The 115,343-nt window shown below is 54.9% G+C and carries 107 protein-coding genes, 1 tRNA gene, 3 rRNA genes and 1 other annotated feature (2 of these 112 running past the window's edge); of the genes, 41 read left to right on the top strand and 70 right to left on the bottom strand.

Annotation, left to right across the window (positions count from 1 at the left end; genetic code table 11):
* Together BH712_RS14280 and BH712_RS14285 are read left to right on the top strand one after the other, a co-directional pair.
* A protein-coding gene (locus BH712_RS14280; RefSeq protein ID WP_006812494.1) for a carbohydrate porin crosses the window boundary here: on the top strand, nt 1–1,037 show its 3' portion. It extends 343 nt beyond the left edge of the window; only the last 1,037 of its 1,380 coding nucleotides appear in the window; the start codon falls outside the window, past its left edge; it ends in the stop codon at nt 1,035–1,037.
* Between the two features lie 134 nt (nt 1,038–1,171).
* On the top strand, nt 1,172–2,077 hold the full coding sequence (locus tag BH712_RS14285) for an EamA family transporter (RefSeq protein ID WP_032674178.1): 906 nt from the start codon (nt 1,172–1,174) through the stop codon (nt 2,075–2,077).
* Between the two features lie 116 nt (nt 2,078–2,193).
* On the opposite strand, the gene nepI is transcribed toward BH712_RS14285, so the two are convergent.
* Nucleotides 2,194–3,384 (bottom strand): purine ribonucleoside efflux pump NepI, encoded by a 1,191-nt coding sequence (nepI, locus tag BH712_RS14290; RefSeq protein ID WP_006808816.1) that lies wholly within the window; start codon nt 3,382–3,384, stop codon nt 2,194–2,196.
* Between the two features lie 207 nt (nt 3,385–3,591).
* On the opposite strand from nepI, the gene BH712_RS14295 reads away from it, so the two are divergent.
* On the top strand, nt 3,592–4,590 hold the full coding sequence (locus BH712_RS14295) for an aldo/keto reductase (protein ID WP_006808814.1): 999 nt from the start codon (nt 3,592–3,594) through the stop codon (nt 4,588–4,590).
* A 76-nt stretch (nt 4,591–4,666) separates the two neighbouring features.
* Here BH712_RS14295 and BH712_RS14300 read toward each other — a convergent pair whose 3' ends face one another.
* The 5 genes from BH712_RS14300 to BH712_RS25155 are packed head-to-tail and all read right to left on the bottom strand — an operon-like array spanning nt 4,667 to nt 7,169.
* Nucleotides 4,667–4,975 (bottom strand): thiolase family protein, encoded by a 309-nt coding sequence (locus tag BH712_RS14300; protein ID WP_006808813.1) that lies wholly within the window; start codon nt 4,973–4,975, stop codon nt 4,667–4,669.
* Nucleotides 4,976–5,020: 45 nt separating this feature from the next.
* Entirely contained in the window at nt 5,021–6,241 is a 1,221-nt protein-coding gene (locus BH712_RS14305; RefSeq protein WP_006808812.1) for an MFS transporter, read from the bottom strand.
* Between the two features lie 5 nt (nt 6,242–6,246).
* The gene (locus tag BH712_RS24330) at nt 6,247–6,507 is read right to left on the bottom strand and encodes an HAD family hydrolase (protein WP_006808811.1); all 261 of its coding nucleotides are present in this window, start codon (nt 6,505–6,507) and stop codon (nt 6,247–6,249) included.
* 3 nt (nt 6,508–6,510) lie between these two features.
* A complete protein-coding gene (locus BH712_RS14315) occupies nt 6,511–6,735 on the bottom strand; it encodes a 2-hydroxymuconate tautomerase (RefSeq protein WP_032673481.1) in 225 nt (74 codons plus the stop codon).
* Nucleotides 6,736–6,788: 53 nt separating this feature from the next.
* Entirely contained in the window at nt 6,789–7,169 is a 381-nt protein-coding gene (locus BH712_RS25155) for a hypothetical protein (protein ID WP_006808809.1), read from the bottom strand.
* 187 nt (nt 7,170–7,356) lie between these two features.
* On the opposite strand from BH712_RS25155, the gene BH712_RS14325 reads away from it, so the two are divergent.
* Nucleotides 7,357–8,277, top strand: coding sequence for a LysR family transcriptional regulator (locus BH712_RS14325; RefSeq protein ID WP_006808808.1), 921 nt, complete (start codon nt 7,357–7,359; stop codon nt 8,275–8,277).
* Here BH712_RS14325 and BH712_RS14330 read toward each other — a convergent pair.
* From BH712_RS14330 to BH712_RS14375, 10 genes are all read right to left on the bottom strand, one after another.
* Nucleotides 8,274–8,726 (bottom strand): DUF1198 domain-containing protein, encoded by a 453-nt coding sequence (locus tag BH712_RS14330; protein ID WP_006808807.1) that lies wholly within the window; start codon nt 8,724–8,726, stop codon nt 8,274–8,276. The genes BH712_RS14325 and BH712_RS14330 overlap by 4 nt on opposite strands.
* Before the next feature lie 151 nt (nt 8,727–8,877).
* A complete protein-coding gene (locus BH712_RS14335) occupies nt 8,878–9,882 on the bottom strand; it encodes an alpha/beta fold hydrolase (protein ID WP_006808806.1) in 1,005 nt (334 codons plus the stop codon).
* Between the two features lie 161 nt (nt 9,883–10,043).
* Nucleotides 10,044–11,435 carry a hexose-6-phosphate:phosphate antiporter gene (gene uhpT, locus BH712_RS14340; protein ID WP_006808805.1) on the bottom strand — a complete coding sequence of 464 codons (1,392 nt, stop codon included), beginning with the start codon at nt 11,433–11,435 and terminating at the stop codon, nt 10,044–10,046.
* Between the two features lie 132 nt (nt 11,436–11,567).
* Nucleotides 11,568–12,878: an MFS transporter gene (gene uhpC / locus BH712_RS14345; protein ID WP_006808804.1), complete on the bottom strand. Its 1,311-nt coding sequence runs from the start codon at nt 12,876–12,878 to the stop codon at nt 11,568–11,570.
* On the bottom strand, nt 12,871–14,376 hold the full coding sequence (gene uhpB / locus BH712_RS14350; protein ID WP_006808803.1) for a signal transduction histidine-protein kinase/phosphatase UhpB: 1,506 nt from the start codon (nt 14,374–14,376) through the stop codon (nt 12,871–12,873). The genes uhpC and uhpB overlap by 8 nt, the downstream gene beginning before the upstream one ends.
* Entirely contained in the window at nt 14,373–14,966 is a 594-nt protein-coding gene (gene uhpA, locus BH712_RS14355) for a response regulator transcription factor UhpA (protein ID WP_003861054.1), read from the bottom strand. Before uhpA ends, uhpB begins: the two co-directional genes overlap by 4 nt.
* 82 nt (nt 14,967–15,048) lie before the next feature.
* The gene (gene ilvN / locus BH712_RS14360) at nt 15,049–15,336 is read right to left on the bottom strand and encodes an acetolactate synthase small subunit (RefSeq protein ID WP_006808802.1); all 288 of its coding nucleotides are present in this window, start codon (nt 15,334–15,336) and stop codon (nt 15,049–15,051) included.
* Between the two features lie 3 nt (nt 15,337–15,339).
* A complete protein-coding gene (gene ilvB / locus BH712_RS14365; RefSeq protein ID WP_006808801.1) occupies nt 15,340–17,028 on the bottom strand; it encodes an acetolactate synthase large subunit in 1,689 nt (562 codons plus the stop codon).
* A gap of 106 nt (nt 17,029–17,134) precedes the next feature.
* Complete coding sequence (gene ivbL / locus BH712_RS24650) at nt 17,135–17,233, bottom strand: ilvB operon leader peptide IvbL (RefSeq protein WP_057979964.1); 99 nt, start codon at nt 17,231–17,233, stop codon at nt 17,135–17,137.
* 147 nt (nt 17,234–17,380) lie between these two features.
* Entirely contained in the window at nt 17,381–17,800 is a 420-nt protein-coding gene (locus BH712_RS14375; protein ID WP_006808800.1) for a helix-turn-helix domain-containing protein, read from the bottom strand.
* Between the two features lie 448 nt (nt 17,801–18,248).
* Between BH712_RS14375 and tisB the strand changes: the two genes are divergently transcribed.
* The 4 genes from tisB (at nt 18,249) to emrD (ending at nt 21,105) form a co-directional block, all read left to right on the top strand.
* Nucleotides 18,249–18,338 carry a type I toxin-antitoxin system toxin TisB gene (gene tisB / locus BH712_RS14380; RefSeq protein WP_045284243.1) on the top strand — a complete coding sequence of 30 codons (90 nt, stop codon included), beginning with the start codon at nt 18,249–18,251 and terminating at the stop codon, nt 18,336–18,338.
* 64 nt (nt 18,339–18,402) lie between these two features.
* Nucleotides 18,403–18,849 carry a GNAT family N-acetyltransferase gene (locus BH712_RS14385; RefSeq protein ID WP_006808797.1) on the top strand — a complete coding sequence of 149 codons (447 nt, stop codon included), beginning with the start codon at nt 18,403–18,405 and terminating at the stop codon, nt 18,847–18,849.
* Nucleotides 18,850–18,911: 62 nt separating this feature from the next.
* Entirely contained in the window at nt 18,912–19,745 is an 834-nt protein-coding gene (locus BH712_RS14390) for an EamA family transporter (protein ID WP_006808796.1), read from the top strand.
* A 175-nt stretch (nt 19,746–19,920) separates the two neighbouring features.
* A complete protein-coding gene (emrD, locus tag BH712_RS14395) occupies nt 19,921–21,105 on the top strand; it encodes a multidrug efflux MFS transporter EmrD (RefSeq protein WP_032673715.1) in 1,185 nt (394 codons plus the stop codon).
* Here emrD and BH712_RS14400 read toward each other — a convergent pair.
* Nucleotides 21,023–22,096 (bottom strand): cellulase family glycosylhydrolase, encoded by a 1,074-nt coding sequence (locus BH712_RS14400; RefSeq protein ID WP_045288432.1) that lies wholly within the window; start codon nt 22,094–22,096, stop codon nt 21,023–21,025. The two genes, emrD and BH712_RS14400, sit on opposite strands and share 83 nt — an antisense overlap.
* Before the next feature lie 97 nt (nt 22,097–22,193).
* Here BH712_RS14400 and dsdA point away from each other — a divergent pair, with 97 nt between their 5' ends.
* Nucleotides 22,194–23,483: a D-serine ammonia-lyase gene (dsdA, locus tag BH712_RS14405; RefSeq protein WP_006808793.1), complete on the top strand. Its 1,290-nt coding sequence runs from the start codon at nt 22,194–22,196 to the stop codon at nt 23,481–23,483.
* A 3-nt stretch (nt 23,484–23,486) separates the two neighbouring features.
* Here the strand turns inward: dsdA and BH712_RS14410 are convergent, their stop codons facing one another.
* From BH712_RS14410 to BH712_RS14430, 5 genes are all read right to left on the bottom strand, one after another.
* Nucleotides 23,487–24,590: an anaerobic sulfatase maturase gene (locus BH712_RS14410; protein ID WP_157843634.1), complete on the bottom strand. Its 1,104-nt coding sequence runs from the start codon at nt 24,588–24,590 to the stop codon at nt 23,487–23,489.
* The gene (locus BH712_RS14415) at nt 24,587–24,949 is read right to left on the bottom strand and encodes a DUF202 domain-containing protein (protein WP_006808791.1); all 363 of its coding nucleotides are present in this window, start codon (nt 24,947–24,949) and stop codon (nt 24,587–24,589) included. Before BH712_RS14415 ends, BH712_RS14410 begins: the two co-directional genes overlap by 4 nt.
* Nucleotides 24,939–25,286 carry a YidH family protein gene (locus tag BH712_RS14420; protein WP_001027451.1) on the bottom strand — a complete coding sequence of 116 codons (348 nt, stop codon included), beginning with the start codon at nt 25,284–25,286 and terminating at the stop codon, nt 24,939–24,941. The genes BH712_RS14415 and BH712_RS14420 overlap by 11 nt, the downstream gene beginning before the upstream one ends.
* Before the next feature lie 92 nt (nt 25,287–25,378).
* A complete protein-coding gene (locus BH712_RS14425; protein WP_006808790.1) occupies nt 25,379–26,701 on the bottom strand; it encodes a 6-phospho-alpha-glucosidase in 1,323 nt (440 codons plus the stop codon).
* On the bottom strand, nt 26,698–28,320 hold the full coding sequence (locus BH712_RS14430; RefSeq protein ID WP_006808789.1) for an alpha-glucoside-specific PTS transporter subunit IIBC: 1,623 nt from the start codon (nt 28,318–28,320) through the stop codon (nt 26,698–26,700). Before BH712_RS14430 ends, BH712_RS14425 begins: the two co-directional genes overlap by 4 nt.
* Before the next feature lie 222 nt (nt 28,321–28,542).
* On the opposite strand from BH712_RS14430, the gene BH712_RS14435 reads away from it, so the two are divergent.
* Nucleotides 28,543–29,286, top strand: coding sequence for a GntR family transcriptional regulator (locus BH712_RS14435; protein WP_006808788.1), 744 nt, complete (start codon nt 28,543–28,545; stop codon nt 29,284–29,286).
* A 15-nt stretch (nt 29,287–29,301) separates the two neighbouring features.
* Here the strand turns inward: BH712_RS14435 and BH712_RS14440 are convergent, their stop codons facing one another.
* A complete protein-coding gene (locus BH712_RS14440) occupies nt 29,302–30,717 on the bottom strand; it encodes an aryl-sulfate sulfotransferase (protein ID WP_006808787.1) in 1,416 nt (471 codons plus the stop codon).
* A 433-nt stretch (nt 30,718–31,150) separates the two neighbouring features.
* Here BH712_RS14440 and BH712_RS14445 point away from each other — a divergent pair, with 433 nt between their 5' ends.
* From BH712_RS14445 to BH712_RS14455, 3 genes are read left to right on the top strand one after another with little or no spacing between them, the layout of a single operon-like run.
* Nucleotides 31,151–32,476 carry a PTS sugar transporter subunit IIC gene (locus BH712_RS14445; protein ID WP_006808786.1) on the top strand — a complete coding sequence of 442 codons (1,326 nt, stop codon included), beginning with the start codon at nt 31,151–31,153 and terminating at the stop codon, nt 32,474–32,476.
* Nucleotides 32,477–32,504: 28 nt separating this feature from the next.
* Nucleotides 32,505–32,828, top strand: coding sequence for a PTS sugar transporter subunit IIB (locus BH712_RS14450; RefSeq protein WP_006808785.1), 324 nt, complete (start codon nt 32,505–32,507; stop codon nt 32,826–32,828).
* Nucleotides 32,829–32,837: 9 nt separating this feature from the next.
* Entirely contained in the window at nt 32,838–34,322 is a 1,485-nt protein-coding gene (locus BH712_RS14455) for a sulfatase (RefSeq protein ID WP_006808784.1), read from the top strand.
* Here BH712_RS14455 and BH712_RS14460 read toward each other — a convergent pair.
* The 3 genes from BH712_RS14460 to ibpA all read right to left on the bottom strand — a co-directional run bounded on the left by BH712_RS14460 (nt 34,319) and on the right by ibpA (nt 37,156).
* A complete protein-coding gene (locus BH712_RS14460) occupies nt 34,319–35,980 on the bottom strand; it encodes a putative transporter (protein ID WP_032673479.1) in 1,662 nt (553 codons plus the stop codon). The genes BH712_RS14455 and BH712_RS14460 overlap by 4 nt on opposite strands.
* Nucleotides 35,981–36,180: 200 nt before the next feature.
* Nucleotides 36,181–36,609, bottom strand: a complete 429-nt coding sequence (gene ibpB, locus BH712_RS14465) for a small heat shock chaperone IbpB (RefSeq protein ID WP_006808781.1) — start codon at nt 36,607–36,609, stop codon at nt 36,181–36,183.
* Nucleotides 36,610–36,745: 136 nt separating this feature from the next.
* Nucleotides 36,746–37,156 (bottom strand): small heat shock chaperone IbpA, encoded by a 411-nt coding sequence (gene ibpA, locus BH712_RS14470; protein WP_006177605.1) that lies wholly within the window; start codon nt 37,154–37,156, stop codon nt 36,746–36,748.
* Nucleotides 37,150–37,223 (bottom strand) — a sequence feature (ROSE (Repression Of Heat Shock gene Expression) occurs in the 5'-region of heat shock genes and acts as an RNA thermometer to modulate expression.). (Overlaps the previous gene by 7 nt.)
* A 247-nt stretch (nt 37,224–37,470) precedes the next feature.
* Here ibpA and BH712_RS14475 point away from each other — a divergent pair.
* Nucleotides 37,471–37,803 carry a YceK/YidQ family lipoprotein gene (locus tag BH712_RS14475; RefSeq protein ID WP_006808780.1) on the top strand — a complete coding sequence of 111 codons (333 nt, stop codon included), beginning with the start codon at nt 37,471–37,473 and terminating at the stop codon, nt 37,801–37,803.
* Here the strand turns inward: BH712_RS14475 and BH712_RS14480 are convergent.
* The 11 genes from BH712_RS14480 to BH712_RS14530 all read right to left on the bottom strand — a co-directional run bounded on the left by BH712_RS14480 (nt 37,800) and on the right by BH712_RS14530 (nt 49,903).
* The gene (locus BH712_RS14480; protein ID WP_197347201.1) at nt 37,800–39,029 is read right to left on the bottom strand and encodes a YidR family protein; all 1,230 of its coding nucleotides are present in this window, start codon (nt 39,027–39,029) and stop codon (nt 37,800–37,802) included. The genes BH712_RS14475 and BH712_RS14480 overlap by 4 nt on opposite strands.
* Nucleotides 39,030–39,080: 51 nt before the next feature.
* Nucleotides 39,081–40,418 (bottom strand): MFS transporter, encoded by a 1,338-nt coding sequence (locus BH712_RS14485; protein WP_006808778.1) that lies wholly within the window; start codon nt 40,416–40,418, stop codon nt 39,081–39,083.
* A 180-nt stretch (nt 40,419–40,598) separates the two neighbouring features.
* The gene (gene dgoD, locus BH712_RS14490) at nt 40,599–41,747 is read right to left on the bottom strand and encodes a galactonate dehydratase (protein WP_006808777.1); all 1,149 of its coding nucleotides are present in this window, start codon (nt 41,745–41,747) and stop codon (nt 40,599–40,601) included.
* A complete protein-coding gene (locus BH712_RS14495; RefSeq protein WP_006808776.1) occupies nt 41,744–42,361 on the bottom strand; it encodes a 2-dehydro-3-deoxy-6-phosphogalactonate aldolase in 618 nt (205 codons plus the stop codon). The genes dgoD and BH712_RS14495 overlap by 4 nt, the downstream gene beginning before the upstream one ends.
* Entirely contained in the window at nt 42,345–43,223 is an 879-nt protein-coding gene (locus BH712_RS14500) for a 2-dehydro-3-deoxygalactonokinase (RefSeq protein WP_006808775.1), read from the bottom strand. The genes BH712_RS14495 and BH712_RS14500 overlap by 17 nt, the downstream gene beginning before the upstream one ends.
* Entirely contained in the window at nt 43,220–43,909 is a 690-nt protein-coding gene (dgoR, locus tag BH712_RS14505; protein ID WP_003861109.1) for a D-galactonate utilization transcriptional regulator DgoR, read from the bottom strand. The genes BH712_RS14500 and dgoR overlap by 4 nt, the downstream gene beginning before the upstream one ends.
* Before the next feature lie 226 nt (nt 43,910–44,135).
* The gene (yidA, locus tag BH712_RS14510; protein WP_006808774.1) at nt 44,136–44,948 is read right to left on the bottom strand and encodes a sugar-phosphatase; all 813 of its coding nucleotides are present in this window, start codon (nt 44,946–44,948) and stop codon (nt 44,136–44,138) included.
* Nucleotides 44,949–45,105: 157 nt separating this feature from the next.
* A complete protein-coding gene (locus BH712_RS14515; protein ID WP_006808773.1) occupies nt 45,106–46,338 on the bottom strand; it encodes an MFS transporter in 1,233 nt (410 codons plus the stop codon).
* A gap of 95 nt (nt 46,339–46,433) precedes the next feature.
* Nucleotides 46,434–47,441, bottom strand: a complete 1,008-nt coding sequence (locus tag BH712_RS14520) for an Ldh family oxidoreductase (RefSeq protein ID WP_006808772.1) — start codon at nt 47,439–47,441, stop codon at nt 46,434–46,436.
* 9 nt (nt 47,442–47,450) lie between these two features.
* Nucleotides 47,451–48,467 carry a zinc-binding alcohol dehydrogenase family protein gene (locus BH712_RS14525; RefSeq protein ID WP_006808771.1) on the bottom strand — a complete coding sequence of 339 codons (1,017 nt, stop codon included), beginning with the start codon at nt 48,465–48,467 and terminating at the stop codon, nt 47,451–47,453.
* Nucleotides 48,464–49,903, bottom strand: a complete 1,440-nt coding sequence (locus BH712_RS14530; protein WP_006808770.1) for a mannitol dehydrogenase family protein — start codon at nt 49,901–49,903, stop codon at nt 48,464–48,466. Before BH712_RS14530 ends, BH712_RS14525 begins: the two co-directional genes overlap by 4 nt.
* 405 nt (nt 49,904–50,308) lie before the next feature.
* Here BH712_RS14530 and BH712_RS14535 point away from each other — a divergent pair, with 405 nt between their 5' ends.
* Nucleotides 50,309–51,397, top strand: a complete 1,089-nt coding sequence (locus tag BH712_RS14535) for a mandelate racemase/muconate lactonizing enzyme family protein (RefSeq protein ID WP_032673712.1) — start codon at nt 50,309–50,311, stop codon at nt 51,395–51,397.
* Nucleotides 51,398–51,438: 41 nt separating this feature from the next.
* Here BH712_RS14535 and BH712_RS14540 read toward each other — a convergent pair whose 3' ends face one another.
* The 5 genes from BH712_RS14540 to dnaA all read right to left on the bottom strand — a co-directional run bounded on the left by BH712_RS14540 (nt 51,439) and on the right by dnaA (nt 58,289).
* Nucleotides 51,439–52,188, bottom strand: a complete 750-nt coding sequence (locus BH712_RS14540) for a FadR/GntR family transcriptional regulator (RefSeq protein ID WP_006808767.1) — start codon at nt 52,186–52,188, stop codon at nt 51,439–51,441.
* A gap of 88 nt (nt 52,189–52,276) precedes the next feature.
* Entirely contained in the window at nt 52,277–54,688 is a 2,412-nt protein-coding gene (gene gyrB, locus BH712_RS14545; RefSeq protein ID WP_006808766.1) for a DNA topoisomerase (ATP-hydrolyzing) subunit B, read from the bottom strand.
* A gap of 28 nt (nt 54,689–54,716) precedes the next feature.
* A complete protein-coding gene (recF, locus tag BH712_RS14550; protein ID WP_000060091.1) occupies nt 54,717–55,790 on the bottom strand; it encodes a DNA replication/repair protein RecF in 1,074 nt (357 codons plus the stop codon).
* Nucleotides 55,790–56,890, bottom strand: coding sequence for a DNA polymerase III subunit beta (gene dnaN, locus BH712_RS14555; RefSeq protein ID WP_003861122.1), 1,101 nt, complete (start codon nt 56,888–56,890; stop codon nt 55,790–55,792). The genes recF and dnaN overlap by 1 nt, the downstream gene beginning before the upstream one ends.
* Before the next feature lie 4 nt (nt 56,891–56,894).
* A complete protein-coding gene (dnaA, locus tag BH712_RS14560; protein ID WP_003861124.1) occupies nt 56,895–58,289 on the bottom strand; it encodes a chromosomal replication initiator protein DnaA in 1,395 nt (464 codons plus the stop codon).
* 637 nt (nt 58,290–58,926) lie between these two features.
* Between dnaA and rpmH the strand changes: the two genes are divergently transcribed.
* From rpmH to BH712_RS14610, 9 genes are all read left to right on the top strand, one after another.
* The gene (gene rpmH / locus BH712_RS14570; protein ID WP_000831330.1) at nt 58,927–59,067 is read left to right on the top strand and encodes a 50S ribosomal protein L34; all 141 of its coding nucleotides are present in this window, start codon (nt 58,927–58,929) and stop codon (nt 59,065–59,067) included.
* 16 nt (nt 59,068–59,083) lie between these two features.
* Nucleotides 59,084–59,443 (top strand): ribonuclease P protein component, encoded by a 360-nt coding sequence (gene rnpA, locus BH712_RS14575; protein ID WP_006808764.1) that lies wholly within the window; start codon nt 59,084–59,086, stop codon nt 59,441–59,443.
* Nucleotides 59,407–59,664 carry a membrane protein insertion efficiency factor YidD gene (gene yidD, locus BH712_RS14580; RefSeq protein ID WP_001307474.1) on the top strand — a complete coding sequence of 86 codons (258 nt, stop codon included), beginning with the start codon at nt 59,407–59,409 and terminating at the stop codon, nt 59,662–59,664. Before rnpA ends, yidD begins: the two co-directional genes overlap by 37 nt.
* A gap of 2 nt (nt 59,665–59,666) precedes the next feature.
* A complete protein-coding gene (yidC, locus tag BH712_RS14585) occupies nt 59,667–61,310 on the top strand; it encodes a membrane protein insertase YidC (RefSeq protein WP_006808763.1) in 1,644 nt (547 codons plus the stop codon).
* A gap of 72 nt (nt 61,311–61,382) precedes the next feature.
* Nucleotides 61,383–62,747, top strand: a complete 1,365-nt coding sequence (mnmE, locus tag BH712_RS14590; RefSeq protein WP_006808762.1) for a tRNA uridine-5-carboxymethylaminomethyl(34) synthesis GTPase MnmE — start codon at nt 61,383–61,385, stop codon at nt 62,745–62,747.
* Nucleotides 62,748–62,858: 111 nt separating this feature from the next.
* A complete protein-coding gene (locus BH712_RS14595) occupies nt 62,859–64,034 on the top strand; it encodes an MFS transporter (RefSeq protein ID WP_032673477.1) in 1,176 nt (391 codons plus the stop codon).
* Nucleotides 64,003–64,974: an HTH-type transcriptional regulator YidZ gene (yidZ, locus tag BH712_RS14600; RefSeq protein ID WP_006808760.1), complete on the top strand. Its 972-nt coding sequence runs from the start codon at nt 64,003–64,005 to the stop codon at nt 64,972–64,974. The genes BH712_RS14595 and yidZ overlap by 32 nt, the downstream gene beginning before the upstream one ends.
* A gap of 122 nt (nt 64,975–65,096) precedes the next feature.
* The gene (locus tag BH712_RS14605; RefSeq protein WP_006808759.1) at nt 65,097–65,843 is read left to right on the top strand and encodes a 4'-phosphopantetheinyl transferase family protein; all 747 of its coding nucleotides are present in this window, start codon (nt 65,097–65,099) and stop codon (nt 65,841–65,843) included.
* 36 nt (nt 65,844–65,879) lie between these two features.
* Nucleotides 65,880–66,446, top strand: coding sequence for an NADPH-dependent FMN reductase (locus BH712_RS14610; protein ID WP_003861147.1), 567 nt, complete (start codon nt 65,880–65,882; stop codon nt 66,444–66,446).
* A gap of 91 nt (nt 66,447–66,537) precedes the next feature.
* Here BH712_RS14610 and adeP read toward each other — a convergent pair whose 3' ends face one another.
* On the bottom strand, nt 66,538–67,875 hold the full coding sequence (gene adeP / locus BH712_RS14615; RefSeq protein ID WP_139237276.1) for an adenine permease AdeP: 1,338 nt from the start codon (nt 67,873–67,875) through the stop codon (nt 66,538–66,540).
* Nucleotides 67,876–68,040: 165 nt separating this feature from the next.
* On the opposite strand from adeP, the gene yieH reads away from it, so the two are divergent.
* Nucleotides 68,041–68,706 (top strand): 6-phosphogluconate phosphatase, encoded by a 666-nt coding sequence (yieH, locus tag BH712_RS14620; protein ID WP_006808757.1) that lies wholly within the window; start codon nt 68,041–68,043, stop codon nt 68,704–68,706.
* 44 nt (nt 68,707–68,750) lie between these two features.
* On the opposite strand, the gene phoU is transcribed toward yieH, so the two are convergent.
* The 20 genes from phoU to asnC all read right to left on the bottom strand — a co-directional run bounded on the left by phoU (nt 68,751) and on the right by asnC (nt 88,689).
* Complete coding sequence (gene phoU / locus BH712_RS14625; protein ID WP_003861153.1) at nt 68,751–69,476, bottom strand: phosphate signaling complex protein PhoU; 726 nt, start codon at nt 69,474–69,476, stop codon at nt 68,751–68,753.
* A gap of 26 nt (nt 69,477–69,502) precedes the next feature.
* The gene (pstB, locus tag BH712_RS14630; protein ID WP_003861154.1) at nt 69,503–70,276 is read right to left on the bottom strand and encodes a phosphate ABC transporter ATP-binding protein PstB; all 774 of its coding nucleotides are present in this window, start codon (nt 70,274–70,276) and stop codon (nt 69,503–69,505) included.
* A 47-nt stretch (nt 70,277–70,323) separates the two neighbouring features.
* Nucleotides 70,324–71,214, bottom strand: a complete 891-nt coding sequence (pstA, locus tag BH712_RS14635) for a phosphate ABC transporter permease PstA (RefSeq protein WP_003861156.1) — start codon at nt 71,212–71,214, stop codon at nt 70,324–70,326.
* Nucleotides 71,214–72,173 (bottom strand): phosphate ABC transporter permease PstC, encoded by a 960-nt coding sequence (gene pstC, locus BH712_RS14640; RefSeq protein ID WP_006808756.1) that lies wholly within the window; start codon nt 72,171–72,173, stop codon nt 71,214–71,216. The genes pstA and pstC overlap by 1 nt, the downstream gene beginning before the upstream one ends.
* Nucleotides 72,174–72,301: 128 nt before the next feature.
* Nucleotides 72,302–73,342, bottom strand: coding sequence for a phosphate ABC transporter substrate-binding protein PstS (pstS, locus tag BH712_RS14645; protein ID WP_022649876.1), 1,041 nt, complete (start codon nt 73,340–73,342; stop codon nt 72,302–72,304).
* A 276-nt stretch (nt 73,343–73,618) separates the two neighbouring features.
* The gene (gene glmS, locus BH712_RS14650) at nt 73,619–75,448 is read right to left on the bottom strand and encodes a glutamine--fructose-6-phosphate transaminase (isomerizing) (RefSeq protein WP_006808754.1); all 1,830 of its coding nucleotides are present in this window, start codon (nt 75,446–75,448) and stop codon (nt 73,619–73,621) included.
* Nucleotides 75,449–75,686: 238 nt separating this feature from the next.
* Nucleotides 75,687–77,057, bottom strand: a complete 1,371-nt coding sequence (gene glmU / locus BH712_RS14655) for a bifunctional UDP-N-acetylglucosamine diphosphorylase/glucosamine-1-phosphate N-acetyltransferase GlmU (protein WP_006808753.1) — start codon at nt 77,055–77,057, stop codon at nt 75,687–75,689.
* A 138-nt stretch (nt 77,058–77,195) separates the two neighbouring features.
* A complete protein-coding gene (locus tag BH712_RS14660; protein WP_006177560.1) occupies nt 77,196–77,615 on the bottom strand; it encodes a F0F1 ATP synthase subunit epsilon in 420 nt (139 codons plus the stop codon).
* Nucleotides 77,616–77,635: 20 nt separating this feature from the next.
* The gene (atpD, locus tag BH712_RS14665) at nt 77,636–79,018 is read right to left on the bottom strand and encodes a F0F1 ATP synthase subunit beta (protein WP_003862362.1); all 1,383 of its coding nucleotides are present in this window, start codon (nt 79,016–79,018) and stop codon (nt 77,636–77,638) included.
* A gap of 31 nt (nt 79,019–79,049) precedes the next feature.
* Nucleotides 79,050–79,913, bottom strand: a complete 864-nt coding sequence (atpG, locus tag BH712_RS14670; RefSeq protein ID WP_032673476.1) for a F0F1 ATP synthase subunit gamma — start codon at nt 79,911–79,913, stop codon at nt 79,050–79,052.
* Nucleotides 79,914–79,964: 51 nt separating this feature from the next.
* Entirely contained in the window at nt 79,965–81,506 is a 1,542-nt protein-coding gene (gene atpA / locus BH712_RS14675; RefSeq protein ID WP_006808751.1) for a F0F1 ATP synthase subunit alpha, read from the bottom strand.
* Nucleotides 81,507–81,518: 12 nt separating this feature from the next.
* Nucleotides 81,519–82,052: a F0F1 ATP synthase subunit delta gene (gene atpH, locus BH712_RS14680; RefSeq protein ID WP_003862369.1), complete on the bottom strand. Its 534-nt coding sequence runs from the start codon at nt 82,050–82,052 to the stop codon at nt 81,519–81,521.
* A gap of 14 nt (nt 82,053–82,066) precedes the next feature.
* Entirely contained in the window at nt 82,067–82,537 is a 471-nt protein-coding gene (gene atpF, locus BH712_RS14685; RefSeq protein ID WP_003862370.1) for a F0F1 ATP synthase subunit B, read from the bottom strand.
* Nucleotides 82,538–82,585: 48 nt separating this feature from the next.
* Nucleotides 82,586–82,825: a F0F1 ATP synthase subunit C gene (gene atpE, locus BH712_RS14690; protein ID WP_000429386.1), complete on the bottom strand. Its 240-nt coding sequence runs from the start codon at nt 82,823–82,825 to the stop codon at nt 82,586–82,588.
* 49 nt (nt 82,826–82,874) lie between these two features.
* Nucleotides 82,875–83,690, bottom strand: coding sequence for a F0F1 ATP synthase subunit A (atpB, locus tag BH712_RS14695; protein WP_003862373.1), 816 nt, complete (start codon nt 83,688–83,690; stop codon nt 82,875–82,877).
* Nucleotides 83,691–83,698: 8 nt separating this feature from the next.
* Nucleotides 83,699–84,079 (bottom strand): F0F1 ATP synthase subunit I, encoded by a 381-nt coding sequence (gene atpI, locus BH712_RS14700; RefSeq protein WP_003862375.1) that lies wholly within the window; start codon nt 84,077–84,079, stop codon nt 83,699–83,701.
* Between the two features lie 616 nt (nt 84,080–84,695).
* The gene (rsmG, locus tag BH712_RS14705; RefSeq protein WP_006808749.1) at nt 84,696–85,319 is read right to left on the bottom strand and encodes a 16S rRNA (guanine(527)-N(7))-methyltransferase RsmG; all 624 of its coding nucleotides are present in this window, start codon (nt 85,317–85,319) and stop codon (nt 84,696–84,698) included.
* A gap of 107 nt (nt 85,320–85,426) precedes the next feature.
* Complete coding sequence (gene mnmG / locus BH712_RS14710) at nt 85,427–87,316, bottom strand: tRNA uridine-5-carboxymethylaminomethyl(34) synthesis enzyme MnmG (protein WP_006808748.1); 1,890 nt, start codon at nt 87,314–87,316, stop codon at nt 85,427–85,429.
* Between the two features lie 374 nt (nt 87,317–87,690).
* Nucleotides 87,691–88,140, bottom strand: a complete 450-nt coding sequence (mioC, locus tag BH712_RS14715; protein WP_006808747.1) for an FMN-binding protein MioC — start codon at nt 88,138–88,140, stop codon at nt 87,691–87,693.
* Nucleotides 88,141–88,230: 90 nt separating this feature from the next.
* Nucleotides 88,231–88,689: a transcriptional regulator AsnC gene (gene asnC / locus BH712_RS14720; protein WP_003862383.1), complete on the bottom strand. Its 459-nt coding sequence runs from the start codon at nt 88,687–88,689 to the stop codon at nt 88,231–88,233.
* A 151-nt stretch (nt 88,690–88,840) separates the two neighbouring features.
* Between asnC and asnA the strand changes: the two genes are divergently transcribed.
* Nucleotides 88,841–89,833 (top strand): aspartate--ammonia ligase, encoded by a 993-nt coding sequence (gene asnA / locus BH712_RS14725; RefSeq protein ID WP_003862385.1) that lies wholly within the window; start codon nt 88,841–88,843, stop codon nt 89,831–89,833.
* On the opposite strand, the gene viaA is transcribed toward asnA, so the two are convergent.
* Nucleotides 89,834–91,285, bottom strand: a complete 1,452-nt coding sequence (viaA, locus tag BH712_RS14730) for an ATPase RavA stimulator ViaA (protein ID WP_006808746.1) — start codon at nt 91,283–91,285, stop codon at nt 89,834–89,836.
* Nucleotides 91,279–92,775 (bottom strand): ATPase RavA, encoded by a 1,497-nt coding sequence (gene ravA / locus BH712_RS14735; RefSeq protein WP_006808745.1) that lies wholly within the window; start codon nt 92,773–92,775, stop codon nt 91,279–91,281. Before ravA ends, viaA begins: the two co-directional genes overlap by 7 nt.
* Before the next feature lie 222 nt (nt 92,776–92,997).
* Between ravA and kup the strand changes: the two genes are divergently transcribed.
* From kup to rbsR, 7 genes are all read left to right on the top strand, one after another.
* Complete coding sequence (kup, locus tag BH712_RS14740; RefSeq protein WP_006808744.1) at nt 92,998–94,866, top strand: low affinity potassium transporter Kup; 1,869 nt, start codon at nt 92,998–93,000, stop codon at nt 94,864–94,866.
* A gap of 196 nt (nt 94,867–95,062) precedes the next feature.
* Nucleotides 95,063–95,482, top strand: a complete 420-nt coding sequence (gene rbsD, locus BH712_RS14745) for a D-ribose pyranase (protein ID WP_003862392.1) — start codon at nt 95,063–95,065, stop codon at nt 95,480–95,482.
* A gap of 7 nt (nt 95,483–95,489) precedes the next feature.
* Nucleotides 95,490–96,995, top strand: a complete 1,506-nt coding sequence (gene rbsA / locus BH712_RS14750; RefSeq protein ID WP_006808743.1) for a ribose ABC transporter ATP-binding protein RbsA — start codon at nt 95,490–95,492, stop codon at nt 96,993–96,995.
* Between the two features lie 4 nt (nt 96,996–96,999).
* Complete coding sequence (gene rbsC / locus BH712_RS14755) at nt 97,000–97,965, top strand: ribose ABC transporter permease (RefSeq protein WP_006808742.1); 966 nt, start codon at nt 97,000–97,002, stop codon at nt 97,963–97,965.
* Between the two features lie 27 nt (nt 97,966–97,992).
* A complete protein-coding gene (gene rbsB / locus BH712_RS14760) occupies nt 97,993–98,883 on the top strand; it encodes a ribose ABC transporter substrate-binding protein RbsB (RefSeq protein ID WP_006808741.1) in 891 nt (296 codons plus the stop codon).
* A 108-nt stretch (nt 98,884–98,991) separates the two neighbouring features.
* Nucleotides 98,992–99,921, top strand: coding sequence for a ribokinase (rbsK, locus tag BH712_RS14765; protein WP_006808740.1), 930 nt, complete (start codon nt 98,992–98,994; stop codon nt 99,919–99,921).
* A 3-nt stretch (nt 99,922–99,924) separates the two neighbouring features.
* Nucleotides 99,925–100,917 carry a ribose operon transcriptional repressor RbsR gene (gene rbsR, locus BH712_RS14770; protein WP_003862402.1) on the top strand — a complete coding sequence of 331 codons (993 nt, stop codon included), beginning with the start codon at nt 99,925–99,927 and terminating at the stop codon, nt 100,915–100,917.
* On the opposite strand, the gene mdtD is transcribed toward rbsR, so the two are convergent.
* The gene (mdtD, locus tag BH712_RS14775; RefSeq protein WP_006808738.1) at nt 100,883–102,316 is read right to left on the bottom strand and encodes a multidrug transporter subunit MdtD; all 1,434 of its coding nucleotides are present in this window, start codon (nt 102,314–102,316) and stop codon (nt 100,883–100,885) included. The two genes, rbsR and mdtD, sit on opposite strands and share 35 nt — an antisense overlap.
* Nucleotides 102,313–103,020, bottom strand: coding sequence for a FadR/GntR family transcriptional regulator (locus BH712_RS14780; protein WP_006808737.1), 708 nt, complete (start codon nt 103,018–103,020; stop codon nt 102,313–102,315). The genes mdtD and BH712_RS14780 overlap by 4 nt, the downstream gene beginning before the upstream one ends.
* Nucleotides 103,021–103,475: 455 nt before the next feature.
* On the opposite strand from BH712_RS14780, the gene BH712_RS14790 reads away from it, so the two are divergent.
* From BH712_RS14790 to rrf, 4 genes are all read left to right on the top strand, one after another.
* A 16S ribosomal RNA gene (locus BH712_RS14790) occupies nt 103,476–105,017 on the top strand.
* Nucleotides 105,018–105,102: 85 nt separating this feature from the next.
* Nucleotides 105,103–105,178, top strand: a tRNA-Glu gene (locus tag BH712_RS14795).
* 183 nt (nt 105,179–105,361) lie between these two features.
* Nucleotides 105,362–108,266 (top strand): 23S ribosomal RNA (locus BH712_RS14800).
* Nucleotides 108,267–108,337: 71 nt separating this feature from the next.
* A 5S ribosomal RNA gene (gene rrf / locus BH712_RS14805) occupies nt 108,338–108,453 on the top strand.
* Together the 16S, 23S and 5S rRNA genes with 1 tRNA gene alongside form the textbook arrangement of a ribosomal RNA operon.
* 99 nt (nt 108,454–108,552) lie before the next feature.
* On the opposite strand, the gene mobB is transcribed toward rrf, so the two are convergent.
* Both mobB and mobA read right to left on the bottom strand, forming a co-directional pair.
* Nucleotides 108,553–109,056: a molybdopterin-guanine dinucleotide biosynthesis protein MobB gene (gene mobB, locus BH712_RS14810; protein ID WP_006808736.1), complete on the bottom strand. Its 504-nt coding sequence runs from the start codon at nt 109,054–109,056 to the stop codon at nt 108,553–108,555.
* Nucleotides 109,053–109,637, bottom strand: coding sequence for a molybdenum cofactor guanylyltransferase MobA (gene mobA / locus BH712_RS14815; protein ID WP_006808735.1), 585 nt, complete (start codon nt 109,635–109,637; stop codon nt 109,053–109,055). Before mobA ends, mobB begins: the two co-directional genes overlap by 4 nt.
* Before the next feature lie 68 nt (nt 109,638–109,705).
* Between mobA and BH712_RS14820 the strand changes: the two genes are divergently transcribed.
* The 3 genes from BH712_RS14820 (at nt 109,706) to dsbA (ending at nt 111,688) form a co-directional block, all read left to right on the top strand.
* A complete protein-coding gene (locus tag BH712_RS14820) occupies nt 109,706–109,975 on the top strand; it encodes a YihD family protein (protein ID WP_003861904.1) in 270 nt (89 codons plus the stop codon).
* Between the two features lie 75 nt (nt 109,976–110,050).
* The gene (locus BH712_RS14825; protein ID WP_006808734.1) at nt 110,051–111,037 is read left to right on the top strand and encodes a serine/threonine protein kinase; all 987 of its coding nucleotides are present in this window, start codon (nt 110,051–110,053) and stop codon (nt 111,035–111,037) included.
* Nucleotides 111,038–111,064: 27 nt separating this feature from the next.
* On the top strand, nt 111,065–111,688 hold the full coding sequence (gene dsbA, locus BH712_RS14830) for a thiol:disulfide interchange protein DsbA (RefSeq protein ID WP_006808733.1): 624 nt from the start codon (nt 111,065–111,067) through the stop codon (nt 111,686–111,688).
* Nucleotides 111,689–111,710: 22 nt separating this feature from the next.
* Here dsbA and BH712_RS14835 read toward each other — a convergent pair whose 3' ends face one another.
* Nucleotides 111,711–112,619 carry an acyltransferase gene (locus tag BH712_RS14835; RefSeq protein ID WP_032673711.1) on the bottom strand — a complete coding sequence of 303 codons (909 nt, stop codon included), beginning with the start codon at nt 112,617–112,619 and terminating at the stop codon, nt 111,711–111,713.
* 440 nt (nt 112,620–113,059) lie between these two features.
* On the opposite strand from BH712_RS14835, the gene polA reads away from it, so the two are divergent.
* Nucleotides 113,060–115,343: the 5' portion of a DNA polymerase I gene (polA, locus tag BH712_RS14840; RefSeq protein WP_032673474.1), read on the top strand. It continues 509 nt past the right edge of the window; only the first 2,284 of its 2,793 coding nucleotides appear in the window; its start codon is at nt 113,060–113,062; its stop codon lies off the right edge, out of view.

Consider the following 115,343-nt stretch of genomic DNA (forward strand, 5'->3'; position numbering starts at 1 on the left):
TGGGTAACGAAGGCAACGGCGGGGAATTCCAGCTCTCCAAGGCCTTCAGGGGTGACAACGGCGCCATCTGGGACATCAACGTCATGATCGACCACTGGGGCGACGAAGTTAACCTGAAAAAAGCCTACGCGGGGGTGACCAACATTATGGCCTCCAACCCGAACGCTTACTTCTGGGCCGGTCGTGACTTCCACCAGCGTCCGCAGCAGGGCATCAACGATTACTTCTGGATGAACCACGACGGCCAGGGCGCCGGGGTGAAGAACTTCGACATCGGCGGCGTGCAGTTTGACGTGGCCGCCGTGGCGGCGGTGGAATCCTGTAGCCCGGAAGTGATGGAAGACGAAGCCAACCCGTCGCGCATCACCTGTACCGGCGGTTCCGGCACGGGCGATAAAGGCAACTACGCTGCCACCTCAAAAATCCACGGCATGAAGCTCGGCCCGATCGACATGGAGTTGTATGCCAACTACGGCTTTGATTCCAAAGCGGTGGAGAGCGACGAGCGTCTGAACGCGTGGCAGGGCGGCGTGGTGCTGAGCCACACCAACGACAGCGGCGTGAACAAGGTAATTGCTCGCTACTCCGATAACGCGGACAACAGCGTGTTCAACAAAACCGAGGATCTGACCACGGTCTACGCCAGCTTTGAAGGGCTGTATAAATTCACCCAGGCGACGCAGGTGGAGTACATTCTCGCCTTCCATGACTACGACAACAGCCGCGATAAGACCGACAACCGCAAGAACTACAACGCCATCGTGCGTCCGATGCACTGGTGGAATGACGTTCACTCCACCTGGCTGGAAGCGGGCTGGCAGCACGTGGATTACGACAACGGCGGCGACAACAAGGGCTGGAAGCTGACCCTGTCGCAGAACATGTCCATCGCCATGGGACCGGAGTTCCGTCCGATGCTGCGCTTCTACGTGACCGGCGGCAAGGTGGATAACGAACGCACCGCGCGCGTGAACAACACCAAAGACGAAACGCTTGACGACTTCAATGTCGGCGCGATGTGGGAGGCATGGTTCTAGTACGACGCCGTTTGTTTCGCCCGGCGGCGCTGCGCTTGCACGGGCCTACAAAAGCTTGTAGGCCGGGTAAGCGCAGCGCCACCCGGCAAGATCCCATGTTATGCTACAAAAAAACCAACATAGCAGGGGAGAACATGGGTTCCACACGCAAAGGGATGCTCAACGTCCTGATCGCCGCCGTTTTATGGGGCAGTTCCGGGGTTTGCGCGCAGTACATCATGGAGAAAAGCCACATTTCTTCGCCTTACCTGACCATGGTTCGTCTGCTGTTTACCGGCGTGATCCTGCTGACGCTCTCCTTTGTTCACGGCGACAAGATTTTCTCGGTCATCAAAAACCGCAAAGACGCCATCAGCCTGCTGTTTTTCTCACTGGCTGGCGCGCTCACCGTGCAGCTCACCTTCCTGCTGACGATTGAAAAATCCAACGCCGCTACGGCTACCGTGCTCCAGTTTCTGTCGCCGACCATCATCGTGGCGTGGTTCGCCCTGGCGCGGAAAACGCGTCCCGGCATATTTGTCTTATCCGCGATTTTCACGTCGTTGATCGGTACCTTCCTGCTGGTTACTCACGGCGACCCGACGTCGCTCTCCATCTCGCCTGCCGCGCTGTTCTTCGGTATCGCCTCGGCGTTTGCCGCCGCGTTTTACACCACCTATCCGTCGACGCTGATCGCCCGCTACGGCACGCTGCCCATTGTCGGCTGGAGTATGTTGATTGCGGGATTAATGCTGACGCCGTTCTACGCCGGACGCGGCACCACCTTCGTGATCGACGGCGGCCTGCTGCTGGCGTTTTTCTACCTGGTGGTGATTGGCACCGCGCTGACGTTCAGCCTGTATCTGAAAGGCGCACAGATGATCGGCGGGCCGAAGGCGAGCATTCTGAGCTGCGCCGAGCCGCTGAGCAGCGCGCTGCTGTCGGTGGTGTTACTTGGGGTGGCATTCACCCTGCCGGACTGGCTGGGGACGCTGCTGATTGTGTCGTCGGTGGTGCTGATTTCGATGGATTCACGCAGAAGGGTTAAGGCATCGGCGTAGCGAATGTCTCCCCTCACCCTAACCCTCTCCCCACAGGGGAGAGGGGACTGCTCGGTGCGGTCTTTTCACCCTCGCCCCTTTGGGGAGAGGGCCGGGGTGAGGGGTGAGAAAATTTACTACTTCGCCTTCACCTTCCCCGCCACCAGCAGCGCGGTGAGTAGCATCAGCGTACCGGAAATCACCAGCGGTGACGTCAGCCCCAGGTGGTCGAGCGCCACGCCGCCCACCGCCGCGCCGCAGGTGTTCGCCAGCTGGATCACCGCCACCTGAATCGACCCGGCTTTTTCCGCCTGATCAGCAAGCGAGCGGGTGATCCACGTCGACCAGCCCACCGGCACCAGCGCAAAGGCAAAGCCCCAGATAATCGCGATGGCAGACGCGACCCACTTATCGCTGCCCCACAGCACCAGCACCGCGGCGCTCAACGCCAGCACCAGCGGCGCACCCGCCAGCGCGACCTTCAGGGAGCGTTTCAGGAACTGGGACGACAGCGAGGTGCCGACAAAACTGGCAATACCGAAGCTCAGCAGCACCAGCGTCAGGCCATCCACGTCAAAGCCCGCCATGGTCATGTACACCGGGCGGATATAGGTGAAGAAGGCAAACTGTCCAGCGAAGGACATGAAGATCGCGGTCATTCCCGCCAGCACGCCCGGGCGCTTCAGCAGCGCGAACATGTTCTGTTTGTGGTGCGCCGCTTCCCCCGGCAGGGACGGCAGCGCCTTCCACACCCAGATAATGCACAGCACGCCCATCACCGCCGCCGCGTTAAAGACGTTGCGCCAGCCGATAATCCCGCCGAGGAAGCTGCCGAGCGGCGCGGCGATCACCAGCGCGATGGAGACCGCGCCGAAGATAACGGACAGCGCTTTTGGCACCGTGCGCGCGGGCACCAGGCGCATGGTCAGCGAGGCGGACATCGCCCAGAAGCCGCCTAAGCCCAGCCCCAGACAGGCACGGCCGAGCAGCAGCAGGGTGAAGCTTTCCGCGAAAGAGACCAGCAGGCAGGAGAGCGTCAGCAGCACGCTGAACAGGATAACCACTTTGCGGCGGTCGATGGTGCCGATCGCCTGAGTGATAAACAGGCTGGCGAACATCGCCACGAAGGCGGTGACGGTAACGGACTGCCCCGCCACGCCTTCGGAAATGCCCAGATCCTGCGCCATCGGCGTCAGGAGGCTCACCGGCAGAAACTCAACGGTAATCAGGCAGGCGACGCAGAACGCCACGGCGAAAACCGCCGACCAGTTGGGGCGAGAAACCTCGTTGGTCTGCGGTCTGGTCGTGGGCTGGATATGTTCTGTCATGGCGTCACCTGAAGATAAAAACGTGCGGAAAAGTCGCGCAGTTTATCATCAAAAGTGTGACGGATTTAACGATTTGACAACTTTTGTCGTTTTTAATGATTCGGAAGGCAGATCGGCGGTGACTGATACCTTTTCAGCATAACGAAAATGAAAATTCAGTATCCACAATTGAGGTGAAACAATCATAGCGTCTGAAAAGGAGAAACTATGAAAACACGTACTTTATCTCAAAATCTTACCGTCAGTACCGTCGGCTACGGTGCCATGGGTCTGAGTGAATTTTATGGCCAGACTGATGACAAAGACTCACTACAGGTATTGCATAGCCTCATCGATCTGAACGTGACGTTTATTGATACCGCGAATTTATATGGCCGTGGCCATAATGAAAGGCTAATCGGTCACTTTCTTGCCGGGCTGGATAAAAACACTCGCGACCAGTTCAAAATCGCCACGAAGTGCGGCATCGATCGCTCTCCTGACGATTCCTACGCCCGCACCATCAACAATACGCCGGACTATATCATCCGCTGCTGTAACGAATCCCTTAAGCGGCTTGGCGTGGAGCGAATCGACCTCTTTTATCTTCACAGAGTGAGTAACGCAACCCCGATCGAAGAGAGTATGGATTGTCTGCGCACCCTTGTTAAAGAGGGCAAGATCAACCACATCGGCCTTTGCGAAGTGTCGGCTTCCACGCTGCAACGGGCTCATGCCGTGCATCCGGTCACCGCGTTGCAAACAGAATATTCTCTGTGGACACGCGACATCGAGGAAAGCATTTTGCCGGTCGTGAAAGCGCTAGGTATTGGTCTGGTGCCCTACTCACCTCTTGGCAGAGGCTTCCTGACGGGAAAATACCTGAACAACAACGATTTTGCAGAAGGTGATTTCCGCAAGAATAACGAACGATTTGTTCAGTCCAGCCTCGATCACAATCGCCAGTTGCTCGATATCATCACCCCGCTGGCGACAAAATACGGCTGTACCGCAGGTCAGATTGCGCTTGCCTGGCTGTTAGCACAATACGATCGGCTGGTTCCCATTCCGGGTACTAAGCACGTCAGCTATCTGGCCGAGAACGCGCGCGCTGCCGATATTGTGCTTGAGAAGAGCGATATCGAATCGTTGAACAACCTTCATCGCCGGGTAGCGATCAAAGGCGAGCGTTATTCTGCCGAAGGTATGAAGGGCGTGAATGCCTGATACAGCATCCTGAAAATAAAAAACCGGGTTTCCCCGGTTTTTTTATATCCACAGATACGCCGTTAGCGATAAACGCTCAACGCGACGCCTTCCCCGCCGTCACCGTACCCTCTTTTCGGAAGACTGGCTTCAGTTTCGTCAGACATTGCGTATCTACGGGCAATCCCGCATTCAATGCCGACTGTCGGGCCGGGTTCTGGCCGCACCCCGCAGTAAGAACCTGTCCCATAATGATCTGGGAGATATCACTGGCTTCTACGTCAGATTCTTTCAGGAGCGCCTGAAAGACGCGGCTTCCCAGGTCAGAGGCTGAATGCTCCGCAAGTGCGCCCTGAAATGCGCCCGTCGCCGTGCGGCGGGCTGCAATAATAACAATCTCGCTCATGCGCACTTCCCTTTAGTCCTGGCAAAGTATGGCCCGTCGCGGCCATTAATTTGACTCATAAGATTTCTCCATACGGGATTGTTTTGCGGTCAACGTTGATGGAATAACCGCGACAAGCAGAACGGACAGACCGATGGCCGAACCGGCAACGATATACAGGAGCGGCATTGAAAATGCTGAAACCATCCAGGCACCGACTGACGCACCGATACCAATGGCAGTATTGAAGAATGAAACGTAGATTGCGGAGGCCGGGAAAGCTTTATCCTCTGCCATACGTAAAACCCACGTCTGGAAGCCGACAAATATTCCTGATACGGCGACACCCCAGACAACCATACTGGTGAATATCAACGCAGCAGAGAGCGAAGAACCAGACAGGCCCAGGAACAGCAGCACCGCACAGATCAGCAGTACAGACAAAGAGACCGTCAGCTTGAGATACTTATCAATCAACACGCCGGTCAGGAAATTACCTGCCAGACCCGCGATGCCGTAAACAAAAAGCACAGCAGGAATAATGGCGGTGGACAGTAAACTCTGCGTGTGTAGCCAGGGTTCAATGTACGTAAAGGCGGCAAAGTGCGCCGTCACAGCCAGCAAGGTTGCTGAATAAATTTTCCATAATGTTGACGATTTCAGCACGCCTTTAAGCGCATCCAGCCCGAGCGCGCTTCTGCTGGTAATTCTGGGAACCAGAACGCTAATACCCACAAAGGCAATTACGCTCAGCGCGGCCATCAGCCAAAATGCCTGCCGCCAGCCGAAGTGGATACCAATATAGTTGGATACCGGTACGCCAAAAACGCTTGCTGCGGAAACACCACCAAATACGATTGACGTCGCCGCCCCTATATATCTGGCAGGGACCATAGCCACCGCCGTTGCGCCGATCATCGCCCAGAATGCGCCGTGAGCGAGCGCACCCAGTACGCGGGCGCTAAGCAGCATGCTGTACGTGTGTACCGTCGCAGCCATAACGTTAGAGACCAGAAGCACCACGGTGAGCACAAGTAAAAGCCGCTTCTTGGCTACATTCCCCAAAAAGACGGAGGCAAACAGCGCACTTAACGCCCCCACCCAGGCATAAAGCGACACGGTCATGCCCACCGCAGATTCCGAAGACTGTAGCCCCTCTGCGATTGGCGTTAATAACCCGACTGGCGCCAGTTCGGTGGTGACAATAGTAAAGGTTGAAATAGCCAGAATGAATAAAGCAAGCCATGACCTTAACGTCATATTTTGCAAAGAGAGTTCTGAAGTCATACTACTTACCTCAATAAGGATTTAAATAATGTGCCAGTTTTTTTCAGTTGCATATCTGGTAAGCGCGGAATGCTCTCCCACACATAATCTCTGTTCAGGGTTTCCCTTGGCACACCGTCTTTCACGTCGGTGCGAAAACGAGACATATAGCGTTGAAGACGATCGTTTTGATTATTTTCCCTGCACCAGAAATCATAGAAATCAAACATGCTTTTAATATTTATAAGCGTTTCATCAACATCAAAAAAAGCGGCATGTTTACGCAAACTTTATTCCTCGTAGTTTTTTCTTCGACTCTTAACTGGAAAATCTTTATCCGTACCAGACACGCCTGCATCCGCCCAGCGGGAAGGCGCAATTTCAGAAACCACCACGGAAATTTTATCCAGCGGCGCACCCGTGTTTTTGTGAACGGCAAATGTAATATCTTCCTGGAGTCTGATGATTTGATTTTCATCTTTCGCAGGCCAGGTCATAACATGAACAAATGGCATACTTTTCTCACTCTATAGTTGTAAATTCATCGAACGTGAGCCGGGCTCGTTTCTTATGTAATGGTTTCATCGCGCCACTGACGGTACTGCTGATAGTTATGCGCAGGCACTTCGACGTGTCGGAGTTGGATATAATTTGATTGTGGCAAGCTATTTTTATTATCAATTGGGGATTCAACAAACTTAAGCAGTTCGCGACGTATATCGGCAGAAAGAACTTCAGAGAAACGATGGAACATGGATTCCATTTCACTTTCAACCCATGCGATTTCTTTAATATCGTTGAATGCGCGTAATTCCAGCAATTCATTTACGCCGTTTTCTTCACAGGTATAGTAGCGAACGTTTTCATCGCTTTTTAAGGAAGTAAATTCTTTTTCAGAAAAAGTGTTTTTTAATGGGAAGCGTGATACCAGTACATATTTAGACGACATAATTACTCCGAATATTGATTAAGTGAGGATTCGGATAGAAATTTATCAATACAGGAAACTATTGGAATTGTTAAATTTGTAATATATTTTTTGTATTACTGTTAAAACGGGTTTTGCTGTCAGCATTTAGCGTGTAATATCGAAATGGAAAAAAGACGAAATACCTTTTCGCATTTAGGACCCACGTATGGCCTCAGCAGAACATTTAATCAGCAATAACCTGCCCAGTATCAAACAATTACAATGCTTTCTTGCTGTTGCACATGAACTGAACTTTCGTAAGGCTGCCGAACGTCTGCGCATGACTCAACCGCCTCTGACGCGTCAGATAAAATGCCTTGAAGCGGTGTTGAAACGTCAGTTGTTCAGTCGCAGCACGCATGACGTTAGCCTCACTGAAGCAGGTCGAGCGCTGGTCGTTCAGGCTGAAAAAATACTCAAAGACATCAGCAGCTTAAAAGAAGATCCTCACTCTTCAGAAACGAGTCTGCGCATCGGTCTCACGCGCACGCTTAATTTTGAATATATTGAACCTGTAAATACCCAGCTTCAAAAAATGAACGCGGGAGATGACGTTGAAACGCCCGACCTGACGTCAGCACAGCTGCTGCAAAGCTTGTCTAAAAATATGCTGGATCTGGTGCTGACCGGGGAAAAAGGAACGGGTCATGAAGACATTGTTCAATACCGCTGGGTCTGCCAGGAACCGTTGCTCATCGCAATGCCTTCTTTACATCCTGCCAGTCTGAAAGAGAAAGTCTCGCTGGAAGACATTAGCGATCTTCCACTTTTTTGGTTTTCGAGAAGCGCCAATCCGTCATTCTATGACAAATGCGAAAGTTACTTTGACACACTGAAAACGCCGCTGAAGCGTATTAAAGAGCCGGATGATTCCCTCGTGATGCTAAGCCGTATCGCAAGAGGGAAAGGGTTTGCGCTACTGCCTCAGTCAAAATGCACCTTCAATCAGGAGGGGCTATGCTACCGCGAGCTAACGGACGATGAGGCAAAGAGATTAAATATTGATATCTATGCCGCAACTCGCCTCAATGAAAACAGAGAGGAGATCCTGAACGCTCAGAATTTCTTGTGCGGCAAAAAGGCTTAATGCAGATAAAACACACCTTCTTCCGGCAGGAAGAGCTGGTTATAGCGTAACTGGAAGGCGTTAAGCTCCTGCGGATCGGGCTCCATTTCGCGCATAAAGCCAAGTGCCAGACGAATTTGCGCATCGGTAATGGGTGCGGCAAGGCGAGCTTTACGCAGCATACGGTACCAGGTATGCAGATTCTCTTCGCTACCATCAACAATACAGACCTGCCAGATAAGCAGCACCTGCGCGGCGTTTTGCAGATGCGCCTCGTCAGGTCGCTCAAGGTAGCGGATAAACTCATTGCCCGGCGTTTTACCGAACTGGTCGATCATTGATTCTACCGGCATCGGGGTGATCCCCAGCCGCTCGCTTAAACGTTTGATGGCGCGGCGGGAATCTGAAGTCAGGACGCGAAATCCCACCACAAACACCACGGCAAGCGTTGCCAGCATTATCCAGACCATGCGTTCTCCTTAGACTAGCCGCTCATCATAGCGGGAAACGCACCGTGTCGACAGCGGGTACGGCCAGAATAGTGAACCGAAAAAAGCTGGATAAATGCGATGAAAGCAATCCCGCGCAGGCGTGGCTGCGCGGGCTGTTGCTGGAGACCAGTCAGCGCGCCTGAAGCCCTTTCAGCAGCGCCTCGTGGAAGCGGGCAGGATCCTGCATCTGCGGCGCGTGGCCCATGTCGTTAAATTCAACCAGCGTCGCGTGCGGGATACGCTTCGCCGTCTCTTTGCCCAGCATGGCGTAGTTACCGAGCGTCTTGCGGATCTCCGGTGGGGCGAGATCTTTCCCGATGGCGGTGTTGTCCTTCGTGCCGATCATCAATAATACCGGCATCTTCAGCTCGCTAAATTCATAGACAACCGGCTGGGTATAAATCATGTCGTAGAGCAGCGCCGAGTTCCACGCCACGCGCGCTTTGCCCGGCCCGTTGTTCAGCCCGGCAAGCATGGTGACCCAGCGCTCGTATTCCGGCTTCCACTCCCCGGCGTAGTAGGTGTTTTTCTCGTACTGACGAATGCCGTCGGCGCTGACCTTCAGTTCGCGCTGGTACCACTGGTCGACCGTAATGTGCGGCACGCCGCGGGCTTTCCAGTCTTCCAGGCCAATCGGGTTCACCATCACCAGCTGCTCTACCTGCTGCGGCCACATTAGCGCGTAGCGGGTCGCCAGCATGCCGCCGGTCGAATGGCCAATAACCGTGACGCGATCGACGCCCAGCGTTTTCAGCAGCGCGTGGGTGTTATCCGCCAACTGCTGGAAGGTGTACTGATAATGCTCCGGCTTGGTGGATTTGCAGAAGCCGATCTGGTCGGGTGCGATCACGCGATACCCGCTGGCTGAAAGCGCGCGGATCGTGCCGTCCCAGGTACCGGCGCAGAAGTTTTTGCCGTGCATCAGCACCACGGTGCGGCCGTTGGGTTTTTCCGGCTTCACGTCCAGGTAAGCCATATCCAGAGGCTGGTTCTGCGAGGTAAAGGTAAAATGTTTTACCGGCCAGCCGTAGTCAAAACCTTCCAGCTTCTCGCCGTAGGTGGGGGCATCCGCAGCCATTGCGGGGGACGCCAGCGCCATCAACAGCGCCAGGCAGGACAATCGTCGGGTCAACATGCAAGCTCTCCGTTAGCAAAGGGGCTAAGGCTGCACGAAAGGCGGCAGCAAAAAACACTGTAGAGCATGGAGAGGAGTGGGTGTGTAAAGCGGGGTAAAGGTAGGACGTGCATATAAAAAAGCCCGGCATCACACACCGGGCAAAGAAGTCACCTGCACACTCAGGCTACTTTTAATTTCTGCGCACGATTCTCACGGCGAATCTTACGTTCTTCCAGCACCGCGACCATCGCCATCAGGACGATACAGCCAATCGCTGCTGCATCCAGCGCGGCGAAGGTGCCCGCCCAGCCGGTGAGGCCGAAAATCGGCGTGCCGTCGGCGATCATCCCCAGACCCAGCTTGGCGAAGCTGTCGCCGATCAGGTAGGCGAAGGTGCCCTTAATCCCGTCGGCGGCGCCGATCGCTTTTTTCGGGACGAAGCCCACTGCCGCCACGCCGATCAACAGCTGCGGACCGAACACCAGGAAGCCGAGCGCGAACAGGGAGGCCAGGTAAACGTACTGGTTGCTGGCGTGCTGGTAGACGCCGAGGGTGGCGATAATCAGCGCCAGCGCGACGCAGGCCACCAGCGCGCGACGGCCATTGGCGAGGTCAGAGAGCCAGCCCCACAGCAGCGTGCCGACCAGCGCCCCCACTTCGAACAGGGTGAAGCCCTGAATCGCCACTTCTTTAGAAAGCTTCAGCTCCTGGAAGGCATACACGGTTGACCACTGGTCGATACCGATGCGTACCACGTAGAGGAAGATGTTCGAGAAACATAACAGCCAGATCACTTTGTTTTTCAGTACGTATTCAACAAAGATCTGCCATTTGGACATTTCGTTTTCTTCGGTCTCTTTGTCCTCTTCGCTGATCTCCTCCCCGAACAGCTCTTCGGCTTTGCCGAGGCCGTAGGATTCCGGGGAATCGCTGCCGTAGCGCAGGCCGATAAAGCCGACAATCAGGGCAATAATCGACGGGAAGATAAACATGCCGATCACGTGGCCGTCGAACAGATAGTTGGCACCGAACAGCGCCACGCCTGCCGCACCCGCCCCGCCGAGGTTGTGGGAGATGTTCCACATGCCGAGGTATGAACCCCGCTTGCGGCGCGGCGTCCATTTGGTGATGGTGGAGTAGCTGCACGACCCGCCGGTACTCTGGAAGAAACCGCTCAGGGCGTAGAAGGCGATCATCAGGAACAGGCTGACGGAGCCTGCGCCCATGCTGGCGCTGAAGCCGAGCATGCAGATGGCGGAGAGGATCAGCATAAACGGCAGGAACTGCTTGGTGTTTTTGCCGTCCGCGTAGTAGGACACGACGGTTTTCCCCACGCCGTAGGTGATGGAGAAGCCCAGGCCGATCATCCCCAGTTGCGTCATGCTCAGCCCGTAGGTCGAGATCATGTCGTTCTGCGCGATGTTAAAGTTTTTGCGGATCAGGTACATGGTCAGGTAGCCAATAAAGACCACCAGATAGGACTGCATGAACGGTTTGAACCACATCTTACGCCGCACGTCGAGCGGCAGATCCAGGGTCGGCTTGCGCACCTGATTGAGGAAGGCCAGCATGGTTGGTTTACTCCTGAGCTGATTTTTGCAGCATTGTAAAAATCAGCCGGGAGAGATGCCTGAGACAGCTTCCAGGTGAAACCGGGAAAATGTCTTAGTTTTTCACCCTTCGGCAGCAAAAGGTGAAGCGCGTCACGCTTCGCGCGGTGCCTGGGCGTGCAAAAACGGCAGCAGCAGCAGGGCGGAGATCCCCGCCGCGATGGCGATCACCGCGAAGAAACCGCTCCAGTGCCAGACGTCGATCACCCGCGCCAGCGGCCAGCCGGAGAGCGATGCGCCAAGGTAGGCAAACAGCCCGACAAAGCCCGTCGCCGCGCCTGCCGCCTCCTTGTGCGAGCACTCCGCCGCCGCCATGCCGATCAGCATCTGCGGGCCAAAAACGAAGAAGCCGATGGTGAAGAAGCACGCCGCCTGCATCACGTAGCTGGCGAACGGCATCAGCCACAGCGAGCCGACGGAGAGCAAAATCCCGGCGGCGAAAATGAGGTTCATCGGACCACGGTTGCCGTTGAACAGCTTATCCGAGCCCCAGCCCGCCACCAGCGCGCCGATAAACCCGCCCAGCTCGAACATCGTCACCGCCGAGTTAGCGGTCACCAGATCCACGCCCAGCGTCTCGGACATGTACAGGTTGCCCCAGTCGTTGATGGCCGCCCGCACCACGTAGACCAGCACGTAGCAGAGCGACAGCAGCCAGATGTAGGGGTTTTTCAGCACGTATCGGGTGAGGATCTCCTGGCGGGTCAGCCCCGCGCCCTCCTGCTGCTGGGCGATCTCCATCTCGTCGTGCCGCCAGTCGCCCACCGGCGGAAGGCCGACGGTTTGCGGCCTGTCGCGCAGGCGCCAGCAGAGGAACAGCCCGGCGACAATCGCGAGGCCACCGGCAATCATCATCCCGGCCCGCCAGCCGTAGTGCAGCGCCGCCGCGCCTACCACCATCGGGATCAGCGCCCCGCCGACGTTATGCGCGGTGTTCCAGATTGCCCACCAGCCGCCGCGCTCGTTACGTGAGTACCAGGCGGTGAGCAGACGAGCGCAGACCGGCGCGCCCCAGCCCTGGAAAAAGGCGTTCAGCGCCCACAGCAGGGCGAAGGCCCACAGCGAGGTGGAGAAGCCAAACAGGATGTTCACCACGCCGGTGGCGATCAGCCCTACGCCCATAAAATAGCGCGCATTGGAGCGGTCGCTGACGATGCCGGAGAAGAACTTCGACAGGCCGTAGGTGATGTAAAACAGCGTCGCCAGCAGGCCGATGTCGGTGCGCGCCATCACGCCGCTGGCGAGGATTTCCGGCGCGGCGGCGTTGAAGCTTTTGCGGGTGAAGTAGAACAGCGCGTAGCCGAGCCAGATGGTTATCAGGATATGGCGACGCCAGTAGCGGTAGCGGGCGTCGATTTCCGCTTTGTTGCTTAGCGGGGCGGCGCTGGCGGGGGTTTTAAACATGCATCGTCCTTAACGGCAAACTGACGCTGACGCGCGTCCCGTTGGTGCAGGAGAGGGTCAGCGTGCCGCCCAGCGCCTTTACGCGCTCGCGCATGCCCGCCAGACCAAACCCCTGCTGGCCGGAGCCAGGCGGCAGGCCGCAGCCGTCGTCTTCAATCACCAGCATCAGGCGCTCGTCCTGCTGCCAGCCCTGGATCGTCACCGCGCTGGCGCTGGCGTGTTTGACGATGTTGTTTAGCCCTTCCTGACAGACGCGGAACAGCGTCACGCGCTGGCCTTCGCTCAGCGCAGGTTCGTTAATGCGCCAGTCGAGATGGCTGACAATCCCGCGGCTCTCCAGCTCCATCTCGCGCATCAGGGAACGCACCGCCTGCTCAAGCGACAGGTCGTCAAGCTGGCGCGGGCGCAGCCGTCCTAACAGGCGACGAACGGAATCATAGACACCCAGCGAAAGCTGTTCGATATGCGCCCCGCCCTGCTTCACGCCTGCGTTTTCTGCTGCCAGACGCTGAACAATGCCCGCCTGGGTGCGAATGGCGGTGATGGTCTGGCCGATATCATCGTGCAGCTCGCGGGCGACCTCCTGCCGCACGCTCTCTTCGGTTTCCAGCAGACGCTCCGCCAGGCGGCGGTTGCGCGCCAGCTCGGCTTGCAGGGACTGGTTCAGCTCGCGCAGGCGCTGAATGCCCGCCCCGAGCAGCAGCCCGGTCAGGCTCTGGGCCAGCAGGGACAGCAGTAAATCAACAGGATGATCGTGCCAGGTCTGGCTGGCGATCAGCGCGATGGCGTTCATCAGCGTGGCAATCAGCGCCCCCTGCCAGCCGTAGTGCCAGGCCAGGGCGATAATCGGCAGCGCCAGACAAAACGGCGTGAAGCGTGAAAGCTCGGCGGGCAGACCAAGCTGCAACCACAGGCTCACCACAAACAGCAGCAGATACCAGATGAGGTGCCGGGCGCGCCAGTTCACCGGTTGCGATACCAGCGCCGGGCCGAGCGGCTGCCAGACGGTGCTGGTGAGATAGTGCCAGAAAACCAGGCAGGTCGGCGCCAGCGTCAGGCCGCCGGTAAGGGTCAGCAGCAGGGCGTTAAGCACCTCCTTTTCGCCCACCCACGGCAGGGACTGCAACAGCGCGGCGGCAATCAGCGCCGCCCCCTGACGCAGCAGCGTGCGCCAGTCGCGCTGGTGACGGTAGCGGGAAATCAGCGCAACGGGGAGAAGCGTGAGCAGGCTTCCGGTCATCAATAAGGGCAGATTCGCCAGAGCGACTTCCTGCGCCAGCCAGATCAGCATCAGCCACTCTGCGCCGAATAAAACGGGCCAGTAGCCGCGCGGGCATTGCAGCATCAGCCCCAGACGCAGGCCGAAGGGAAACAGCAGCACCGCCAGTTCGGGGCGCTCGACAAGATGCAGGCTGATACTCCACAGGCAGAACCAGGCGGCGGAGAAGATGAAAAAGCTGGCAACGACGGCGATCAGCCGTGAAAACAGGGAATTCATTGCCAGCTGTCAAACATACGGCGCGCCAGCTCGACATCGTTACTGACGTTGAGTTTTTCCATCAGGTTGGCGCGGTGAACGTGCACGGTTTTTGGCGACAGCCCCAGCTCTACGGCGATCTCTTTCACCGACATGCCCTGGGCAAGTTTCTCTGCCACCTGACGCTCGCGCCTGGTGAGCGGATCCTGCCGTCCCGCCGCCAGCTTGATGGCGATATCCGGCGTCAGGTAGCAGCCGCCGGTGGAGACGGTGCGCACGGCGGCAATCAGCTCGTCGGGGCTACAGCGTTTAGAGAGAAAGCCGCGCGCGCCCGCGTTGAGCGCCTGCTCGACCAGCGCCGGGCTGTCGTGGACCGAGAGCATGATCGTCGCCATCCCTTTCGGCAGCTGGCTCAACAGCTCCAGCCCGGAGAGGTCGGGCATGGAGATATCGCAGATACAGACCTGCACCCCGCGCCCCGGCAGGCCCGCCAGCGCCTCGCGACCGGAGCCAAACTCGGCCACGACCTGAAAATCCGGTTCGAGGTTCAAAAGCTGGGCAAATCCGGAGCGAACGATAAGGTGGTCGTCGATAAGGGCGATGGTGGTCATGGGTGTTCCTGCGGTCTGAAAACGCCGGATGGCGCTGCGCTTATCCGGCCTACAAGAGCGAAAGACGCTTACCTTAAGCGATCTATTCGAAAAACACCGCAATTTTGTTAAACATGGTGGGATCCGACTGGTTGCGCGCCACTTTGGTGACGTCCTCCAGCTTGTCGATCTGCGCCATCATCTGTTCCAGACGCTGGTCATCGTTCACCAGTAGCCAGATGCGGCTGTGCTCGCTGCCCTGAATCGGCAGGCACAGAATGCCTTCCACGTTAAACGCCCGGCGGGCAAACAGCCCGCAGACGTGGGTCATAACGCCAGGATGGTTGCGGACGGTGAGTTCCAGAATGACGTTTTCATGTTGTTTCTGCATGGCTTATTCCCCCACCATCTCTGTATTGGCCGCACCCGGCGGCACCATCGGATACACTTTTTGTTCAGGGTCGATACGCACGTGGATCAGCGCCGGACCCGGACGAGAAATTGCTTCCTGCAACGCCGCATGGGCGTCTTCTTCGGCGTTCAGATCGCAGGTGTGCAGGCCAAAACCGGCGGCAATCTGCATAAAGTTAATCATCCCCGGATAGGTCGCGGCAAATACCCCCTGCTTGTAGAACAGGCTCTGCTGCTGATGGACCAGGCCCAGCGCCTCGTTGTTCATCAGAATGATTTTGACGTCTAACTGGTTTTCGGCCGCCGTCGCCATTTCCTGAATGTTCATCATCAGGCTGCCGTCACCGGAGAAGCAGATCACCTTGCGGTCCGGGTTGGCGAGCGCCGCACCAACCGCTGCGGGCAGGCCGAAGCCCATGGTGCCAAGGCCGCCGGAGGTCAGCCACTGGCGCGGACGGTTCAGCGGATACGCCTGGGCGGTCCACATCTGATGCTGACCCACGTCAGTAGTGATAATCGCGCTGTCGTCCACACAGGCGGCAACGGCGTTGATAAGTCCATAGTGGCTCAGCGGGTCGCCTTCGGTTGGGATAGCGCCCGGGAACTCGCGTTGCAGATCGGCCACCAGCTGACGCCAGTCGGCGCGCTCGGTTGCCTCCGTCTGCGGGATCAGCTGCGCCAGCACCTCGGCCACGTCGCCCTGGATCGCCACGTGCGGCTGCTTGATTTTACCCAGCTCGGCGCGGTCGATATCCACATGAATGATTTTGGCGTTCGGGCAGAACTGCTCGGTTTTGCCAATCGCCCGGTCATCAAAACGCGCGCCCATAACAATCAGCAAATCTGCCTCTTGCAGGATGTAGTTGGTGCTGCGCGCACCGTGCATGCCCAGCATGCCCAATGACAGCGGGTGCGCTTTGGGCAGCATGCCCAGCGCCATCAGAGTCATGGTGGTCGGCAGGTTGGCTTTTTCCGCAAACTGGCGGATTTCATCCGCGGCGTTGATCGCCCCGCCGCCCAGATAGAGCACCGGGCGTCTGGCGGCGTTAATCATGGCGGCGGCGTCGCGCACGCTTTCAGCGCTGAATTCCGGTGCGGGGGCACGCTCGCCCGGCTCCGGCAGGACGTCGATCTCGATCTCTGCTGTCTGAACATCCTTAGGAATGTCTATCCACACCGGACCCGGGCGGCCAGACTGGGCAATGCGAAACGCATCGCTGATCACCTGAGGAAGCTCGCTGATATCGCGAACTAAATAGTTATGTTTGGTGATGGGGATAGAGATACCGTAGGTGTCGACTTCCTGAAACGCATCGGTGCCGATCATTGAGGACGGTACCTGGCCGGTAATGCAGATCAGTGGAATAGAGTCGAGGCGCGCGTCGGCGATGGCGGTCACCAGGTTAGTCGCGCCCGGCCCGCTACAGGCCATACAGACCGCCGGTTTGCCCTGGGTACGCGCCATGCCCTGAGCGATAAAGCCTGCCCCCTGCTCGTGGCGCGCCAGCACGTGGCGGATCTGGGTGCTTTGGCTTAACGCATCGTACAGCGGCAGCACCGTGCCACCCGGGATGCCCGCAACGGTGGTGATGCCCTGTCGTTCCAGTAAATGAACGATCAGCTGCGCGCCGGTAAAACGCGTCTTTGTGGATGTTGTGCCCGAACTTGCCATGCTCCAGTCCTTTTCTTCTGAGCCAGCCTTCCGGGGAGGGTCCTAAACGAAAAACCCCGCCCGGTTTGCGCCGGCGGGGTTTTGGATTCGTGTGTTGATCCAGTCCCTACGGCGCATTGCCGACGACCACCACCACACGCACGACGACCACTGCGGCTGGTTGCGCAGTTTTTAGTAGGGTCGAAGTGAAGATGGATGAAGTCATTGGGGACCTGTGTTTGGAATCATTGATTGAATTTATACAAACACAGGTTTTCGGATGTGACAATGGAAATATTTTCATCTGCGCAAAAATGCGTCAGGGATCACGTTTCGTTGGTTGGGGGATGACACTCAAAAAAGGGGTTTTTACTCACTCTATAAACAGCGCAGGCGATACCCCAAATCTGGCCGCCAGCTTTTTAATATGGTTCAGAGTAAGCTGTCTCTGACCATTCAGAACCCGTGAAACCATCGATTTACTACCAATTTCATCCTGAAAATCCGAGATTGTCAGTTTGTACTGATCCATCAAGGTTCTTAAAACTGCAATTCCGACGGGAACGGACTCCATCTCCTTGCGTAATGCGACTATCTCTGGCCGATTAGCTTCATAACGGCTAATTCTGGCGCACACAATATCCAGCAAGGGGCTATTGGGCTCGTTCATAAGGAGATACTCAACCAGCTCAAGCGCATCCTTATAATCTTTCTCGCTCGGCTGTTCACCCAGTAAAGGAACGGCCGCAACAAGGGCGTGCGTAGCTTTCATTGCATCAGCGACGATCATCATTTCTTCCCCTTAGTGCGATGTTTCTCCGAAGATACTATTTTCACTTCGTCAGAAAACAAAAAACCTCGCCTAAGCGAGGTTTTTATCAGGGTTTTGCGGTTGGTCGCCGCAGAACACACTGTGTTACGTCAACGCGAAAAGTATACGCGATCGAAGACGAACGCGCAATTCCGGCACGGATTTTGACGTTTTTGAGTATGGATCGCCTTCCAAATTTTGTCCATAAAATACTGTTCATGCATACAGTATTTATCTATACTGAGGGTGTTCGCAGTGAGCGAGGGGGCCGCAGTTTACCGGCGCAACGAAGTCCTGGCTGAAACGGGTGGTGCCGTCAGTGCCTTAACCCCTGAAGTGAGCACACTGTGTTACGTCAATCCAGGTGCTGGTCACAGGCGGCGGAAAGGTACGCCAGCATCGTGCTCCTTTTAACCAAAAGGAGACGCGTATGAGCGTCGTGGATATGGTCATACTTATCCTCAAACTCATTGTTGCTGTATTGCAACTGCTTGATGCTGTCCTGAAATACGTTAAGTGATTCAGGTTCAAGTCGCACCTGAGAGGGGCGGGCAACCGCCCCTCTTTAATAACGAGGGAATGCTATGTCGCGTCTGTTAATTGAGCCTGTCACGCCTGATGAACCAGGGTATATCGCCCTGAAGGCGGAAAGTATCGCGTTGAATTTCAATATGCTGCACAGGCTGGAAGAGAACTGGCAGCGGGGTGAAAACCGCTTTAACGCGCCGGGTGAAAAACTGCTGGGGGCGTTTCTTAACGGCAGACTGGTGGGCGTGTGCGGCCTCAACCGCGATCCGTTTAGCCAGCAGCCGCGCGCCGGACGTATTCGTCATCTTTACGTCAGCGAGAAGTGCCGTGGGCAGGGCATTGGCAAACAGCTTTTGACCGTGGTGATGGCGGATGCCAGCATCTGGTTTGATTTTCTTAATACCTATGCGCCGGAAACCGCGTACGGATTTTATCATCAGGCGGGCTTCCGGCTGGTATCAGACGAACCCCGGGTGACGCACCGCCTTTTTTGTGCGGTGTAAGCGGCTGGCAGCCTCGCCGGGTGAATGTTACAGTTGTATGACATTTCACCAACCGATACGCCATGACCATCACCGTTTTCTGCATTTTACTGTTCGCCGCACTGCTGCATGCCAGCTGGAACGCCATCGTTAAAGCCGGAACGGATAAACTCTACTCTGCGATCGGCGTTAGTGGTTCAGCCGCGGTGATCGCCCTGATTTTACTGCCCTTCTCTCCACAGCCCTCTGCCGCAAGCTGGCCGTTTTTGTTTGTCTCCTGCGCCTTACAGGTGGTGTACACCGTGCTGGTAGCGAAGACCTATCAGGTCTCCGACATGAGCCAGACCTATCCGCTGATGCGCGGCACCGCCCCGCTGCTGGTGGCGCTGATCAGCGTAATGGCGCTCGGCGACCATCTCTCCTGGCTTGCCTGGTCCGGCATTGGGGTCATTTGTCTGTCGATTCTGGCGATGGCGATGAACGGCCGCATGCAGTCACGCAAGGGGGTCTGGCTGGCGCTGCTGAACGCCTGTTTTATCGCCGGATATACGCTGGTGGACGGCACCGGCGTGCGACTCTCGGACACCGCGCTGGGCTACACGCTCTGGACCTTCTTTATGAACGGCTTCTGCCTGCTGAGCTGGGCAATGGTAGCGCGGCGTCGTGAAGCGTCCAGCTACCTGCGCCTGCACTGGAAAAAAGGACTGCTCGGCGGCGTCGGGACGATGGGATCTTACGGTCTGGCGCTCTGGGCAATGACGCAGGCACCGCTGGCTGTGGTCGCGGCACTGCGTGAAACCTCAATTCTCTTTGGCGCATTAATCGCATTTGTGCTTTTAAAAGAGAAGGTTGTGGGCCTGCGCATCGCGGCAGCGCTGGGCATTGCCGCCGGTGCGATCCTGCTGCGTCTGGCGTAAATCACTGGCAACATTAGTTGCCGATCTTGTTTACAAATCCTGCCTTATCCGCTTTTTTCATTCACCGCGACAATGCTTAAATTGTCATCTCTCTGTGGTAGATTCCTCGCGCATTTATGGGAATGCGTAGTCACTTATTCTTTATTTATCTCTTTTGGCAAAAGTATTCAGCGACATGAAAAAACAACGGAACGTGAACTTATTGTTGATGCTGGTGTTACTGGTGGCCGTCGGGCAGATGGCGCAAACCATCTACATACCGGCGATTGCCGATATGGCAAAAGATCTGAGCGTCCGCGAAGGTGCGGTACAGAGCGTGATGGCAGCCTACCTGCTGACCTATGGTGTTTCGCAGCTGGTTTATGGTCCCCTGTCCGATCGCGTCGGGCGTCGTCCGGTCATTCTGGTGGGCATGAGTATTTTCATGGTGGCGACGGTGATTGCCATTACCACGCACAGCCTGACCGTCCTGATTGCCGCCAGCGCCCTTCAGGGCGTGGGCACCGGCGTTGGCGGGGTGATGGCGCGTACCCTGCCGCGTGATATGTATCAGGGCACCCAGCTTCGTCACGCCAACAGTCTGTTAAATATGGGCATTCTGGTCAGCCCGCTGCTGGCGCCGCTGATTGGAGGTTTGCTGGATACCGTCTGGTCCTGGCGCGCCTGTTACGCCTTCCTGCTGGTGCTGTGCATCATTGTCACCTTCAGCATGGCGCGCTGGATGCCTGAAACCCGTCCACAGGACGCGCCGCGCACGAAGCTTATCGCCAGCTATAAAACGCTGTTCGGTAATGGGGCATTTACCTGTTATCTGTTGATGCTGATCGGCGGTCTGGCGGGCATTGCCGTGTTTGAAGCCTGTTCCGGCGTGCTGCTGGGCGCGGGTCTGGGCCTGAGCAGTATGGTGGTGAGCATTCTGTTTATTCTGCCGATCCCGGCGGCGTTCTTCGGCGCGTGGTTTGCCGGACGTCCGAACAAACGTTTCTCTACCCTGATGTGGCAGTCGGTGATCAGCTGCCTGCTGGCGGGTCTGATGATGTGGATCCCGGGGCTGTTTGACGTGATGTCGGTCTGGACGCTGCTCATCCCGGCGGCGCTATTCTTCTTCGGCGCGGGAATGCTGTTCCCGCTCGCCACCAGCGGCGCGATGGAGCCGTTCCCGTTCCTCGCAGGCACGGCGGGCGCGCTGGTGGGCGGTTTGCAGAATATCGGTTCCGGCGCGCTGGCCTGGCTTTCGGCTATGATGCCGCAGACCGGGCAGGCGAGTTTGGGTTTACTTATGACGCTGATGGGGTTGCTGATTTTGCTGTGCTGGCTGCCGCTGGCGTCGCGCGTCCCGCATCACGAACAGCCGGTTTAACCGCATGATGGCCCGGCTTTTCGCCGGGCTTTTCACAGACGGGCGCAATCATCGCCTGCAATAACGGCTCCGGTGCAGGCCGCCACGCCCCCTCTTCCCCGTCGTAAAACTGAAAATCCGCGTTCAGCGCGTACGGGATTTTCGCGTGTTGCAGCTCGCAGGCCATAAACGTGGCAAACGCCATCTGCGAGGCGGTTGGCGTCAGACTTTTCGATTCCCCCACGCCCCAGCCGCCAACCCAGCTCACGTGCCCGGTTTTTTGTTGCCAGTGCAGCGCGGCGTTGATGCGGTTACGGATAGCCGCTTTCTCCGCCACGGTTCCGGACGTCCACGGGTACTTGCCGTTCGTTTTCAGCGGACCCCAGGGAAAAATATGCCACTCCGCCAGCAGGTAATTCTGGCTGTGCGCGGGCAGCTTCAGGCTGGATAAATCCTCCGGCGCGGCGCGCAGACGAGGGGCGATAAAAATCATGCGGCTGGCATCAATGGCGTGAATGTCTTTGATCGCTTTCTCATACACCCGGTTGAGCGAAGCAATATTGTGGTTGAGCTTGTCCGCCGGTTCGTAGATCAGGTCAAACCCCAGCAACGGCGAACGCTGACCAAAATAGTGCGCCACGGCTATCCACCAGTTGATCACCGCGTCTTCGGTATCCGCTTTCGGGTCGTTTTTATATTCATCAGCCTGATAAGCGATGATGGGGATGACGCCGTATTGCTCGCAGGCCTCCACCAGCTTGCGCAGGTGAATCAGCCGCGCTTCCGTGGGTTCGCCCGCCACCCGAATACGGACATGGTGTATGCCTTTCGCCTGGAAATCACGGACCACCAGCGGATCGAATTCGCGGATACCGCGCTCCGTGCGCGCCCAGTCGACATCCATCCCGACCCCCAGCATCTGCGCGTAACGGGCAGCCGTCAGGGGCGGCTCAGCAGCACAGGCCCAGCCGGAAGCGATCGCTAACATGGTGACAATCAACGGCTTTAACACGACGCCCCTTGCAAATCATCAAATGCTTTACTCTGTATTTAGCATGCTTTTTCACAATTGGTGTAGAGTCAGAACGAACTAAATTCTGAGACAGATTATGAAAACGACTGACCTTACCAGCCTCATCGACCGGTTTCCGCTGCTGGCGGATTTGATCGCCCTGAAAGAGACCACCTGGCGTAACCCACGTACCACCACGCTTGCCGAAGGATTGCCGTACGTTGGATTGACCCGCGCCGACGTGGACGACGCCCACGCGCGTCTGCAACGTTTTGCACCTTACCTGGCGAAAGCGTTTCCGGAAACGGCGGCCAGCAACGGGCTTATCGAATCTGAGCTGGTCGCGATCCCGGCGATGAAAACGCGTCTGGAGCAGGAGTCTGGCGCGACGATCCACGGCACGCTGCTGCTGAAAAAAGACAGCCATCTGCCGATTTCCGGCTCCATTAAAGCGCGCGGCGGTATTTATGAGGTGCTGGCCCATGCGGAAAAACTGGCGCTGGAAGCCGGGTTGCTGCGCCTCGAAGACGATTACAGCATTCTGCTGGAGCCACGCTTTAAAACCTTCTTCAGCCAGTACAGCATTGCCGTTGGCTCAACCGGCAATCTGGGGTTGTCCATCGGCATCATGAGCGCGCGCATCGGCTTTAAGGTCACGGTGCATATGTCTGCCGACGCCCGCGAATGGAAAAAAGCCAAACTGCGCAGCCACGGCGTGATCGTGGTGGAATATGAGCAGGATTACGGCGTGGCGGTGGAGCAAGGGCGCAAAGCGGCGGAAAGCGATCCGAACTGCTTTTTTATTGATGATGAGAACTCACGCACGCTGTTCCTGGGCTATGCGGTGGCAGGTGAACGCCTGAAAGCGCAGTTTGCCGAACAGGGCCGCGTGGTGGATGCCGATCATCCGCTGCATGTCTATCTGCCATGCGGCGTCGGCGGTGGCCCCGGCGGCGTGGCGTTTGGCCTGAAGCTGGCCTTTGGCGATAACGTCCACTGCTTCTTCGCGGAGCCAACGCACTCGCCGTGCATGCTGCTGGGCGTTTACACCGGGCTGCACGATGAAATTGCCGTGCAGGATCTGGGCATTGATAACGTGACGGCGGCAGACGGGCTGGCGGTAGGCCGCGCGTCCGGCTTCGTGGGCCGCGCGATGGAGCGTCTGCTTGACGGGTTCTATACCCTCTCGGATCAGAGCATGTACGACCTGCTCGGCTGGCTGGCGCAGGAGGAGGGGATTCGCCTGGAGCCGTCGGCGCTGGCGGGGATGGCCGGGCCGCTGCGCGTGCAGGCGGATGCCAACACCACGCACCTGGTCTGGGCGACCGGCGGCGGCATGGTGCCGGAAGACGAGATGGCGAAGTACCTGGCGAAGGGAAACGCCTGATCGTCAGCCGCTCTGTCGCAGCTGTTTCATCAGTTCAGCAGGCGAACGTTGATGCCTGATGAGGTCGCGCATGGCCCGCATGTACGGCGCGCTGTGAAAAAAGAAATCACGGTAGCCCGCGCACAGCACGCTTTTACCGTTCAGGCGATGGCGGGGGCAGTCGCCATTGCACAGGCCGATAACCTGACAGCGCTGGCACTCCGCTGCCAGCGTACGCTGTTTATCTTCGCCAAACGCGCGCGCCGCATCGCTGTCGTTGAGCGTCGCCAGGGGCGTCTGGTGAATATTTCCCAGCCGGTACTGCGGAAAGACGTAATGATCGCACTGGTACAGATCGCCGTTCGCCTCCAGCGCAAAAGCATGTCCGCAACGCCCGGCCAGCGCGCACATTTGCGATGGATAGCCGCGCCAGACGCCGAGCGTGGAGTCAAACAGCTGCACAAACACGCGGCCAATATCTTCTCGCACCCAGATATCGAAAACGGTCTTCAGAAAGTGGCTCCACTGCACGTCGCTGACTGACTCAGGATTACCGTGCTCCACCAGCGGGATAAACTGCACATAGGGGGTGCCGAGGTCGCGAAGATAGCGGTAAAGCCGCTCCGGCTGGCCACTGTTCTGTCGGTTAATGACCGTCAGCAGGTTAAACGACACCTGATGCGCGCGAAGTTTGTCTATCGCCGCGATGACTTTATGGTGAGTAGGGCCGCCGCTGCGGCTCACACGGTAAGCGTCATGCAACTCCGCAGGGCCATCCAGCGAAATACCGACCAGCCAGTCGTGCTCGCTCAGGAACGTACACCAGGCGTCGTTAAGCACGATCCCGTTGGTCTGAAAAGCATTAACGATCCGTTTTCCGCGAGCGTGCCGTGTCTGCAACGCCACCACGCGACGAAAAAAATCCAGCCCACAGAGCGTGGGTTCTCCGCCCTGCCAGGCAAACTGCACCTCCGGCCCCGGCTGCGCATCAATGTGCTGCTGAATAAATGCGTCCAGCGTGACGTCATCCATCATCGGCTGCTGAGGTTTAGCGATATAAAAACAGTAACGACAATCCAGATTGCAGCGTGAACCCGCTGGTTTGGCCATGACCTGACATCCTGTCATGCAATATCCCTTATTAAGCTAATGAGGTGATGAACATGACCAGCAGCAAACAGTAAAGCCAGAGAAAACACTGCGAGGGAGATCAAAAATTTAGATCTCAACGTGCGGGAGGCAGAAAAATCATAGTGCGAGACGTCCATCCGCGTACGGCTGCGGGTGTAATACCACAGGAGCAGCGCCACTGCCGCGAGAATGCCGAGTGCGGCCCAAAACAGCGGGCCTGCCTGCTGCCAGTTATGCCTGACTGCCAGCACCATCAGCGCACCATAACCCAGCAGCGTGCGCAGCCAGGCCAGCGAGGTTCGCTCCGGCTGAAGGCCGGGGTCCGCTTCCCGCCGCGCTTTGCGGCTATCCGGCATACAACACCAGTAACATCACTACGCCCGCAACCATCAGCAAAATGGTACTGATAATGAGCAAGCCGCGCGTGTAGGGGAGATCCTGCTTCAGACGCATCGCCTTTTCATTTTTCAGCCAGCGCAGATAGCCGTAGATCGCCAGCACGCCAGCAATCAGGCACAGCAGCAGGGCCAGCACTTCGCGAATCAACGGGGTGGCAAAATCGGGGGCGAGCTGATCAAGGCCGACGCCTGCGGCCAGAAAGCCCAGGGCGGTGCGGATCCACGCCAAGAACGTGCGTTCGTTAGCCAGTGAGAAGCGGTAGTCCGGCGCTTCACCGAGACGGGAAATGTTCATCAAGGTTCCTTGTCGTGCTGCATGCAGGCTTCAGCATAGCGTAATTCAGCCAGGACAAGGAGACCGGCATCAGGCGATGCCGGTCAGAAAGATTAGTGCAGCTCTGGCCAGTAATCCTTATTAGCTTCAATCAGATCGTCCAGAATCGCCTTCGCCACCGATGCGCTCGGTACGGTTTTCGACAGGGTAATCGCCTGCCAGAGTTTCTGATACGAGCGCTGCTCCCAGGCGTCCACCACCAGTTTTTCCACCGCCACCTGCTGGCTCATCAGCCCTTTCTGGAAGTGCGGAATATCACCCACGGTCAGCGGCTCCGGTCCGTTGTGGCCGACCAGACACGGAATTTCTACCATCGCGTCGGCGTCAAAGTTATGGATAGCCCCATTGTTAGGCACAATCAGCAGCATGCGTTCCTGGGTGTTAAAGGCAATCGCGGTCGCCAGATCGACGATGTACGACGCATGTTCGTCGATTTCCAGTTCACCGGCAGAAGAGTGACCGGCTTCGATAATCGCCCGGCATGAACTGAATACATGCTTCTCACGGTGATCCATCACCTCATTGGCGCGGGTCCGTTCCGGATTAGAATGCGCGACCACATAGTCCGGGAACAGGTAATACTTCAGGTAGGTGTTCGGCATGGTGTCCGGATCCAGCGCCTGTACGTCTTTGGCCTTGGCGAAGGTATCGTTCCAGCTAGCTTCAGTATGCGCATCTTCCGAAGGCGGAACATAGCCGTTTTTCGCCACGTATTCGCGCAGTTTCGGCATCAGATCGTTGCCGTTCAGATCTTCAATCGACGTCCACCAGCCGAAGTGGTTCAGACCGTAGTAGCGCACGCGCATCTCTTTACGGTCTTTCAGGCCGACGATTTGCGCCATACGCCCTTCAATGCCGATCGGCATGTCGCAGATGTTGAGAATTTTCGCGTTCGGACGCAGGCGGCGCGTGGCTTCCGCGACAATCGCCGCCGGGTTGGAGTAGTTCAGCATCCACGCGTTCGGGGAGTACTGCTCCATGTAATCCACCAACTCCAGCACGCCGCCGATGGAGCGCATGCCGTAGGAGATGCCGCCCGGCCCGCACGTTTCCTGGCCCAGCACGCCGTGGCGCAGCGGGATTTTTTCATCTTTTTCACGCATGGGGTATTTGCCAACGCGAATATGCGCCATCACGAAATCCACATCGGTAAAGGCCGCTTTCGGATCGGTGGTGTAACTAAATTCAATCTCCGGCGCCTGCTCCTTAAGGATGATTTTGCACGCCTCGGCGATGATCTCCTGACGTGCTCCGTCATTGTCATAGAACTTCAGCGCACGCAGCGGGAAACGGTCACGGTTGGCTAACAGCATCAGGACGATACCAGGCGTGAATGTACTGCCGCCGCCTGCAATAACAACTGAGAATTTTTTCATGATATAGCCTCTGTCAGAGTGGTTTGTTCGTTTGTTAAAGGGGTTTTCATCAGCGATTCCAGCTGGTCGCGCACCTGAGGAACGTGCAGACCGACAATCACCTGAATGCCGTTGCCGCGCCGCACCACACCGTGTGCGCCCAGGGCTTTGAAGACGTCGTCACTTTGGGTTTTCGTCATATCCACCAGGGCGATACGCAAGCGGGTGGCGCAGTTATTGATACTTTCGATGTTTGCTGCGCCGCCGAGCGCCTGTAAGAACCCAGCGGCCTGCCCGACCTGTTGGCTGCCTGCCGCCGGGGCGGTGGTTTGCCCGCGCGCGGCCTTATAGTCGGCTTTGTTGTAGAGTTTGATTTCGCTCTCTTCCCGGCCCGGCGTTTTGAGACTCAGACGTTCGATAAGCGTCCTGAAGACCACGAAATAGAGAGCGGTGAAGCAGAGGCCGATGCCAATCTGGGTGAATACCGTCGAGGCGTGGTTATGGAACATCGGGATCCAGTTTTGCGGCAGGAACTGGTCCAGCAAACCGCCCCCCATGTTCCCCACCACCCCGAAGGTATACATCACCGTCGCCATCGTTGCGGCCAGCACGGCGTGGATGGCAAACAGCAACGGCGAGATAAACAGGAAGGTGAACTCCAGCGGTTCGGTAATGCCCACCAGCACGGCGGTAAGCGTGGCCGGGACCAGCAGGCCCGCCACCTTAACGCGGTTCTCCGGCGACGCGGTATACCAGATAGCGAAGGCAATCCCGATCGAGCCAAACACTTTTGAATTGCCGTGTAGCGCGAATCCGCCCTCCGGGAACAGCGTTTTCAGCGGCACAGTGCTCTGGCTGAATTCCTGAAGGTGCTGTGCCCAGTAGACCTGAATGCCGCCTTCTACCGCAGCCGGGCCGAAGATAAACGGACCGTAGACAAAGTGGTGTAATCCGGTTGGGATCAGAATGCGTTCCAGGAAGGTATAAACCCATACGCCCAGCGCGCCAGCGGTACGGAGAAAGGCCTGCAACGACTCAATGCCCATCTGCACTTTCGGCCACCCCAGCAGCGTCAGCCAGGCGCAGGGGATCATGACGAAGAACGCGAGGATAACGACAAACGAAGTGCCCTGGAAAATCCCCAGAAAGACCGGCAATGGCTTGTCGAAAAATCGGTTGTGGAGGGCGGTGACGAGCCCGGAAATGATAATCGCCCCGATGATGCTGGTATCAAGCGTTTTGATTCCGGCAATCATCGCCAGCCCGCTCCCGGCAGTGGGTTCAGCAGAGAAGTCGACGCCAAAGAAGTGGCCCCAGGTCATCCCCATCGCATTGATAAAATAGTTCCAGGTCAGGAAGCTAATCAGCACCGCCAGACAGGCGCGGCCCTGCGCCTGCTTTGCCAGGCCAATCGGTAAGCCGACGGCAAAAATCAGCGGCATATTACGGAACACCGCCCAGCCGCCCTCTTCGATGATGTGAACAATTTGCGCAAACAGATTATCAGGCGCGGTTAAGGCCTCGCCGACAAACAGCGGGTTGCGAAGCATGATGGCGATCCCAACCACGATCCCGGCAAAGGGAAACAGCAAAACCGGGGTGAACATGGCGCCGCCAAAGCGTTGTATTTGACTGAGCATTTTTAAATCCTCATGAAACAACCTGTAGGGGATAGAGGCCTTTATGGTTTTTTACTGGCCTGAGGTGAGCATAAGAACTTACTGATACGGCAACATGGTATGCCGCTGCGATTCGTGATCGCATTCATGGTTTTATTTTGACCAATCAGGTCTACTTTTTGCTGTAAATATGGACATGTCAGGACACAATCCACGCCCTGATAAGGGCAGAGAGGTCTACTGGTGATCTACAAATCAATTGCCGACAGATTGCGGCTGCGGCTGAACTCGTCGGACTACAACATCGGCAGCCCGCTGCCCGGCGAAAAAGCGCTGGCGCAGGAGTTCGGCGTGGCGCGAATGACCATTCGAAAAGCGTTAGACCTGCTTGTGAGTTGGGGGCTGGTTGAGCGGCGGCACGGCAGCGGGACGTTTGTCTCGCGCAAAGACGTTCATCATGAAACGACTAACCTGACCGGGCTGGTGGAGGTGCTGCGTCAGCAGGGAAAAGAGGTGCAGAGCAAGGTGTTGCAGTTTGAAGTGATGCCCGCGCCGCCCGCCATCGCCAGCCAGCTGCGGATTCAGGTTGATGAGCGGATCTATTTTTCAAGGCGGGTGCGTTACGTGGACGGCAAACCGCTGATGCTAGAGGACAGCTTTATGCCGGTGAAGCTGTTTCGCAATCTTTCCCTGGCGCATCTCGAAGGGTCTAAGTTTGATTACATCGAGAAGGAGTGTGGGATCACTATCAGCGGCAATTACGAGAGTCTGACGCCGGTGCTGGCAGATAAACAGCTGGCCGGTTATATGAATGTGCCGGAACAGACGCCGCTGCTGCGCATCACCTCCCTTTCCTACAGCGACAGCGGCGAGTTCCTCAATTATTCCGTGATGTTCCGGAACACCAGCGATTACCAGGTGGACTACCATCTGCGGCGCATCCACCCGGAAGACTTATTAACCCATCCCCCGGAACAGCAACGGTAACGCACCAGAGCAGATTTATATCAGCGTGCGCAATTCATCGAAGGAAAGAATACGGCCACGATAGCCCAACCCGGAATCAATATTGTATATCGACACCCCAATATTATTGTCGGTATCGAAGACGAAGAAGGACTGCTCGGCGCCAAAATAGACGTTGAAATTATCATCTCCCACGTCAAATACCGATGAAGTAAGCTCGCTTCGCTGACCAGTAATGTGGAACTGATCCAGCCGCTGAACCGTCCTGGCAGATAAATCAACGGCCAGCACGGTGGGTAAAGAATCCAGTGCCGCCGCAGTATAAGCGACTGGCGGCGATTCAATAATACGCACCAGTTCATTCCCCTTTTCATCGGCACAGGAGTTATTGTTAAACAGAGAAATGACGATTTTATTATCACCTCGCCAGGCATCATATTGACGATTTTTGGTAATAAACACGGCGTGCTCACCGTCAGGATAGGTGAAATTATCGGCATCGACCACGCTCAGATTGAGCGCGCTATTGAGGGTGGGGAAAGCGGGATTATCAATAATCCACTCTGGATCGCCCGAGTCAATATTAAGGCCAATAATGGTACAGCTTGAGCGGGAATTGATCATGAGCTGATTGGTTTGCGCGATATACTCCAGGCTGTTGAAATGTACGTCATTGGTATCGGTATTATCCAGCACCGTGGCCCCCATAAACTCGGCGGTGTAGTCACGCTGCCAGAGCAGCGTTCCGCTGGCGAGATCGTACCGGTAGAGCATGCACTCCAGCTTTTGCTGGTCGCTCCAGCCGTCCAGCAGCGAGCCTAACATCCACAAGTTGCCCTTGCCGTCGGTTGTCAGGTCGTGGTGAAAGCCATAGCCCGCCGGTGCGGCAAGGGTTTGTGTTACCTTTCCGGCAAGGTTAAAGCGGTAGAGCGTGGGGGCAAAGGCATGTTTATCGGGATCGTAGGTTTCACTGGCCAGCGCTGACCACAGCGAATTGTCGATAATTTTTAAATTACCGTACATCCACGGGAACAGACCCGTAATGCGTAAATCGCCGTTAATATCGTAGCCATTCCACTCGCTGGTCACAAACCAGCCCTGACCCAGCGTATTATCCGCCATGTCCCGATCGTCAATATTGATGGCTAACGTTAAGGCCACATCGCCATAATCCTGGCCCTCAGTGGAGATCGTGAAAACAGAAGTTTGTGTCTCTCCTTGTTCCGTGTAAAGCGTCAGCGTCACGGTATTGGCATAATTCGCATAGAGGCCGACAACGGTGACTTCGGGATTAACAGCGTAACGATCGCTGGCATAATAAAAATCCACATTACTGGACTTACCATGAACGGTATAATTAAATTTTACCGGCTGATAATAATCTATTTTAATAAGCGCACTGAGCTTATTCTTATCATAAGGGTTAACAATTACTGTAGAGGTTGCTTTCATTACAGAGTCCTTAGTTTGTGCTTAACATCGCTGGTGTATTGACGTCTTCACCCACAAACCTATACCTCGTTTTAATTGTATTTTGTGGAATAGCACACAAATAGATCGTTTTTTGCAAATTCATACTAATTAATCAGCAATAAAAACACTAAAATAAATCATTACACATAAATATATTCATCGATGAAATATAATCCCGATGAATACACGTTACGCCTGTTATTCACATTCATAGATTATATATAAATAATTAATTAAAAAATTCCAATAAATCACTGGGGTTTATAGCTTGCTATTTTTGCAAAGACACTCACAAAAAATCATATTTAATCTTCTAATGACTAATTTTGATTACTAGTATTCATCCCGTCATCAACAGCAGTGAACGGGATGTAATTATCTGGATAAAAATATCACGGAGGTTAAGTCGAACATGTTTTCTGAATTTATTGCCATAATACAATCTTTTTTGACCGAGCCTGCAATCTTAATAGGCTTGCTGGTCGGTCTGGGGTACGCACTCGATAAAAAATCACCGATAAAAATTATTACCGGCATGGTAAGCGCCATGGTGGGATTAATGATGGTGTTATTCGGTGGTTTTCAATTCTCGGCAACGTTTAAACCTGTGGCTGATGCTGTCAGCCAGTCTTATGGTATTCATGGCTACCTGATGGATTCCTACGCCATGAAAGCGGCGACCCAAATTGCGCTTGGCGATAATTTCGGTTTTGTCGGCTATGTGTTTGTGCTGGCCTTTTTTACCAACCTGCTGCTGGTGCTGCTGGGCCGTTATACGCGGGTCAAAGGCATCTTCCTGACCGGTAATACCGGCGTATCCCACTCTCAGGCTGTGCTGTGGCTCATCGTCTTCTGGCTGGGCTTAGGCTGGGTCCCCTCAATTATTATCGCCGGGATATTAACCGGGTTGTTCTGGGCTTTCGCCACGACGCTGATCGCGAAACCCATCGCCAAAATTACCAATAATGCGGGCTTTACCATCGCCCATAATCAGATGCTGGGGATCTGGTTTTTTTCTAAATTCGCCCATTTGTTCGGCGATGCGGAAAAACAGGATGCCGAGAATATGAAACTGCCCGGATGGCTGGCGATTTTTAACCATAACGTCACCTCTATCGCAATCGTCATGACGCTGTTTGTCGGCGGTTTTTTACTGACAACCGGGATTGATAACGTCCAGGCGATGGCGAAAGGCAAGCCCTGGTATATCTATATTATTAACCTCGGGCTGCAATTCTCCATGTATATGGTGATTTTGCTTCAGGGCGTGCGCATGATGGTCGGCGAAATTAATGCCTCTTTTAAAGGCTGGCAAGACCGTCTTATTCCTGACGCCATTCCGGCTGTCGACGTCGCGGCGCTGCTCCCCTTCTCACCGAATGCCGCGACGCTGGGATTTATCTTCTGTACCTTCGGCACCATATTTTCGATGGGTATTCTGCTTATCACCAAAAGTCCCATTATGGTGTTGCCGGGTTTTGTGCCGCTCTTTTTCTCCGGCGGTCCTATTGGCGTATTAGCCAACCGATTAGGTGGTTACCGCTCCGTTATTATTTGCACCTTTCTGCTGGGAATGATTCAAACCTTTGGCACGATCTGGGCCATTCCGCTTACCGGCCTTGCTGCCGAGGGAGTGGGCTGGACCGGTATTTTTGACTGGGCGACATTATGGCCCGCCATTTGTGAAATCCTTAAGTTTATTGCAGCCACATTCCACCTTGGGCCTTACGCGGGCTAAATCCCTTCACCTTTAAAAGGAACGTGTGATGAAAGAAAGAATTAATATTCTGTTTGTTTGCGGCTATGGCGTTGGTAGTAGCGTAATGTTACAGACGGTCGTGAAAAAAGCGTTAGCAAAATACAATATTGCTTTTGAGATGGAGCATACCGCCGCGGGCGAGGTGGGCGGGTTTACCGACTGGGCCGATATCTATGCAATATCGAAAAAACTCATTGATGTGGTCAGTCTCGATCCGCGTCACGGGCAATATCTCATCCCGATCGAAAATATTATGGACGGCGAAACGATCGGCAAACAGATCTACGCGGTTGTAGAAGAACATTTTCCGCATCTGATCCCGTCTCGCTAAGGAGCGCAGATGAAAGCCATTATTCTGCTCTTTGATAGTCTGAATAAACATTATCTGCCGCCCTACGGAGACGTTATTACCCAGGCGCCAAATTTCCAGCGTCTGGCGGCGCACGCGGTAACGTTTAATAACAGCTATGTCGGCAGTATGCCGTGTATGCCCGCCCGCCGTGAATTACACACCGGGCGGTACAACTTCCTCCATCGCGAATGGGGGCCGCTGGAACCGTTTGACGACTCCATGCCGGAGTTGCTGAAAAAAGCGGGCGTGTATACGCACCTTATCAGCGATCATCTGCATTACTGGGAGGATGGCGGAGGTAATTACCATAATCGCTACAACTCCTGGGAGATCGTGCGCGGTCAGGAGGGCGATAGCTGGAAAGGAAGCGTTGCCGATCCGGTTATCCCGGAGGTGCTGCGCGTACCGCAGAAACAGACCGGCGGCGGCGTGTCCGGGCTGTGGCGCCAGGACTGGGTAAATCGCGATTATATCCGCGAGGAGGCCGATTTCCCGCAAACTCGCGTCTTTGCTGCTGGCTGCGAGTTTATCGAAAAAAACCATTCGCAAGATAACTGGCTGTTGCAGGTCGAAACCTTCGATCCGCACGAACCGTTTTACACCACCGAAGAATACCTCTCGCTGTATGAAGATCCGTGGGACGGGCCTCACTACGACTGGCCGCGCGGCAAGGTGGAGGAGAGCGCGGAGGCGGTAGAACATATTCGCTGCCGCTATCGTGCCCTGGTGTCCATGTGCGATCGCAATCTGGGCCGCATCCTTGACCTGATGGACAGTCACGATCTCTGGCGCGATACGATGCTGATCGTCGGTACCGACCATGGTTTTCTGCTGGGAGAACATGGCTGGTGGGCGAAAAATCAAATGCCGTACTACAACGAAGTGGCGAATAACCCGTTATTTATCTGGGATCCGCGCCACGCCAGGCGCGCAGAGCAGCGTGATTCGCTGGTGCAGATGATTGACTGGGCGCCGACTCTGCTGGAGTTCTTCAGGCAGCCCATTCCCGCAGACGTACAAGGGCAACCGCTAACGCCGGTTCTGCAAGATGACACGCCGGTGCGTGACGCCGCGCTGTTCGGCGTTTTCAGCGGCCACGTCAACGTCACGGACGGTCGCTACGTCTATATGCGCGCCGCGCTTCCCGGGCGTGAAAATGACATCGCGAATTACACTCTGATGCCGATTAAGATGAACACCCGCTTTGATGTGGCCGAACTGCACGCCTTAACGCTGGCGCCTCCCTTCCGTTTTACCAAGGGCGTCAGTACATTGCGCATTCCGGCCAAAGAGAAATATAAGGGGATTAATCGCACTGGCCATCTGCTGTTTGATTTATACACCGATCCGCAGCAGTTGAACCCGATAAAGGATGACGCGATCGAAGCGCGTATGATTGCCCTGCTGGTGCGCCTGTTGCACGAGAGTGACGCGCCGGCAGAGCAGTTTGTCAGGCTGGGCTTATCCGGCTAGCCCATCCCCCAGAACAGCACCGCCAGTAACTGCGGTGTGATGATGCGCAGAAACATCACCAGCGGATAAACCGTGGCGTAGGACAACGCCGCCGCGCCGCTGGTGGTGTGCAGGTTATTGGCGAACGCCAGCGCGGGCGGGTCGGTCATAGAACCGGCCAGCATGCCGCACAGCGTGAGATAGTTCATTTTAGCGAACATACGCGCCAGTATCCCGACCGTTATCAGCGGAATGGCGGTAATAAATATGCCGTATCCTATCCAGCTCATCCCTTCGCCGTTGACCAGGGTATCGACAAAATCGCCGCCGGATTTCAGCCCCACCACCGCCAGAAACAGCACGATGCCTAACTCCCGCAGCGCCAGGTTAGCGCTCGGGGGCATAAACCAGTAGAGCTTGCCAATAGAGCCGATACGCCCGAGGATCAGCGCCATAATGAGCGGCCCGCCTGCCAGTCCCAGCTTCAGCGCTACCGGGAAGCCGGGCACGTACAGGGGGATGGAGCCAAGCATGACGCCAAGCCCGACGCCGATAAAGACCGGCAGCATCTGCACCTGCTGGAGTTTTTGCTGTGCGTTACCCACCATGTTGGCTACGGCATCAATGGATGACGGACGCCCAACGAGGTTGAGAATATCACCAAATTGCAGGCTGGCATCCTGGCTGGCTACCAGCTCGACGCCAGCGCGGTTAAGCCGCGAGATCACCACGTCGTAACGCTCTTTCACCTGCAAATCGCGTATTTTCTTGCCCAGGACCTTCTCATTGGTCACCACCACCCGCTCCACGCGCATGTCTGTTCCACGGGTTGAGAGCGAGGTATCCACCTCCTGACCAATCACCAGCCGGGCATTGTTTAAATCCGCCGGTTGCCCAACCAGATGCAGGAGATCGCCGTGCTGAATAAGGGTGTCAGGTGAAGGCACCATCAGCGTGTCATCACGTTTCAGACGGGAACAGATGATGGTCGCGCTGTTCAGAATGGGAACATCCTGGATCGCCATATTGTTCAGGTTGGGGTTTTCAACACGAATGTTGATGGTTTTAATGAGTGCATGGCCGTTGGTCAGCGTGCTTTCATGCTCCTTCGCCTCGCGTTCGACGTTAATGCGGAACAGCACGCGCACCAGCCACATTGAGAGCAAAATACCGCAAATGCCAAACGGATAGGCCATGGCGTAGCTCATCCCCATCTGATCGACGACATCAGCAGGGATACCCAAATCGCGCAGAATTTGCTGGCCCGCCCCAAGCGCGGGCGTATTAGTAACAGCGCCGGAGAAGATGCCCAGCACGACGGGCAGCGGAATCGCGAAGAGTTTATGCAGAATGGCGGTCACCAGCCCCCCCATCACGACGATGCCGAAGGCAAAGAGATTAAGGCGTAAACCGGAGACGCGCAGGGAAGCGAAGAAGCCCGGTCCTACCTGAATACCGATGGTATACACAAAGAGGATCAGGCCGAACTCCTGGATGAAATGCAGCATATCGGCGCTGAGCACCCATCCAAGCTGGTCGGCAAAATGGCCGACAAAAATCCCGCCGAACAGCACCCCGCCGATGCCAAATCCGACGCCGCGGATTTTGATATTCCCCAGCCATAGCCCCACTACCGCAACAAGGGCCAACACGCTAACGGTTAACGCGATATCACTCATGATCCACATCCTGTGTATAACCATAGTTATCCTAAGGATTCTCTCAGAGCTGACGGCGGTTGTATGGGCGATGGCGCACAAAAAAGCCCTGCCGGGGCAGGGCTTCGTGCAGTCTGTGGGTATTGTCGGGTGGCGGCTACGCCTTACCCGACCTACAGGTTCGGCAGTTTTTGTGTAGCCTCTACCCGGCAAAAAATGTATTAGCTATTCAACGCCGGACGTTCGCTAATGGCGATGCGCTGCGGTGCAATGGCTTCCGGCACGTTACGGGTGAGGTCAATGTTCAGCAGCCCGTTAGTGAACGTCGCGCCAGACACTTCCATATGGTCTGCCAGGGTAAAGCTCAGGCTAAACGGCTGAGTGACAAGCCCCTGATGCAGCCATTTGGTCTCGGTATCTGGTTTTTCCGGCGACCCTTTCACGGTCAGGCGCGTCCCCTCAAGCTGGATGTCGAGGTCTTCCTGACGGAACCCGGCCAGCGCAAGCGTGATGCGGTAGTGGTTATCATCGCTTTTTTCGATGTTGTACGGCGGAAACGTCTGCTGTTCGGTTGCGCTTTGCAGCGCGTTAGCCAGTTTGTCAAAACCGATCCACTGACGCAGCAGGGGGGAAAAGTCATAGTTACGCATACTAAATCTCCTTCTGAGAAGCGAGTTCGGCACAGTTTAATTTTGTGCACAGTTGTTCCTGCAAACCCTTGCGGATTCGCATATGCTCCCTTTACGGCAAGCAAATTCAGGTGGGCCGCTTCCGCGACCCGCATAATTAGTTGATTTCGATACGGCGCGGTTTTTTCTCTTCCGGAATCACACGTTCCAGTTCGATAAACAGCAGGCCGTTCACCAGGTTCGCGCCCTTGACGTGGATGTTCTCAGCCAGCTGGAACTTGCGTTCAAAGTTGCGCTCGGCGATGCCCTGGTAGAGGTAGGTTCGTTCTTTCTGCTCCGCCGTATGGGAGCCTTTCACCACCAGCAGATTGTCCTGCGCGGTGATCTCCAGTTCGCTCTCTGCGAAACCTGCAACAGCAATCGCAATGCGATAGTGGTTTTCATCAACCAGTTCAACGTTGTAAGGAGGATAGCCGTTGCTCTGGCTCTGGTTGTTTTCTAAGTGGTTGAACAGACGGTCAAAACCAATGGCAGAACGGTATAGCGGAGAGAGATCGAAATTACGCATAGATAAAAGCTCCTGAAATCAGCGAGAAAATGTAGCCTTCCACCATGGACAGGCTTCTGTTTCCCCGAACACCCATCAGGCGTGTTCGTTATCGGGTTACATTCTTAAAATGGGTCTGGATACGGCCTTTTCAAGCCTGTTGATGAGAGATTTTTTTGCACTTTGCTGGTTGTCGCATAGACTCAGGGCACAGCACAAAGGGTTAAATTGCGATGGCGTCCACAGTGCGGAAGTTTTGGGCTGTCCATTTTAGACGCGCCTCGCTATAACCCTGAGTTGCAGGTCTATGCCGTGCTACTAATGATGACTGAGTGATGATGAGAAATGTTCTGATTAAGCTGGCGACGTTCAGCGGGGTTGTTTTACTTTGCGGGTGTTCGAGCGTGATGTCGCACACCGGCGGTAAAGAAGGAACATATCCGGGGACGCGCGCCAGTGCCGCAATGATCTCTGATGATGAGACAAACTGGGGTACCAAATCTCTGGCGATTCTTGATATGCCGTTTACGGCGGTTGCCGATACGCTTCTGCTGCCGTGGGATATGTTCCGCACCGACAGCTCAGTGCGCTCGCGGGTTGAGAAAAGCGAGCAGGACAATCTGGCGACCAATTCTGTCATCCCGCCCGCAGCGATGCCCCCACGCTAATTCTGTGCGGTTTCCGTTAGCCACAGCTGGCGGAAACCGTCCTTCTCTTCCATCCACGCAATAAAACGACCGTCCGGGGAAAATACCACAGCGTCAGCAGACGGCGGATTGCCGTGATCGGACGTCAAAAACGTTACGTCTCCGGTCTGCGCATCGCAGCTGGCAATGCGGCCTGCAAGCACAAACCCCAGGCTGTTGCCGGAAGGATGCCAGTTAAAGGCCGACTGAATACCACGCTCGGTGTGGGTCAACTGACGCGGTTCGCCGCCTTCAGGGGAGATAAGCCACAGCTGCACAACGCCGTTATCGTCCCGCATTAAAAACGCAATCTGCGTCCCCTGTGGATTACTGCGCACCCAGTGGCGCGGTACGTTCACCAGCCCCGGATACGCCTTCTGATGGGTGAAGGTTAGACGGCGTTGCATGACGCCCGCAGGCGGCGCGGGCATGGTATCAGGCGTTCCCTGCAATGGCGCGTCCCCAGCCCGTTTCCAGCCCTGCTCGTCTTTGGGGAGATCGACAATAAACAGCTCGGGCACTTTCTCGCCTTTCGCAGACAGGGTATCGCCGATAAACGCCAGCTTGTTGTTGCCCACCCAGCCCTCTTCATAAGCGCGGTTGATCTCATCGCTGCCCGGCTTCGGGTTCGGCGTAGTACGGCTTACCAGCACGCTCCAGAAGGTGCCAGCATATTCCCGTGGATGTTTCCCCTGTGGGTTCACCGGACCAAAAGGCGTCGCCACTCCGACGTTACGCAAATCCAGCTTCGGATCGCGCTCGTGCAACACATGGTCGTTATAAGTAAAGCTGACCCACTGCCCGTTCGGACTAAAAACGTGGACGTGACTGCCGCCACGCAGCGCGCCTGCCGTGTAAGGTGCGGTGATATCCATCGCGTCCAGATTGCGCACCTGGCCGTTTTGCGCGATCACCCCCTGACGATGGTGAAAATCATACTGCCAGTCTGCATCCGGGTGTGCCGGGCCGTGGATAAAAACATATTTTTCCTGCGCCGGATGCACGGTCACCACGCCGACATGCGCGCCATCAGTGGCACGGTAGATCACTTCCACCTCGCCAGTGCTGACGTTCACCCGCTCGATGGTGTCACCGGTAAATGACGCCCCGGACGGGCGCACATCATAGACGAGCCACTGGCTGTCCGGCGTCCAGGTGTTGATGTTGGTGAGCTGGTGGTTGCGGGAAGCGAAGGTGATTTGTTTCATGAAAATACCCTGATGCGCGGTTATCGCATCAGGGTAAAACATCCGAAGAGATTAGCCTACTCGTTTCACATCCCCCACCAGCAGGATGTAGGAGAGTGCCCCGATCAGCGCCACGGCAGAGATATACACCAGCGCCGGACCAAAGCCGTAGTCCTGTGCCAGGTAGCCGATGACCAGCGGCACGGTGATCCCGCCCAGCCCGCCAACGAAGTTAAACACGCCACCGGTGAGACCGATCAGATGCATCGGCGCCAGGGACGACACCAGCGACCAGGTGATGGAGGCAAAACCATTTCCGAAGAACGCCACCGCCATCAGGGTCATGATCCACACCGGATCGTTGGTGTAGTTCGCCCCCATGATACAGGTAGAGATCAGCAGCCCGCAGATAATCGGCGTTTTACGCGCAACGCCCAGTGAGAAGCCTTTTTTCACCAGTTTGTCCGCCAGCCAGCCCGAGAGCAGCACGCCGAAAAACGCCGCAAGGAACGGTACGGTGGTCATAAAGCCTGCTTTCAGTGCGGTAATTCCCTTCTCCTGGGTCAGATAATTCGGGAACCAGGTGAGGAAGAACCACAGCGTGGAAGTCACCGCGAACTGGCCCAGATAGACGCCCACCAGCTTACGGTGGAAGACCAGCTTCCAGTCCGCTCTGGTCAACGGCTGGCGCGCCTCTTTTTTCACCGGCGCATCGCCGTCCACCAGGCCACCGCCGTCGCGAATGTAGTCCAGTTCGGCTTTGGTGATGCTTTTGGTCAGGCGCGGCGGCTGATAAACCTTAAACCAGATCAGCGACCAGATAATGCCGATCCCGCCGGTGACGATGAACACCCAGTGCCAGCTCAGCAGCTCCTGGATCCAGATTAACAGCGGCGTCAGAAACGCCAGGCCCACAAACTGCCCGGAGGTATAGAAGCCGACGGCAGAGGCACGCTCATGTTCCGGGAACCAGCTGGTCACCATGCGGTTGTTGGTCGGGAACGCGGGCGCTTCAAACACCCCGGTGATGGCGCGCAGACCAATCAGCGACATCAGCCCGGTGGCGAACCCCTGGAACAGCGTCGCCACGGACCAGCCCAAAATGGCGATAAAGTAGGTCAGACGAGACCCCACGCGGTCAAGGAACCAGCCGCCGGGGATCTGGCAGAGCGTATAAAGCCAGGCAAATGCCGAGAAGACGTAGCCCATTTCCGCTTTGGTGATGCCAAACTCTTCCTGAATATGGGCCGATGCCACGGCAAGGTTGGCGCGGTCGACATAACAGATGACCACGGTAATAAAGATCATGATCAGCGTCAGGTAACGACGACGCCCGGTTTTTGCAGCAGTAACTGGAATATCCATCGCAATCTGTCTCCAGATTTTGGGCATAGCGAAGCCGCTCACCATGCCCTGTAATTTACAGAGGGTGTATTTGGTTTTTTTAATTAAAAACGTAAACGGAATGCGCTAAATAATTCGTGCTGGGGGAAGGCGGCAAGTTTTCGCATCCCCGGGAGCATACAAAAGTATGTGACCGGGGTAAGAAAACGCAGCCAACGCATCACCAGCGCGAAGTATGACGCGCATTTACCACTCGGCTACGGAACCGTCCTCATGACGCCACAGTGGGTTACGCCAGTCCGGCGCATTTTTACTCAGCTCAATGACTTTGGCTTCGTCGATCTCCACGCCAAGGCCCGGCTTCATTAACGGTTTAAAGAAACCGCCTTCCATGCAGAAGTCTTCTTTGTTTTTCACAAAGTCGAGCAGCTCCGCGCCCTTGTTATAGTGAATGCCCATGCTTTGTTCCTGGAACACCGCATTGCGGGAGACAAAGTCGACGTGCAGGCAGGCCGCCAGCGCAATCGGCCCAAGCGGACAGTGCGGCGCCAGCGCCACATCGTAAGCTTCTGCCATTCCGGCAATTTTGTAGCATTCGGTGATGCCACCCGCGTGGGAGAGGTCCGGTTGCAGGATCGCAATGCCGCCCGCTTCCAGCACGCGTTTAAACTCGAAGCGCGAGAACATACGTTCCCCCGCTGCGATGGGAATGTGCGTCTGTTCAGCCAGTTTCGGATAGTATTCCGCCTGCTCGGCCAGCACCGGCTCTTCGATAAACAGCGGGCGATACGGCTCCAGCTCTTTGATCAGCACTTTGGCCATCGGCGCGCTGACGCGGCCATGGAAATCCAGACCAAACTCGATCTCGTTGCCGAAAGCCTCGCGGATTTGCGCCACGGTATTCACCGCGCGGTCTACCGCACGTGAATTGTCGATAACGCCCATCTCTTCGCAGCCGTTGAGCTTGAAGGTGTCAAAGCCGATGTTGCGCAGTTGCCGGATACCGTCGATCACTTCCGCAGGACGGTCGCCACCGACCCAGCTGTAGGCTTTGATTTTGTCACGCACCAGGCCGCCCATTAGCTGCCAGACCGGGGCATTCAGCACTTTGCCTTTGATATCCCACAGCGCCTGGTCGATGCCAGCGATGGCGCTCATCAGGATCGGGCCGCCGCGGTAAAATCCCGCCCGGTACATCACCTGCCACAGGTCGTTAATGCGCGCCGGATCCTGACCAATCAGGTACTCGCCCAGCTCGTGCACCGCGGCTTCAACGGTGCGCGCACGTCCTTCAATCACCGGCTCGCCCCAGCCAACCACGCCTTCGTCGGTTTCGATTTTCAGGAACATCCAACGCGGGGGTAAACGGTACGTGGTGAGTTTGGTTATTTTCATTGCACTGCCTCTCGATACGCTTTCACAAATGCTGCCGCCTGCCGTGCGGTACGCTCTACGGGCTGCCCGGCACGATAGAGATCGCTGCCCAGCCCCGCGCCCACACAACCCGCGTTCATCCACTGCACCAGGTTTTCCGGCGTGACGCCGCCCACGGCAAAGACCGGCACGCTGGCGGGCAAGACCGCTTTCAGCGCTTTGATGTAATCCGGACCAAAGGCCGAGGACGGGAAAATTTTGAGCGACTGTGCGCCCGCATCGAGGGCAGTAAAGGCTTCTGTGGCCGTGGCGCACCCCGGACAGACGGTCATGCCGTACTCCACCGCCCGGCGGATCACCTCGGGGTTGATATTCGGTGTGACGATAAGCTTGCAGCCCATCTTCGCCAGTTCATCCACCTGCTCCGGCTGTAATACGGTGCCAGCGCCAATCAGCGCCTTATCACCGAACGCCTTCACAACTGCCGGAATGCTTTTTTCCCAGTCGGGCGAGTTGAGCGGGATTTCCACCGCGTCGAACCCGGCGTCGATCACCGCGCCAACGTGCGCTAAGGCCTCACCGGGCGTGATACCGCGCAAAATCGCGATCAGGGAAAGTTCAGTTTGCCACTGCATGAGCGATGCTCCTTATGCCTGCCTGAAATGCCGTGTCGCCTTCCACCGCAGCAACATCCCGTCCGATAGCGTGGAACGCCTGGCGGTAACGAGACGTCAGCGATGAACCCGCGACGAGCGTGATGGTCTGCTGCCCGGCGAACGTGTCGCTCAGGGTGGCGACTTCTGCGCCAATCAGCAGGCCGGACAGAAATTCGCTGACCTGTTCGCGCGGAAGGTTTCCCAGCACGTGCGAGGCGCGAACCTCAAAAAGTTGCGGCAAAATGGCAGGGGAGGCGATCCCGCGCTCAAGCCCGGCGGCAAACGCCTCCGGCGAAGGGGTCTGCTCCGGCAAACCGGCCCCCACCAGCGAATGCTTAAGCAGCAAATGGTGCAGTTCACCGGTCATCACGGTGCGAAAATCATGAATTTGCTCCGCATCCGCCTGGACCCATTTACAGTGCGTCCCGGGCATGACGTAGACAGCAGAAGGAGAAAGGGTGCGCGCCCCGAGCAGCTGCGTCTCTTCGCCGCGCATCACGTTATGGTTATCGTCGCGAGAGACGCATAAACCGGGAATAATCCAGACATTGTCGCCAACGGACGTTAACTGCTCGCCAATGGCAGTGAAATGTACCGGAACCGACAGATAAGGCGCGACCTTCCAGCCCACATTACTGCCAACCATTCCGGCCATGACCACCGGCGTGGTACCGTCGCGCCAGTTTTGTGTCACCTCTGCTAACACCGCTGCGGGGGATTTACCGTTCAGGCGCGTCACGCCTGCTTCTGATTGCCTGCTTTCCAGGCACTGCTCACCCTGGTAGAGCCAGGCGCGCAGATTGGTCGATCCCCAGTCAATTGCGATGTAGCGTGATGTCATGTGATTTCCTTCAACCTTCGTGTCGAGCTGGCGATCATGGTTAGCGCCGCCTGCTCTGCCGCATCGCCGTCCTGATGCCGTATCGCATCGAACAGCGCTTTATGTTCCTGAAGCGTTTTCGGCATGTTGGCCTCATCGCCCATCCAGGTACGTTCAAATACCGCTCGCTGTAGCGAGCTGATCGCTACGCTAAGCTGCTGTAACACCGGGTTATGCACCGACTGCAATACCGCCTCGTGGTAGCGAATGTCCGCTTCGTTGAACGCCTCCCGGTTCTGGTTATTGGCGATCATGTCGTTTAAAGCCGACTCAATCTGTGCCAGGTCACCTGACGTTGCGCGCTCTGCCGCCCAGCGGGCGATGGCCGGTTCCACCAGATTTCGCACCTCGCTCATCGCGCCGATAAGCCGTGGGTCGTAGTCGTTTTCCAGTACCCATTGCAGAACATCGGTATCGAGGTAGTTCCACTGGTTACGCGGGGCAACAAACGCGCCGCGATAGCGCTTCATTTCAATCAGCCGCTTCGCCATCAGCGAGCGGAACACTTCCCGGATGATGTTGCGCGAGGTTTCAAACTCTTCGCACAGTTCCGCCTCTGCGGGCAGCGGCGACCCGGGAACGTATTTGCCACCCACAATCTGAGTGCCCAGCGTGATGACAATGCGATCGGTTTTATTGAGTGTCATGGAGAGTCCTTGTGCTCTGTAAGTCCATCACTACTTTACCGCGACCGCTGAATTTCGCCTCACTTTTGCAGTACAAACGTGAGGCCTTTCGTCTTTGCCGTGGTGACAATGTAGTACAATCGTTTAATGTTGTACTACAATCCAGATCACAAAAAGAACAATTCGATAAATTCAGGGCCAAAAAAAGCCCCGGTGGATAACCGAGGCTGATGTTTTAAAGCACTTGTTACGACAGAACGAATTTCTCGATCGCCCAGGCAACACCGTCTTCCAGGTTGGATTTGGTCACGAAGTTCGCCACTTCTTTCACAGAGGGTATGGCGTTATCCATCGCCACGCCCATGCCTGCATACTCGATCATCGCGATATCATTTTCCTGGTCACCCAGCGCCATAATCTCTTCAGGCTTGATACCCAGCGCATCGGCAAGCGATTTCACGCCCGTCCCTTTATTGACGCGTTTATCGAGGATTTCGAGGAAGTACGGCGCACTTTTCAGCACGGTGTATTTCTCTTTTACCTCAGCCGGAATGCGTGAGATGGCTTTGTCGAGGATCGCGGGTTCGTCAATCATCATTACTTTCAGGAATTGCGTCGCCGGGTCCATTTTCTCCGCTTCGCAGAACACCAGTGGAATGGTCGCAACGTAGGACTCATGCACCGTGTAGTAGCTGATATCGCGGTTGGCGGTGTAAAGCGTATTACGATCGAGCGCGTGGAAGTGGGAACCCACCTCGCGGGAGAGTTTTTCCAGGAAACGGTAGTCATCATAGCTCAGTGCAGTTTGCGCCACCGTACTGCCATCCGCTGCCTTTTGCACCAGCGCGCCGTTATAGGTGATGCAGTAATCGCCAGGCTGGTTCATGTGCAGCTCTTTGAGGTAACTGTGCACCCCGGCATACGGGCGTCCAGTGGTGAGCACCACGTTCACACCTTTTTCGCGTGCGGCGGCGATCGCATTTTTAACGGCAGGAGAGATAGTGTGGTCTGGCAGCAGCAGCGTGCCGTCCATATCGATTGCAATGAGTTTGATGGCCATGAGGTCCCCGGGATAAATGAGTGCTACCTCATGCTAACGCGATTCGGCTCAAAAAACAGTAAAAGTGTCAGCGAGAAAGGGGGATGGGAAAAGGGGACTTCACTCCCCTATTAACCCCGGCGGTTCAGGCCCGCCGGGATCACGCCAGAAAAAATACTCAGGCAATCGTCTGTTTTTTACCTCCCAGCATCAACAGCACAGCGGAGCCGATGGCCAACGCGCCAACCAGGTAGAACGCGGAATAATATTGCCCGGTTCCTTGCACAATAAACCCGGTTAACATCGGCGCGAATACCCCTGCGAGATTAGCAAGGAAGTGGATAAAGCCGCTGACGGCGCCCACGTTATTGCCCTTCACCGTATCCTGAACGATAGCCCAGTAACATGATGTCGTAACATACATGGCGAACATCCCGACGGACATCAGTGCAATCGCCCCGTAGAGGTTAAGCACCAGCGCGGAGGCGGTGATGCATATCGCGGCGATGATCAGGCCAACAACGATAATTACCTTACGAGAAAACAGCAGGTTATTGGTCAGCTTGTAGATATAGTCAGAGATAAAGCCACCGGAGATCAGGCCGACAAAGCCCAGCAGCCAGGGCAGCACGTTGGCGATACTCATGTCGCGCATATTCAGGCCGCGCGCGTCCAGCAGATAGCTTGGGAACCAGGTCATAAAGAAGAACAGAATGTAGCTGTAGGCGAAAAAGGCCAGCGCGGTAAACAGGATGATCGGCTGCTTCAGGTAATACGAGAGCTTTTCATCCGGCTGGTCGTTCCCGGCTGTATCAGCCACGGTCCGGGCATCCGCCTCCTCTTTTGGCGCTTCGCTCCCCTTCGTGGCGATGAGCCAGACAACCACCCACACGAAACCGATAAGCATCATTCCAACGAACGTCATACGCCAGCCAAACGCCAGCGCAGAGGCGGCGACGATGGGCGCCGATACCGCGCCGCCCATCGGGTTACCTGAAAAAGAGACGCCGACAGCCCTGGCGCGCTCCCTGGCAGGAAACCACTTCACAATGGTTTTATTGGTTACTGACCCCATTGGGCCTTCCGCCGCCCCAAAAATAACGCGAATAATAAACAGGGAGGTAAAATTAAACGCGGCGCAGGTCAAACCGGCAAACAGCGACCATAACCCCATCGCGCCAGCAAATATGCGTCGTGGTCCATATTTATCAGCCAGCCAGCCGCCAACAAAACAGAACACCGCATAACCGATCGCGAAGCTACTAAAAATAAGACCCAGCTCAGCTTTATTGACATTCAAATCCGTCGTGATATAGGGGGCGAGAATAGATAATGCTGCCCGATCTATATAATTTATCATTGATGCAATAAAAAGGAGCACAAGGATAAAATATCGTCTTCCAGTATACATTTAATTCTCCAGGGTAAAGAGGTTTTACAGATGTATTTAGCTGTTATTGATATTCAAATGCACGATGTTGTTAATGTAAAACCCATATCATCCATTCACAACGCAGATAAATATTGATAAATACTTTCAACGACTGGAATGCCTTCGCTCTGGCATTTCTCTTTATAACGTACCTGTGGATCGTTAGGCGCCAGGACCTTTTCAACGCCAGGAACGGGTTTAACCGCCCGGAGTTCATCCCGCATCATTTTTATGGTGGCGGCAAAGAGCGGATTACCCAGTTTTTCAGGATCGATAACAATGACCAGGCTCGCCAGTTTGCGCATCTTATCGTAATCGCCATACATACGAACAATATGATTACCAAAGTTTGCACCCATTAAGATGCCGGTCAGCGCACTTGCCAGCGCAATCCCTGACCCTTTATGCCCGCCGAAGGGCAACAAATTTTCAATTTTATGCGGATCGGTGGTGACATTGCCTTCCTTATCCAGTGCAAGCCCTTCGCCGATGGGTTTGCCCGTCTCTTTGGCATGTAAAATTTTTCCAAACGCGATAGCGCTGGTTGCCATATCGACGATCATCGGTTCTTCGCCCGCAACCGGGAAACCAAAAGCAATCGGGTTCGTACCCAGGAAACGCTCTGCGCCACCGTGAGGGGCAACGCAGGTATCCGTTTGTGTCATGACGATAGCAATGGTGTTTTGTTGGGTAGCGCGTTCAGCAAACCAGGAGAGCGCCCCGCAGTGAGAGGCATTTTTTATCCCCACAAAACCCAGCCCGGTCTCTTTCGCCAGCGCTATCGCGTGATCCGTCGCCACCTTGAGTGCCGAATGCCCCATACCGTCGTCAGCATCCAGCACCGCCACGGACGGAGAAACAGTATTGATCGTCATTTTTGCAGCCGGATTAAGGCCGCCTGCTTGCAGGCGCGTACAATAATGTTCCACGCGCATGACGCCATGAGAATGCACGCCCGTCATATCCGCATGAACCAGCACGTCCGCGACATCTTGCGCCGTTTTTTCATCCAGCCCGGCGGGAATTAATTTATTTAACACCAGTGTTTTTAAGCAATCTTCTTTAATAAATACGGTGGTCATATTTTTTCCTTAAAATTTAATGACGCCTTTGACCAGATTTTTATTTTCCACGACATCCTGCTGATAGCGATCGCCAATGTTGTAGAAATCAAATTCCTGATTGACCATCAGATGTTCATTAAGCGTTCCGTTCGCCATTAAGGCGATTACGCATTCAAAATCTTCTCGCGTTGCGTTGCGACTGGCCAACAGCGTGGTCTCTTTTTTATGGAAAGTGGGATCGTCAATCGCCAGTTCACCAATATAAAGTCCAATAAAGACTATTTTTCCACCGTGACGAATCAGATCCACCGCCCGCGTCATAGAGCCTTTATTGCCGGTGGCATCCAGCAACGTACAGGCTAACTGTCCGTCAAAACAGGCTTTCACCGTTTCAACATAATTATCCTGCGCAGGATCGACGGTATGTACGCCAACCTTATCGGCGATTTGCTGGCGTCTTCCGGCGTCGATATCGGCGACCACGACGCGGCCCCCTTTCGCTTTAGCAATGGCGGCCGCCGCCAGCCCAATCGGTCCTGCGCCAACCACCAGCACATTTTGCTGCGGGGCGATATCTGCCCGGCGAACCGCATGCGCGCCAATGGCAAAACACTCAACCAGCGCGCCAGCGTTGTCGCTCAGCGTGGGCGGCAGCTCCACCAGATTTTCTTCCCGCACGGCCAGATATTCACTGAATCCGCCATCCTGATGTACGCCATAAAGCGAGACGTTTTCGCAGCAGTTGGTTTTTCCTTCCCGGCAGGCAGCGCAATCGCCGCATGGGATACAGGGGATAACGCTGTAGCGGCGGCCTTTCTGTACACGCTGGCAGGCGCGGCCTGTCTCTTCCACTACGCCGCAAATTTCATGTCCCAATACGCGCGGATAAGAAAAGAAGGGCTGGCGTCCCGCATAAGCATGGATATCCGTACCGCAAATGCCCACCGCGTTGATTTTTAACAGCGCTTCGGTCTCGTGTAATTCAGGCATCGCCCTTTCGATGTATTCAATATTGCCGGGAGCCTGGCAAATGAGCGTTTTCATACGTTAGCCTTCAAAAGTAAATGTTGAATAGCGGCTTTTACGCCGTGGGTTTCAATCGCTTCGAACGCCTGCCGCACATCGTGCAGAAATTGCGGATTGTCGCTCGCGAGCGAACCGAAAATGCTTTTTATCTGAAGCAGCGAGAGCGCTTTCGCCCATGCCTCTTTTTGCGCTGTCACGCAGGCATGAAACTCAGCGTTAAGCGGATCGGCAACCGCCTCCCCCTTGCCAATGGCGCTGATAACGAAGTGGAGCCAGCCGGCGACCAGAACCGTCAGGGCCGTGCCCTTAACCCCGCGCATCTGAAGCGTGCGCCAGGGATCGATAGCCCGTTGAGGCAGTTTTTGTGAACCATCCATGGCGATTTGGCTGGTTTTATGCCGGATATGCGGATTGCTAAAGCGCGCAATAAGCAAGTTAGCGTATTGGTTAACGTCCAGATCCAGGTGCGGACTCAGGGAGTTGGCCTGCTCTTCAACCATCAGATACCGCACGGCAGCGTTAAAAACCGCATCGTCCATGCACTGGTAAATGAACTCATGGCCTGCCAGAGTGCCGCAGTAGGCCAGAAATGAGTGACTGCCGTTCAACATACGCAGCTTCATCTCTTCATAGGGCAGAACGTCGGCGACAAACATGGCGCCAGCCCGGTCCCACTCAGGCCGCCCTGCGACAAAATTATCTTCGATGACCCACTGACGGAAATCTTCACATACCACACCCGCGGGATCGGCCTTGCCGGTTTCCGCTTCGATCAGAGCAAACGCCTCTTCCGTCATTGCCGGAACAATCCGGTCCACCATCGTTCCAGGGAAGGTGACGTTCTGCGCAATCCAGTCGGCCAGCCCAACATCCCGCTGCGCGGCGAAGGCAATAACGGCACCTTTCGTCAGCGCGCCATTCTCCGGGATGTTATCGCATGACATGACGCTAAACGGGGGCAGATTGTGGAGCCGACGCAGGCGTAGCGCCTCCACGATCAGGCCGATTGCAGACTGCGGCGCGTGCGGGTTGGCCAGGTCGTGACAAATAAGCGGGTTAAGCAGATCAAGCTGGCGAGACTGCGGATCGGTACAGTAGCCTTTCTCTGTCACCGTTAAGGAGACGATTTTTACCTGCGGTTCGATCAGTTTTTCTATCGCGGCCTGGATACCGCTCAGTGGCGTATGCAGCGCGCCGGTCAACGAACGTACCTGACGGCACAACGTGGCGTGTGACGATCGCTCGACCACGGTAAAAAGACCGTGTTGCGCATTTAACGCTTCCACGACGTCAGCGCTGCCGAACAGATTAATGCCAAAAATGCCCCACCGCGTTCCTGCCGCTTCATTGCTTAAATCGGTGTAAACCGCCTGGTGCCCCCTGTGAAATGCGCCAATACCGATATGTACGATGGCAGTTTCTAAATCCTGGCGGGAGTAAGCCGTGCTTTCCATTACGATCCCCTGATAGTTAACGTCGACCAATTATGCTTAATTGGTTTACCAAAACAGTGAGTAAGATCGCAAATGGTGAACAGATAATCCAGTAAAAAAAGATCATTCGAAGATAAATGTTTATAAAACAAATAAAATCAAAAAGTTATTTGATGATCGTTTTTCTTGTTACCGATGCATGTGCAAAAATGTGACCCGTCGCAGGGGAAAACACCTGCAAACCGGTGTACCATTCTGCAATCAGAGGACAACCAAATTCATTAACCATTTGTTTTTAATATAAATAACTCACTAACAAAACCGAATAAACCGCTAAACACACGAAAAATTGGTAAACCATTAAGGCGTAAAAGGTTTACCAGCAGGACTACTCCAGCAATGACTGATCATGAAAAGGATATGAAGATGGATACCGCTATTAAGACCGTTGAAACCAGACTCTTCAAAGTGCCGCTGGCAGAAGTGTTAGTCGATGCCAAACATGGGGATCACAGCCATTTCGAGCTGATTACCACCACCATTACCCTGGAAAATGGCGAGACCGGCACAGGCTACACCTATACCGGCGGCAAAGGGGGTTATGCGATTAAAGCAATGATCGATCACGATCTGGCCCCCGTACTGGCAGGCAAGGATGCGGCGGCCATTGATGATATTTATGACTTTATGGAGTGGCATATTCATTACGTGGGCCGGGGCGGGATCGCTTCTTTTGCAACATCGGCGATTGATATTGCCCTGTGGGATTTGAAAGGTAAACGCGAGCAGCTTCCGCTCTGGAAAATGGCGGGCGGCAAAAACAAGAGCTGTAAAGCCTACTGCGGCGGTATCGATCTCGCCTTCCCGCTGGAAAAGCTTCTGAACAGCATTAAGGGATATTTAGAAAGCGGCTTTAATGGCGTGAAGATTAAGGTTGGCCAGAAGAACCCGCAGGAGGATATCGAGCGAATCAAAGCAGTTCGTCAGCTCATCGGGCCGGATATCACCTTTATGATTGACGCCAACTACTCTCTGACCGTGGATCAGGCGATTGCGCTATCGAAGGCCGTCGAGTCATGCGATATCACCTGGTTTGAAGAGCCGACCATCCCAGATGATTACGATGGTTACGCCACCATCGCGGAAAATACCACCATCCCGCTGGCGATGGGCGAAAACCTGCATACCATTCATGAGTTTGGCTATGCGCTGGATCGCGCAAAACTGGGCTTTATTCAGCCGGACGCCTCTAACTGCGGGGGGATCACCGGTTGGCTGAGAGCCGCCCAGCTGTCGACCCGCTATGGTTTGCCGGTCTGTTCACATGGGATGCAGGAGCTGCACGTCAGCCTGGTTTCCGCCTTTGACACCGGCTGGCTGGAAGTTCACAGCTTCCCTATCGATCGCTATACCCGCCGTCCGCTGGTGGTCGAAAATTATCGGGCCGTTGCGCCGGATACCTGCGGTACGGGTGTTGAATTCGACTGGGATAAGCTGACCCCGTTCGAGGTCTGAGACATTTTGCGGGTCTGTTTGCTGACGGACCCGCAACACGGTCAGGTGGCAAAGAAAAAATCGTCAAAATCGTCGAGCGAATCATCCTGCTGGAAGATTTTCACCAGCTCGTTTTTACTGTGTTCCAGATGGTCCCAGGCGGCTTGTCTGGCTTGCTCTGCGTTACGTTTCTGAAGGGCGAGGAAGATGCTGCGGTGATCGTCCACCCACTGCATCCGCAGCTCTTTTTTATGCAGATATTTGTAGTTGAGGCGCTTCCAGCGCGGGTTCTCCGTGCGCACGGCACGCCACAGTTCGGCGGATTGTTTCATCAGCACCCTGTTCTGGGTCGCTTCCGCAATAATGTTGTGGAACTGACGATCAAGCTCTTCGAACTTGTCGCTGTTGCCATCAATCATCTTTTCTTGCTGCGTAATGATCTTCTTCAGCTCACGCAGCTCATTGAGCCTGATTTGCGTGGCGGCAAACCCGGTGATATTGCTTTCGATCACCTGACGGGCCTGGAGTAACTCAAAGGGACCGATATCGGAATAAGGCAACAGCGACTTCTGGTTGAGTTTTTCAGGGCTGTCGATGAAATAGATCCCCGCGCCCTGGCGAACTTCCACCACGCCTTTCAGCTCAAGCATGATGATCGCTTCGCGAATCGTTGTCCGACTGGTATTAAAACGCTCGCCAAGCTCCCTTTCCGAAGGAAGACGCTCTCCCGCTTTGAACACGCCGGAATAGAGCAACTCTTCTATTTGAAGCCCGATATCGTAATAGCGTCGTTTTGTGATCGCCTGTTCCATGCTTACGCCTGTAAAAAGCTGTGAGTTCAACCTGTAAAGCGATTCGCCTGCGCCTCCTCAAACGCTGAGAAGGCGCGAAGCGGGGTGCTTAAATATCGATATTCGCCGCTTTCAGGGCGTTCTCTTCGATGAAGGCGCGACGTGGTTCAACCGCATCACCCATCAGGGTCGTGAACAGCTGATCCGCTGCGATTGCGTCTTTCACGGTGACGCGCAGCATGCGACGGCTTTCCGGATCCATGGTGGTTTCCCACAGCTGATCCGGGTTCATTTCGCCCAGACCTTTATAACGCTGAATAGAGAGACCACGACGGGACTCTTTCACCAGCCACTCCAGCGCCTGTTCGAAGCTGGCTACCGGCTGACGACGTTCGCCACGTTCGATAAACGCATCGTCTTCGATCAGACCGCGCAGCTTCTCGCCGAGGGTGCAGATACGGCGGTATTCCGGACCGGTCACAAATTCGTGCTCCAGCGGGTAGTCGGTATCGACGCCGTGGGTACGCACGCGGACGATCGGTTCGAACTGCTGCTCAGCGTTCTGCTGGACGTCGAATTTCCACTGGCTGCCATGCTGCTCTTTCTCGTTCAGCTCGCTCACCAGGGTGTTCACCCAGCGGGTGACGGTCTGCTCGTTGCTCAGATCGGCTTCGGTCAGGGTCGGCTGGTAAATCAGCTCTTTCAGCAGCGCTTTCGGATAGCGACGCTCCATACGGCCAATCATTTTCTGCGTGGCGTTGAACTCGGAGACCAGACGCTCCAGCGGCTCACCGGCCAGCGCTGGTGCGCTGGAGTTTGCGTGCAGGGTCGCACCGTCAAGGGCGATCGCGATTTGGTACTGATCCATCGCGTCGTCATCTTTAATGTACTGTTCCTGCTTGCCTTTCTTCACTTTATACAGCGGCGGCTGGGCAATGTAGACGTGGCCGCGCTCAACGATTTCCGGCATCTGACGATAGAAGAAGGTCAACAGCAGCGTACGAATGTGCGAGCCGTCGACGTCCGCATCGGTCATGATGATGATGCTGTGATAGCGCAGTTTGTCCGGGTTGTACTCGTCGCGACCAATGCCGCAGCCGAGCGCGGTGATGAGCGTCGCCACTTCCTGAGAAGAGAGCATCTTGTCGAAGCGCGCTTTCTCAACGTTAAGGATTTTACCCTTCAGCGGCAGAATCGCCTGGTTCTTGCGGTTACGGCCCTGCTTCGCAGAACCGCCCGCGGAGTCCCCTTCCACAAGGTACAGTTCAGACAGCGCCGGGTCGCGTTCCTGACAGTCAGCCAGTTTGCCCGGCAGACCAGCAAGGTCCAGCGCGCCTTTACGACGGGTCATTTCACGGGCTTTACGCGCCGCTTCACGGGCACGCGCCGCATCGATAATTTTACCGACAACGATTTTCGCGTCGGACGGGTTTTCCAGCAGATATTCGCTCAGCAGTTCGTTCATCTGCTGCTCAACCGCCGATTTCACCTCAGAAGAGACCAGCTTGTCTTTGGTCTGTGAGGAGAACTTCGGATCCGGCACCTTCACGGAGACCACGGCAATCAGGCCTTCACGGGCATCGTCACCGGTGGCGCTGACTTTCGCTTTTTTGCTGTAGCCTTCTTTGTCCATGTAGGCGTTCAGGGTACGGGTCATCGCCGCACGGAAGCCCGCAAGGTGAGTACCGCCGTCGCGCTGCGGAATGTTGTTGGTGAAGCAGTAGATGTTTTCCTGGAAACCGTCGTTCCACTGCAAGGCCACTTCCACGCCGATACCGTCTTTTTCGGTGGAGAAGTAGAAAATATTCGGGTGAATTGGCGTTTTGTTCTTGTTCAGATACTCAACGAACGCCTTGATACCGCCTTCGTAGTGGAAGTGGTCTTCTTTGTTGTCGCGTTTGTCGCGCAGACGAATCGACACGCCGGAGTTCAGGAACGACAGTTCACGCAGGCGTTTCGCCAGAATGTCGTACTCGAATTCGGTGACGTTGGTGAAGGTTTCAAGGCTCGGCCAGAAACGCACCATGGTACCGGTTTTGTCGGTATCACCCGTAACGGCCAGCGGGGCGTCAGGCACACCGTGCTGGTAGATCTGACGGTGAATTTTGCCTTCGCGCTGGATAACCAGCTCCAGCTTCTGCGACAGGGCGTTTACTACGGATACGCCTACGCCGTGCAGACCGCCGGAAACTTTATAGGAGTTATCATCGAACTTACCGCCTGCGTGCAGGACGGTCATGATCACTTCCGCAGCAGAGACGCCCTCTTCCGGGTGAATACCGGTTGGGATGCCACGGCCATCATCGGTAACGGAGACGGAGTTGTCCGCATGAATGGTGACCACGATGTCTTTACAGTGACCCGCGAGCGCTTCGTCGATAGCGTTATCTACCACCTCGAATACCATGTGGTGCAGACCGGTGCCGTCATCCGTGTCGCCGATATACATACCCGGGCGCTTACGCACCGCATCCAGCCCTTTCAGGACTTTGATACTGGAGGAGTCATAAGAATTCGACATCAACGTTTCTCGCTCATTTCAACTTGGGTTAATCCGTTATTTTACCCTTTTCCACGGTAAACATCTTCGAATTTTCGTCCGACATGTCTATAACGTGTTCAGCGCTAATGGCGCTGACGAAAACCTGCGACTGCGTGGCTTTTAAGCGGCTGGCAAGCAGCCCGCGCCGCGCGTCGTCAAGTTCCGAGGCAAAATCATCTATCAGGTACAGGCAGCGTCGCCCGCTCTCGCGAGTGAGGAACTCCCCCTGCGCCAGGCGCAGCGCGCACATCAGGAGCTTGAGCTGCCCACGCGACAGCGTGTCTTCTACCGGCGCACCGTCGGCACGAATGCGGAAATCCGCCTTGTGCGGGCCGTGCGCGGTGTAGGTCAACATGCGATCGCGCTCGAAGCTTCTCTCTAACACCTCGGCATAATCCGTCTCTTTTTCCCAGCCACGCTGGAAAGAGAAGGTGAGAGAGAACTCGGGTAAAAACTGTTTGCAGGTGTCGGCCATGTCTTCGGCGATACCTGCGCTGTATTCGGCACGCCAGCGGCTGATCTGTTCCGCGAGAGGGATTAACTCCATGTCCCACGGACGCAGCTGGGCGTAACGGGTGACCTGGCGCAATGCGGCGTTACGCTGTTTAAGCAGACGCTTCAGGTTGCTCCAGGCGTTAAAGAAACCGGCTTCATTGTGAAAGCATCCCCAGTCGAGGAACGCTCTTCTGTATTTGGGGCCGCCGTTGAGTAAAGTAAACCCCTCGGGCGTAATCAGCTGCATCGGCATCAGCAGCGCCAGCTCCGCCACCTTGTGGCCGTCAGTGCCGTCGATGCGCACCTTGCTGTCGCCCTGCTTGTCTTTGGTCAGGCCGATGGCGGTTTCCCGCTCTGCGCCCTGCAAACGCCCGTGCAGAACAAAGGATTCCTGCTCGTGGCGAATCACGCGACCAATCTGCAAACTGCGAAACGCCCGGCCATGGCCGAGCGTATAGATGGCTTCCAGCACGCTGGTTTTGCCGCTGCCGTTCGCGCCAACCAGGAAATTAAAGCCAGGGGATAAAGCGAGATCCGCGCTTTCGATATTACGAAAGTCGCGGATCAACAGACGGGTGAGCGACATTACAGTCTCATTGGCATGACAACATAAGCAGCCGACTGTGATGCGGCATCTTCAATCTGTACGCTTGAAACGGAGTCGGTCAGCAGGATGCGAACGTTCTCGCATTTCAGTGCATTCAGCACATCCAGCACATAGCTGACGTTGAAGCCGATTTCCATCTCAGCCCCGGCGTAGGTGACGTCCAGAATCTCTTCTGCCTCTTCCTGCTCCGGGTTGTTGGCGGTGATTTTGATCTGGTTTTCACTCACGTACAGACGTACACCGCGGAATTTCTCGTTAGAGAGAATAGCCGCGCGGGCAAATGCCTGCTTGAGGATATCGCAACCCGCCTCCAGCGTTTTGTCCGGGTTCTTCGGCAATACGCGGCGATAATCCGGGAAACGACCGTCAACCAGCTTCGATGTGAAGACAAAATCACCCACGTGGGCACGAATATTGTTGCTGCCGATCTGCACGCGCAGCGGGGTGTCACCGCCGTCGAGCATACGCATCAGCTCAATCACCCCTTTACGCGGTACGATCACCGAATGGTTTGGCAGTGAATCGCCAATCGGCATGGAACAGACCGCCAGACGGTGACCGTCGGTAGCCACGGTACGCAGCTCTTCACCTTCGGTTTCGAACAGCATGCCGTTTAAGTAGTAACGAACGTCCTGATGCGCCATGGAGAACTGCGTGGCCTCAATCAGACGCTTCATCGTCGCCTGCGGCAGGGTAAATTCAACTTCGCTCTGCCAGTCGTCCAGGTTCGGGAAATCCGCAGCGGGCAGCGTGGAAAGAGAGAAACGACTGCGGCCAGAGCGCACCAGCATGCGGTCGCCCTCCAGCTGCACGGCGATTTCAGCGCCTTCCGGCAGTCCACGGCAGATATCAAAGAATTTACGTGCCGGAACCGTGGTCGCGCCTGCGTCGTGCGGCTGAGTCAGCGTAACGCGCGCGATCATTTCCATTTCCAGATCTGTGCCGGTCAGCGACAGCGTACCGTCCGCGACCTGAAGCAGCAGGTTTCCAAGAATAGGCAGCGTTGGGCGGCCGCCTAACGGGCCACTCACCTGTTGCAGCGGTTTTAATAAATGTTCACGTTCAACGGTAAATTTCATAGCGTCACGATGATAATGTTCTGATTAAATTGGAAAAATCTTCTTTTATGTCGTGGCTTTCTTCCCGTAACTGCTCAATCTTGCGACAGGCGTGCAGCACGGTCGTATGGTCACGGCCACCAAACGCATCACCGATTTCCGGCAGGCTGTGGTTAGTTAGCTCTTTTGCCAGCGCCATCGCCATCTGACGCGGACGCGCCACCGAGCGGGAACGACGTTTAGACAGTAAATCTGCCACTTTGATCTTGTAGTACTCGGCCACCGTCTTTTGAATATTGTCGATAGTGACCAGTTTTTCCTGCAAAGCCAATAAATCGCGCAGCGCTTCACGCACAAAATCGATAGTGATCGCACGACCGGTGAAGTTGGCATTGGCGATAACGCGGTTCAGCGCCCCTTCCAGCTCACGCACGTTGGAACGCAGGCGCTTGGCAATGAAGAACGCCACTTCACCCGGCAGGCGAATGTCGTTCTCATCGGCTTTCTTCATCAGGATCGCGACGCGGGTTTCCAGCTCCGGTGGCTCGATCGCCACGGTCAGGCCCCAGCCGAAGCGGGATTTCAGACGATCTTCAACGCCGTTGATCTCTTTTGGATAACGATCCGAGGTCAAAATGATCTGCTGATTACCTTCCAGCAGGGCGTTGAAGGTGTGGAAAAACTCTTCCTGAGATCGTTCTTTATTGGCAAAGAACTGAATGTCATCGATCAGCAGCGCATCAACGGAACGGTAGTAGCGTTTAAACTCTTCGATCGCGTTGTTTTGCAGGGCTTTTACCATGTCCTGAACGAAGCGTTCGGAGTGCATATACACCACTTTGGCATTGGGCTTACGCGCCATGATGCCGTTACCCACCGCGTGTAACAGGTGCGTTTTACCCAGACCCGTGCCGCCATAGAGGAACAGCGGGTTGTAAGCACCACCGGGGTTATCGGCAACCTGGCGAGCCGCCGCGCGCGCCAGCTGGTTCGATTTACCTTCAACGAAGTTATCGAACGTGTGTTTCACGTTAACGTTAGAGCGGTAGGTTGGCTCTGCGGGTGCAGGGACGTTATCCCAGCCCTGACGAGCCGGTGCAACGCGAGGCGCAGGTGCGGGCGCCGCCTGTGCAGGGGCTGCCACATTGACAACTTCACGAACGGTTTGGGTGACCGGCTTTGTGCCCACTTCAAAACGCAGCTGTGGGGCATCTGACCCGCAGAAATCGTTCAGCAGTCCATTGATGTTATTAAGGTATTTATCCCTTACCCAATCGAGCACGAAACGGTTTGGCGCATACAAAGCCAGCGTGTTATCGCTCAGTTCCGCCTGCAACGGGCGGATCCACATACTGAATTCTGTGGCTGGTAACTCATCCTGCAATCGGGCAAGACACTGCTGCCAAAGCGAAAGTGACACGGCGGACTCCACTCGAACAATAAAAGAAAACTATTGAATATTCATGATTGTTGGCGCACATCGACATGACCCCATCAGGGTGATGTGCGAACCGCTATCTGCGGTTATACACGCTATCGTTGATACAACCTGAACGACGTTGTGTTTATGCCCGACCAGGATCGCTGGATCCCGATCGGGACCGCGGATCATAGCCTAAACTGAGCCAGAGATCTTCTGTTTCTCACAGATTCTTCCCGATTTATCCACAGGAAGATCCGGAATCGGGTAAGTGTAAACGATCCTGACGCGAGTGCCCCGCGATTTAGGCCGCATATTGGAAAATTTAATGAGGACAGACAATTTTTGGCTTAAATGATCTAACGAAGATCCGGGACGATCCTTGCGCTTTGTTGGCGAGGCCGTATAATCCTCGCCCCGGCGCGTGATGCTCTTCTTCCTGCGTCGTCCGCTGCTCATTTTCCACGCGAAATCGTGCGGAAATACGCGGGAAATAAGGAAAGAGAATTGACTCCGGAGTGTACAATTATTACAATCCGGCCTCTTTAATCACCCACGGCTTCGGCGTCCGTCATTCGAAACTCGGTCGGGCATCCGCAAAAGTCATGAATTTTTTCAAGTTTAGGTAGAAATCGCCATGAAACGCACTTTTCAACCGTCTGTACTGAAGCGCAACCGTTCTCACGGCTTCCGTGCTCGTATGGCTACTAAAAATGGTCGTCAGGTTCTGGCACGTCGTCGTGCTAAAGGCCGCGCTCGTCTGACCGTTTCCAAGTAATAAAGCTAACCCCTGAGTGGTTAAGCTCGCATTTCCCAGGGAGTTACGTTTGTTAACTCCCACTCATTTCACTTTCGTCTTCCAGCAGCCTCTACGGGCTGGCACGCCGCAAATCACCATCCTCGGCCGCCAAAATTCGCTGGGGCATCCCCGCATCGGTCTCACAGTCGCCAAGAAAAACGTTAAGCGTGCGCATGAACGCAACCGGATTAAACGTCTGACGCGTGAAAGCTTCCGTTTACGTCAGCACGAACTGCCTTCTATGGATTTCGTGGTGGTGGCTAAAAAAGGGGTTGCCGACCTCGATAACCGTGCTCTCTCGGAAGCGTTGGAAAAATTATGGCGCCGCCACTGTCGCCTGGCTCGCGGGTCCTGATAGCCCTCATTCGGGTCTATCAACGCCTGATTAGTCCGCTACTCGGGCCACACTGCCGTTTCACGCCAACATGCTCAAGCTACGGAATTGAGGCATTGCGCAGGTTTGGAGTGATAAAAGGCAGTTGGTTGACGGTGAAACGCGTATTAAAATGCCACCCTTTACACCCAGGTGGAGACGACCCCGTCCCTCCAGGACCTTTTGATACCAGAGAACACTAACGATGGATTCGCAACGCAATCTTCTTATCATCGCTTTGTTGTTCGTGTCTTTCATGATCTGGCAGGCATGGGAGCAGGATAAAAATCCTCAACCCCAGCAGCAGACCACGCAGACCACGACCACCGCAGCGGGTAGCGCCGCCGACCAGGGCGTACCGGCCAGTGGCCAGGGGAAACAGATTACGGTTAAGACCGATGTGCTTGAGCTGACTATCAACACCCGTGGTGGTGATGTTGAGCAGGCGCTGCTGTTGACCTACCCGAAAGAGCTGAAGTCTACCGAACCGTTCCAGTTACTGGAAACCACGCCTGAATTTATCTACCAGGCGCAGAGCGGCCTGACCGGTCGTGATGGCCCGGACAACCCGGCTAACGGTGCGCGTCCACTGTATAACGTCGAGAATGACACGTTTGTAATGGCTGATGGCCAGAACGAACTGGTTATCCCGATGACCTACACCGACGCGGCAGGCAACACCTTCACCAAAACCTTCACCCTGAAACGCGGTGAGTATGCGGTGAACGTGGGCTACAGCGTACAGAACGCCGGTGCGAAACCACTGGAAATCTCTACCTTTGGTCAGCTGAAGCAGTCCATCAATCTGCCGTCTCACCGTGACACCGGAAGCAGCAACTTTGCGCTGCATACCTTCCGTGGCGCGGCATACTCCACGCCAGATACCAAGTACGAGAAATACAAATTCGACACCATTGCCGATAACGAAAACCTGAACGTCAGCTCTAAAGGCGGTTGGGTCGCAATGCTGCAACAGTATTTCGCGACGGCGTGGGTACCGAATAACGACGGTACGAATAACTTCTACACCGCGAACCTCGGCAACGGTATTGCAGCCATCGGCTACAAATCTCAGCCAGTTCTGGTGCAGCCGGGTCAAACCGGTAAACTGGCAAGCACCCTGTGGGTCGGCCCGGAAATCCAGGACAAAATGGCTGCCGTTGCACCGCACCTGGATCTGACCGTTGATTACGGTTGGTTGTGGTTCATCTCCCAGCCGCTGTTTAAGCTGCTGAAGTTCATCCACAGCTTCCTGGGTAACTGGGGCTTCTCCATCATCGTTATCACCTTTATCGTTCGTGGCATCATGTACCCGCTGACTAAAGCGCAGTACACCTCCATGGCGAAGATGCGTATGCTACAGCCGAAGATTCAGGCTATGCGTGAGCGTCTGGGCGATGACAAACAGCGTCAGAGCCAGGAGATGATGGCCCTGTATAAAGCAGAGAAAGTGAACCCACTGGGTGGTTGCTTCCCGCTGCTGATTCAGATGCCAATCTTCCTTGCGCTGTACTACATGCTGATGGGTTCCGTTGAGCTGCGCCACGCGCCTTTCGCCCTGTGGATCCATGACCTGTCCGCACAGGACCCGTACTACATCCTGCCGATCCTGATGGGCGTGACGATGTTCTTCATCCAGAAGATGTCTCCGACCACCGTGACCGACCCGATGCAGCAGAAGATCATGACCTTTATGCCGGTCATCTTCACCGTGTTCTTCCTGTGGTTCCCGTCAGGTCTGGTGCTGTACTATATCGTCAGCAACCTGGTGACCATCATCCAGCAGCAGCTGATTTACCGTGGTCTGGAAAAACGTGGCCTGCATAGCCGCGAAAAGAAAAAGTCCTGATTCGGTAACTTAACGCTAAAATAAGGGCGGTCGATTGACCGCCTTTTTTATTTGTATTGAACGAGAACAACCATGAGCCATAACGACACTATCGTCGCCCAGGCAACCCCACCGGGACGCGGTGGTGTAGGCATTCTGCGCATCTCCGGCCTGAAGGCGCGTGAGGTGGCCGAAGCGGTGCTGGGTAAACTGCCAAAGCCGCGCTACGCTGATTATCTGCCGTTTAAGGATGCCGACGGCACCCCGCTGGACCAGGGCATCGCGCTGTGGTTCCCCGGCCCAAACTCCTTTACCGGCGAAGACGTGCTGGAGTTGCAGGGTCACGGCGGCCCGGTGATCCTCGACCTGCTGTTAAAACGTATTCTGACCCTGCCTGGCCTGCGCATTGCGAAGCCGGGCGAGTTCTCCGAACGTGCCTTCCTGAACGATAAACTCGACCTGGCGCAGGCCGAGGCGATTGCTGACCTGATCGACGCCAGTTCCGAACAGGCAGCCCGCTCCGCGCTGAACTCGTTGCAGGGGGCGTTTTCCGCACGCGTGAACCACCTTGTGGAAGCACTTACTCACCTGCGAATCTATGTTGAAGCAGCTATCGACTTCCCGGACGAGGAGATCGACTTCCTCTCCGACGGCAAAATCGAAGCTCAGCTCAACCAGGTGATGAACGATCTCGACGCCGTTCGCGCCGAAGCGCGCCAGGGCAGCCTGCTGCGTGAAGGGATGAAAGTGGTGATTGCTGGTCGTCCTAATGCCGGAAAATCGAGCCTGCTGAACGCCCTGGCGGGCCGTGAAGCGGCGATCGTGACCGACATTGCCGGTACCACCCGCGACGTCCTGCGCGAGCATATCCACATCGACGGGATGCCGCTGCACATCATCGACACCGCTGGCCTTCGCGATGCGAGCGATGAAGTCGAGCGTATCGGTATCGAACGCGCCTGGCAGGAGATCGAGCAGGCCGACCGCGTGCTGTTTATGGTAGATGGCACCACGACCGACGCCGTTGACCCGGCGGAGATTTGGCCGGACTTTATCGCCCGTCTGCCAGCCAAACTGCCGATCACCGTGGTGCGTAACAAAGCAGACGTAACCGGGGAAACGCTGGGCATCAGCGATGTGAATGGTCACTCACTTATTCGGCTGTCGGCCCGTACCGGGGAAGGCGTGGAAGACCTGCGTAACCATCTCAAACAGAGCATGGGCTTCGACACCAGCATGGAGGGCGGCTTCCTGGCGCGTCGTCGTCACTTGCAGGCCCTGGAAGAGGCGGCTCGCCATCTTGAGCAGGGCAAAGCCCAGCTGATTGGCGCGTGGGCGGGTGAACTGCTGGCGGAAGAGCTGCGTCTGGCGCAGCAGAACCTGAGCGAGATCACCGGAGAGTTTACGTCTGACGATCTGCTGGGACGGATTTTCTCGAGCTTCTGTATCGGTAAGTAATTCCCGCGCGTATAGGGTGATTTCCCCCAGGGAAATCACCATTGTCCAAATGGCAACTCGCTTAATCATTCCATGCCCCCTATCCTGCATGCCTGCATTTATGGGGGATTTATGGCTCGTTTTCTGTTTTGTAGTTTTGCGCTGGTTCTGCTGTATCCGTCCGGTATTGATATGTATCTGGTGGGATTACCGCATATTGCCCGCGATCTGGGTGCCAGCGAGGCGCAGCTGCACATCGCGTTTTCGGCCTACCTCGCGGGGATGGCGTCGTCGATGGTGTTTGCCGGGAAAATCGCGGATAAAGCAGGCCGTCAGCCCGTCGCCATTACAGGTGCGGTTATCTTTGCGCTGGCATCGGTACTCTGTTCAGTGGCTCAGGAAAGCACAATGTTCCTGTCAGGACGTTTTATTCAGGGCATTGGCGCGGGCGGCTGTTACGTGGTGGCGTTTGCCATTCTGCGCGATACCTTGAGCGCTCAGCGCCGCGCCAAAGTGCTGTCGATGCTGAACGGCATTACCTGCATCATTCCGGTGCTGGCACCGGTTGTAGGCTACCTGATCATGCTTAAATTTCCGTGGCAGAGCCTTTTCTGGACCATGGCCGCAATGGGCGCCATTGTCTTTATTCTGTCCGTGACGGTGCTGAAAGAGACCCATCCCGGTTCGCAACAGTCACACCACGCCGCAACCCTCCATCCGGCTGAAAAGCTGGTGAATCGCTTTTTTTTGAGTCGACTGGCAATCACCACGCTGAGCGTGGCGGTGATCCTTACCTATGTAAACGTTTCCCCGGTGTTACTGATGGAGACGATGGGCTTCGATCGCGGTGAGTATTCGACGGTGATGGCGCTAACCGCGATGGTCAGCATGGCGGTTTCATTCTCGACGCCCTTTGCCCTCAATCTCTTCCGCCAGCGCACGCTGATGCTTACCTCACAGGGGCTGTTTCTCGCCGCAGGCGTGATCCTGGCGACCGCCACCTCACACGCGGTGATGCTGGTGGGCATTACCCTGATTTGCGCCGGGTTCTCCGTTGGCTTTGGTGTGGCGATGAGTCAGGCGCTTGGCCCGTTCTCGCTGCGGGCAGGCGTGGCAAGCTCGGTGCTGGGCATTGCGCAGGTCTGCGGTTCGTCGCTGTGGATTTGGCTGGCGGCGGTGATCGGTCTTAACGCGCTGAATATGCTGATCGGGGTTCTGATTGGCTGTAGCATACTCTGCATTACCTTACTTATGGTCATCCAGCCCGCGGCGCACTATGAAGAAGCCCATCAGCAGTCTCGATCTTAATCTTTTACTTTGCCTGCAACTGTTGTTGCAGGAGCGCAGCGTCACCAAAGCCGCGAAGCGGATGAACGTGACGCCGTCCGCGGTGAGTAAATCGCTGGCGAAGCTGCGCGACTGGTTCGACGATCCGCTGTTTGTGAAAACGCCTTTAGGGCTGCTACCCACGCCGCTGACGGTGAGTCTGGAACAGGATTTGGCCGACTGGATGCAGATAGGCAACCAGATCCTCGATAAATTCCACCATAGCTCTCCTGGCGGGCTTAAGTTTGTGCTCGCCGCCGAAACACCGCTGATGCTGATCCGCTTTAACACCCTGCTGGAGCAGGTGAATGAGCGCTACCCACAGGCGACGGTGAAGCTGCGCCAATGGGATTACGATTCGCTGGACGCCATTACGCGTGGCGAAGTGGATCTGGGCTTTACGGGGCGTGAAACGCATCCTCGCTCGCGCGAACTGCTAAAGCTGATGCCGTGGTTTATCGACTACGAAATCCTGTTCAGTGACCGTCCGTGTGTGTATTTGCGCGAGGACCATCCCGCGCTCCAGGAAGTGTGGGATCTGGAGACGTTTCTGCGCTACCCGCATATCAGCATCTTCTGGGAACGCAGCGATACCTGGGCACTCGACGAGGTGCTAAGAGAGATGGGCCGGGAGCGTAACATCGCCATGAGTTTGCCCGGATTCGAACAGTCGATGTTTATGGCGGCCCAGCCGGACCACAACTACATTGCCACTGCACCGCACTACTGCCATCACTATAATCAACTCCACCAGCGTAATCTGGTTTGCCTTCCCATTCCCATTGATGAGGCGCAGGCAGAAAAGCTTACCGTGCCCTTCACGCTGATCTGGCATAAACGGAACAGCCATAATCCGAAAATCCTCTGGCTACGCGAGACGATCAAAGCGCTGTATACCGCGCCAGGTCAGGTTTTTGCCTAAGATAATGTAAAGTTCGGTCCTCAGGCTTCTCTTATTTCCATTTACTGATTAAAACAAAAGCTGAGTTAAGCGATAATCATGTAACCGTTTAACCGACTACGACCATTATCAAGGAGCGAAAAATGGCTACGCACTTTGCACGAGGAACATTAACGGAAGGGCATCTCGTATCGGCCAGAATTTCTTCAGCCTGCCACAGTGAGGCGCTCAAACTACCTGAACACCGCAGGACGCGGTTTTTAGCCTCCAGAGCGCTCCTCGCAGAACTGCTTTTTATGCTGTACGGCACCAGCGAATTACCGGACATACTCACCCAGCCAGAAGGTCGCCCGGTTTTTGCGGACCCGGCACTTCCCCATTTTTCCATTGCGTATACCGGCAACATCGTTGGCGTCGCGCTGACCACTGAAGGTGATTGCGGGCTGGATATGGAGCTACAACGCGTCACGCGTAGCTTCCATGGCGCTAACGCGCTCGATGAATATCCGCTCTCCAGCAATGAAAAGCTGTGGATACGTAACCAGAACGACCCCATTGAAGCCAGAGCGCAGCTCATCACCCTTCGCCAGAGTATCCGCAAAATGAGCGGCGCGGCGTCAGACGACGCCAGCCTGTTGCAGCTGCTTCCCGGATCGGGTCGCCTGCGCGCCACAAAAGCCTCGCTGGTAGAGGCACTCAGCGATGCTGAGGATGTACTGATCTGGTCTGTTGCGGTGAGCCCTGCCATCGAACGGCTGAAAATCTGGGAATTTGACAGTACTCGCGGTTGGCGTAGTCTTCCGGATGTCCCTGAGCGCGCCAACGAGCCCGCCGCGCGCCTGATGCGATTAACCAGTTTACCGGCAGAAAAAGCATACACCCATAGCTGATCCGTCCAGGGTCATCATGATGAAACAGGAGTAATCATGTCTGATACGTTGAAAGTTGTTACGTTACTGGGAAGCCTGCGCAAAGGTTCTTTTAACGGGATGGTTGCCCGTACGCTGCCGCAGCTGGCGCCTGCGGGAATGGAAATCAGCGCCCTGCCGTCCATTGGCGACATCCCGCTTTATGATGCTGACGTTCAGCAGGAAGAAGGGTTCCCGCAGAGTGTGGAAGCAATAGCCGAGCAGATCCGTCAGGCTGACGGCGTGGTGATTGTCACGCCTGAATATAACTACTCGGTACCGGGTGGTCTGAAGAACGCCATTGACTGGTTATCCCGTTTGCCGGAGCAGCCCCTGTCCGGCAAACCGGTGCTGATCCAGACCAGCTCCATGGGCGCCATCGGCGGCGCGCGCTGCCAGTATCACCTGCGCCAGATCCTGGTGTTCCTGGATGCGATGGTGATGAACAAGCCGGAATTTATGGGTGGCGTGATTCAGAACAAGGTCGACCCGCAGACGGGTGAAGTGGTGGATCAGAGTACGCGTGACCATCTCTCTGGCCAACTGACCGCGTTTGGGGATTATATTAAGCGGGTTAAAGCCTGATAAAAAAGCCCGGTAGCGCTAGCGCTTACCGGGCCTACACTCGTCAGTAGGTCAGGTAAGCGAAGCGCCACCTGACACCACAAACCGCACCTTAGTGCGCGTCAATAAACACAATCTTCAGCACAAACAGCAGCGCCACAATAATCACGCACGGGCTGAGTTCGCGGAAGCGGCCAGTGCCGATCTTCATAATGCAGTAAGAGATAAAGCCCAGCGCGATACCTTCGGTGATCGAGAAGCTGAACGGCATCATCACCGCGGTAATAAACGTCGGAACGGCTTCCGTCAGATCTTCCCACTTCACGCGCGCCAGGCTTGAGGTCATCAGTACGCCGACGTAGATCAGCGCGCCGGCTGCCGCGTACGGTGGCACCATTCCGGCGAGTGGAGAGAGGAAGATCACCAGCAGGAACAGCAGACCCACGACGACCGCCGTCAGGCCGGTACGGCCCCCCACGGAGACGCCGGAAGAAGATTCAATGTAAGCGGTAACAGACGAGGTGCCGATGAAAGAGCCAGCAACGGACGAGATACTATCCACATACAGCGCCTGCTTCATGCGCGGGAATTTGCCTTTTTCATCCGCCAGACCCGCTTTATCGGTCACGCCAATCAGCGTACCGGAGGAGTCAAACAGGTTGACCAGCATGAAGGAGAAAATCACCCCCGCCAGACCCAGGTTCAGCGAGCCAGCCAGATCAACGTGACCAATCACGGTAGAGACGCTCGGTGGCGCAGAGACGATACCGCTGTAATGCACATCGCCCAGCATCCAGCCCAGCAGCGTGGTTACGATGATAGAGACCAGCACCGCAGCATGGATGTTGCGTGAGGCCAGGATCGCGATGATAAAGAAGCCCAGCACGCCCAGCAGCACGCTGTGGGAGGTCAGGTTACCAATGCTCACCAGCGTTTCCGGGTTCGCCACGATCACACCGGCGTTTTTCAGCCCCATCATGCCGATGAACAGACCGATGCCGCTGGTGATGCCCACGCGCAGGCTCACCGGAAAGTTTGCAATCATCCAGTAGCGCACGCGGAAGAGGGTCAGCAGCAGCAGGCCAACCGCACCCCAGAAAATAGCGCCCATCCCAACCTGCCACGGCAGGCCCATCGCCTGAACCACCACGAACGCAAAGAACGCGTTCAGACCCATCGCCGGGGCCAGCGCCACGGGCAGGTTAGCGAAAACGCCCATCAGGATGCTGCCAAGGGCGGCGATCAGACAGGTGGTAACAAAGACGGCGCTGGTGTCCATGCCAGCCACGCCCAGAATTTGCGGGTTCACAAAAACGATATAGACCATCGTCAGGAAGGTAGTAAAACCGGCGATCACTTCGGTGCGTGCCGTTGTGCCGTGCTCACGCAGTTTAAAAACGCGCTCAAGCAGCCCCTGACCAGACGTCTGGGTAGTGTGTTGTTGACTCATCATCAATTTCCGAACAAGGAGGGAAAATTCGTCGCTATCCTATACCAAAATGCGACAATAGTGGCGGTTACGGGATACTTTTTTCATTGATTTTGCTTATACGGCAACGATTGCGTCTCGTAAATCTGTCGTACGTAAACGTTAAACTTGTTAAAAGGGAAGGACATGTCCGGAATTGAAGCGGTATTTTTCGACTGTGACGGTACGCTGGTCGACAGTGAGGTCATTTGTTCCCGCGCGTATGTCGCCATGTTCAGGGAATTTGGCATTACGCTCGATCTCGAAGAGGTGTTCAAACGCTTTAAGGGCGTGAAGCTGTACGAGATCATCGACATCATTAACGAAGAACACGGGGTGGATCTGGCGAAAGCGGATCTGGAACCGGTGTACCGCGCCGAGGTCGCACGCCTCTTCGACGCCGAGCTGGAGGTTATCGCTGGCGCTAACGCGCTGCTGGATGCGATGACGGTGCCGATCTGCGTGGTTTCTAACGGCCCGGTCAGCAAAATGCAGCACTCGCTCGGCAAACTGGACATGTTGCATCACTTCCCGGAAAAACTGTTCAGCGGCTACGATATCCAGCGCTGGAAGCCCGATCCGGCGCTGATGTTCCATGCGGCGAAGGCGATGAACGTCAACGTGGAGAACTGCATTCTGGTGGATGACTCGTCTGCGGGCGCGCAGTCAGGGATTGATGCAGGGATGGAAGTGTTTTACTTCTGCGCCGATCCGCACAACAAGCCGATCGATCATCCAAAAGTGACGACCTTTACCGATCTGGCGCAGTTGCCAGCGTTGTGGAAGGCGCGGGGTTGGGATATTACGCGTTAAATTAACGTAGGGCGGGTAAGCGCTAGCGCCACCCGCCACTAACATCACTCTTTCGGATCTTTGCCCGCCAGCAGCTTGTCCAGCTCGTCGCCGCCCACGTGACGGAAGTCCTGACCTTTCACGAAGTAGAAAATGTATTCGCAAATGTTCTGGCAGCGGTCGCCGATACGCTCGATGGAGCGCGCGCAGAACAGCGCGGTCAGCACGCTTGGGATCGTACGGGAATCTTCCATCATGTAGGTCATCAGCTGACGCACAATGCCTTCGTATTCCTGGTCAACTTTCTTGTCTTCACGGTAGATGCGGACCGCTTCGTCCAGATCCATGCGCGCGAAAGCATCCAGCACGTCGTGCAGCATCTGCACGGTGTGGCGGCCAAGAGACTCCAGGCTCACCAGCAGCGGCTGGTGCTGCTGGGAGAATTTCTCCAGCGCGGTGCGGCAGATTTTATCCGCCACGTCACCGATACGCTCCAGTTCGGCGATGGTTTTGATGATCGCCATCACCAGACGCAGGTCGCTCGCCGTCGGCTGACGCTTCGCAATGATGCGCACGCAGGCTTCGTCGATGGCGACTTCCATCATATTGACGTTGTGGTCGCCTTCGATAACGCGCTTCGCCAGCTCGCTGTCCTGGTTGTGCATCGCCGTGATCGCATCAGAAAGCTGCTGCTCGACCATGCCGCCCATGGTCATCACCTGGGTGCGAATGCTTTCCAGCTCTGCGTTAAACTGGCCGGAAATGTGTTTATTAAGATTGAGGTTGTCCATGGTTTCTCCACATGCACTAAGGCAAATCAACCGTAGCGGCCAGTAATGTAATCTTCCGTTTGTTTCTTCGCAGGACGGGTGAACAGCGCGTCGGTATCGCTGAACTCAATCAACTCGCCCAGGTACATAAACGCCGTGTGGTCAGAACAACGTGCAGCCTGCTGCATGTTGTGGGTCACGATCACCACGGTGTAATCCTGCTTCAGCTCGGTGATCAGCTCTTCGATACGCCCGGTTGAGATCGGGTCGAGGGCTGAGCACGGCTCATCCAGCAGCAAGACTTCCGGGCGAATGGCGATACCGCGCGCAATGCACAGACGCTGCTGCTGACCACCGGAGAGAGAGTACCCGCTCTGGTGCAACTTATCCTTGGTTTCGTTCCATAATGCGGCCTTGGTCAATGCCCACTGCACGCGCTCATCCATATCCGCACGGGAGAGCTTCTCAAACAGACGCACGCCAAAGGCGATGTTGTCATAGATCGACATCGGGAACGGCGTGGGTTTCTGGAATACCATCCCCACTTTCGCACGCAGCAGGGCGATATCCTGGGTATTGGTCAGGATGTTGTCACCGTCCAGCAGAATTTCACCTTCTGCACGCTGCTCCGGATAGAGCGAATACATTTTGTTAAAGGTGCGCAGCAGCGTGGATTTGCCACAGCCGGACGGACCGATGAATGCCGTCACCTGGTTCTTCGCGATATCCAGGTTGATATTCTTCAGGGCATGGAATTTGCCGTAGTAGAAGTTCAAATCACGAACCTGAATCTTACCCGGGGCAGTATCAACCATACTCATTGACTCATTTCCTCATTCGGCGCCGCGATGTGCCGCGCCGTAAAAAATTAACCGTGTTTCTTCTTCGCGAAAATGACGCGCGCCAGAATGTTCAGCAACAGTACGCAAAGGGTGATGATCAGCACCCCGGCCCAGGCCAGCTGCTGCCATTCCGCGAATGGGCTCATCGCAAATTTAAAGATCGTCACCGGCAGGTTGGCGATCGGCTGCATCATGTCCGTGCTCCAGAACTGATTGGAGAGGGCGGTAAACAGCAGCGGTGCGGTTTCACCGGCGATACGAGCGATAGCCAGCAGGATACCGGTCATAATCCCCGAGACGGACGCTTTCAGGGTGATCGCCGAAATCATCTTCCATTTTGGCGTACCCAGCGCGTAAGCCGCTTCACGCAGGCTGTCCGGTACCAGTTTCAGCATGTTTTCAGTGGTGCGAATAACGATAGGCACCTGCAACAGCGCCAGCGCAATCACACCCGCCCAGCCGGAGAAGTGTTCCATTTGCGCCACCACAATGGTGTAAACAAACAGACCCACGACAATCGACGGGGCAGAAAGCAGAATGTCGTTGATAAAGCGGATGACTTCAGCGATCCAGGATTTACGCCCATACTCCGCCAGATAGATACCCGCCATGATGCCCAGCGGCGTGCCAAAGACCGTCGCCCACAGGATCAGCAGGCCACTGCCCGCCAGGGCGTTTGCCAGCCCCCCACCCGCCGTGTTCGGCGGCGGCGTCATTTCGGTGAACAGCGCCAGGGACATTCCATCAATACCACGGGTGATGGTGGACATCAGGATCCAGATCAGCCAGAACAGGCCGAATGCCATCGTCGCCATGGATAGCGTCAGCGCAATGCGGTTTTTAATCCGGCGCTTTGACTGCATTTTGCGACGGGATTCCGCAAGCTGAGCGGTGTTTTGCATGTCGAGAGTCGCCATTAGCGTGCCCCCTCGTTTTTAGCCAGACGCATAATCATCAGCTTGGAGATAGCCAGCACAATAAAGGTGATAACGAACAGGATCAGGCCCAGTTCCATCAGCGCTGCGACGTGCAGCCCGGATTCCGCTTCGGCAAATTCGTTCGCCAGCGCAGAGGTAATACTGTTCCCAGGCATATAGAGCGAGGCACTGTCGAGCTGGTAGGTGTTGCCGATGATAAAGGTCACTGCCATGGTTTCACCCAGCGCGCGGCCTAAGCCCAGCATAATGCCGCCAATCACCCCATTTTTGGTGAACGGAAGGACGATACGCCAGATAACTTCCCAGGTGGTGCAGCCGATGCCATAGGCCGACTCTTTCATCATCACCGGGGTTTGTTCGAAGACATCGCGCATGACCGCCGCAATGTACGGAATAATCATGATGGCGAGGATCACACCTGCCGCCAGAATGCCGATACCGAATGCCGGGCCAGAGAACAGCGCCCCCACAAACGGAATGGCAGAAAGCACGTTACCGACCGGCTCCTGGAAGTACGTCGCAAACAGCGGCGCAAAGATAAACAGGCCCCACATGCCGTAAACGATACTTGGGATGGCGGCCAGCAGTTCAATGGCGATACCCAGCGGGCGTCGCAGCCAGCCTGGTGCCAGTTCCGTCAGAAACAGGGCAATACCGAAGCTCACCGGAACCGCAATCAGCAGGGCGATAAACGAGGTCACCAGCGTGCCGTAAATCGGCACCAGCGCACCGTAAATATCGTTCGGCGCATCCCACTCTTTGGTCCACAGGAAGGCGAAACCAAATTTTTGAATGCTCGGCCAGGAGGAGAAAATCAGGGACACGATAATGCCGCCCAGCAGCAATAGCACAATCAGCGCAGCCAGTTTCACCAGCACGCTGAAAATCATGTCACCTTTTTTACCCGGAGGGTTAAATGCAGGCTTGGTTGCAGCCATAAATTACTCTTCTGTTTGAGACGTTTTTACGAATATGCCCGGTGGCGCTGACGCTTACCGGGCCTACAGAGTAAACCGTAGGGCGGGATCGCTGCGCGACACCCGCCATCTTCGTTAAATATATCCTGTTAGTACAGCGCTTTACCGCTGCTGTCTTTCACGTTGGTTTTCCATGCAGCACGGATCTGCTCAACCACGCTGTCTGGCAGGCTGGCGTAATCCAGGTCGTTAGCCTGTTTGCCGCCATTTTTGTATGCCCAGTCGAAGAACTTCAGCACTTCAGCACCCTGCTCAGGCTTCTTCTGCTCTTTGTGGACCAGAATGAAGGTGGTAGACGTGATCGGCCATGCATCGTCGCCTTTCTGGTTGGTCAGGTCCTGAGCGAAAGATTTGCTCCAGTCAGCGCCTTTCGCGGCGTTGGCGAAGTTCTCTTCGGTCGGGCTAACCGGTTTGCCGTCGGCAGAAACCAGTTTGGTGTAAGCCAGGTTGTTCTGCTTAGCGTAGGCGTACTCTACGTAGCCGATAGAGCCAGGCAGACGCTGTACGAAGGCAGCGATACCGTCGTTGCCTTTACCGCCGAGACCGGTTGGCCAGTTAACGGTAGAGCCGGAACCGACTTTCGATTTCCACTCTTCGTTCACTTTCGCCAGGTAGCTGGTGAAGACGAAGGAGGTACCAGAGCCGTCAGCACGACGAACCACAGCGATGTTCTGCGAAGGCAGCTTAACGCCCGGGTTCAGTTTGGTGATGGCTTCGTCATCCCATTTTTTAATTTTACCCAGGTAGATGTCACCCAGGGTTTTGCCGTCCAGCACCAGCTCGCCTGATTTCAGGCCAGGGATGTTAACAGCCAGCACAACGCCGCCGATCACGGTCGGGAACTGGAACAGGCCTTCCTGATTCAGTTTCTCATCAGACAGCGGAGCGTCGGATGCGCCGAAATCAACGGTATTTGCGGTAATTTGTTTTACGCCACCGGAGGAGCCGATACCCTGATAGTTAACCTTGTTGCCGGTTTCTTTCTGGTAGGTATCCGCCCATTTGGCATACACCGGCGCAGGGAAGGTTGCACCAGCGCCAGTCAGGCTTGCTGCTGCAAAGGCAGAGAAAGCGCTCAGAGATAAGGTCGCGGCGACAACAGTTGCGACAGTGGTACGCATAACTTTCATAATGTCTCCTGCAAGGATTTCGTAAATCATTGTTTAAGTGGCTACGATGAGCAAAATAGGACAAACAGGTGACAGATAAATGTACGAAATATGACAGTTTTATGACAATGAAAATTTCACTTAAAGAAAAACAAAAATAGTTATATTTATCAGAAACTTAGATAGAAACATGACGGCAGGATTTCAGTAATATTTTCTTTATGTGACACTAAAAAAATAGCTGAAAATGACAGGTTGTCATAAAAAAACTCCACCCGAAGGTGGAGTCTGAAGGGATTATTCTACGGTAACGGACTTCGCCAGATTTCGCGGCTGGTCAACGTCGGTGCCTTTGATCAGCGCGACGTGATAAGCCAGTAGTTGCAGCGGAACGGTGTAGAAGATCGGTGCAATTACCTCTTCCACATGCGGCATCTCGATGATGTGCATGTTGTCGCTGCTGGCGAAACCGGCATCTTTATCCGCAAAGACGTACAGTACACCGCCACGGGCGCGCACTTCTTCGATGTTAGATTTCAGCTTTTCCAGCAGTTCGTTGTTCGGTGCCACCACGATAACCGGCATATCCGCGTCGATCAGCGCCAGCGGGCCATGTTTCAGCTCGCCCGCCGCGTAGGCTTCCGCGTGAATGTAAGAGATCTCTTTCAGCTTCAGCGCGCCTTCCAGCGCAATCGGATACTGATCGCCACGCCCCAGGAACAGGGAGTGATGTTTGTCAGAGAAATCTTCCGCCAGTGCCTCAATGCGTTTGTCCTGAGACAGCATCTGCTCAATACGGCTCGGCAGTGCCTGAAGGCCATGCACAATGTCATGTTCAACGGAAGCATCCAGACCTTTCAGACGCGCCAGTTTCGCCACCAGCATCAGCAGAACGGTCAGCTGTGTGGTGAACGCCTTGGTGGAGGCCACGCCGATTTCGGTGCCCGCTTTGGTCATCAGCGCCAGATCGGATTCACGTACCAGCGAAGAGCCTGGCACGTTACAGATCGCCAGCGAGCCCAGGTAACCCAGTTCTTTAGACAGACGCAGCGCTGCCAGGGTATCTGCCGTTTCGCCAGACTGGGACAGGGTAATCATCAGGCTGTTACGACGCACCGCAGATTTGCGATAGCGGAACTCAGAGGCGATTTCCACATCACACGGCACGCCTGCCAGGGATTCAAACCAGTAGCGCGAGACCATGCCGGAGTTGTACGAGGTACCGCAGGCCACGATCTGAATATGCTCGACTTTGCCCAGCAGTTCGTTGGCGTTAGCACCCAGCTCGCTCAGATCCACTTCGCCGTGGCTGATGCGCCCGGTCAGCGTGTTTTTAATGGCGTTTGGCTGCTCGTAGATCTCTTTCTGCATGTAGTGACGGTAAGCGCCTTTGTCGCCCGCGTCGTATTGCAGGTTTGATTCGATCTCCTGACGCTTAACCTGCTCGCCTTTGGTGTCGAAGACGGTCACGCTACGACGAGTCACCTCGGCAATGTCTCCCTCTTCCAGGAAGATAAAGCGACGGGTTACTGGCAGGAGTGCCAGCTGGTCGGAAGCGATAAAGTTTTCACCCATGCCCAGACCAATCACCATCGGGCTACCGGAACGCGCGGCCAGCAAGGTGGACGGATCGCGGGAATCCATGATCACCGTACCGTAAGCACCGCGCAGCTGAGGGATCGCACGCAGCACCGCATCACGCAGTGTACCGCCCTGTGCCAGCTCCCAGTGCACCAGGTGAGCAATTACTTCGGTGTCGGTTTCAGAGACGAAGGTATAGCCGCGCGCTTTCAGTTCTTCGCGCAGCGGTTCGTGGTTTTCGATAATGCCGTTATGTACCACCACAATGTGTTCAGACACATGCGGGTGCGCGTTACCTTCAGACGGTTCGCCGTGGGTCGCCCAGCGGGTGTGCGCAATACCGGTACCACCGTGCAGCGGATGTTCTTCCGCGGCCTGGGCCAGCATCTGCACTTTACCGAGACGGCGCAGACGGGTCATATGCCCTTCTGCATCGACAACAGCCAGACCGGCAGAGTCGTAACCACGGTATTCCAGACGACGTAAACCTTCGAGAAGGATTTCAGCAATATCACGCTGCGCAACTGCGCCAACAATTCCACACATAGTTAGATTTCCTGATTATGGCGTTATGCCATGCGTTGTCGCTGACCTGTATTTGCCCTTTCCGGGCGCCCCGAGCCTTGTAGAGAGTGGGGTTATTTTTATGGGTACTGCATTTGGGGGGAGGATTATGTTATCCCCTCACCCCGGCCCTCTCCCCAAAGGGGCGAGGGAGAAAAACACCGCACCCTGACCCTCTCCCCTTTGGGGAGAGGGTCAGGGTGAGGGGCGTATCTTGTTGTTACTTCTTCTTAACCGGGCGTTTCCAGCCCTGCTTGCTGACCTGCGGCACACGGCTTAACACCAGCTCGTTCTCGGCCACATCGCGCGTGACGGTTGTCCCGGCGGCAATGGTCACGCCGTTGCCTACGGTAACTGGCGCCACCAGCTGGGTGTCGGAGCCTACAAACACGTCATCGCCGATGATGGTTTTAAACTTGTTGGCACCGTCATAGTTACAGGTGATCGTCCCTGCACCAATGTTTACGTTGTCGCCAATTTCCGCATCGCCCAGATAGGTCAAATGGCCCGCTTTGGAGCCTTTGCCCAGACGCGCCTTTTTCATTTCGACGAAGTTACCTACGTGAGCACCTTCCAGCAGCTCAGCGCCAGGGCGCAGGCGCGCAAACGGGCCGATAGTACACGCCGCATCAAGACGCGCATCTTCCACCACGCTATACGGGCTGATTTCGCAGTCGTCACCGATAACGCTGTTTTTAATCACACAGCCGGTGCCGATTTTGACGCGATTGCCCAGCGTGACGTTACCTTCCAGGATAACGTTATTATCAATTTCAACGTCACGCCCGTGGGTCAGCGTACCGCGCAGATCGAAACGCGCCGGATCGCGCAGCATGACGCCCGCGAGCAACAGTTTTTCTGCCTGCTCGGACTGATAAATGCGCTCAAGGCGGGAAAGCTGGAGACGGTTGTTTACCCCGTCCGTTTCGCTGATACGCGCCGGGTGAACGGCGGCAATCTCACGCCCTTCCTGGTACGCCATCGCGATAATATCAGTGATGTAATACTCACCCTGCGCGTTATTGTTATTAAGCTTAGACAGCCAGCGCTTCATATCCGCACCGTTTGCAATCAGGATGCCGGTGTTGATCTCCTGAATCTGGCGCTGTTCGTCAGTGGCATCTTTATGCTCAACAATCCCCGTCACGTTGCCGTTTTCACGGGTAATACGGCCATAGCCGGTTGGATCGTCCAGCACGACGGTTAACAACCCAATACCACCCTGCGGTTTGGCTTCACGCAGGCGAGTGAGGGTTTCAACGGAGATCAGCGGGACGTCGCCGTAGAGCATCAGGATATCTTCATCATCAGAGAAGAAGGGGGCAGCCTGCTGCATTGCATGACCCGTACCCAGCTGTTCTGCCTGAAGCACCCAGTTGAGATTGTCGTCACGCAGCGTTTTTTTCAGCAGATCGCCGCCATGTCCATATACCAAATGCACCTGGCTGGCGCCTAATGCAGTAGCTGCATCAATAACATGCTGCACCATTGGCTTTCCTGCCAGCGTGTGAAGCACTTTAGGCAGATCGGAATACATGCGGGTACCTTTGCCTGCGGCAAGGATCACCACGCTCATCGCACTGTTTAACATACGCATCCTGACGGTAGTTTGTGTGAGAAGTAAAAACGTTTGATGCTTAAAATTCTACATCTTTTTCATCATGAATTAAGGCCGAAAAAAAAAGCCAGCCTGGGATCCAGACTGGCTTTTGTGCTTTTCAAGCCGGTGTTACATCGCTTTTTTGGTCAACTCGATAACGCGCAGTTTCGCGATCGCTTTGGCCAGCTCCGCAGACGCCTGAGCGTAATCCACGTCACCATGAGAGCTGCTAATGTGCTCTTCAGCCTTACGCTTCGATTCCAGGGCTCGCGCTTCGTCGAGATCCTGGCCACGAATAGCGGTATCGGCCAGAACGGTCACACTGCCAGGCTGCACTTCAAGAATGCCGCCGGACAGATAGATAAACTCTTCATGACCGAACTGTTTAACGATGCGGATCATACCAGGCTTAATGGCGGTGAGCAGCGGTGCGTGACCCGGGAAAATACCCAGTTCACCTTCACTACCCGTTACCTGGATTTTCTCGACCAGACCAGAGAACATTTGTTGCTCTGCGCTGACGACGTCCAGGTGGTAAGTCATTGCCATATCACCCTCCGATTAAGGCGTTAAAGTTTTTTGGCTTTTTCCACGGCTTCTTCGATGGAACCAACCATGTAGAACGCCTGCTCTGGCAGGTGATCGTATTCACCTTCCATGATGCCTTTAAAGCCACGGATGGTGTCTTTCAGGGAAACGTATTTACCCGGAGAACCGGTGAATACTTCCGCAACGAAGAACGGCTGGGACAGGAAGCGCTGGATCTTACGCGCACGTGCTACCACCAGTTTGTCTTCTTCAGACAGTTCATCCATACCCAGGATGGCGATGATGTCTTTCAGTTCCTGGTAACGTTGCAGCAGGGACTGTACGCCACGCGCGGTGTCGTAGTGTTCCTGGCCAACAACCAGTGGATCCAGCTGACGGCTGGTGGAGTCCAGCGGGTCAACGGCCGGGTAGATACCCAGAGACGCGATCTGACGGCTCAGTACCACGGTTGCATCTAAGTGAGCAAAGGTGGTGGCTGGAGATGGGTCAGTCAAGTCATCCGCAGGTACGTATACCGCCTGAACGGAGGTGATAGAACCGGTTTTGGTCGAGGTGATACGTTCCTGAAGAACACCCATCTCTTCCGCAAGCGTTGGCTGATAACCTACCGCTGAAGGCATACGACCCAGCAGTGCAGATACTTCCGTACCGGCCAGGGTGTAACGGTAGATGTTATCGACGAACAGCAGAACGTCACGGCCTTCGTCACGGAACTTCTCAGCCATCGTCAGGCCAGTCAGCGCAACGCGCAGACGGTTTCCTGGTGGCTCGTTCATCTGGCCGTAAACCAGGGATACTTTGTCCAGAACGTTGGAGTCGGTCATTTCGTGGTAGAAGTCGTTACCCTCACGAGTACGTTCACCCACGCCCGCAAACACGGAGTAACCGGAGTGCTCGATCGCGATGTTACGGATCAGCTCCATCATGTTTACGGTTTTACCTACACCCGCACCACCGAACAGACCAACTTTACCGCCCTTCGCAAACGGACACATCAGGTCGATAACTTTGATGCCGGTTTCCAGCAGTTCCTGAGAGCTGGACAGCTCTTCGTAGGAAGGTGCCGCGCGGTGGATAGCCCAACGCTCTTCTTCACCGATGTCGCCTTTCATGTCGATTGGCTGACCCAATACGTTCATGATACGACCCAGCGTTGCTTTACCTACCGGGACTTCGATCGGGTGCTCAAGGTCTTTCACTTCCAGACCACGACGCAGACCGTCGGAAGAACCCATGGCGATGGTACGCACGATACCGCCGCCGAGCTGCTGCTGAACTTCCAGCACCAGGCTCTCGTTACCATTCTGTACCTCAAGCGCGTCGTACACGCGTGGTACGGCGTCCTGAGGGAACTCGACGTCCACCACGGCGCCGATTACCTGGACAATCTTTCCAGTAGCCATCTTGAATCCTCTACGTAATTCGTAAACCTGGTTAAACCGCGGCGGCCCCCGAGACGATCTCGGTGAGTTCCTGAGTAATGCTGGCCTGACGAGCTTTGTTGTAAACCAACTGCAGCTCTTTAATCAGGCTGCCGCCATTATCGGTCGCGGCTTTCATCGCCACCATTCGTGCGGCCTGCTCGCTGGCCAGGTTTTCTACAACGCCCTGATAAACCTGAGATTCAACGTAACGACGCAGCAGGGTATCCAGCAGCGGTTTCGGATCGGGTTCATACAGGTAATCCCAGGCTTTCTGCTTCAGCTCGTCATCTTCTGATGCCGGTAACGGCAGCATCTGAGTGAGCGTTGGAACCTGAGACATGGTGTTAATAAATTTGTTGCTGACAACGTACAGTCTGTCCAGACGGCCTTCATCGTAGGCCTGCAACATCACTTTAACCGGGCCGATCAGTTCGGACAGGGACGGGTTATCACCCATACCGGTCACCTGAGCGACAATGTTGCCACCAACGGAGTTAAAGAAAGAGACGCCTTTAGAGCCAATCAGTGCCAGATCGCACTGAACGCCTTTATCGGACCATGCTTTCATATCCGCCAGCAGTTTTTTGAACAGGTTAATGTTCAAGCCGCCACACAGACCACGGTCAGTCGACACCACCAGGTAGCCCACGCGCTTAACGTCGCGTTCTTCCAGGTAAGGGTGCTTATATTCCAGATTACCGTTTGCAAGGTGACCAATCACTTTGCGCATGGTCTCTGCATAAGGACGGCTGGCCGCCATGCGATCCTGCGATTTACGCATTTTGGAAGCGGCGACCATCTCCATCGCTTTAGTGATCTTTTGCGTGTTCTGGACGCTTGCGATCTTACTACGTATCTCTTTTGCGCCGGCCATGAGCTTCTCCTCAATGCCAGACGGCTTGTCCTGAGACAAGCCGCCGGACGATTACCAGGATTGGGTTGCTTTGAAGGAATCGAGGATAGCTTTCAGCTTGCCTTCGATTTCGTCGTTATAGCCACCGGTCTGGTTGATCTCTTGCATCAGCGGAGCGTGATCACGGTCGACGTAAGCCAGCAGAGCGGCTTCGAAGCTACCGATTTTCGCCAGTTCCACATCTTCGAGGTAACCGCGTTCAGCCGCGAACAGCACCAGGCCCTGCTGAGCAACAGACATTGGCGCGTACTGTTTCTGCTTCAGCAGCTCGGTCACTTTCTGACCGTGGCTCAGCTGTTTACGGGTTGCTTCGTCCAGATCGGATGCGAACTGAGAGAACGCAGCTAGTTCACGATACTGTGCCAGCGCGGTACGGATACCACCGGACAGTTTCTTGATGATCTTGGTCTGAGCAGCACCACCCACACGGGATACGGAGATACCCGGGTTAACCGCCGGACGAATACCGGAGTTAAACAGGTTGGTTTCCAGGAAGATCTGACCATCGGTAATGGAGATTACGTTGGTCGGAACGAACGCAGAAACGTCACCCGCCTGGGTTTCAATGATCGGCAGAGCGGTCAGAGAACCTGTTTTACCCTTCACTTCACCTTTGGTGAAGTTCTCGACGTATTCCGCGTTAACGCGGGAAGCACGCTCCAGCAGACGAGAGTGGAGGTAGAATACGTCGCCCGGGAATGCTTCACGTCCTGGTGGACGACGGAGCAGCAGGGAAACCTGACGATAAGCAACAGCCTGTTTAGACAGGTCATCGTATACGATCAGCGCATCTTCACCGCGGTCACGGAAGTATTCGCCCATTGCGCAACCGGCGTATGGCGCCAGGTATTGCAGTGCAGCAGATTCAGACGCGGTTGCTACCACAACGATGGTGTTAGACAGTGCGCCGTGCTCTTCCAGTTTACGAACCACGTTGGAAATGGTGGACGCTTTCTGGCCGATAGCCACGTACACACATTTGATGCCGGAATCACGCTGGTTGATGATGGCGTCGATTGCCATCGCGGTTTTACCGGTCTGACGGTCACCGATGATCAGTTCACGCTGACCACGACCGATTGGGATCATGGCGTCAACGGACTTATAACCCGTCTGCACTGGCTGATCAACGGACTGACGGTCGATAACGCCTGGTGCGATAACTTCGATTGGGGAGAAGCCATCGTGCTCAACCGGACCTTTACCGTCGATTGGCGCACCCAGGGTGTTAACAACGCGACCCAGCAGGCCACGGCCAACCGGCACTTCCAGAATACGACCCGTACACTTAACCTTCATGCCTTCGGCGAGGTCAGCGTATGGACCCATCACAACGGCACCCACGGAGTCGCGCTCCAGGTTCAGTGCGATAGCGTAACGGTTACCCGGCAGGGAAATCATCTCACCCTGCATACAATCGGCCAGGCCGTGGATGCGGATAACACCGTCACTTACAGAAACAATAGTACCTTCGTTGTGAGCTTCACTCACAACACTGAACTGAGCAATGCGCTGCTTGATCAGTTCGCTGATTTCGGTGGAATTCAGTTGCATGCTCCAGTCCCCTTAAGACTGCAAGACGTCTGCAAGGCGCTCAAGACGGCCGCGTACGCTGCCATCAATGACCATATCACCCGAGCGGATGATTACGCCTGCCATTACAGACTTATCGATTTTGCAATTCAGCTTAACTTTGCGTGACAGACGTTTTTCCATCGCGGCGGTGATTTTCGCAAGCTGTTCGTCACTCAGTTCAGTCGCGGAAGTCACTTCGACTTCGGCAGTGGCTTCACTGAGGGCACGTAAGTGCTCAAACTGCTCGAGAACATCCGGGAGCACACGGAGACGACCATTTTCTGCCATCACCTTAATCAGGTTCTGGCCGTTGGCATCCAGTTGCTCTCCGCACACGGCGATAAACGACGCGGCGAGGGTTTCAGGCGCTAACGCACCGGAAAGCAACTCAGCCATTTGTTCGTTTTTCGTCACTTCAGCGGCAAACGCCAGCATGTTCTGCCAGCGATCGACATTTTGGTGTTCGACAGCAAAGTCAAAAGCTGCTTTGGCGTAGGGGCGAGCTACCGTAACAAATTCAGACATCAGCCCCTCCCTCCTTACAGTTCAGCGACAAGTTTGTCCACGATGTCGCTGTTAGCAGCTTCATCCACGGAACGTTCGATGATCTTCTCGGCGCCAGCAACAGCCAGAATCGCAACCTGCTTACGCAGTTCTTCACGAGCACGTTTACGCTCAGCTTCAATTTCAGCCTGAGCCTGTGTCACGATCTTAGTACGTTCCTGTTCTGCTTCAGCTTTGGCTTCGTCCAGGATCTGAGAACGGCGTTTGTTAGCCTGTTCAATGATTACCTGAGCTTCAGCTTTCGCTTTTTTCAGCTGGTCTGTCGCGTTGGCCTGTGCAAGGTCCAAATCTTTCTTAGCGCGTTCTGCGGAAGCCAGACCGTCAGCAATTTCTTTCTGACGTTTTTCGATGGCAGCCATTAAAGGCGGCCATACATACTTCATGCAGAACCAGACAAAGAGAATAAACGCGATGGCCTGGCCGAGGATTGTTGCGTTCATGTTCACAGCACAATACCTCTTAAATTTCTGTGGCTTGGGGTTTTAAAACAACTACTACGCGACAGCAAACATCACGTACAGACCCAGACCTACAGCGATCATTGGGATTGCATCCACCAGACCCATAACGATAAAGAACTGAGTACGCAGCAGAGGAATCAGATCAGGTTGACGCGCTGCGCCTTCCAGGAATTTACCTCCGAGGATGCCGATACCGATCGCAGCACCGATAGCCGCCAGACCCATCATCACAGCGGCAGCCATGTACAGCAGATCCATATTCAGGTTTTCCATGACAGTCTCCAGTTTGTTTCAATTAAAACGTAGTAGTGTTGGTAAAAAATCAGTGCTCTTCAGACGCCATCGACAGATAGACGATCGTCAGAACCATGAAGATAAAGGCTTGCAGCGTAATGATCAGGATGTGGAAAATGGCCCATGGCACATTCAGAATCCACTGTGACCACCACGGCAGAAGACCCGCGATCAGAATGAAAATCAGCTCACCCGCATACATGTTGCCGAACAGTCGCAGACCCAGTGAAACAGGTTTGGACAGCAGGCTAACGCCTTCCAGGATCAGGTTGACCGGAATAAACGCCCAGTGGTTGAACGGCTGCAAGGTAAGCTCTTTCACAAAGCCGCTTACGCCTTTCATTTTGATGCTGTAGAACAGAATGAGGATAAATACGCCCAGCGCCATCGACAGGGTGATGTTCACGTCGGCAGACGGAACCACGCGCAGTGCAGGCAGGCCAAGTACGTGCTCACCGATCCAAGGTAAGAAATCGATAGGCAGAAGGTCCATCAGGTTCATCAGGAAGACCCAAACGAACACGGTCAGGGCCAGCGGCGCAATCAGCTTGCTCTTACCATGGTACATGTCTTTCACGCTGCCATGGACGAAGCCGATGATCATCTCGATGAACGTCTGGAATTTCCCTGGAACACCGCTGGTCGCCTTTTTAGCAACGCTGCGGAACATGGCCAGGAACAGAAGACCCAAAACCACCGAGAAGAACATGGAGTCGATGTTGATCGTCCAGAAGGTGGCCGGGGGGTTATGTGGATCCACCAGCGAGAATGTACGCAGGTCCAGCTGAAGGTTATTCAGATGGTGACCTATGTAATCCTGCGGCGTCATATTTTCTGAAGCCATGATGCCTTTTACCCTTTGTTATTGATTACAGCTGGAGCCAGAACTTGTACCACCAGCACCAAAACCCACGTTGCTATCAGCGGCATGAATACCACTTTCAAAACCGCCAGCGCCATCACCAGTAGAGCAAAGGTCAGCAACACCTTACACACTTCGCCGAGAGCGAAGGACCAGGCCACGCGGCCTTTGGCGGGTGTATGCGCCTGATGACGCCAGGCAAAAATCATAAACAACACGTTTGGCAGAACCACCGCCAAACCTCCGCACGCGGCGGAGATGCCCCAGAAGGGGTCTTTGAGGCTAAACAGCAGTCCACTTGCTATCACAGCCAGAAACTGAATGAACAGAAGCTTACGAGCAACGTTTCTACTCAAGAGCGACACAGACATCACGTTTTTACTCCTGCTCCCTTCGAGGTATGCCGCGTGTCGTATAAAACGTCCTTTAAGGCTCAGAGTCAAGCATCAAAAAGCGGTCAAATTATACGGTGCGTACCCGTGATTTCAAACATTAAGTAGCGAAAAGGTGAATAAATGTTTAAATATTTTTCCCCAGCGCTATTTTTCAACTTTTGACCAAAGCGTTGACCTTCAGGCGAAACTGCAAACAGCGCGAAAACGTTGGCGATAAAGCGTGCACGAGATCACAAAATGCATATTTGCGATAAAGTTGTATTTATCAAAGACGTAAAACGTTTTATTTCATCTTCATGAATTTAAAGCCAAAAAATCGCAACTATTTTTAAAACAGCCCTGTATACAACAAAAACCTTTTATTGACATTCTTAATAAATATTTAACATTGCATTCTGGTTGCTTCAGCCCACTTTTAGCAGGCTGATATTTTCATTGTTGATTATCTTCATGGTGAATGAATCACCTCAGGTTAACCGCAAGAAAATCCATGGTAACAACAAGGTTAAATTTACAACGGCCAAATCAGCGTGGATGTGCTGCTTTTTAACACGATCAGAACAGCACAAATTCCACATTTTTTATTAGTTTTTTAAAAAGAGTTTGGCTTAATTATCACCAGATGTCGCTCACCCTCGAGCTGAGGGATCTGGAGTTTCTCAATGGATTCGACAGCAAAACCGTCGGGAAGCTGCTCGATTTCGTCTCCCGGAAGTTGCCCTTTCAGCGCATAAAACCTTCCCTTCTCTGCTGGCAGGTGTTTGCACCAGCTCACCATGTCATTGAGTGAGGCAAACGCGCGGCTAATCACGCCATCAAACGGTGGCTCTGCCGGGAACTCCTCTACCCTGCTCTGCACGGGCGTGATGTTTTCCAGCTTCAGCTCATGCTGAACCTGGCGTAAAAAGCGTACACGCTTGCCCAGGCTGTCCAGCAGGGTGAAATGACTCTCTGGTCGTACAATAGACAACGGAACGCCCGGCAAGCCCGGGCCAGTGCCCACGTCGATAAACCGTTCACCGTTCAGATACGGTGCGACCACGATGCTATCGAGAATATGGCGTACCAGCATCTCGTTGGGGTCGCGCACAGACGTCAGGTTGTACGCTTTATTCCATTTGTTCAGCATATCGACATAGGCCACCAGCTGGTTTTTCTGGTGATCGGTGAGCGAAATACCTGCCTGATCCAGCAGACGAGAGAGTTTATTGAGCACGGTGAATACCTGTTGAGAAACTTAAGTGGCGGGTGGCGCTTCGCTAACCCGCCCTAGGGGTTCAGTAGGCCCGGTAAGCGCAGCGCCACCGGGCAATTTTCAGAGTATTACGCGCTGCGGCGCAGCATACCCTGCTTTTTCAGCCACACCAGCAGAATCGAAATCGCGGCAGGTGTGACGCCGGAGATACGTGAGGCCTGGCCAATCGACACAGGTTTGTGATCGTTCAGCTTAGCGATCACTTCGTTGGAAAGGCCCGTCACCTGACGATAGTCCAGCATTTCCGGCAGTAGCGTATTTTCGTTGCGCTGCTGTTTTTCGATCTCATCCTGCTGACGCGCAATATAACCTTCGTATTTCACCTGAATTTCGACCTGCTCAGCCGCTTCCGCGTCTTCAAGGCCCGGTGCGAACGCGGTCAGTTTGACCAGATTCTCGTAGGTGACTTCAGGACGGCGCAGCAGATCTTCGCCACTGGCTTCGCGCGAAAGCGGTGCTGTTAAGTGAGCGTTCACTTCAGCAGCAGTATCCGCCTGCGGGTTCACCCAGGTGGTTTTCAGGCGCTGACGTTCCTGTTCGATACGCTCCAGCTTCTCGTTGAAGCGCGCCCAACGGTCGTCATCCACCAGACCCAGCTCGCGACCGATTTCGGTCAGACGCAGATCAGCGTTGTCTTCGCGCAGCATCAGTCGATATTCCGCACGAGAAGTAAACATGCGGTACGGTTCTTTGGTCCCCAGCGTGCAGAGATCGTCGACCAGAACGCCCAGGTAAGCCTGAGAACGCGCCGGTGCCCAGCCCTCTTTCTCGGCAGAGAAGCGAGCGGCATTCAGACCGGCAAGCAGACCCTGCGCTGCGGCTTCTTCGTACCCGGTGGTGCCGTTAATCTGGCCTGCGAAGAACAGACCCTGGATGAATTTACTTTCCAGCGTCGGCTTCAGGTCACGCGGATCGAAGAAATCGTACTCAATAGCGTAGCCAGGACGAACGATCTTCGCGTTTTCCATCCCCTGCATTGAACGCACAATCTGCATCTGCACGTCGAACGGCAGGCTGGTGGAGATGCCGTTCGGGTAAATTTCGTTAGAGGTCAGCCCTTCCGGTTCGAGGAAGATCTGGTGCTGGTTACGATCGGCAAAGCGCATGACTTTGTCTTCGATCGACGGGCAGTAGCGCGGGCCGATCCCTTCGATCACGCCAGCATACATTGGGCTGCGATCGAGGTTATTGCGGATCACGTCATGGGTTTTTTCATTGGTATGCGTGATGTAGCACGGCACCTGCTGCGGATGTTGCGCCGCATTGCCCATGAACGAGAACACCGGCATCGGGTTATCGCCATGCTGCTGTGCCAGTACGCTGAAATCAATGGTGCGCGCATCAATACGCGGTGGAGTACCGGTTTTCAGGCGGCTTACGCGCAGCGGCAACTCACGCAGACGGCGGGACAGCGGAATCGACGGCGGATCGCCAGCACGGCCACCGCTGTAGTTGTCCAGACCAATATGGATCTTACCGTCCAGGAATGTCCCGACGGTCAGCACCACCGCTTTTGCACGGAACTTCAGACCCATCTGGGTCACGGCGCCGACAACACGATCGTTCTCCACGATAAGATCTTCAACTGCCTGCTGGAAGATCATCAGGTTCGGCTGGTTCTCCAGCGCAGTGCGTACAGCCTGGCGGTACAGCACGCGGTCTGCCTGTGCACGGGTGGCGCGAACAGCCGGGCCTTTACTCGCGTTTAGTATCCTAAACTGAATACCGGCATGATCGATCGCTTTCGCCATCAGGCCGCCAAGTGCATCCACTTCTTTTACCAGGTGTCCTTTCCCAATGCCGCCAATCGCCGGATTACAGGACATTTGTCCCAGCGTGTCGATATTGTGTGTCAAAAGCAGGGTCTGCTGACCCATTCGCGCTGCGGCCATTGCGGCCTCAGTGCCTGCGTGACCCCCGCCAATGATGATGACGTCAAAAGGATCCTGATAAAACATGGTGGTCTGCCTCGCGTAAAGCGGTATGAAAATGGATTGAAGCCCGGGCCGTGGATTCTACTCAACTTTAGTCTTTCGAGAAAGCATTGGGATCCTGGGCTATTAAAAAGAAGATCTTTTTATTTAGAGATCTGTTCTATTGTGATCTCTTATTAGGATCGCAGACCTTTGTGGATAAGTCCGATCCCATAAATAAGATCATGCAGTTAGGAAGGATCGTTTGCTGTGAATGATCGGTGATCCTGGACCGTATAAGCTGGGATCAGATCGCCCCTTTATCCACAGGTCAAAAACTAAGTCAACGTTATTCTTTGGATAACTACGGCTTAATACGAGCTTTTAACCAGAGTTATCCACATCTGATCGCACGATCTTTAATCGTTTTTGAGTAAATTTTTCCATTCCGCGAGCCAGATCTCGGCTGGATCTTCCGGAATATCATGATCGAGGATGTTGATCTTCAGCGTTTCACCCAGCTGTTTTGCTCCGCAGGCGGTTACCGCAGCGTCTACTTTCTCTATTGCGCCACAGAACGTGTCATATTCACGGCTGCCGATCCCCACAGCGCCAAACCGGACGTTTGACAGGTCGGGCTGCTGTTCCAGCAGTTCGTCATATAAAGGTTGCAGGTTATCCGGCAGATCGCCCGCGCCGTGCGTGGAGGTGATCAGCAGCCAGACCCCGTCAGTCGGGAGATCTTCCAGCAGCGGTCCGTGCAGCGTTTGTGTAGAAAAGCCCGCATCTTCCAGCTTCTCAGCCAGATGTTCCGCTACATATTCCGCACCGCCCAGGGTGCTGCCGCTGATAAGGGTAATGTCCGCCATTGATCGCTCGCTCAGGTAAAGAGGCGGCCATTGTACGCTGTGAACGAGCTGGGATCTACCTGTGGAAAATGTGGGAATGAAATTGCCCGATCACGGGCGGATGGTACGCATGATCGGGTTTTGCAGGGAGATCAGGGTTTCGGTGGACTGAATTTCATCGATTGTTTGGATCTTGTTGATAAGTACCTGCTGGAGGGCGTCAATGGATCGGCACATCACCTTTATAAAGATGCTGTAGTGCCCGGTGGTGTAGTACGCCTCGGTGACTTCATCCAGCGCGTTCAGTTTCTCCAGCGCGGAGGGGTAATCTTTGGCGCTTTTCAGAATAATGCCAATGAAGCAGCAGACGTCGTAGCCGAGTTGCTTCGGGCTGACATCAATGCGTGCGCCGGTGATGATCCCGGCCTGCTTCATTTTCTCTACGCGAACGTGAATGGTCCCCGGGCTGACGCCAAATTGTTTCGCCAGTTCGGCATAGGCGGTGCGCGCATTCGCCATTAGCGCTTCCAGGATGCCGCGGTCCAGATTGTCGATCTGATAATTTTCCATAGGTTTTTCTTATGAAGATTAATGAATACGTCTATTCTAGCGTCTTATTTTAACGAATCAAAAGTGAAGGCGGCTTTTTGTTGATGGGTTATTGAATTAACTGCCAGTTCTGTTGCTTAATCATTATCAACAGGACGCAGGAGTATAAATAATGAAAACCGCTTACATCGCAAAACAACGCCAGATCAGTTTCGTAAAATCCCATTTTTCTCGCCAGCTGGAAGAGAAGCTTGGCCTTATTGAAGTTCAGGCGCCGATTCTGAGCCGCGTGGGTGACGGGACGCAGGATAACTTGTCTGGTTGCGAAAAAGCGGTACAGGTAAAAGTGAAAACACTGCCAGACGCCCAGTTCGAAGTGGTTCATTCCCTGGCGAAGTGGAAGCGTCAAACCCTGGGACAACACGACTTCAGCGCGGGCGAAGGGCTTTACACGCACATGAAAGCCCTTCGCCCCGATGAAGACCGTCTCTCCCCAATTCACTCTGTTTACGTTGATCAGTGGGACTGGGAACGCGTAATGGGTGATGGTGAGCGTCACGTCGGTACGCTGAAATCCACCGTAGAGGCGATCTACGCCGGGATCAAAGCAACCGAAGCGGCCGTGAGCAAAGAGTTTGGTCTGGCACCGTTCCTGCCGGAAACGATCCACTTTGTTCACAGTCAGGAACTGCTGAGCCGTTTCCCGGATCTGGATGCCAAAGGCCGCGAGCGGGCGATCGCCAAAGAGCTGGGCGCGGTATTCCTGATCGGCATTGGCGGAAAATTGTCTGATGGTAAACGTCACGACGTCCGTGCGCCGGATTATGATGACTGGAGCACCGTGGGTGAAAGCGAATATGCCGGTCTGAACGGCGATATTCTGGTCTGGAACCCGGTTCTCGAAGATGCGTTTGAACTCTCTTCGATGGGGATCCGCGTGGATGCTGAAGCCCTGAAGCGTCAGCTGGCGGTGACCGGGGATGAAGATCGTCTGCAACTGGAGTGGCATCAGGCGCTGCTGCGCGGTGAGATGCCGCAAACCATCGGCGGTGGTATCGGTCAGTCCCGTCTGACCATGCTGCTGCTGCAACTGTCCCATATCGGTCAGGTGCAGTGTGGTGTCTGGCCGCAGCAGGTACGTGAAAGCGTCGGTTCTCTTCTTTAATTAACGCCGCCAGCGTCTGAGCAGGCGGCTACGCAACCCGGTATCAAAGCGCCAGATGTGATCGAAAATGCGCATGATGCCGGGTTTTCCATGTGCGGACATCGCAACGGCATGGAAACGGTGCTGATGTACCCGCTGTAACTCCTTCACCTTACTCACGACGTCATCCGGCAGCCGCTGGGCAATAAAATCGGAAATCACCACCGCGTCTGCGTCGTACCAGTCACCGCCCTGCATACGCTCAATGATGCTGCGAAAACAGCTGGCCAGATCGGTGCCGCCGCGAAAACGCTGGCTTAAAAAGCGGATCGCCTGCTCCAGACCCTGTGGGCTGGTCAGTTCATACCCCACCACTTCGCTGGAAAAGAGCATGATATAGCAGCGACGACGATCGGCGAGCGCCACGCGCATCAGGGCCAGGCAGAACGCTTTTGCACACTGTTCATTAAACCCCCCCATCGATCCGGACGTATCGACGCAAACAATAAAAGGCCCGCGCGGTTGCTCGTCAAAATCCTGATGCACCACCGGGCGCTGGCTGATCTTCTCGCGCCAGGCTTCACCGTGCAGCCGGTAGGTAAGAAGCTGCTTTTCCACCAGCCGACGATAAAACTCATACTCCAGTTCGGTCATTCCCAGCGTGCTGAGTTCCGTAGGCAGCAGGCGCAGGATGTCATCGCTTTGCTGTAACCCGTCCACCTGCTCCGGCACGGTGGAGGGTTCGCGTACCAGCGTACGGAAGGTTTCCATCGGCGCATCTTTCTTTGGGACCGACCGGGCCTCCCGGGACCGGCCAAGCTGTTCTGCGAGCTTCATCAGCTCCGGCTGTTGTGCCAGAAAGTCGCCGTACTTCACAATCAATTGATAATCGCCGCGTTTTAACTGACCGGCACTCATATCCCAGAGTCGACCGGCGGCGTTTTCATTTTCCACCAGCACCTGTTCTAACTGGCCGCTCAGGGTCATTCGCTCCTGGACTTCACTGAGCAACTGTTCGCGCTCTTCATCCAGCAACTGCTGATTAAGGGCCGTGGCCTGGACCACAAGACTCAGTCGCCAGCGCTGTAAAAACAGGGTATGCAGGGCGGGAGTGAAGCTGGGGTTGTCCGTGACCAGCGCTCTGGCCTGGCTGGCAAACGGGGAGTGAACGTTATCAAGCAGCGTCAGGGTTTGCTGAAGCTGAGCAATAAACTGCGGCGTTGAAAGCCGCTGGCACTGCTGGTAACCAGCCACTTCCTCTGTCAGTTCCGGCGGGACTTCCGTCTCCTTAAACCGCTGGCGCAGGTTATCGCGCCAGCGGGGGAGATCGTCCGTCATTGCCTTTCTGAGCTTCGGGAATTTTTCAAAGAAAGCCGCCAGCTGCGGTGACGCAAGAAGGGTAATGACAACTTCCTCGATCAACCCTTCCTCGCTAACCGCCAGCATGACGTTAAGCGTGTCCAGCGTTAGCATTGACGCGCCTGTTTGATCTGCGCGCTGACATCCTGCAAGCTGGCTTCAATACGACCTAACCAGTCGCTATGGATAAAGAGGCATTTCTGCTGCTCGCTGAAGCGCGTGTGCTGCTGATGCCATTCGTTATCCAGCGCTTCGAGCTGCTGTTTGATCTCCTCCGGAAGAGTGTCGGAGGCGGTGCCCGGCAGCGCCAGGCGCGATCCCTGAAGGCTGACGTCGCGGATCACAAGGTGCTGGCTGCTGTCGACTTCCATCGACAGCGGCTGTGCAAAGCCAATACCGTTGAGTTTACCGCGGATCTCGCCGCCCTTATCCAGCCACTGAACCAGCGCAACGCGTTCGATCGTCACGTGCACCACCTGCATATCATGAAGCTTCAGCGGCTGCTGAAGAAGAAGCGTGAGCGAGGCGTCAGTCAGCTCGGCTGGCAGTTCATAGTGCGGTTTACGGGCAAACATCCCGCCAAGACGGTTCACTTTCAGCGCGGTTTTGTCACTTTGCTGCTGCTGGAGCTGAAGGCGACGTTGGGCAATCGCACCCAGTTGATTAAGCATGGATTGCTGGCCCCACGCGTGTCCGGTCATCAAAACGTCCAGCTGCTGCTGCATCAGATTCATCCCTTCTGCGTCGTGCCAAAGACAGTCTTTCAGCAGGATCAGATCGACAGGGGCGACAGCATCGCGGCCGCTGAACAGGGCGCTTGCCTGGAGCAGGCGAATGGCTTTTTTCCAGCGACGGTCAGAGACATACGGCGCAGAAGGCAGTAAATCAAGCTGCTGGCGCAGCATGAAGATCAGCTCAAAAACGGCATCGGGCAGTTTTATCTTGCCGATCTCTTCCTGCCACTGGTGGTATTCCTCGTCCGTGACCTGTAATGACGCTGCCACCGGGTTTTCGTTTTCATCCTGCTGGCTCACCAGCATGGAGCGGAAGTTTGATTTATCCTGGACTTTATCCAGCCACAGGCGGATCAGCATACGGTCATACAGCGCTTCCAGGCTGCTGTCGGCTTCGGGCAGTTCGTTTGACGCGGCCACCAGCAGGCGCATGGGGATCTTCTCTTCGCTGGCGCCGTTGCGGAAGCGGCGTTCGTTAATTGCCGTCAGCAGGGTATTCAGAATGGCCGGGCCAGCTTTCCAGATCTCATCAAGAAAGACGATTTCCGCTTCCGGGAGATAGCCCGCTGTCAGACGTTCATAGCGTCCCTCATCTTTTAACGCCTGAATGGAGAGCGGGCCGAACACTTCTTCCGGCGTGGAGAAGCGCGTCATCAAATACTCAAATGCGCGCGCGTTCTGGAAAGCGAATTTGAGGCGGCGTGCGATCAGACTTTTGGCAATGCCCGGTGGGCCAAGCAGAAACACGCTTTCCCCGCTCAGCGCCGCCAGTAAACAGAGGCGAATGGCGTGGCTACGCTCGTAAAGGCCTTTCTCCAGCGCGCTGCTGAGGCGGGAAATTCTTTCTGCTAATAAATGTGAGTGAGCCATAATAGTTTTGCATCCTTTCGCCGTCGTGGCGGCTAATTGAAGCGAGTATAGACGTTTCGGTCTGGCCTGGTAATAGGCTGAAGTGCGGCGCTATTTTCTTTGCGCTACATTAATGCGGCTGCATTTAGGGGTACGATTTTGCATTGAATCGTGCATACTGTGCGCTTTTTGTGGGCCAAGGGACTAAGCACACATTTGTTATTCAAACGAAAAGACTAGTCTATGAGCACTGATAATAAGCAATCATTACCCGCAGTAACGCTTGCGGCGATCGGGGTTGTCTACGGTGATATCGGCACCAGCCCGCTTTATACGCTTCGTGAATGTCTGTCCGGTCAGTTTGGTTTTGGTGTAGAGCGTGACGCCGTCTTTGGTTTTCTCTCGCTCATCTTCTGGCTGCTGATCCTGGTGGTCTCCCTTAAGTATCTCTCTTTCGTTATGCGGGCTGATAACGCGGGCGAGGGCGGTATTCTGACCCTGATGTCCCTTGCCGGGCGCAATACGTCTGCAAGAATGACCTCCGTGCTGGTCATCATTGGCCTGATTGGCGGCAGCTTCTTCTATGGGGAAGTGGTGATTACGCCAGCGATTTCGGTGATGTCAGCCATAGAGGGGCTGGAGATTGTCGCGCCACAGCTTGATACGTGGGTGGTGCCACTCGCTATTATCGTGCTGACGTTGCTGTTTGCTATACAAAAACACGGTACCGGGCTGGTGGGTAAGCTGTTCGCGCCTATTATGCTGGCCTGGTTCCTGATCCTGGCGGCGCTGGGCTTACGCAGCATTATCGCCAACCCGGATGTCCTGCACGCGTTGAACCCAATGTGGGCGGTGCATTTCTTCCTTGAATATAAAGTGGTGTCGTTTGTGGCCCTGGGCGCGGTGGTGCTTTCCATTACCGGTGTTGAAGCGCTGTATGCGGATATGGGCCACTTCGGGAAACTCCCTATTCGCGTCGCCTGGTTTAGCGTGGTCTTGCCTTCACTGGTGCTGAATTACTTCGGTCAGGGCGCGCTGCTGCTTGCACACCCTGAAGCGATCAAAAACCCGTTCTTCCTGCTGGCGCCGGACTGGGCGCTGGTTCCGATGCTGATCCTGGCGACGCTGGCGACGGTCATTGCCTCTCAGGCTGTCATTTCCGGCGTCTTCTCCCTGACGCGTCAGGCCGTGCGTTTGGGTTATCTCTCCCCAATGCGCATTATCCATACCTCGGAGATGGAGTCTGGCCAGATCTACATTCCGTTCGTCAACTGGCTGCTCTATTTCGCGGTGGTGATTGTTATCGTCAGCTTTGAGCACTCCAGTAACCTGGCGGCGGCGTACGGTATTGCGGTGACCGGAACGATGGTGTTGACCTCTATTCTCTCCACCACCGTGGCGTACCGTAACTGGCACTGGAATAAGTTCCTCGTGGGGCTGATCCTGGTGGGCTTCCTCTGCATCGACGTGCCGCTGTTCTCTGCAAACCTCGACAAGATTGTCTCCGGTGGCTGGTTACCGCTGACGCTGGGCCTGGTGATGTTTATCGTGATGACGACGTGGAAGAGCGAACGTTTCCGCCTGCTGCGTCGCATGCATGAGCACGGTAACTCTCTGGAGGCGATGATCGCCTCACTGGAGAAATCTCCGCCGGTGCGCGTGCCGGGCACGGCGGTGTATATGTCTCGTGCGCTGAACGTGATCCCGTTTGCGCTGATGCATAATCTCAAGCACAACAAAGTGCTGCACGAGCGCGTGATCCTGCTGACGCTGCGTACCGAAGATGCGCCATATGTTCACAACGTGCGTCGCGTACAGATTGAACAGCTATCGCCGACCTTCTGGCGCGTGGTGGCAAGCTACGGCTGGCGCGAAACCCCGAATGTGGAAGAGGTATTCCACCGCTGCGGTCTGGAAGGTCTGAGTTGCCGCATGATGGAGACGTCGTTCTTTATGTCCCACGAGTCGCTGATCATCGGCAAGCGCCCATGGTATCTGCGTCTGCGCGGCAAGCTGTATCTCATCCTGCAACGTAACGCCCTGCGTGCGCCTGACCAGTTTGAAATCCCGCCGAATCGCGTGATTGAGCTGGGGACGCAGGTCGAGATTTAAGTCCTTCTGAAAATGCCGGGTGACGCTGCGCTTACCCGGCCTACCAAACCCTCAACACACCCGCCTGAATTACCTCCACGTTTCACTTAGCGAAACGTTTCGACGTTGATCACAAATCCGTTACGTCATGATGGTTTTCTGAACACTTCTGCGGCTACACTGTTTTTAGCGAAACGTTTCGCTAGTGGAGCAAAAAATGAAGAAAGGCACAGTACTCAACTCAGAAATTTCATCGGTGATTTCCCGTCTTGGGCATACCGATACGCTGGTGGTTTGCGATGCAGGCTTACCGGTTCCGCGCAGCACAACCCGTATCGATATGGCGTTAACGCAGGGCGTACCCTCGTTCATGCAGGTACTGGAAGTGGTCACCGCGGAGATGCAGGTTGAGGCGGCCATTCTCGCAGCGGAAATCAAACAACATAATCCGCAACTCCACGAAACGTTGCTCAGCCACATTGAGCAACTGCAACAGCACCAGGGAAACACTATAGAAATTCGTTACACAACGCACGAGCAGTTCAAACAACAAACCGCAGACAGTCAGGCGGTGATTCGCAGCGGGGAGTGTTCCCCGTATGCGAATATCATTCTCTGTGCTGGCGTCACCTTCTGAGGCCATCATGGACGCATTACTGCAACTCAAAGGGATCGATAAGTCGTTCCCGGGCGTAAAAGCCCTCTCCGGCGCGGCGCTGAACGTCTATTCCGGGCGCGTCATGGCGCTGGTGGGCGAGAACGGCGCGGGCAAATCCACCATGATGAAAGTGCTGACCGGGATCTATCAACGCGATGCCGGTTCGCTACTGTGGCTGGGTAAAGAGACTACCTTCAACGGCCCGAAATCTTCTCAGGAAGCGGGCATCGGCATCATCCACCAGGAGTTGAACCTGATCCCGCAGCTCACCATTGCGGAGAACATCTTCCTCGGCCGTGAGTTTGTGAACCGCTTTGGCAAAATCGACTGGAAAACCATGTACGCCGAAGCGGACAAACTGCTGGCGAAGCTGAATCTGCGCTTTAAGAGCGACCGCCTGGTGGGCGACCTCTCTATCGGCGATCAGCAGATGGTGGAAATTGCGAAGGTGCTGAGCTTTGAGTCAAAGGTCATCATCATGGATGAACCGACCGATGCCCTGACCGATACCGAAACCGAATCCCTGTTCCGCGTGATCCGCGAACTGAAATCCCAGGGGCGCGGCATTGTTTATATCTCTCACCGCATGAAAGAGATCTTCGAGATCTGCGATGACGTGACCGTCTTCCGCGACGGGCAGTTTATTGCCGAGCGTGAAGTGGCCACCCTGACCGAAGATTCGCTTATCGAAATGATGGTGGGACGTAAACTCGAAGACCAGTATCCGCGTCTGGATAAAGCGCCGGGAGAGATCCGCCTGAAGGTGGATAACCTCTGCGGGCCGGGCGTCAACGACGTCTCCTTTACCCTGCGCCAGGGCGAGATCCTCGGCGTCGCGGGCCTGATGGGCGCGGGGCGTACCGAACTAATGAAAGTGCTCTACGGCGCACTGCCGCGCACCAGCGGTTACGTTACTCTCGACGGTCATGAAGTGGTCACCCGCTCGCCGCAGGATGGCCTGGCGAACGGCATTGTCTATATCTCCGAAGACCGTAAGCGCGACGGCTTAGTGCTGGGCATGTCGGTGAAAGAGAACATGTCCCTGACGGCGCTACGCTATTTCAGCCGCAGCGGCGGCAGCCTGAAACACAAAGATGAACAGCAGGCGGTCAGCGATTTTATCCGTCTCTTTAACGTTAAAACCCCATCGATGGAGCAGGCGATTGGCCTGTTGTCCGGCGGGAATCAGCAGAAAGTGGCAATTGCCCGCGGGCTGATGACGCGCCCGAAAGTGCTGATCCTCGATGAGCCAACCCGTGGCGTGGACGTGGGGGCGAAAAAAGAGATCTATCAGCTGATTAACCAGTTCAAGGCCGACGGTCTGAGCATCATTCTGGTCTCTTCCGAGATGCCAGAAGTATTAGGCATGAGCGATCGCATTATCGTCATGCATGAAGGGCATCTCGGCGGTGAATTCACTCGCGAGCAGGCCACCCAGGAAGTTCTGATGGCTGCCGCTGTGGGCAAGCTTAATCGCGTGAATCAGGAGTAAGAAGATGACTACCCAGGCTGTTTCTGGTCGCCGCTATTTCACAAAGGCATGGCTGATGGAACAAAAATCGCTGATTGCCCTGCTGGTGCTGATCGCGATTGTCTCGACCATGAGCCCGAACTTTTTTACCGTCAATAACCTGTTCAATATTCTTCAGCAGACCTCCGTCAACGCCATTATGGCGGTGGGGATGACGCTGGTGATTTTGACTTCGGGTATCGATCTGTCCGTCGGTTCCCTGCTGGCCCTCACTGGTGCTATCGCCGCGTCGATTGTCGGCATTGAAGTTAACGCGCTGGTGGCTGTTGCCGCTGCGCTGGCAGCTGGGGCGGCAATTGGTGCCGTAACCGGCGTGATTGTGGCGAAAGGCCGCGTTCAGGCGTTCATCGCCACGCTGGTAATGATGCTGCTGCTGCGCGGGGTGACCATGGTCTACACCAACGGCAGCCCGGTTAATACCGGTTTTACCGATAACGCCGATCTGTTTGGCTGGTTCGGTATCGGTCGCCCGCTGGGTGTCCCGACCCCGGTCTGGATCATGGCTATCGTCTTCCTGGCGGCGTGGTACATGCTGCACCACACCCGTCTGGGCCGTTATATCTATGCGCTTGGCGGTAACGAAGCGGCAACGCGTCTGTCCGGTATCAGCGTTAATAAAGTCAAAATTATCGTTTACTCCTTGTGCGGCCTGCTGGCGTCTCTGGCGGGCATCATTGAAGTGGCGCGTCTCTCTTCCGCACAGCCAACGGCGGGTACGGGCTATGAGCTGGATGCCATCGCGGCAGTGGTTCTGGGCGGTACGAGCCTGGCGGGGGGTAAAGGTCGTATTGTTGGGACATTGATCGGCGCACTGATCCTCGGTTTCCTGAATAATGGTTTGAATTTGTTAGGTGTTTCCTCCTATTACCAGATGATCGTTAAGGCAGTGGTGATTTTGCTGGCGGTACTGGTAGACAACAAAAAACAGTAACTGACGACACTACAGGACATCTTAGATATGAACATGAAAAAACTGGCTACCCTGGTTTCTGCTGTCGCGCTGAGCGCAACCGTAAGTGCTAACGCCATGGCGAAGGACACCATCGCGCTGGTTGTCTCAACCCTGAACAACCCGTTCTTTGTCTCCCTGAAGGATGGTGCGCAGAAAGAAGCAGACAAACTGGGCTACAACCTGGTGGTGCTGGATTCACAGAACAACCCGGCGAAAGAGCTGGCGAACGTGCAGGACCTGACCGTTCGTGGTACTAAAATTCTGCTGATCAACCCAACGGATTCCGACGCCGTAGGTAACGCCGTGAAGATGGCAAACCAGGCGAAGATCCCGGTAATCACCCTGGACCGTCAGGCAACGAAAGGGGATGTGGTCAGCCACATTGCGTCTGATAACGTCCTGGGCGGTAAAATCGCTGGTGACTACATCTCGAAGAAAGCCGGTGAAGGCGCGAAAGTGATCGAATTGCAGGGTATCGCCGGGACTTCCGCGGCCCGTGAACGTGGTGAAGGCTTCCAGCAGGCTGTAGCGGCGCACAAATTCAACGTGCTGGCGAGCCAGCCGGCAGACTTCGACCGTACAAAGGGTCTGAACGTTATGCAGAACCTGCTGACCGCGCATCCTGATGTGCAGGCGGTATTTGCCCAGAACGATGAAATGGCGCTCGGTGCGCTGCGTGCCCTCCAGACTGCGGGTAAATCAGATGTGATGGTTGTCGGATTTGACGGCACGCCGGATGGTGAAAAAGCAGTAAATGATGGCAAACTGGCTGCGACCATCGCTCAGTTGCCTGAGCAGATTGGCGCGACTGGCGTGCAAACTGCCGATAAAGTGCTGAAGGGCGAAAAAGTTCAGGCCAAATATCCTGTTGACCTGAAACTGGTCATTAAGCAGTAAAGGCGATTCAGGCAGTCGCTGGCTGCCTGAGGGACACCAAATAAAAGAAAAGTGTGGCATACGCCACCGGGTAATACCGGTGGCGCTCTCAGATGGACACCTCAATACATGAAAACCGCAGGCAACCTCGTCGTCCTTGGCAGTATCAATGCCGATCACATTCTTAACCTTGAAACGTTCCCCACTCCGGGCGAAACCGTCACTGGCAATCAGTATCAGGTGGCGTTCGGCGGCAAGGGCGCAAACCAGGCGGTAGCTGCCGGGCGCAGCGGGGCGAATATCGCGTTTATCGCCTGTACGGGTGATGACGATACCGGCGAGCGTGTACGCAAACAGCTGGCAAGCGACAACATCGTCATCGCGCCCGTCAGCGTGGTTGCCGGGGAATCAACCGGCGTGGCGCTGATTTTCGTCAATGCGGAAGGAGAGAATGTCATCGGTATTCATGCGGGGGCGAATGCTGCGTTAACGACTGAACGCGTCGAAGCACAACGCGGAATCATCGCCGGAGCGGAAGCCCTGCTGATGCAGCTGGAGTCACCGGTGGAAAGCGTGCTGGCCGCCGCGAAAATTGCGCATGAAAATCATACCTCTGTCGTACTTAACCCTGCGCCTGCCCGTGTATTATCAGACGAGCTGCTGGCGCTGGTGGATATCATCACCCCGAACGAAACCGAAGCGGAAAAGCTGACGGGTATCCGTGTCGAAAATGATGACGATGCAGCGCGTGCGGCGTTTGCACTGCATGAAAAAGGCATTGGCACCGTCATCATCACCCTCGGCAGCCGTGGGGTGTGGGCTAGCGTCAATGGCGAAGGCCGTCGCGTACCGGGCTTTAAGGTCAAAGCCATTGATACCATCGCCGCTGGAGACACCTTTAACGGTGCGCTGGTAACGGCGCTGCTGGAAGGAAAAGCAATGGATGACGCGATCCGCTTCGCGCATGCCGCCGCCGCGATTGCGGTGACGCGTAAAGGCGCTCAGCCTTCTGTTCCATGGCGTAAAGAGATTGATGAATTCTTAAGTCAGCAGGGGTAACGCTTGGCCACAATGAAAGATGTCGCCCGTATGGCGGGCGTTTCTACCTCGACTGTCTCCCACGTAATCAATAACGATCGCTTCGTCAGCGAGGCGATTCGGGAGAAAGTTGACGCTGCAATTAAAGAACTCAACTATGCGCCGTCTGCGCTGGCCCGCAGCCTGAAGCTTAACCAGACGCGCACCATCGGCATGCTGATCACGGCCAGTACCAACCCTTTTTATTCTGAACTGGTGCGCGGCGTGGAGCGCAGCTGCTTCGAGCGCGGCTACAGCCTGGTGCTGTGCAATACCGAAGGCGACGAGCAGCGCATGAATCGTAACCTGGAGACGCTGATGCAAAAACGCGTCGATGGGCTGCTGCTGCTCTGTACCGAAACGCATCAACCCTCGAAAGAGATCATTCAGCGCTACCCTTCTATTCCCACGGTCATGATGGACTGGGCGCCGTTCGACGGCACCAGCGATCTGATCCAGGATAACTCGCTGCTGGGCGGCGATATGGCGACTCAGCATCTGATCGATAAAGGTCATACCCGCATTGCCTGTATTACCGGCCCGCTGGACAAAACCCCGGCGCGCTTGCGTCTGGAAGGCTATCTTTCAGCAATGGAACGGGCGGGGCTTGCCATTCCTGATGGCTATCGCATCACCGGCGATTTTGAGTTTAACGGTGGATTTGAAGCAATGCAGAAACTGCTGGCGCAAGAGCCACGCCCGCAGGCGGTGTTTATCGGTAACGATGCGATGGCATTCGGCGCTTATCAGGCGCTGTATCAGGCGGGACTGCGTGTTCCGGACGACATGGCGATCGTCGGTTACGATGACATTGAACTTGCGCGCTACATGACGCCGCCGCTGACTACCATCCATCAGCCGAAAGATGAACTGGGTGAGCTGGCCATCGATGTGTTGATCCACCGGATGGCGCAGCCCACGCTGCAACAGCAACGTTTGCAGCTTACTCCTGTTCTGATGGAACGCGGTTCGGTTTAGCCTTCTCTTTATGACGCTCTTTAATCAGGTTCCGGCCGTCTTTTGGTTTTAACAACATAAAGACCACCGCCGATACCACGGTAAGCGCGCCCATGGTGATAAAGGTATAGTGGAACTGCTCAACGGTATTCGTACCGTCAAACCCTTCATAAAACCGCAGTACCGCTGCGCTCACGGCAACCCCGAGGCTGATCGACAGCTGTTGGGTGACCGCCAGTACGCTGTTACCGCTGCTGGCGTTTTCGTCGGTGAGGTCTGCAAGGGTGATGGTGTTCATTGACGTGAATTGCGTCGACATGGCCATCCCCAGTACAAACAGCGGCAGGATCAGCATCCAGATGGGTAACGCCGCAGATTGCAGGGAGAACTGTGCAATCATCAATCCGATAAAGACCGTCACGCCAACCAACGTCTTACGATAGCCAAACCAGCGCAGCACCTGCGTGACCGTCGATTTTGCCAGAATCGAGCCCATTGCCGTGGGGGCCATCATGCAGCCAGCAATCAGGGCCGGATAGCCGAAACCGACCTGGAGCATCAGCGGCATCAGGAACGGTACGCAGCCCGTGCCCAGACGCGAGGCAATATTGCCCGCGATCCCGACGGAAAACGTTCGGGTGTTAAACAGAGATAAAGAGATAAGCGGTGTCGGATGGCGACGCGCATGACGTATATATAGAAGGAACAGCAGAATACCGCTGAGGATGACGGCCAGCGCCAGCCATGTCGCTACGATTTTCTCGCCAAACAGCTCCATCCCGCTGGAGAACAGAACCAGGCTCAGGCCAAACAGGAAGAAGCCGCCCATATCGAAGCTGCGTCTTGGCGTGGTGAAGTTCGGCATATATTTGCGGGCATAAATCAGCCCTGCCACACCAATCGGAATATTAATCAGGAAGATCCAGTGCCAGCTTGCCCAGGTCACCAGTACGCCACCGAGAACCGGGCCAAGTATCGGGCCGACCAGCCCCGGCATCGTCACGAAGTTGAGTACCGGGAGCAGTTCGCTGCGCGGATAGGCGCGCAATAACGCCAGACGCGCGACGGGCATCATCATCGCGCCGCCTATTCCCTGTAGAACGCGGAAGACAACCAGTTCCGTCAGAGAGGTGGAGAGGGCGCAAGCCAGAGAACCGAGGGTGAACAGCGTCACCGCCAGCATGAACACTTTACGCGTACCGAAACGATCGGCCAGCCAGCCGCTGACCGGAATAAGCATCGCCACCGTCAGGGTATAACTGATGATGGCGGACTGCATCGCCAGCGGGGAGCGGTTAAGGCTTTGGGCTATTGCGGGAAGGGCGGTATTGAGGATAGTGGCATCCAGTGCCTGCATAAAGAACGCCATGGCTGCAATCCACGGCAATCCGGCCATACTGCGTGCTTTTTTCTCTGTCATTTATTTACCTGCTGGTGGGTTGGCGCGGCCAGCAACGCCTGGCACGCACTCAGGGCTCGCTGCCCGTCGCTCTCCTGGATGGCATCGACTATCGCCTGATGCAGATCCAGCTTCACCACCTCATCCTGTGTGATAGAGGTAAAGTAAGTGTGGTACACAGAATGGAATAAAGAAGCAAAGGAGGTCAGGAAAGGATTGGCGCTCATATTATAGATATGTTCATGCCAGGCCATATCGACCTCTATCCAGCGCTCGCGGTTAAAATGCTTTTTCAGATCCACCATCTCTTCCATAAGCGTATTGAGCTGCGCTTTTTGCTCTGCCGTACCGAGCGTGGCGGCAAGCAGGCAGGCCTGAGGCTCAAGACTGCTGCGCATAACCAGAAAGTGATCGACGACCTGATTAAAGTTATCTTCGGTCATCCACCAGGTGAGTAACTCCTGATCGAGAAAGTTCCAGTTTCCCTGAGGCATAACGCGGGTGCCAATGCGCGGACGTGGAAGCACCATTCCTTTCGCCGTTAATGTTTTTACCGCTTCGCGAACGGCGGTCCGGCTTACGCCAAACTGCTCGCCCAGTTCCATCTCGCTGGGCAGGATGCTACCTGGCGCATATTTACCCGCTAAGATCAGCTGCGCCAGTTTCTCTGCCAGCACATACGACAGGTTTTTTTGGGCTGCCAGCTGTTGTGCGCTTAATGGCATCGCTTTTATTCCTTAAATAGTGATGCGGCTAATTATGCCATCTCAGGTGTGATTGTGGTTGCAGATACATCAAATAGAACAATTTGTAGCTTGATCTCATCGCTTTTGGTGAAAAAAAACACGGTCAGAAACTTTTTTTAAATTTCCTCTTGTCACTTCAGAAGAACTCCCTATAATGCGCCTCCACTGACACGGAACAACGGCACGCAAGCCGCCGGGTCAGCAGAGAAAAGCAAAATAAACGCTTGACTCTGAAGCGGGAAAGCGTAATATGCACACCCCGCGCCGCAGCGAAAACGAAGCGGCACTGCTCTTTAACAATTTATCAGACAATCTGTGTGGGCACTCAAAGTGACATGGATTCTTAATGTCCTCGGACACTAAATGAATACCAAGTCTCAACGAGTGAACACGTAATTCATTACGAAGTTTAATTCATTGAGCATCAAACTTTTAAATTGAAGAGTTTGATCATGGCTCAGATTGAACGCTGGCGGCAGGCCTAACACATGCAAGTCGAACGGTAACAGGAAGCAGCTTGCTGCTTCGCTGACGAGTGGCGGACGGGTGAGTAATGTCTGGGAAACTGCCTGATGGAGGGGGATAACTACTGGAAACGGTAGCTAATACCGCATAACGTCGCAAGACCAAAGAGGGGGACCTTCGGGCCTCTTGCCATCGGATGTGCCCAGATGGGATTAGCTAGTAGGTGGGGTAACGGCTCACCTAGGCGACGATCCCTAGCTGGTCTGAGAGGATGACCAGCCACACTGGAACTGAGACACGGTCCAGACTCCTACGGGAGGCAGCAGTGGGGAATATTGCACAATGGGCGCAAGCCTGATGCAGCCATGCCGCGTGTATGAAGAAGGCCTTCGGGTTGTAAAGTACTTTCAGCGGGGAGGAAGGTGTTGAGGTTAATAACCTCAGCAATTGACGTTACCCGCAGAAGAAGCACCGGCTAACTCCGTGCCAGCAGCCGCGGTAATACGGAGGGTGCAAGCGTTAATCGGAATTACTGGGCGTAAAGCGCACGCAGGCGGTCTGTCAAGTCGGATGTGAAATCCCCGGGCTCAACCTGGGAACTGCATTCGAAACTGGCAGGCTAGAGTCTTGTAGAGGGGGGTAGAATTCCAGGTGTAGCGGTGAAATGCGTAGAGATCTGGAGGAATACCGGTGGCGAAGGCGGCCCCCTGGACAAAGACTGACGCTCAGGTGCGAAAGCGTGGGGAGCAAACAGGATTAGATACCCTGGTAGTCCACGCCGTAAACGATGTCGACTTGGAGGTTGTGCCCTTGAGGCGTGGCTTCCGGAGCTAACGCGTTAAGTCGACCGCCTGGGGAGTACGGCCGCAAGGTTAAAACTCAAATGAATTGACGGGGGCCCGCACAAGCGGTGGAGCATGTGGTTTAATTCGATGCAACGCGAAGAACCTTACCTACTCTTGACATCCAGAGAACTTTCCAGAGATGGATTGGTGCCTTCGGGAACTCTGAGACAGGTGCTGCATGGCTGTCGTCAGCTCGTGTTGTGAAATGTTGGGTTAAGTCCCGCAACGAGCGCAACCCTTATCCTTTGTTGCCAGCGGTTAGGCCGGGAACTCAAAGGAGACTGCCAGTGATAAACTGGAGGAAGGTGGGGATGACGTCAAGTCATCATGGCCCTTACGAGTAGGGCTACACACGTGCTACAATGGCGCATACAAAGAGAAGCGACCTCGCGAGAGCAAGCGGACCTCATAAAGTGCGTCGTAGTCCGGATTGGAGTCTGCAACTCGACTCCATGAAGTCGGAATCGCTAGTAATCGTGGATCAGAATGCCACGGTGAATACGTTCCCGGGCCTTGTACACACCGCCCGTCACACCATGGGAGTGGGTTGCAAAAGAAGTAGGTAGCTTAACCTTCGGGAGGGCGCTTACCACTTTGTGATTCATGACTGGGGTGAAGTCGTAACAAGGTAACCGTAGGGGAACCTGCGGTTGGATCACCTCCTTACCTTAAAGAACCTGCCTTTGTAGTGCTCACACAGATTGTCTGATGAAAAGTAAATAGCAAGGCGTCTTGCGATTGAGACTTATACGTCCCCTTCGTCTAGAGGCCCAGGACACCGCCCTTTCACGGCGGTAACAGGGGTTCGAATCCCCTAGGGGACGCCACTTGCTGGTTCGTGAGTGAAAGTCACCTGCCGTCATATCTCAAAACTGACTTGCGAGTCATGTTTGAGATATTTGCTCTTTAAAAATCTGGATCAAGCTGAAAATTGAAACGACACATCTTTAATGGTGTGTTCGAGTCTCTCAAATTTTCGCAATCAGAAGTGAAACATCTTCGGGTTGTGAGGTTAAGCGACTAAGCGTACACGGTGGATGCCCTGGCAGTCAGAGGCGATGAAGGACGTGCTAATCTGCGAAAAGCGCCGGCGAGGTGATATGAACCTTTGACCCGGCGATGTCCGAATGGGGAAACCCAGTGTGTTTCGACACACTATCGTTAACTGAATACATAGGTTAACGAGGCGAACCGGGGGAACTGAAACATCTAAGTACCCCGAGGAAAAGAAATCAACCGAGATTCCCCCAGTAGCGGCGAGCGAACGGGGAGCAGCCCGGAGTCTGAATCAGCGTGTGTGTTAGTGGAACGGTCTGGAAAGTCCGACGGTACAGGGTGATAGTCCCGTACACGAAAATGCACATGCTGTGAACTCGAAGAGTAGGGCGGGACACGTGGTATCCTGTCTGAATATGGGGGGACCATCCTCCAAGGCTAAATACTCCTGACTGACCGATAGTGAACCAGTACCGTGAGGGAAAGGCGAAAAGAACCCCGGCGAGGGGAGTGAAAAAGAACCTGAAACCGTGTACGTACAAGCAGTGGGAGCCTCTTTATGGGGTGACTGCGTACCTTTTGTATAATGGGTCAGCGACTTATATTCTGTAGCAAGGTTAACCGTATAGGGGAGCCGAAGGGAAACCGAGTCTTAACTGGGCGTTAAGTTGCAGGGTATAGACCCGAAACCCGGTGATCTAGCCATGGGCAGGTTGAAGGTTGGGTAACACTAACTGGAGGACCGAACCGACTAATGTTGAAAAATTAGCGGATGACCTGTGGCTGGGGGTGAAAGGCCAATCAAACCGGGAGATAGCTGGTTCTCCCCGAAAGCTATTTAGGTAGCGCCTCGTGAACTCATCTTCGGGGGTAGAGCACTGTTTCGGCTAGGGGGCCATCCCGGCTTACCAACCCGATGCAAACTACGAATACCGAAGAATGTTATCACGGGAGACACACGGCGGGTGCTAACGTCCGTCGTGAAGAGGGAAACAACCCAGACCGCCAGCTAAGGTCCCAAAGTCATGGTTAAGTGGGAAACGATGTGGGAAGGCACAGACAGCCAGGATGTTGGCTTAGAAGCAGCCATCATTTAAAGAAAGCGTAATAGCTCACTGGTCGAGTCGGCCTGCGCGGAAGATGTAACGGGGCTAAACCATGCACCGAAGCTGCGGCAGCGACGCTATGCGTTGTTGGGTAGGGGAGCGTTCTGTAAGCCGTTGAAGGTGTGCTGTGAGGCATGCTGGAGGTATCAGAAGTGCGAATGCTGACATAAGTAACGATAAAGCGGGTGAAAAGCCCGCTCGCCGGAAGACCAAGGGTTCCTGTCCAACGTTAATCGGGGCAGGGTGAGTCGACCCCTAAGGCGAGGCCGAAAGGCGTAGTCGATGGGAAACAGGTTAATATTCCTGTACTTGGTGTTACTGCGAAGGGGGGACGGAGAAGGCTATGTCAGCCGGGCGACGGTTGTCCCGGTTTAAGCATGTAGGCGGAGGTTCCAGGTAAATCCGGTACCTTATTAACGCTGAGGTGTGATGACGAGGCACTACGGTGCTGAAGTGATAAATGCCCTGCTTCCAGGAAAAGCCTCTAAGCATCAGGTAACACGAAATCGTACCCCAAACCGACACAGGTGGTCAGGTAGAGAATACCAAGGCGCTTGAGAGAACTCGGGTGAAGGAACTAGGCAAAATGGTGCCGTAACTTCGGGAGAAGGCACGCTGATATGTAGGTGAAGCCCCTGCGGGCGGAGCTGAAATCAGTCGAAGATACCAGCTGGCTGCAACTGTTTATTAAAAACACAGCACTGTGCAAACACGAAAGTGGACGTATACGGTGTGACGCCTGCCCGGTGCCGGAAGGTTAATTGATGGGGTTAGCGGCAACGCGAAGCTCTTGATCGAAGCCCCGGTAAACGGCGGCCGTAACTATAACGGTCCTAAGGTAGCGAAATTCCTTGTCGGGTAAGTTCCGACCTGCACGAATGGCGTAATGATGGCCAGGCTGTCTCCACCCGAGACTCAGTGAAATTGAACTCGCTGTGAAGATGCAGTGTACCCGCGGCAAGACGGAAAGACCCCGTGAACCTTTACTATAGCTTGACACTGAACACTGGTCCTTGATGTGTAGGATAGGTGGGAGGCTTTGAAGCGTGGACGCCAGTCTGCGTGGAGCCGCCCTTGAAATACCACCCTTTAATGGCTGGTGTTCTAACGTAGACCCGTAATCCGGGTTGCGGACAGTGTCTGGTGGGTAGTTTGACTGGGGCGGTCTCCTCCCAAAGAGTAACGGAGGAGCACGAAGGTTGGCTAATCCTGGTCGGACATCAGGAGGTTAGTGCAATGGCATAAGCCAGCTTGACTGCGAGCGTGACGGCGCGAGCAGGTGCGAAAGCAGGTCATAGTGATCCGGTGGTTCTGAATGGAAGGGCCATCGCTCAACGGATAAAAGGTACTCCGGGGATAACAGGCTGATACCGCCCAAGAGTTCATATCGACGGCGGTGTTTGGCACCTCGATGTCGGCTCATCACATCCTGGGGCTGAAGTAGGTCCCAAGGGTATGGCTGTTCGCCATTTAAAGTGGTACGCGAGCTGGGTTTAGAACGTCGTGAGACAGTTCGGTCCCTATCTGCCGTGGGCGCTGGAGAATTGAGGGGGGCTGCTCCTAGTACGAGAGGACCGGAGTGGACGCATCACTGGTGTTCGGGTTGTCATGCCAATGGCACTGCCCGGTAGCTAAATGCGGAAGAGATAAGTGCTGAAAGCATCTAAGCACGAAACTTGCCCCGAGATGAGTTCTCCCTGAGACTTTAAGTCTCCTGAAGGAACGTTGAAGACGACGACGTTGATAGGTCGGGTGTGTAAGCGCAGCGATGCGTTGAGCTAACCGATACTAATGAACCGTGAGGCTTAACCTTACAACGCCGAAGATGTTTTGGCGAAGAGACAGACAATCAAATTTCAGCCTGATACAGATTAACAGAATTTGCCTGGCGGCTTTAGCGCGGTGGTCCCACCTGACCCCATGCCGAACTCAGAAGTGAAACGCCGTAGCGCCGATGGTAGTGTGGGGTCTCCCCATGTGAGAGTAGGGAACTGCCAGGCATCAAACAAGTGAAGAGGCCATCCGGAAGGATGGCCTTTTTGCGTTTTTGTACCCCTGAATTTTGCAGGCCGGGTAAGGCGAAGCCGCCACCCGGCGAGTCACTGCATACTCCACGTCACAATAAACTCTGCAATGCCCTCCACGTCATTCAAATTCAGTACCGGTACTTCCAGCGTCAACGCAATGTCACTGGCCACGGCAATCACATGTTCATCCAGCGTTAATTCACTTACGTCATGCCCGGCATCGCTTCTGAACAGCAGGATCTTCGCAACAGCTTCATGCTTAAATCCCTCAACCAGTACCAGATCCAGCGTGGAGTGATCCATCCGGCTGACAAGGTAAGCGAGATCCAGCGGTGCTTCATCCGGTGTTTCGGTCATTAACGCCCAGCGCTGGTTACTCGCCACCATCGTTTGTGCAGCGCCAGCCTTACGCAGCTCATAGCTATCTTTCCCGGGCTTATCGACATCCATGTTATGGTGCGTATGCTTAATCAATCCGGGACGAATACCTTTGACGCAAAGCGCAGGTATCAATTTTTTTAGCAGCGTAGTCTTCCCGGTGCCACTCCAGGCAGAGATCGCTAAAACGGGTATCATTTCTTCACCTGCATCATCTTTAAATCTTCCGTGGTGTTCACATTCACAAATGCTGATTTCATGTCGCTGAAATCAACGGAATGACCTCCTGACTGGCGCATAAAAACCATTACGCGTCGCTCCCCTGCGGCCAGGTAATCTTCCAGTACGGGTATTAACGAGCGATTCATCAATGCGATAGTCGGATGGTCGCGTTCACCGTCGTGTACCCAGACGACGGGAGCACCATCGCGCCGCTGAACCAGACGTTCTACCAGACAGGACGGGATGAAGGGCGTATCACATGAACAAAAGAGAAACCACTCCCCGTGCGACTGCTGCATAACGGAAAGCATTCCCGCCAGCGGGCCAGGGTAGTCCACCAGGTTATCCTGATAAACCGGATACCCGCTGCGCTGATAAATATCAATATGCCGGTTAGCGCTGATCGCCATCGACGACACCTGATTTGCCAGCGTATCAGCAACATGCTGCCACAAGGGGGTATTGTTCAGGAGCTGAAGACCCTTATCCTTTCCGCCCATTCGCGTTGCCCTGCCCCCGGCCAGAACGACCCCGATGATTTCCTGGCATTGATTCACGAATATCGCCTCTTTTATTGTGGGATTGACCCTGCTAACGTGTCTCTCTAAATGAAAGGAGCACTACCATGAAATGTAAACGTCTTAATGAAGTCATTGAGCTTCTCCAGCCGGCCTGGCAAAAAGAGCCAGAGCTGAATCTGATGCAATTTTTACAGAAACTGGCGAAAGAGTCAGGTTTTGATGGCGAACTGGCAGACCTTTCTGACGACATCCTGATCTACCACCTCAAAATGCGTGATTCGGCTAAAGATGCTGTAATTCCTGGGATTCAGAAAGACTATGAGGAAGATTTTAAAACCGCATTACTGCGCGCCCGAGGCGTAATTAAAGAGTAAAAGCTTGTAAGCGGAGCCACCGAAATCGCCACAAGATGATATCCTGAATCATTCGTATAATTTCCGGATGATCGGATGAACGACCAGGCTTTTACTTTCCAGACATTACACCCGGATACCATTATGGATGCGCTGTTCGAGCAGGGTATTCGGGTGGATTCCGGGTTAACCCCTTTAAACAGCTACGAAAACCGCGTCTATCAATTTCAGGACGAAGAGCGCCAGCGCTTTGTCGTAAAGTTTTACCGTCCACAGCGCTGGTCCGCAGAACAAATTCAGGAAGAACATCAGTTTGCCCACGATCTGCTGGTTGACGATGTTCCCGTTGCGGCACCGCTCAAATTCAATAACCAGACGCTGCTGACCCATCAGGGCTTTTATTACGCAGTATTTCCGAGCCTGGGCGGGAGACAGTTTGAGGCGGATAATATCGATCAGATGGAATGGGTTGCCCGCTATCTGGGGCGCATTCATCAGACCGGACGTAAAAAAACATTTGTTGCCCGTCCGACGATCGGTGTTCAGGAATATCTTATTGAGCCGCGCCAGGTATTCGATACATCGGCGCTGATCCCGAATGCGCTAAAGGGTCATTTCCTCACAGCGACCGATAAGCTTATTGATGCTGTAAAAGCCTGCTGGCGTGATGATATTGCTGCTCTACGCCTGCACGGTGACTGCCACGCCGGGAATATTCTCTGGCGCGACGGGCCGCTATTTGTCGATCTTGATGACGCTCGTATGGGACCCGCGGTGCAGGATCTGTGGATGCTGCTCAACGGTGATAAAGCCGAGCAGCGCATGCAGCTTGAGACCATAATTGAAGCTTATGAAGAATTTAGCCCCTTTAATTCAGACGAAATTGCCTTGATAGAGCCTTTACGTGCGATGCGTTTTGTTTATTATCTCGCGTGGTTAATCAGGCGTTGGGAAGACCCGGCTTTTCCCCGAAATTTCCCCTGGCTTACCGGGGAGGATTACTGGCGCAACCAGATATCCACATTTACCGAGCAGGTTAAGGTTCTACAGGAACCCCCTTTGCAATTAACGCCGATGTATTAATTGGACACACCCAGGAGAGAGTTAATCATGAAAAAAATTTGGCTGGCGCTGGCTGGTATGATTCTGGCATTTAGCGCAACTGCTGCGCAGTTTACCGACGGCAAGCAGTACATCACGCTGGACAAGCCTGTTGCTGGCGAGCCTCAGGTGCTGGAGTTCTTCTCCTTCTACTGCCCGCATTGCTACGAGTTTGAGCAGGTACTTCATGTTTCTGACAACGTGAAGAAAAAGCTGCCGGAAGGCACTAAAATGACGAAATACCACGTTGAGTTCCTTGGCCCACTGGGTAAAGATCTGACTCAGGCATGGGCGGTTGCGATTGCGCTGGGTGTGGAAGATAAGATCACCGCGCCTATGTTTGAAGCCGTACAGAAAACCCAGACCGTACAAACCACGGCAGATATCCGTAAGGTGTTCGTGGATGCCGGTGTGAAAGGTGAAGACTACGACGCGGCCTGGAACAGTTTTGTGGTGAAATCTCTCGTGGCACAGCAGGAAAAAGCTGCCGCTGACTTCCAGTTGCAGGGCGTGCCGGCGATGTATGTTAACGGCAAATACCAGGTGAATACGCGTGGTATGGACACGACCAGCATGGATATCTTCGTACAACAGTACGCTGATACCGTGAAATACCTGGTTGAGAAAAAGTAACAAACATAAAGAAAAACGCCGGTCACTGACCGGCGTTTTTGTATGAAGATTTTACCTGCGCTATCTGTTCGTCTTTCTCTTTCCAGAGTGTATTAAGCCAAAGCTGGAAACGACGTTTGAAGTTTTTATCGTTTACGTAATCCCCGTGCAGTTCAGTGTTGACGGCGACCAGATCAACGTGGACAACGATACGCGTCAGCTTGCCGCTGAGCATATCGTAGAACGGCGTCCTGTCGTTTTCCGGATAGCAGAGCGTTACGTTCAGCAATTTATCGAACTGCTCACCCAGCACGTTGAGCGCCATTGCGATGCCCGCAGCCTTTGGCGGCAACAGATTCTGATAGGGAGAGCGAGTCTGCTGACGCTTCTCTTCGGTAAAGCGAGATCCTTCGACGAAGTTAACAATGGTGGTGGGATGCGCGCGAAACTTCTCGCAGGAACGGCGCGTGGTTTCCACGTCCTTACCGCGGCGTTCCGGATGACGAAGCAAATAGCTGCGTGAATAGCGTTTCATAAACGGCATATCCAGCGCCCAGCAGGCCAGACCAATGAAAGGCACCCAGGCCAGCTGCTGTTTCAGAAAGTATTTGTTCATCGGAATGTGTTTGCGAAACAGCACACACAATACAACGATGTCAGCCCAGCTGTGATGATTGCAGATCAGCAGATACCAGTTCTTTTTGTTCAGCTTCTCCAGACCCTGAACATCCCACTTCAGCCAGGGGTTCAGATGCAACAGGATCGCCAGCCCTTCACACCAGCAGTACATCATAAAATTACAAAAAGCAGATACCGCACGCCATACCGGAGGGACAGGCAGCAGGAGCTTAATTATTCCGGCAATGATGATTGGCACAGAACAGGCGATGGTAACCAGGATAGTTAAAATGACGCTTAACAATAATGTTATCGCAGCGAGTATTCTCGACATGATGAATTTTTTCAGATAGTTAGCTGTAATTGAGCAGCCGGCTATCCGGTGCTGGGCGCCGATCTTATCAGAAATTCGCTTAGACCAGGGCGCTTTCACGCGAAGAGGCTTCCGGCCTTTACTGCCAGGCAGCCAATTTTTCTATATAGACAGAGTGCTTAAGTCTTATATCCACATAGACTAAATAACCATCAGTAAGGCATGATCTTCATTGATCTTATATTAATACATTGATTTTGTTCGATAATTTAGTTTCCGGCATCAGTTTTATCGAACTCTTATTCACCTGTATTAAAAATATGCACAAACTTATCCACAGTTTTGTTTTGCGAGCGATCTTCCCGATCGCAAAATCTTTTTCTGTATAAAGCGCTAAAACCTGATGTTTTCATCCTTCTGTGGCATCCTTTACCCATAAATTCATAAAAGGCACGGACATTATGGTTCAGATCCCAGAAAACCCACTTATACTCGTCGATGGCTCTTCTTATCTGTATCGGGCGTATCATGCGTTTCCTCCTCTGACCAACAGCGCAGGGGAACCTACCGGCGCAATGTACGGCGTGCTGAATATGCTGCGCAGCCTGATTCTGCAATACCACCCAACTCATGCGGCCGTGGTGTTTGATGCGAAGGGTAAAACCTTCCGTGATGAATTATTTGAGCATTACAAATCACACCGTCCTCCGATGCCTGACGATCTGCGTGCGCAGATTGAACCACTGCACGCTATGGTGAAAGCGATGGGGCTGCCCCTGCTGGCGGTCTCGGGCGTTGAAGCTGACGACGTAATAGGTACGCTGGCGCGCGAAGCGGAAAAAGCAGGCCGCCCGGTCTTGATCAGTACCGGTGATAAAGACATGGCGCAGCTGGTCACGCCTGGGATCACGCTGATCAACACCATGACCAACACCATTCTTGGCCCGGAAGAAGTGGTCACCAAATATGGCGTGCCGCCAGAACTCATTATTGATTTCCTCGCCCTGATGGGCGATTCCTCGGACAATATTCCTGGCGTGCCGGGCGTGGGCGAAAAAACAGCTCAGGCGCTGCTGCAAGGGCTGGGCGGGCTGGATACGCTGTATGCAGAGTCCGACAAAATTGCCGGTCTTACCTTCCGTGGCGCAAAAACCATGGCCGGAAAGCTTGCCGATAACAAAGAGGTGGCTTATCTCTCCTACCAGTTGGCCACCATCAAAACTGACGTAGAGCTGGAACTTACCTGCGAGCAGCTGGAAGTGCAGGAACCTGCCGCCGACGAACTGCTTGGCCTGTTCAGAAAATACGAATTTAAACGCTGGACTGCGGATGTTGAAGCTGGCAAATGGCTTCAGGCGAAAGGGGCAAAACCTGCGGCGAAGCCGAAAGAGACCATCGTTGTCGATGCTGAAGAGCAGGCTGAAGAAGAAGCAATAGCGCTCTCCTTCGACAACTATGAAACCGTCCTTGAGGAATCACAGCTCGTCGCCTGGATTGAAAAGCTGAAAAAAGCGCCAGTATTTGCTTTCGATACCGAAACGGACAGCCTCGATAACATTTCTGCCAATATGGTGGGCCTGTCATTCGCGACGGAGCCGGGTGTTGCAGCCTATGTTCCGGTAGCTCATGACTATCTGGATGCGCCGGAGCAAATCTCTCGCGAGCGTGCCTTAGAACTGCTGAAGCCGATTCTGGAAGACGAGAAAGCGCTGAAGGTCGGGCAAAACCTGAAGTACGACCGCGGTATTTTGCAAAATTATGGCATTGAGCTGCGGGGTATCGCCTTTGACACCATGCTGGAATCTTACATTCTGGACAGCGTGGCGGGCCGCCATGATATGGATTCCTTATCCGATCGTTGGCTGAAACACAAAACCATCACCTTTGAAGAAATTGCCGGTAAGGGCAAAAATCAGCTGACCTTTAACCAGATTGCGCTGGAAGAAGCAGGCCGCTACGCCGCGGAAGACGCTGACGTCACGCTACAGCTGCATCTCAAAATGTGGCCGAAATTGCAGAAGCACGAAGGGCCGCTGAATGTGTTCCAGAACATTGAGATGCCGCTGGTGCCTGTGCTGTCCCGCATTGAGCGCAACGGCGTTAAAATTGACCCAACGGTGCTGCATAACCACTCTGGCGAGCTGGCGCAGCGTCTGACCGAGCTTGAACAGAAAGCGCATGAGCTTGCTGGCGAGGCATTTAACCTGTCGTCACCGAAACAGCTGCAAACCATCCTGTTTGAAAAACAGGGTATCAAGCCGCTGAAGAAAACCCCGGGCGGTGCCCCTTCAACGTCTGAAGAGGTGCTGGAAGAGCTGGCGCTGGACTACCCGCTGCCTAAAGTTATTCTGCAATACCGTGGTCTGGCTAAGCTGAAATCGACCTATACCGACAAACTGCCGCTGATGATCAACCCGAAAACGGGCCGCGTACACACCTCTTATCACCAGGCAGTGGCGGCGACCGGGCGACTTTCGTCAACCGATCCCAACCTTCAGAACATTCCGGTGCGTAATGAAGAGGGCCGCCGTATTCGCCAGGCTTTCATTGCGCCAGAGGATTACCTGATTGTCTCCGCGGACTACTCGCAAATCGAACTGCGCATTATGGCGCACCTGTCGCGCGACCAGGGCCTGCTGACGGCATTTGCCGAAGGGAAGGACATCCACCGGGCTACCGCTGCCGAAGTGTTTGGGCTGCCGCTGGAAAGCGTGACAAACGAACAGCGTCGTAGCGCAAAAGCGA

It is taken from the genome of Enterobacter hormaechei ATCC 49162 (assembly GCF_001875655.1).
GTDB lineage: Bacteria > Pseudomonadota > Gammaproteobacteria > Enterobacterales > Enterobacteriaceae > Enterobacter > Enterobacter hormaechei.

What these genes read in the sequence shown, in the direction of transcription:
- dgoD (WP_006808777.1), bottom strand. Translation starts at nt 41,747, where the DNA reads ATGAAAATAACCAAACTCACCACGTACCGTTTACCCCCGCGTTGGATG.
- dnaN (WP_003861122.1), bottom strand. Translation starts at nt 56,890, where the DNA reads ATGAAATTTACCGTTGAACGTGAACATTTATTAAAACCGCTGCAACAG.
- uhpB (WP_006808803.1), bottom strand. Translation starts at nt 14,376, where the DNA reads ATGAATTCCCTGTTTTCACGGCTGATCGCCGTCGTTGCCAGCTTTTTC.
- atpB (WP_003862373.1), bottom strand. Translation starts at nt 83,690, where the DNA reads ATGGCTTCAGAAAATATGACGCCGCAGGATTACATAGGTCACCATCTG.
- mnmE (WP_006808762.1), top strand. Translation starts at nt 61,383, where the DNA reads ATGAGCCATAACGACACTATCGTCGCCCAGGCAACCCCACCGGGACGC.
- BH712_RS14460 (WP_032673479.1), bottom strand. Translation starts at nt 35,980, where the DNA reads ATGAGTGATATCGCGTTAACCGTTAGCGTGTTGGCCCTTGTTGCGGTA.
- yidD (WP_001307474.1), top strand. Translation starts at nt 59,407, where the DNA reads ATGGCGCCGCCACTGTCGCCTGGCTCGCGGGTCCTGATAGCCCTCATT.
- atpD (WP_003862362.1), bottom strand. Translation starts at nt 79,018, where the DNA reads ATGGCTACTGGAAAGATTGTCCAGGTAATCGGCGCCGTGGTGGACGTC.
- BH712_RS14420 (WP_001027451.1), bottom strand. Translation starts at nt 25,286, where the DNA reads ATGAACATTTCCCGTCTCGGTGAAGCGCCGGACTACCGCTTCTCACTG.
- recF (WP_000060091.1), bottom strand. Translation starts at nt 55,790, where the DNA reads ATGTCGCTCACCCGTCTGTTGATCCGCGACTTTCGTAATATCGAAAGC.
- yidZ (WP_006808760.1), top strand. Translation starts at nt 64,003, where the DNA reads ATGAAGAAGCCCATCAGCAGTCTCGATCTTAATCTTTTACTTTGCCTG.
- atpI (WP_003862375.1), bottom strand. Translation starts at nt 84,079, where the DNA reads ATGTCTGTGTCGCTCTTGAGTAGAAACGTTGCTCGTAAGCTTCTGTTC.
- dsdA (WP_006808793.1), top strand. Translation starts at nt 22,194, where the DNA reads ATGAAAACGACTGACCTTACCAGCCTCATCGACCGGTTTCCGCTGCTG.
- emrD (WP_032673715.1), top strand. Translation starts at nt 19,921, where the DNA reads ATGAAAAAACAACGGAACGTGAACTTATTGTTGATGCTGGTGTTACTG.
- uhpA (WP_003861054.1), bottom strand. Translation starts at nt 14,966, where the DNA reads ATGACCACCATCGCCCTTATCGACGACCACCTTATCGTTCGCTCCGGA.
- BH712_RS14525 (WP_006808771.1), bottom strand. Translation starts at nt 48,467, where the DNA reads ATGAAAACGCTCATTTGCCAGGCTCCCGGCAATATTGAATACATCGAA.
- uhpC (WP_006808804.1), bottom strand. Translation starts at nt 12,878, where the DNA reads ATGTTTAAAACCCCCGCCAGCGCCGCCCCGCTAAGCAACAAAGCGGAA.
- gyrB (WP_006808766.1), bottom strand. Translation starts at nt 54,688, where the DNA reads ATGTCGAATTCTTATGACTCCTCCAGTATCAAAGTCCTGAAAGGGCTG.
- BH712_RS14285 (WP_032674178.1), top strand. Translation starts at nt 1,172, where the DNA reads ATGGGTTCCACACGCAAAGGGATGCTCAACGTCCTGATCGCCGCCGTT.
- BH712_RS14595 (WP_032673477.1), top strand. Translation starts at nt 62,859, where the DNA reads ATGGCTCGTTTTCTGTTTTGTAGTTTTGCGCTGGTTCTGCTGTATCCG.
- BH712_RS14425 (WP_006808790.1), bottom strand. Translation starts at nt 26,701, where the DNA reads ATGAAAAAATTCTCAGTTGTTATTGCAGGCGGCGGCAGTACATTCACG.
- pstS (WP_022649876.1), bottom strand. Translation starts at nt 73,342, where the DNA reads ATGAAAGTTATGCGTACCACTGTCGCAACTGTTGTCGCCGCGACCTTA.
- adeP (WP_139237276.1), bottom strand. Translation starts at nt 67,875, where the DNA reads ATGAGTCAACAACACACTACCCAGACGTCTGGTCAGGGGCTGCTTGAG.
- BH712_RS14485 (WP_006808778.1), bottom strand. Translation starts at nt 40,418, where the DNA reads ATGGTGAGCGGCTTCGCTATGCCCAAAATCTGGAGACAGATTGCGATG.
- BH712_RS14450 (WP_006808785.1), top strand. Translation starts at nt 32,505, where the DNA reads ATGAAAGAAAGAATTAATATTCTGTTTGTTTGCGGCTATGGCGTTGGT.
- BH712_RS25155 (WP_006808809.1), bottom strand. Translation starts at nt 7,169, where the DNA reads ATGTCGTCTAAATATGTACTGGTATCACGCTTCCCATTAAAAAACACT.
- BH712_RS14330 (WP_006808807.1), bottom strand. Translation starts at nt 8,726, where the DNA reads ATGGTCTGGATAATGCTGGCAACGCTTGCCGTGGTGTTTGTGGTGGGA.
- glmU (WP_006808753.1), bottom strand. Translation starts at nt 77,057, where the DNA reads ATGTTAAACAGTGCGATGAGCGTGGTGATCCTTGCCGCAGGCAAAGGT.
- asnC (WP_003862383.1), bottom strand. Translation starts at nt 88,689, where the DNA reads ATGGAAAATTATCAGATCGACAATCTGGACCGCGGCATCCTGGAAGCG.
- BH712_RS14540 (WP_006808767.1), bottom strand. Translation starts at nt 52,188, where the DNA reads ATGGAACAGGCGATCACAAAACGACGCTATTACGATATCGGGCTTCAA.
- yidC (WP_006808763.1), top strand. Translation starts at nt 59,667, where the DNA reads ATGGATTCGCAACGCAATCTTCTTATCATCGCTTTGTTGTTCGTGTCT.
- BH712_RS14305 (WP_006808812.1), bottom strand. Translation starts at nt 6,241, where the DNA reads ATGACTTCAGAACTCTCTTTGCAAAATATGACGTTAAGGTCATGGCTT.
- BH712_RS14430 (WP_006808789.1), bottom strand. Translation starts at nt 28,320, where the DNA reads ATGCTCAGTCAAATACAACGCTTTGGCGGCGCCATGTTCACCCCGGTT.
- ibpB (WP_006808781.1), bottom strand. Translation starts at nt 36,609, where the DNA reads ATGCGTAACTATGACTTTTCCCCCCTGCTGCGTCAGTGGATCGGTTTT.
- BH712_RS14820 (WP_003861904.1), top strand. Translation starts at nt 109,706, where the DNA reads ATGAAATGTAAACGTCTTAATGAAGTCATTGAGCTTCTCCAGCCGGCC.
- BH712_RS14825 (WP_006808734.1), top strand. Translation starts at nt 110,051, where the DNA reads ATGAACGACCAGGCTTTTACTTTCCAGACATTACACCCGGATACCATT.
- rbsB (WP_006808741.1), top strand. Translation starts at nt 97,993, where the DNA reads ATGAACATGAAAAAACTGGCTACCCTGGTTTCTGCTGTCGCGCTGAGC.
- BH712_RS14335 (WP_006808806.1), bottom strand. Translation starts at nt 9,882, where the DNA reads ATGTTGACCCGACGATTGTCCTGCCTGGCGCTGTTGATGGCGCTGGCG.
- kup (WP_006808744.1), top strand. Translation starts at nt 92,998, where the DNA reads ATGAGCACTGATAATAAGCAATCATTACCCGCAGTAACGCTTGCGGCG.
- BH712_RS14780 (WP_006808737.1), bottom strand. Translation starts at nt 103,020, where the DNA reads ATGCCATTAAGCGCACAACAGCTGGCAGCCCAAAAAAACCTGTCGTAT.
- dgoR (WP_003861109.1), bottom strand. Translation starts at nt 43,909, where the DNA reads ATGACACTCAATAAAACCGATCGCATTGTCATCACGCTGGGCACTCAG.
- rbsD (WP_003862392.1), top strand. Translation starts at nt 95,063, where the DNA reads ATGAAGAAAGGCACAGTACTCAACTCAGAAATTTCATCGGTGATTTCC.
- phoU (WP_003861153.1), bottom strand. Translation starts at nt 69,476, where the DNA reads ATGGACAACCTCAATCTTAATAAACACATTTCCGGCCAGTTTAACGCA.
- BH712_RS14835 (WP_032673711.1), bottom strand. Translation starts at nt 112,619, where the DNA reads ATGTCGAGAATACTCGCTGCGATAACATTATTGTTAAGCGTCATTTTA.
- BH712_RS14385 (WP_006808797.1), top strand. Translation starts at nt 18,403, where the DNA reads ATGTCGCGTCTGTTAATTGAGCCTGTCACGCCTGATGAACCAGGGTAT.
- BH712_RS14480 (WP_197347201.1), bottom strand. Translation starts at nt 39,029, where the DNA reads ATGAAACAAATCACCTTCGCTTCCCGCAACCACCAGCTCACCAACATC.
- ilvB (WP_006808801.1), bottom strand. Translation starts at nt 17,028, where the DNA reads ATGGCAAGTTCGGGCACAACATCCACAAAGACGCGTTTTACCGGCGCG.
- glmS (WP_006808754.1), bottom strand. Translation starts at nt 75,448, where the DNA reads ATGTGTGGAATTGTTGGCGCAGTTGCGCAGCGTGATATTGCTGAAATC.
- ravA (WP_006808745.1), bottom strand. Translation starts at nt 92,775, where the DNA reads ATGGCTCACTCACATTTATTAGCAGAAAGAATTTCCCGCCTCAGCAGC.
- BH712_RS14300 (WP_006808813.1), bottom strand. Translation starts at nt 4,975, where the DNA reads ATGAGCGAGATTGTTATTATTGCAGCCCGCCGCACGGCGACGGGCGCA.
- ibpA (WP_006177605.1), bottom strand. Translation starts at nt 37,156, where the DNA reads ATGCGTAATTTCGATCTCTCTCCGCTATACCGTTCTGCCATTGGTTTT.
- rbsC (WP_006808742.1), top strand. Translation starts at nt 97,000, where the DNA reads ATGACTACCCAGGCTGTTTCTGGTCGCCGCTATTTCACAAAGGCATGG.
- nepI (WP_006808816.1), bottom strand. Translation starts at nt 3,384, where the DNA reads ATGACAGAACATATCCAGCCCACGACCAGACCGCAGACCAACGAGGTT.
- atpE (WP_000429386.1), bottom strand. Translation starts at nt 82,825, where the DNA reads ATGGAAAACCTGAATATGGATCTGCTGTACATGGCTGCCGCTGTGATG.
- ilvN (WP_006808802.1), bottom strand. Translation starts at nt 15,336, where the DNA reads ATGCAGAAACAACATGAAAACGTCATTCTGGAACTCACCGTCCGCAAC.
- BH712_RS14500 (WP_006808775.1), bottom strand. Translation starts at nt 43,223, where the DNA reads ATGACATCACGCTACATCGCAATTGACTGGGGATCGACCAATCTGCGC.
- rpmH (WP_000831330.1), top strand. Translation starts at nt 58,927, where the DNA reads ATGAAACGCACTTTTCAACCGTCTGTACTGAAGCGCAACCGTTCTCAC.
- mioC (WP_006808747.1), bottom strand. Translation starts at nt 88,140, where the DNA reads ATGGCGGACATTACCCTTATCAGCGGCAGCACCCTGGGCGGTGCGGAA.
- BH712_RS14390 (WP_006808796.1), top strand. Translation starts at nt 18,912, where the DNA reads ATGACCATCACCGTTTTCTGCATTTTACTGTTCGCCGCACTGCTGCAT.
- BH712_RS14295 (WP_006808814.1), top strand. Translation starts at nt 3,592, where the DNA reads ATGAAAACACGTACTTTATCTCAAAATCTTACCGTCAGTACCGTCGGC.
- pstB (WP_003861154.1), bottom strand. Translation starts at nt 70,276, where the DNA reads ATGAGTATGGTTGATACTGCCCCGGGTAAGATTCAGGTTCGTGATTTG.
- pstC (WP_006808756.1), bottom strand. Translation starts at nt 72,173, where the DNA reads ATGGCTGCAACCAAGCCTGCATTTAACCCTCCGGGTAAAAAAGGTGAC.
- BH712_RS14535 (WP_032673712.1), top strand. Translation starts at nt 50,309, where the DNA reads ATGGATACCGCTATTAAGACCGTTGAAACCAGACTCTTCAAAGTGCCG.
- viaA (WP_006808746.1), bottom strand. Translation starts at nt 91,285, where the DNA reads ATGCTAACGCTGGACACGCTTAACGTCATGCTGGCGGTTAGCGAGGAA.
- rbsK (WP_006808740.1), top strand. Translation starts at nt 98,992, where the DNA reads ATGAAAACCGCAGGCAACCTCGTCGTCCTTGGCAGTATCAATGCCGAT.
- atpG (WP_032673476.1), bottom strand. Translation starts at nt 79,913, where the DNA reads ATGGCCGGCGCAAAAGAGATACGTAGTAAGATCGCAAGCGTCCAGAAC.
- BH712_RS14605 (WP_006808759.1), top strand. Translation starts at nt 65,097, where the DNA reads ATGGCTACGCACTTTGCACGAGGAACATTAACGGAAGGGCATCTCGTA.
- ivbL (WP_057979964.1), bottom strand. Translation starts at nt 17,233, where the DNA reads ATGACTTCATCCATCTTCACTTCGACCCTACTAAAAACTGCGCAACCA.
- BH712_RS14515 (WP_006808773.1), bottom strand. Translation starts at nt 46,338, where the DNA reads ATGTATACTGGAAGACGATATTTTATCCTTGTGCTCCTTTTTATTGCA.
- BH712_RS14475 (WP_006808780.1), top strand. Translation starts at nt 37,471, where the DNA reads ATGATGAGAAATGTTCTGATTAAGCTGGCGACGTTCAGCGGGGTTGTT.
- BH712_RS14315 (WP_032673481.1), bottom strand. Translation starts at nt 6,735, where the DNA reads ATGCCATTTGTTCATGTTATGACCTGGCCTGCGAAAGATGAAAATCAA.
- BH712_RS14530 (WP_006808770.1), bottom strand. Translation starts at nt 49,903, where the DNA reads ATGGAAAGCACGGCTTACTCCCGCCAGGATTTAGAAACTGCCATCGTA.
- BH712_RS14375 (WP_006808800.1), bottom strand. Translation starts at nt 17,800, where the DNA reads ATGATGATCGTCGCTGATGCAATGAAAGCTACGCACGCCCTTGTTGCG.
- BH712_RS14660 (WP_006177560.1), bottom strand. Translation starts at nt 77,615, where the DNA reads ATGGCAATGACTTACCACCTGGACGTCGTCAGCGCAGAGCAACAAATG.
- yidA (WP_006808774.1), bottom strand. Translation starts at nt 44,948, where the DNA reads ATGGCCATCAAACTCATTGCAATCGATATGGACGGCACGCTGCTGCTG.
- asnA (WP_003862385.1), top strand. Translation starts at nt 88,841, where the DNA reads ATGAAAACCGCTTACATCGCAAAACAACGCCAGATCAGTTTCGTAAAA.
- rbsA (WP_006808743.1), top strand. Translation starts at nt 95,490, where the DNA reads ATGGACGCATTACTGCAACTCAAAGGGATCGATAAGTCGTTCCCGGGC.
- mobB (WP_006808736.1), bottom strand. Translation starts at nt 109,056, where the DNA reads ATGATACCCGTTTTAGCGATCTCTGCCTGGAGTGGCACCGGGAAGACT.
- atpH (WP_003862369.1), bottom strand. Translation starts at nt 82,052, where the DNA reads ATGTCTGAATTTGTTACGGTAGCTCGCCCCTACGCCAAAGCAGCTTTT.
- tisB (WP_045284243.1), top strand. Translation starts at nt 18,249, where the DNA reads ATGAGCGTCGTGGATATGGTCATACTTATCCTCAAACTCATTGTTGCT.
- uhpT (WP_006808805.1), bottom strand. Translation starts at nt 11,435, where the DNA reads ATGCTGGCCTTCCTCAATCAGGTGCGCAAGCCGACCCTGGATCTGCCG.
- BH712_RS14495 (WP_006808776.1), bottom strand. Translation starts at nt 42,361, where the DNA reads ATGCAGTGGCAAACTGAACTTTCCCTGATCGCGATTTTGCGCGGTATC.
- dsbA (WP_006808733.1), top strand. Translation starts at nt 111,065, where the DNA reads ATGAAAAAAATTTGGCTGGCGCTGGCTGGTATGATTCTGGCATTTAGC.
- BH712_RS14415 (WP_006808791.1), bottom strand. Translation starts at nt 24,949, where the DNA reads ATGCCGGATAGCCGCAAAGCGCGGCGGGAAGCGGACCCCGGCCTTCAG.
- BH712_RS14455 (WP_006808784.1), top strand. Translation starts at nt 32,838, where the DNA reads ATGAAAGCCATTATTCTGCTCTTTGATAGTCTGAATAAACATTATCTG.
- yieH (WP_006808757.1), top strand. Translation starts at nt 68,041, where the DNA reads ATGTCCGGAATTGAAGCGGTATTTTTCGACTGTGACGGTACGCTGGTC.
- mnmG (WP_006808748.1), bottom strand. Translation starts at nt 87,316, where the DNA reads ATGTTTTATCAGGATCCTTTTGACGTCATCATCATTGGCGGGGGTCAC.
- mdtD (WP_006808738.1), bottom strand. Translation starts at nt 102,316, where the DNA reads ATGACAGAGAAAAAAGCACGCAGTATGGCCGGATTGCCGTGGATTGCA.
- BH712_RS14520 (WP_006808772.1), bottom strand. Translation starts at nt 47,441, where the DNA reads ATGACCACCGTATTTATTAAAGAAGATTGCTTAAAAACACTGGTGTTA.
- BH712_RS14445 (WP_006808786.1), top strand. Translation starts at nt 31,151, where the DNA reads ATGTTTTCTGAATTTATTGCCATAATACAATCTTTTTTGACCGAGCCT.
- BH712_RS14610 (WP_003861147.1), top strand. Translation starts at nt 65,880, where the DNA reads ATGTCTGATACGTTGAAAGTTGTTACGTTACTGGGAAGCCTGCGCAAA.
- BH712_RS14440 (WP_006808787.1), bottom strand. Translation starts at nt 30,717, where the DNA reads ATGAAAGCAACCTCTACAGTAATTGTTAACCCTTATGATAAGAATAAG.
- BH712_RS14410 (WP_157843634.1), bottom strand. Translation starts at nt 24,590, where the DNA reads ATGACAGGATGTCAGGTCATGGCCAAACCAGCGGGTTCACGCTGCAAT.
- atpA (WP_006808751.1), bottom strand. Translation starts at nt 81,506, where the DNA reads ATGCAACTGAATTCCACCGAAATCAGCGAACTGATCAAGCAGCGCATT.
- pstA (WP_003861156.1), bottom strand. Translation starts at nt 71,214, where the DNA reads ATGGCGACTCTCGACATGCAAAACACCGCTCAGCTTGCGGAATCCCGT.
- BH712_RS14325 (WP_006808808.1), top strand. Translation starts at nt 7,357, where the DNA reads ATGGCCTCAGCAGAACATTTAATCAGCAATAACCTGCCCAGTATCAAA.